Here is a 115343-nt window from a genome sequence, read left to right as displayed (position 1 = left end):
AGCGAGCTGCGTTGCCAGTGCTCGGCGCTCAAATAGCGGCTTTCCGGATCGCGGCCGGGGTGGGTCAGGTCTTCGTCGCGATGGTGCAGCAAATGGCTGTCGCGATACAGGGTGTAGGGATACCAGACGGCAAACGGCGCATAGCCCAGGACTTTATTCAGCGCCGGCCAGCGGGTCGGATGGCCATGCAGCAATTCGTGCTGCACCGACAGCCAGAGCACCACCACGGGGATTAACAACAACGTGCTCGCCCACACACCCAACGTATGACTGTTGAGCACGAGGGTGAACCAGGCGCTGTAGACGCCAATCAATAACAACCAGGTCGGCCACTCGGTGCGGGCGGTCAGGCGTTGGCGCAGGGATTCGATTTCTTCTCGGTGGGCATTATCGAAGTAATGGGGCATGGCGTTGCTCGGATCGGGGACCTGTCCCCTTCTGTGCAACGACGCCGGGATTTCCTGCAGATTATTTTGTTGCTGATCCGTGTAGGAGCTGCCGCAGGCTGCGATCTGTTGATCTTGCTTTTCAGCGATGCTGAAAGGATCAAAGTCAAAAGATCGCAGCCTGCGGCAGCTCCTACAGGGTTAAACGGGTTCAATGGCCGAACACATTGACCTTTTTGGCTTTCTTGTCGGCGCGCTTTTCGATGGCGGTTTTGGCCGGTTTTTTCTTGTCGGCTTTCTTCGAATCCATACCTTTGGACATGATGCGTACTCCACTGACAGGGGATGTGAGATCAGGTATACACCTATCCCGGCGTGCGCGTTCTTTTATAATCGCGCGCTTGCCCTCCAACAGTTTAGTCCCATGCACAACACCCAATACTCCCGACTCGATGAACCGTTATGGCCATTGATGAACAAGTTTTATCGCGCCCACCAGTCATCAATGAAAGCCGTTCGCGACGCGCAATTGTGGGTCGCGCGCCGTGACGACATCATCGCCGCGCTGTGCTTGCGACCGGTGTCCGGCGGACATTGGCTGACCGGTTTGTTCGTCGATCCGGCCTGTCGTCAACAGGGAGTCGCCGCCGCCCTGATCGCTGAAGCGGTCAAAGAGGTCGAGCTGCCGGTGTGGCTGTTCTGCCATCCGGACCTGCGCGGGTTCTACGAGCACCGCGGCTTCACCTTCGATCCGTCGATGCCCTACGCCATGGTCGAGCGCCTGAGCCGGTACGCGCGCAGCAAACCGATGATCGCCATGGGCTTAGAACCGTTTGTCAGGTCTACCGTCGATAATGTGTGATCGGCCCCTGAGCGCTGCGTGCTAGCCTCGCTGTCAACTTCGACTTCGCTCAGGACGCCCCATGAAACCTGCTCTACTGGCTGTGACGCTGACCGCTCTGCTCGCCCCTGTTTTTAGCCAGGCCGCCGCGCCGACGGTGTCTGCCGAGCAGTACGCCAAGGTACTGGCCGGCGACTGGCGCGCACCGGAAAACGTCGCCCGCGATGTCTATCGTCATCCGCAGCAGGGCTTGCAATTCTTTGGACTGGCACCGACGCACACCGTCATTGAAATCACTCCCGGCAACGGCTGGTACAGCGAGTTACTGGCGCCGCTGCTCAAGGACAATGGCCACTACATCGCGGCGGTCCAGGCGCCGACGGTCAGTGATTACGCGCGCAAGAATGAAGAGAAGCTCAAGGCCAAATTCGCCGCTGCGCCCGGGCAATACGCCAAGGCCCAGGTGCTTGAGTTCGACCCAAAGGCCCCGGCTTTCGGCCAGCCTGGCTCGGCGGACACCGTGCTGACCTTTCGCAACGTGCACAACTGGGTGCTGGCCGATACCGCGCCGCTGATGTTCCAGGCCTTTTTCAGAGTACTGAAACCGGGCGGCGTGCTTGGGGTGGTGGACCATCGGGCCAAGGAGGGAACCTCGCTGGAGGACACCAAACACAGCGGCTACCTGACCACCGATTACGTGGTGAAACTGGCGACCGACGCGGGGTTCAAGCTTGAGGCGCAGAGTGAAATCAACGCCAATCCGAAAGACACCAAGGATTACCCGGAAGGTGTGTGGACGCTGCCGCCGGCGTTGACGCTGGGCGAGAAGGATCGGGCGAAGTATGTGGCGATTGGTGAATCGGACCGGATGACGTTGCGGTTCGTCAAACCAACGAAATAAGCACCATCCAACTGTGGGAGCGGGCTTGCTCGCGAAAGCGGAGTGTCAGTCGATACACCTGTTGACTGACACTCCGCTTTCGCGAGCAAGCCCGCTCCCACAGTGGTCTAGCGGTGGATTCAGTCGTCCGCGTTCGGATCAAGGTCAGGGAACATCACTTCGGTAAACCCGAACTTGCTGAAATCGCTGATGCGCGACGGGTACAACCGGCCGATCAGGTGATCGCATTCATGCTGCACCACCCGCGCATGGAACCCGGAAGCGATGCGTACGACGGGCTCACCCTTGGGATCGAAACCTTCGTAGCGGATCTGTTGATAGCGATCCACCGCGCCACGCAAGCCGGGCACCGACAGGCAACCCTCGAAACCTTCTTCCATGACCGGGCTCAACGGCGTGATCAACGGGTTGATCAAAATCGTCTGCGGCACGGCTTCCGCGTCCGGATAACGCTCGCTGTGTTCAAAGCCGAAGATCACCAATTGCAGGTCGACGCCGATCTGCGGCGCGGCCAGGCCCACTCCGCCGACGCTTTCCATGGTCTGGAACATGTCGTCGATCAACTGCCACAACTCAGGGCTGTCGAACATGTGCGCCGGAACCGGTGGCGCAATACGCAGCAGGCGCTCATCGCCCATTTTCAGGATTTCACGGATCATTTGATGACTTCGTCAGTGGGTGGCTTCACCGAGTGATCCCGGCCTAGCCCGGACACGTGGTGTTTCTCTTCATGGCCGGGACCGTGCTCGCCGGGGACCTTCTCGCCAGGGTCCTTGCCTTCGCGGGACATATGCTCGATCACCGCGTTCATCTCGGCGCCCAGCAGCAGCACGGCGGCGGAAATGTAGAAGTACAGGAGCAGCACGATGATCGCGCCGATACTGCCATACATGGCGTTGTAGTTGGCGAATGTCTTGACATAAAACGCAAAGCCCAAGGACGCGATGATCCACACCACCACCGCCAGCACCGAGCCGGGGGTAATAAAGCGAAACTCCTGTTTGACGTCCGGCATGACGTAATAGATCAACGCCACGGCGATCATCATCAGAATCACGATGACCGGCCACCGCGCAATGGTCCAGACCGTGACAATGAAGTCTTCAAGCCCGACCTGTGAGGCGATCCAGCCCATCACCTGCGGCCCGAGCACCATCAACGCAGCGGCGACCAGCAACATCCCGGCAATGCCGATGGTGTAGAAAACCGACAGCGGGAAGCGCTTCCACAGCGGGCGACCTTCGACCACGTCGTACGCGGCGTTCATCGCGCTCATCATCAATCGCACGCCGGCCGAGGCGGTATACAGCGCAATCACGATACCCACCGACAGCAAACCACCCTTGGATTGCTGGAGCTGGTCGATCACCGGGTTCACCTGTTCCAGCGCCTGGGGCGGCAGCACCAGTTCCGATTGCAGGCGCAGCCAGGAGAAGAAGTCCGGCAGGTGCAGGAAACCGATCAGCGCGATCAGGAACAGGATGAAGGGAAACAGCGAAAACAGCATTTGATAGGCCAGCGCCGAGGCATAGGTCGACATCTCGTCGTCGACGAACTCGGTCACCGTGCGCATCATCACACGGTGCAGGGGCAGGCTTTTCATGTCCGGGAAAATCATTAGCGTCTCCTTTCGCCGCAAAATGGAGTTGAAGTCAGGGCGACTCAGGGGGCCGTTTTCTTACATCAAAGTAGCCTACCTGGCGACTTTGAAACAATTTCGCCGCTCAAGTTCAGGCTGACACAAAAACGGCCATCCGTGGATGGCCGCTCCTGATACGCGTCAAAGGCCCGATCAAGCCTTGTCGACACCTTTCTTGATGGCATCCTTGGCCTTGCCGACCGCTTGCTGCGCCTCGCCTTTCTTTTCCTGCAACTTGCCTTCGGCTTGCAACTTGGTGTTGTCAGTGGCTTTGCCTACGCCTTGCTTGACGTTACCGACCGCTTCGTTGGCCATGCCTTTCACTTTATCGCCAGTGCTGCTCATGGTGTTTCTCCTGTGAACAAATCAATGAGAAAAGTCGTTACACAGGGTTGACCGGGCGCATTTGCGCGGAGTTTCATTTATTTTCACGGCGACATTTCATCGTTCAGTGCAGGTTGGGCTTTATGTTTACCCGGCAACCCCCGAGAATGCGCAACGTATTCAGGCCCTGGCGCTGAAGATCCAACCCGTAGGAATGTTATGAAACTCGATAAAAAGCAGGCCATTGCCCGCAGAAACCTGGAACTCGGCGGTGCTGTGCTTGGCGTCAACAACTGCCACTTCGCCGAACTGAACCGCAACCGCAACATCTGGTGGTTCGACCTCCCGGTGGCGCGCCTGGCCATTGGTCAGTACGAGTGGATTCACCTGCTGATGCACACCCCGGCGACCGACGAGCTGCTGCACCTGAAAGTGCCGACAGTGTTCCTGCGCGAGAAACTCGAAGGCCTGGTGGTGCGCAACCAGGGCAAGCGCAAGGCCGCCCTGAGCCTGGAACTGAGCGCCGACAAGGACTCGTACCTGCAGGACATGCGCCCGGCCGGCACCAACGTCAACTTCGCGCCGTTCCGCCAGTAACACAAAAGATCGCAGCCTTCGGCAGCTCCTACAGGGGAATGCGATCCATGTAGGAGCTGCCGAAGGCTGCGATCTTTTGACCTTGCTACAACAAAAAGCCCCGCATCCGCGGGGCTTTTCGTGGGTTACGCGGTGGTTTTCTTCGCGTTGATCTTCTTCAGCTCTTCATCGCGCAGTTCGCGCCGCAGGATCTTGCCGACGTTGGTGGTCGGCAGCGCATCGCGGAATTCCACCGAGCGCGGGACCTTGTAACCGGTGACGTTGGCGCGCATGTGCTCCATCACCTGTTCCTTGGTCAGGGTCACGCCCGGTTTGGCGACGATGAAAATCTTGATCGCCTCGCCCGACTTCTCGTCTGGCACACCGATGGCCGCGCATTGCAGCACGCCCGGCAGGGTCGCCAGCACGTCTTCCAGCTCGTTGGGGTACACGTTGAAACCGGAGACCAGGATCATGTCTTTCTTGCGATCGACAATGCGCATGTAGCCATCAGGCTGGATCAGCGCGATGTCACCGGTCTTCAACCAGCCTTCGCTGTCGAGGATTTCATCGGTGGCTTCCTGGCGCTGCCAGTAGCCCTTCATCACCTGCGGACCTTTCACGCACAGCTCGCCGATTTCACCCATCGGTTGCTCTGTGCCTGCATCATTGATGATTTTGCACAGGGTCGACGGCACCGGAATGCCGATGGTGCCGATCTGGATATTCTGGATCGGGTTGACCGTGGCCACCGGGCTGGTTTCGGTCATGCCGTAACCTTCGCAGATGGCGCAACCGGTCACCGCTTTCCAGCGCTCGGCCGCCGCCAATTGCAGGGCCATGCCGCCCGACAGGGTGACTTTCAGCGCCGAGAAATCCAGCTTGCGGAAGCCCTCGTTGTTGCACAGGGCCACGAACAGGGTGTTGAGGCCGACGAAGCCGCTGAACTTCCACTTCGACAGTTCCTTGACCATCGCCGGCAAATCGCGCGGGTTGCTGATCAGGATGTTGTGGTTGCCGATCAGCATCATCGCCATGCAATGAAAGGTGAAGGCATAGATGTGGTACAGCGGCAGCGGCGTGATCAGGATCTCGCAGCCTTCGTTGAGGTTGGAGCCCATCAGCGCCTTGCACTGCAACATGTTCGCCACCAGGTTGCGATGGGTCAGCATCGCGCCCTTGGCCACGCCGGTGGTGCCGCCGGTGTACTGCAGCACGGCAACATCGCTGCTGGCCGGGCTGGCCTCGGTCACTGGCTGGCCGTGACCCTTGCTCAGCACGTCGTTGAACTTGATGGCCTTGGGCAAGTGATAGGCCGGCACCATCTTCTTCACGTACTTGATCACGCTATTGATCAGCAGGCGCTTGAGCGGTGGCAGCAGGTCGGCCACTTCAGTGACGATCACGTGCTTGACCCCGGTCTTGGGCACGACGGCTTCGGCCAGGTGCGCCATGTTGGCCAGGCAGACCAGGGCCTTGGCCCCGGAATCGTTGAACTGGTGTTCCATTTCCCGCGCGGTGTACAGCGGATTCGTGTTGACCACGATCAACCCGGCGCGGATGGCACCGAAGACGGCAACCGGGTACTGCAGCACGTTGGGCAGTTGCACGGCGATTCGATCGCCCGGCTGCAAATCGGTATGCTGTTGCAGGTACGCGGCAAAGGCACCGGACAATTCGTACAGCTCACCGTAGGTGATTGTCTTGCCCAGGTTGCTGAACGCCGGTTTGTCAGCGAAGCGTTGGCAGGATTGCTTCAACACTGCCTGAATATTCGGGTACTCGTCTGGATTGATGTCGGCAGCAATTCCAGCTGGGTACTTATCCTTCCAAAAGTCTTCGATCATGGAAGCCCACTCCTCAGCAACGCGAATTCAGCACCGCATTTGATGCGATTATTATTGGTGTTTGTCTATTGGTAAGTCTGGCTTTTTTACGGGCCGAGAAGTCACAAAGCGCGCCGAGAGTAGCAGCTTTGAATTGGGTCGACTAGAGCCAAAAGCGGCCTCTACGGTCACATTTGTGACTCAAGAATGACAAGCGGTCATTTTAGAGCAAAAAACCTATATGTCGCTGAAAGCCCCTAAATTCGGGGCCTCCAAAAACTGTAGGAGCGAGCATGCTCGCGAAAAACGTCCTCACAACGCGATCATCCAGACAGGGTGCGTTATCGTTAACGTCCATCGCGAGCATGCTCGCTCCTACAGGGATCCGCCATTGGGCGGTTATGCGATATCCCGCAACTCCCGCCGCAGAATCTTGCCCACCGGCGTCATTGGCAGCGACTCACGCAACACAATGTGCTTGGGCACCTTGTACGCCGTGAAGTTTTCCTTGCAGTAGGCCTTCAGCTCTTCAAGGCTGACCCCCGTCTCACGCGCCACCACGAACAACTTCACCGCCTCGCCCGAACGCTCGTCCGGCACGCCGATGACCGCGCAATTGGCGACTTTCGGGTGGGCCATCACCACATCCTCGATTTCGTTCGGGTACACGTTGAAACCCGAGACGATGATCATGTCTTTCTTGCGATCGACGATGCGCACGAAACCGTCCGGATCGATCACAGCGATGTCGCCGGACTTGAACCAGCCCTGCGCATCCAGCACCTCGTCGGTGGCCTCCGGTTTCTGCCAATAGCCCTTCATGATCTGCGGGCCCTTGATGCACAGCTCGCCGCGCTCGCCCAGTGGCTGCTCGACCCCGTCATCGTTGATCACCTTGAGCGTGGTGCCTGGCACCGGCAGGCCAACCGTGCCGATGCGCGACTGGTCGCCGTAGGGGTTGGTGCAAGCCACTGGCGAGGTTTCGGTCAGGCCGTAGCCTTCGGTGATGCGGCAACCGGTCAACTGCTCCCAACGCTCGGCGGTGGCCTTGACCAGCGCGGTGCCGCCGGAGTTGGTGAGTTTGAGGCTGGAGAAATCCAGGGTCTTGAAGTCCGGATGGTCCATCAGCGCCACGAACAGCGTGTTCAGCCCCAGCAGCGCCGAGAACCGCCAGTTTTTCAGTTCCTTGATGAAGCCGGCGATGTCTCGCGGATTGGTGATCAGCACGTTGTGGTTGCCAGTCACCATCATGCACATGCAATTCGCCGTGAAGGCATAGATGTGGTACAGCGGCAGCGGCGCGATCATGATCTCCCGCCCTTCGCGCAGCAGCGGCTGGCCATCGCTGGCAAGCTGACTGAGGCAGGCCCGCGCCTGTTGCATGTTGGCCACCAGATTGCCGTGGGTCAGCATCGCGCCCTTGGCCAGGCCCGTGGTGCCGCCGGTGTATTGCAGCACGGCGATATCGTTGAGGCCGGCGTTCAGCGGCTTGATCCCCAGGCCTTTGCCCAGGTGCAGCGCGCTCTTGAAGGAGATGGCCTGGGGCAAGGCATAGGCCGGGACCATTTTCTTCACCTTGCTCACCAGCGTATTGACCAGCCAGCCCTTGGCGGCGGGCATCAGGTCGCCCATTTTCGCTTCGATCTGGTACTGGATGTCGGTGTCGGCCAGCACTTCCTGGACCTTCTGCCCGAACATGTTCAGGTACACCAGCGCCCGGGCGCCGGAATCCTTGAACTGATGGCGCATCTCCCGAGCGGTGTACAGCGGGTTGGTGTTGACCACGATCAGCCCGGCGCGCAAGGCGCCGAACACGGCGATCGGGTAGTGCAGCACGTTAGGCATCTGCACCGCGATGCGATCCCCGGGCACCAGGTCGGTGTGCGCTTGCAAGTAGCCGGCGAACGCGGCGCTGTAGCGTTCCAGTTCGGCGTAGGTCAGGGTGACACCCATGTTGCTGAACGCCGGGCGATCAGCAAACTTCTTGCAGGAACGCTCGAACACCTCGATGACCGACTTGTACTCAGTGACGTCAATGTCCAGTGGCACGCCGGCCGGGCGTTTGTCATTCCAGAAATCAGGTTGCATTGTTCTTGTCCTCTTTACCTGAACCTATCCGGGCCGCTTTTCTGTCATTTCTCTCTCTTTTGCGCAGAAAGCAGAAAGGGAAAAGCGGAGCTTCACGGACACTAGCAGCTCTGGCGAATCAGGCAAATATGTGCACGTGTGTCATAGATCACGTGAATCTTGCTGCCGCGGCGTGGCCTGATCAGACGTTTGGCGAAGGATGCGCTATACAACTTGATTCGATGAAATCACTGTAGGAGCGAGCATGCTCGCGATGGACGACGGGACACCGCGGCGTGTCAGGCTACCAGCGTTTTCGTTGACGACCATCGCGAGCATGCTCGCTCCTACACTAATGTGTGTGTGATACAGGCCCCCGGCAAAGGAATCGCGATGATCCACGATACGTTCTGGTTGACGACCAGTGACCGAAGCCGTCTCTTCGTCAACCAGTGGCTGCCCACAGACGAGCCCCGGGCCGTGATCCTGCTGGCCCACGGCATGGCGGAACACAGCGGTCGCTACGCGCGCCTGGCGGAAAAATTCTGTAATCAAGGCTACGGCGTGTACGCCCCGGATCTGCGCGGGCATGGCAAAACTGCCGAAAACGGGACGCTCGGGCATTTCGCCGACGAGGGCGGCTGGGCCAAGGTGGTGGGCGACCTGGCGTGCCTCAACCAGCACATCGGCCAGCAACATCCCGGCGCGCCGATCGTGCTGCTGGGCCACAGCATGGGCAGCTACATCGCCCAGGCGTACCTGCTGCATCACAGCGCCAGCCTGCATGGCGCGATTCTCAGCGGCTCCAATTTCCAGCCCGTGGCGCTGTACCGCGCGGCGCGACAGATCGCCCGTTTCGAACGACTGCGCCAGGGCCTCAAGGGCCGTAGCGCGCTGATCGAATGGTTGTCCTTCGGCTCGTTCAACAAACAGTTCAAGCCGGCGCGCACCCGTTTCGACTGGCTCAGCCGCGATCCGGCGGAGGTCGACCTGTACGCCACCGACCCGCTCTGCGGCTTTCGCTGCACCAATCAGCTGTGGATCGATTTGCTCGGCGGGTTGCAGCAAATCAGCAAAGCGTCCAATCTCGCCCAGATCGATCCGGGCCTGCCGCTGCTGGTGATTGGCGGCGAATGTGATCCGGTGAGCGAAGGCAAGCGTCTGAAGGATCTGGCCGGCGCCTTGCGCGAGGCTGGCAGCCAGAGCCTGCAACTGACCATTTACCCGCAGGCCCGGCACGAACTGTTCAACGAAACCAACCGCGATGAAGTGACTGCCGATGTGCTCGCCTGGATCAACCAGGCATTGAGCCATCCCCGGCCACACCGAACCGAATAGTTTTTTTGTGAATCTTATTATTCGTCACAGGAATTGAGACAGATGACCCAGGTTACCAACACCCCCTACGAAGCCCTCGAAGTCGGCCAGACCGCCAGCTTCAGCAAGACCGTCGAAGAGCGCGACATTCAGTTGTTCGCCGCGATGTCGGGCGACCACAACCCGGTGCACCTGGACGCCGAATACGCCGCCAGCACCATGTTCAAGGAACGCATCGCCCACGGCATGTTCAGCGGCGCGCTGATCAGTGCGGCCGTTGCCTGCGAATTGCCTGGGCCGGGCACGATCTACATCGGCCAGCAGATGAGCTTTCAAAAGCCGGTGAAGATCGGCGACACCCTGACCGTGCGCCTGGAAATCCTCGAAAAACTGCCGAAGTTCCGCGTGCGCATCGCCACGCGCGTGTTCAACCAGCGCGATGAGCTGGTAGTGGACGGCGAGGCGGAAATCCTCGCACCGCGCAAGCAGCAGAGTGTGACGCTGACCGAGTTGCCGCCGATCAGCATCGGCTGATTCGGCACAATAAAAGTGGGAGCGGGCCTGCTCGCGAAGGGGACGTGCCAGCCAATATTGATGTCGACTGACACTGCACTTTCGCGAGCAAGCCCGCTCCCACAGTTGTTACTGGTATGCCTTAAGAGCGTGCACGCGCCTGGTTACGCAGGGCTTTGACCTGGTCGTGGTTACGTTGCACACCATGGTATTGGCGCTCAACGATGTCACGAATGCCCACCAGGTTGTGCTTGTTGATCTTCTCCATGGCTTCCCGGTAAGCCTTCAGCGCATGGTCTTCACCACGCTCGGCTTCGTTAAGCACGGCCTCTTCGTCCTTGCCGGTGAACATCGACTTCACGTCGACCCAGCGACGGTGCAAATCGCCGCTGACACTGGTAGAGGTTTCCGGATCGCCACCCATCGAACGCACGGCGCTCTGCAATTCCGCAGCAGCGGTTGCACATTCGGCCGAGCGTTGCACGAACAGGGTTTTGAGTTCAGGGTGCTTGATGTCTTCAGCGCAAGTCTTGAACCCTTCCTGACCGTCCTTGCTGGTTTCAATCAGGTCGTTGAGCACAGAGATCGCTTCTTTGTTCATGTCGGTCATTTTTCAATTCCTTGCGGTTGATGAAAGATGACTTATTCATTGCAGAGCGCATGCCAGCTCGACACCGGTTAAATATTCCTTAGTTTTCAGATAGTTATATTTAATCCTAAAATCTGTATCCTTTTTTTTTGCATGATCTGTCAATTGGCCTGCATGCAGAATGCCTGTATTTTCCCCCATGTTTGAATCAAGACGACACAGTCATGAACCCTGAAAAACTCGAACTGCTGATCACCCGCGAAATGCCCTTCGGAAAATACAAGGGTCGTATCATTGCGGATTTGCCAGGCCCTTACCTGAACTGGTTCGCCCGTGAAGGTTTCCCCCATGGCGAACTGGGTGGTCTGCTGGCGCTGATGCAGGAAATCGATCACAACGGTTTGTCGGAACTGCTCGAACCGCTGCGCGCCAAACATGGCAAGCCCGCACCTCGTCACTGAGCTGCCCACCTCTGATTGAGAAGTCCATGCCCGACAACACCCGCCGCGCCCGTGATGAAGCTTTCTGGCGAACCTTTGCCGACCGATACGATGTTCAACCCGGCCCGATCAACCTGGAAAACGGTTACTTCGGACGCATGTCGCGCACGGTGGTCGAGGAATATCAGCGCAACATCGAACTGATCAACCGCGGCAACTCGGTTCATGTGCGCCAGCGTTTCGAGCAGGGCGAGAGCGTGAAGATCAATGCGCTGGTGGCCAGGCTGATCGGCGTACCCGCCGAGGCCGTCGCCCTCACCCGCAACGCGTCGGACGGCTTGCAGTCGCTGATCCGCAACTACAACCGCCTGCAACCGGGCGACCAGGTGCTGGTTAGCGACCTGGAATACGACACCGTGAAAGGCGCCATGCGCTGGCTGGCGAAACACCGCGGTGTCGAGGTGATCGAGATCGAACACCCGCATCCCGCCACGTTCGACAGCTTGCTCGCCACCTACCGCGACACGTTCGCCCGTCACCCTCGACTCAAGCTGATGGCCCTGACCCACGTCACCCACCGCACCGGCCTGGTAATGCCGGTGCAGGCCATTGCCGCCGCGGCGAAGGAACATGGCATCGATGTGATCCTCGACGGCGCCCATGCGCTGGGTCAGCTGGAATTCGACCTCGATGAACTGGGCATCGCTTTCGCCGCCTACAACCTGCACAAGTGGATCGGTGCGCCGCTGACCCTGGGCTTCCTCTACATCGCCCCCGAGCGCCTGGCGGACATCGACGCGGACATGGGCGAAATGCATTTCCCGCTCACCGACATTCGCGCGCGCACGCCGTACAGCACACCAAACATTCCTGCCCTGCTGACCTTGCCGCTGGTACTCGAAGAGCATGAAGCCATGGGCGGCGCCGCGGCCAAGGGTGCCCGTCTGAACTACCTGCGCAACCTGTGGGTGCGCGAAGCGCGGCAACTGCCGGGCATCGAAGTGCTGACGCCGGATGATCCGCGACTGTATTGCGGCATCACGTCGTTACGCTTTACCGCACAGGCCGATCAACAGGCGATGGTCGATCGGCTGCTCAACGACTACAACCTGTTCACCGTGGTGCGCAACGGCGCGGCGTGCGGTCCGTGCATCCGCGTTACGCCGGGGTTGACCACCACTGGCGACCACATGAAACAACTGGTCACGGCGCTCACGGAACTGCACTGACCTGTGGGAGCGGGCTTGCTCGCGAAAGCGGTGTGTCAGCCACCGCAACTGTTGAATGTTACGCCGCCTTCGCGAGCAAGCCCGCTCCCACAGTTGATCGAGTCGTGGCAGATAAGCCCGCTCCCACAGGGGACGGCGTTCCTGCATTTCTTTTGGGCAAAAAAAAACGGTGCACCGACCAAGCGCACCGTAAAGCCGTAAAACACGCAACTACGTGTCGGGTGAAGCGATCAGTCCAGCAGCGCCAGGGCCTCGGCGGTGCACTCCTGAATGCGGGCCCAGTCGCCGTTCTTGATCCACTCCGGATCCAGCATCCAGCTACCGCCCACGCACATGACGTTTTTCAGCGCCATGTAGCTCTTGATGTTGGCCGGGCCTACGCCACCGGTCGGGCAGAACTTAACTTCGCCGAACGGGCCGCCCAGGGCCTTGATGGCCGCGACGCCGCCGCTGACTTCTGCCGGAAACAGCTTGAAGCGGCGATAGCCCAGGCCATAGCCTTCCATGATGCCCGAGGCATTGCTGATCCCCGGCAACAGTGGAATCGGGCTGTCGACGCTGGCTTCCAGCAAGTCGCGGGTGATGCCCGGCGTGACGATGAACTGCGAACCGGCAGCTTCCGCTGCGGCCAGCATCTGACGATCGAGCACGGTACCGGCACCGGTCACCAGTTCCGGACGCTGCTCGCGCAGGATCTGGATGGCCTTGAGGCCGAACTGCGAACGCAGGGTCACTTCCAGGGCGGTCAGGCCACCGGCGGCGAGGGCGTCGGCCAGCGGCAGCACGTCCTGTTCGCGGGCGATGGTGATCACCGGCAGGATCCGCGCCTTGGCGCAGAGGCTGTCAATCAGGGCTACTTTATCCGCCATGGAAACGGTCGGGGATGGGTTTGTCATAGCGGCTGTTCCTTGGCTCATGGGCACCAGTAAATCTCTAACGTGGGTTGCAGAAAAGCGCGAATCGGCAATGCGGCGACATCGTCACCGGCCAGTGCGGTATCGAGGGTGGTCAGCTTGGACTGACCGGAAATCGACAGAATTTTGTGTTTGGCCGACGCCAGCAGCGCACGACTCATGGTCAGGCGCTGATGCGGCACGGTCGGTGCCAGCATCGGGTAGCAGCGACGGGTGCCGTCGGCCTTCAGGGCCTCGGCCAGGTTCGGGCTGTTGGGGAACAGCGACGCGGTGTGGCCGTCATCGCCCATGCCGAGTACCAGCACGTCGATCACCGGCAATTCGGAAAGCAATCGGTCAGCCTGATCGGCCGCCTGCTCCAGGTTGGCGCTGGCGCTGTACAGGCTCAGGAACTGCGCCTTGGCTGCCGGGCCTTGCAACAGATATTTCTTAAGCAGGCCGGCATTGCTGTCGGCATGTTCGACCGGCACCCAGCGCTCGTCAGCCAGGCTGACCACCACGTTCGACCAGTCCAGCGCCTGCTTGGCCAGGTGCTGGAAAAATGCCACCGGGCTGCGGCCACCGGACACCACCAGCGTCGCGGTGCCCTGGGCGTCGATGGCGTCGCTCAATTGTCTGGCCACCTTCAGCGCCAGGCTTTCGGCCAGGAGCACCGGGCTCTTGAACGCATGGGCGCTGACACCCTGGGGCAGTTTCAAATCAGATATCGCCATACCACGACCTCCCGTCCCGCGTGATCAGAGCAATGGAGCTCATCGGCCCCCAGGACCCGGCCGCGTACGGCTTGGGCGCATCACCGGATTTTTTCCACCCGGCGATCAACTGGTCACACCACTTCCACGCGGCTTCGATTTCATCTTTACGGACAAACAGGTTCTGATTGCCGCGCATCACTTCCAGCAACAACCGTTCGTAGGCATCGGGAATCCGTGCGCTGCTCCAGGTGTCGGAAAAATTCAGCTGCAACGGACCGCTGCGCAGCTGCATGCCTTTGTCCAGGCCTTGATCCTTGGTCATCACGCGCAAGGAAATGCCTTCGTCCGGTTGCAGGCGGATAATCAGCTTGTTGCTGATTTGCAGGCGCTGCTCGGGGGCGAAGATGTAGTGCGACGGTTCCTTGAAGTGGATGACGATCTGCGACAGCTTCTGCGGCATGCGCTTGCCGGTACGCAGGTAAAACGGCACGCCGGCCCAGCGCCAGTTGCGGATGTCGGCGCGCAGGGCGACGAAGGTCTCGGTGTCGCTCTGGGTGTTGGAATTCGGTTCTTCCAGGTAGCCCGGCACTGCCTTGCCTTCGCTGTAGCCGGCGATGTACTGGCCGCGCACCACCTGGGTGGTCAGGCCTTCCGGACTGATCGGCGCCAGCGCCTTGAGGACTTTGACCTTCTCGTCGCGAATGCTGTCGGCGGACAGGTCGGCTGGCGGGTCCATGGCGATCAGGCAGAGCAGTTGCAGCAGGTGATTCTGGATCATGTCCCGCAGCTGGCCAGCCTTGTCGAAGTAACCCCAGCGGCCTTCGATGCCGACCTTCTCGGCCACGGTGATTTCCACGTGGGAGATGTAGTTCTGGTTCCACTGGGTTTCGAACAGGCTGTTGGCGAAACGCAGGGCGATCAGGTTCTGTACCGTTTCCTTGCCCAGGTAGTGGTCGATGCGGTACGTGCGGTTCTCCGGGAAGAACTGCGCCACGGCATCGTTGACCTTGCGCGAGGACTCAAGGTCCGAACCGATGGGTTTTTCCAGCACCACACGGGTGTTTTCCGCCAGGCCGACCTTGGCCAGGTTCTCGCAGATCGCACCGTACACCGCGGCCGGCGTGGCGAAATAGGCAATCATCCGTTGTGCGCTACCGGCCTGTTCGGCCAGGGCCACATAGTCTTCGGACTTGAGGAAATCGACGTGCAGGTACGTCAGGCGTGCGAGAAAACGCTCGACCACGGCTTCGTCCAGCTCTTTGGCCCCGACGTAGCGGCGCAGCTCGGACGCGATGAACGCCAGGTGTTCCTGTTCGCTGCCAGGCTCACGGGCCAACGCGATGATGCGCGTGTCCTCGTGCAACAGGCCGGCGCCGTCGAGTTGATAAAGGGCGGGAAACAGCTTGCGCAGGGCCAGATCGCCCAGGGCGCCGAACAAGGCGAAGGTGCACGGTTCAACCGTAATCGAAAGCATGATGTTTGTTCTTTTATCAAGTTAAGCTACAAATACCTTTTTTCAAGGCATCACTCAAGGGAAAATGTAGTAATAACCACAACATTTTCGCAAAATACAGATTCCGTGTGGTGGTCGGTCAGAGCCATCAGTAGGATAGGCCACCGTTACGGGCCCCACCAAAGGCCCTTTTTGCATTAGCCGCGCGCTTATCGGCGCAGGTGAATCAAGGATACTTATATGGACCGCGTGCGAAATTTACTGGAGCAGATCCAGAATCGCCTTGAAGAGCTGAACAAGGCCGAACGCAAAGTCGCCGAGGTGATCCTGCTTAACCCGCAGCAGGCCACCCGGTTCAGCATCGCCGCCCTCGCCCAGGCCGCTTCGGTCAGTGAACCGACGGTCAACCGTTTCTGCCGTTCGTTCGGCGTCAGCGGCTACCCCGAACTCAAGCTGCAACTGGCCCAGAGCCTGGCCAGCGGCGCGGCCTATGTCAGCCGTGCAGTGGAAGCCGACGACAATCCGGAAGCCTACACCAAGAAGATTTTTGGCAGTGCCATCGCCTCCCTGGACAGCGCCTTGCAAGCCCTGGACCCGAGCCTGATCAGCCGCGCCGTCGACCTGTTGATCCAGGCCCGGCAGATCCACTTCTTCGGCCTCGGCGCCTCGGCCCCGGTGGCGCTGGATGCGCAGCACAAGTTCTTCCGTTTCAACCTGGCCGTGACCGCCCATGCCGACGTGCTGATGCAGCGCATGATTGCTTCGGTGGCGCACACGGGTGAGTTGTTCGTGATCATTTCCTACACCGGCCGCACCCGCGAACTGGTGGAAGTGGCGCGCATCGCCCGTGAAAACGGTGCTTCGGTGCTCGGCTTGACCGCCGAGAACTCGCCGCTGGCCAAGGCCAGCACCTTGAGCCTGAACATCCCGCTGCCGGAAGACACCGACATCTACATGCCGATGACGTCGCGGATCATCCAGCTGACCGTGCTGGACGTGCTCGCCACCGGCATGACCTTGCGCCGGGGCGTGGATTTCCAGCCGCATTTGCGCAAGATCAAGGAAAGCTTGAATGCCAGCCGGTATCCGGTGGGTGACGAGTTCAACTGATCCGGTATTTTCATTGCCCGGCCCGGCCTCTTCGCGAGCAAGCCCGCTCCCACAGTTGACCGCATTCCAACTGAAGGAATCCGGTCAACTGTGGGAGCGGGCTTGCTCGCGAAGGGGCCAGCCGCGACACCACAAATCTTGAGCTAAACGCCCACCCGCGCCTGCAAACTCAAATGCGCCCGCTCCCCAGGCTTGAGGCACAGGCTGTCAGTGCCGCCGCTCGCCGCTTCCACGCAAACGAACTCCGATATCTCATTCCAGCTCACCCCCAGCAACGGTCGCGAGCCCGGATGCCAGACCACCGTATCCGCCGACTCGCCGGTGTCGATGCACAACGCCCGCTGCCAGGCGTGGTCGTTGAGTTGCAATTCGCCGTCATGCTGGAACACCCGCTGACAGCCGCCATCGACCCGCAAGTCGCCTTCCTGCTGGCAAACCTGGCGGTTCAACTGGTCGTAACCCTGCGCGCCGTCGAGCCCAGACAGCGCTACCTCACCGACATCACCAATACGCCAGTAGGCGTGCAAAGCCTGGCTCAACTGGCAAGGCAGGCTGTCGTGATGCTCGGTGCCCAGGCGCAGGTCCATGCGTTCACCGAGGTGCGCATGCAGGTCCACCTGCCAATCGCACAGCTCAAGCCGCCAGTGCAGTCGCACACCTTCCTCATCGCTGCTGCTGTCGATCAGTTTCCAGTCCAGCAAGCGCGCCCAGCCATGGGACGGCCAGGCATTTTCGCTGGGATGACGGCCATACCACGGCCAGCACACTGGCACGCCGCCGCGAATGGCCCCGACCTGTGGCCACCTCGCCGCACACCACAGCCAGGGTTTTTGCCCCGTGGGCTGAAAGTGCAGCAACTGCGCGCCCTGACGACTGAACACCGCCTGACACAGCGGATGATCGATCACCAACACGTCGCGCTTCTGATAGCGCTCCCACGCAAACACCGGTCGTTCGCGCAAGGATTTGAAGAAGCGTTGTAGCGGATGCTCAAGCATGTGCCACGGTCCTGAAAATCATCTTTACCGGGGTGCGCCGCCCCAAAAAAAAGCGGACAGCCTTGGCTGTCCGCAAAATGCGCACATAGAGAGGAGCTTATCGCAACAGCGTCAGAACACCGACTGAATTTTCAGGCCGGCGACCAGTGCGTTGTCGACTTCATCCACACCGCCCGGGTGCGTGATGTATTGCAGGTTGGGACGCACGGTCAGCCAGTTGGTCACGTGGAAGCCGTAGTTGAGTTCGTAGTTGTACTCAGTGGTGCGCAGTGGCGAGAACAACGGATCGTTGTAGTCGGTGACGTTGTTGGAAGCGTTCACCAGCTCGGCGTTTTTCTTCACGTCATCGTTGACATGGATACGGGCGAAACCGATACCCACGTCATCTTTCGGACGCGCATCGAACGGGCCCTTGTACACAAACATCAGCGACTGGTAGTTGTCGACGAAGTTGGTGTCCTTGTCGTGGAAGGTGGCGTTGGCGGCGATGTTCAGGCCGCGGGACGAATCGCCGTTGTGGCTGGTCAGCTGCTGTTGCGCCACGAACCAGTAGCCGTGCTTGCTGCTGTGGCTGCGATAGGCATTGCCGCTGGTGGCCGCATCGTTGCCGTTGTCGTCTTCGCGCACGTCATCGGCGCTGGCGGTGCTTTTGTAGTAACCGACACGGTATTCGCCCGGCAGGTTGCCCGGGTTAGGCAGCCAGACCAGTTCGACCGGCAGGACGGTGCCTTCGGTCCCACTGCCGCTGAGCTTGAAGCCGTTGCCGTGCTCCAGTTGCGTCGGGTTCTGGTTGTACGCGCCGATCTGCGCATACCACTCCGGCGAGAAGTTGTACTTCACGCGAATCGCGGCCTGGCTGATCGGCCAGTTGTACCAGATGTTGGTCGCCCAGTTACCCACCTGGGAGCCGCAGAAGGCCAGGTTCTGGAATTCGCAGGGGAAGGAGTTGAAGTCTTCGCCTTCGCCGAAGTAACCGGCCTTCACGTCCAGCTTGCCATCGAAGAACTGGTGCTTGATCCACAACTGGGTCAGACGGACCATGTGGCCGCGACCGTAGACTTCCTGGGAGGAACTCAAGGTGCCGGCACGCGGGTCGCCAACACGGTCGTTGGAGATGTTTTCACCATTACGGTTGGTCAGCTGGATCTTGGCCTGCGTGTTGTCCCAGCCCAGCAGTTTTTGCAGGTCCAGTGCCGCGCCGAGGCCAAACTGGTCGGCGTAACGCGCGGTCTTGTCGTTGTTGAAGCCGCCGTGGAGGTTGCCACCGACTTCCCCCACGTAGTCCATCTTGATGTCGATACCCTGCTCGATCAGCCTGGTCCGCTCACCACCCCAATCCCCGGTCATCCATTCTGAATCGGCGCTAAACGCGTCAGCCGCGTGCACGCTACCGGCCAGCATCATGGCCGCTACGGCCGATAACTGGCAGATAAGCTGAGCGCTGTTGTTCTTCTTCATCCCTACATCCTCGTCTTATTGTTATTAACTTTTTTGTTTAACGCGGTTACAGCGGTTGCGGCGGATGACAGGCCATCCGTCACGGATCCCCCTTATGGGTGATGCCCCCTGTGGGAGCGAGCCTGCTCGCGAAAGCGGTGTGTCAGACGACATCTGTATTGAATGTCAGACCGTATTCGCGAGCAGGCTCGCTCCCACATTGATCACCCACGTTTCTTGATCTTCAGCGGCCCTTGAATTGAGCGACGTTGGCAGCGTGGCTCTCGGTTTTCGGCAGGCCGGCAGCCCCCAGGCGTTCGCCGGTCTTGGCATCGAACAGCAGCACTTTGGCCGGATCGAATTGCAGGGTCAGGGTCTCGCCCACCGCTGGCGCCACGTCCGGCGAAAGGCGGCAGCAGACCTTGGTGTCGTTGAGGTTGACGAAGACCAGGGTGTCGGGCCCGGTCGGCTCGGTGACCTGGACTTCGGCGCGAATGGTCGGCAAACCGTTCGCCTCGCCGTTGGCCAGGACGATCTGTTCCGGACGCATGCCGAGGATCACTTCGCGGTCTTCGAGACCGGCGTCCTGCATGCCCAGCGGCAATTCGCAACGCGCCTGGCCGCTGTCGAGCAACGCCAGCAAACGACCGTCCTTGCGCTGCAGGCGCAGCGGGATGAAGTTCATCGGCGGCGAGCCGATGAAGCTCGCCACGAACAGGTTGGCCGGGTTGTTGTAGATGTCTTTGGGCGTACCGAATTGCTGGATGATCCCGTCCTTCATCACCGCCACCTTGTCGCCCAGGGTCATGGCTTCGATCTGGTCGTGGGTCACGTAGACCGTGGTGGTTTTCAGGCGCTGGTGCATCAGTTTCATTTCGGTGCGCATCTCGACCCGCAGCTTGGCGTCGAGGTTGGACAGCGGTTCGTCGAACAGGTAAATCTTCGGCCGCCGCGCCAGCGCACGCCCCATCGCCACCCGCTGTTGCTGGCCACCGGAGAGCTGGCCGGGTTTGCGATTGAGCAGGTGTTCGATCTGCAACAGCTTGGCGACGCGAGCGACTTCTTCGTCGATTTCCGCGGTCGGCATTTTGCGAATCTTCAGGCCGAAGGCGATGTTGTCACGCACGCTCATGGTCGGATACAGCGCGTAGGACTGGAACACCATGGCGATGTCACGGTCCTTGGGGCTCATGCCGCTGATGTCGGCGTCGTCCACCAGGATCGCGCCGCCGCTGATGGTTTCAAGGCCGGCGATGCAGTTCATCAAGGTGGATTTGCCGCAGCCGGACGGGCCGACCAGGATCAGGAATTCCCCGTCATCGATCTTCAGTTCGATGTTCTTCAGGGTGTCCGGCAAACCGGCGCCGTAGGTCTTGTTGACGTTGCGTAATTCGAGAGTTGCCATGTTTCTACCCCTTGACCGCGCCGGACGTCAGCCCACGCAGGAAATACTTGCCAGCGAATATGTAGACCAGCAGTGTCGGCAGCCCGGCGATCATCGCGGCGGCCATATCAACGTTGTATTCCTTGGCCCCGGTGCTGGTGTTGACCAGGTTGTTCAGGGCCACGGTGATAGGCTGGGCATCGCCGCTGGCGAACACCACGCCGAACAGGAAGTCGTTCCAGATCTGGGTGAACTGCCAGATCAGGCAGACCATCACGATCGGGATCGACATCGGCAGCAGGATCTTCCAGAAGATCGTGAAGAAGCCCGCGCCATCGAGCCGCGCCGCCTTGACCAGCGCGTCCGGAATGCTCACGTAGTAGTTGCGGAAGAACAGCGTGGTGAACGCCAGGCCGTAGACCACGTGCACCAGCACCAGGCCGGTGGTGGTGTTGGCCAGGCCGAACTTGCCGAGGGTGAACGAGGCCGGCAGCAGCACCGTCTGGAACGGCAGGAAGCAGCCGAACAGCAGCAGGCCGAAGAACAGTTGCGAACCGCGGAAGCGCCACATCGACAGCACGTAGCCGTTCATCGCACCAATAAACGTAGAAATCAGTACCGCTGGCACGGTGATTTTCACCGAGTTCCAGAAATAGCCGCCGACCACGTCCCAGGCCTTGATCCAGCCGATGCCGTCGATCACGGTCGGCCAGCTCAGCAAGTTGCCGGTGCGGATGTCTTCCGGGGATTTGAAGCTGGTCAGCAGCATCACGATCAGCGGGATCAGGTACACCGCCGCGGCCAGCAACAAGGTGGCGTAGATGGCGATGCGGCTGAAACTCAAGGACGGTTTGCCGAGTTGATTAGTCATGGCGTTTGCCTCGCAGCTCGGAGTACAGGTACGGCACGAGGATGGTCAGCACGGCGCCGAGCATCAGCATGGCGCTGGCCGAACCGATGCCCATCTGGCCACGGCTGAAGGTGAAGGAATACATGAACATCGCCGGCAGGTCGGACGAGTAGCCAGGACCGCCGGCGGTCATCGCCGCCACCAGGTCGAAGCTCTTGATCGCGATGTGCGCCAGGATCATGAAGGCGCTGAAGAACACCGGGCGCAGGCTCGGCAATACGATCTTCAGGTAGATGGTCGGCAGGCTCGCGCCGTCGACTTGCGCGGCGCGGATGATCGACTGATCGACCCCGCGAAGGCCCGCCAGGAACATCGCCATCACGAACCCGGAGGCCTGCCACACGGCGGCGATCACCAGGCAATACACCACGCGATCCTGATCCACCAGCCAGTCGAGACGGAAGCCTTCCCAGCCCCAGTCACGCAGCATCTTGTCCAGGCCCAGGCCCGGGTTGAGCAGCCATTTCCACGCGGTACCGGTGACGATCATCGACAGCGCCATCGGGTACAGGTAGATGGTGCGGATGAAGCCTTCCTTGCGGATGCGCTGGTCCAGCAGCACGGCGAGGAACACCCCCAGCACCAGGCTGATACCGATGAACATGCCGCCGAACAGCGCCAGGTTCTTGCTCGCGACCCACCAGCGGTCGTTGTCCATCAGGCGCATGTATTGCTGCAGGCCGACCCACTTGTAGCTCGGCATGAAGCTGGAATTGGTAAAGGACAGAACGAACGTCCAGATGATGTAACCGTAGAAGCCAACCAACACGATCAGCATGCTCGGCGCCAGTACCAACTTGGGTAACCAGCGTTGCAGCGCATCGAACGGTGAGGCTTTGCTGAAAACCGCCACAGAGCTCATCGGGATAATCCAGGTTTAGATGTAAGGATCGGAGTGCGATCCCTCGTAGGAGCTGCCGCAGGCTGCGATCTTTTGATTTTGTTTTTTACAATCAAGATCGAAAGATCGCAGCCTGCGGCAGCTCCTACAGGGGCTCACTCGGTGTCAGGGGTTACTGGGCCGCTTTGACCGCCGACGCCAGTTGGGCGCTGGCCTTGGCCGGGTCGGCGTCCTTGTCGTTCATGAAGTTGGTGACCACGTCGAAGATCGCGCCTTGCACGGCCAGGGAGGTGGCCATGTTGTGCGCCATGCTCGGTTGCAGGCCGCCGGTCTTGTCGTCCGCCAGGAAGTCCTTGGCGGCGGTCTGGGCGCAGGAATCGAAGCCCAGCTTGTCCATCTCGTTCAACATGTCGGTCCGTACCGGGATGGAACCCTTGTTGATGCTGAAGACTTTCTGGAAGTCGGTGCCCAGCGCGACCTTGGCCAGATCTTGTTGCGCGGCGATGTCACCCTTGCGATCAGCCTTGAGCTTGAACACGGCCAGGGAGTCGATGTTGTAGGTGAAAGACTTGTCGGTGCCCGGGAACGCTACGCACTGATAGTCCTTGCCGGCGACTTTCTTGGCGGCGGTCCACTCACTCTTGGCCCAGTCGCCCATCATCTGCATGCCGGCCTTGCCGTTGATGACGTCGGCGGCCGCGATGTTCCAGTCACGACCGGCGCGGTTCGGGTCCATGTAGGTGGTGATTTTCTTCAGCTCGGTGAAGGCCTTGGTCATCTCGGCGCCGGACAGGGTTTTCTGGTCCAGGTCCACCAGGGCTTTCTTGTAACCGTCGGCGCCCATGACCGAGAGCACTACGTCTTCGAACACGGTGCTGTCCTGCCAAGGCTGGCCACCGTGGGCGAGCGCGATGAAGCCTGCGGCCTTGAGCTTGTCGCCAGCGGCGTAGAATTCTTCGAGGGTGGTCGGGGCCTTGTCGATCCCGGCTTTCTTGAACACTTCCGGGTTGATCCACAGCCAGTTGACGCGGTGGATGTTCACCGGCACAGCGACGTAATCGCCTTCGTATTTAACGGTGTCGGAGACTTTCTTCGACAGCAGGCCATCCCAGTTTTCCGCCTTGGCGACCGATTTCAGGGTGTCGGTGCTGAGCAGGCCAGTACTGCCCCACTCCTGAATGTCCGGGCCCTTGATCTGGGCAACGCCTGGCGGGTTGCCGGCGACGGCGCGGCTCTTGAGAACGGTCATGGCCGTGGAACCGCCACCACCGGCGACTGCGCCGTCCTTCCAGGTGAAGCCGTCTTTTTCGACTTGCGCCTTGAGGACATCGACTGCTGCCTTCTCGCCACCGGACGTCCACCAGTGAACGACTTCCACCGAACCTTTGGAATCATCGGCAAGGGCGCTGAGCGGGAACGCGGAAAAGGGAACCAGGGAGGCGAGAGAAATGACAGTAGCGAGGCGAGAAATCGCATTCATCTAGGAGTACCTTTCTTGTTGTTATGCATTGCAAGTCTGGTGCTTGCGCTGCACGGATTTTAAACAGGACGCACCCCCTCGCAGGTAACGAAGGGACGCGCGAATGTCACCACATGGTTACACAGGACTGCTCTGGGACAACTGTCCCAGCGCAGTGGCCATGCTCGGCGCCAGGGGCAGGCGCGGGATCAGCAGGGCTTGCCAGGCGTGGTACAGGTCGGGTTTGCCGGCCCAGATATCGGCACTCGGGCGGTTCAGCGGGTCGAGTTCGTGGTGCCAGCTGCCATCACAGCGGTCGATGAAATGGCGCTCGCAAAATTCCCAGAACAGTCGGTACCAGCGCTCGTATTGCTCATCGCCCGTGCGCTTGAGCAAGGCACTGGCGGCGGCGCTGGCTTCGCAATGGGTCCAGTGCAGGCGATGGCGAACCACTGCGCGATTATCCCAGTCGAGGGTGTAGACAATGCCCGGTGCGCCATCGACGTCCCAGCCATGCAGGCAGTTTTGCTCGAAGAGCTTTTCCGCATCGGTGGCCAGCCAGCCCGGCGTGAGCATCCCGGCCCGGACCCGCGCCGATTCAAGGTGCAACAACAGCCGCGCCCATTCGAAGCCGTGACCCGGCGTGGTGCCATAGGGGCGGAAACCATCAGCGGGATTGTCGTGGTTGTACTCACGCAGCGGCTGCCAGTCGCGATCGAAATGTTCGACCACCAGATACGCGTTGGCGGCGGCGTGACCATGAATGACACGCTCGACGATGCGCTGGGCGCGGCACAGCCAACGATTGTCATCGGTGACATCCGCCAGGGCGAGGAAGGCTTCGGTGGCGTGCATGTTGCTGTTGGCGCCCCGGTAGGCCTCCTCCTCGCTCCAGTCGCGGTTGAAGGATTCGCGCATGGCGCCCTCCTCTTCGCTCCAGAAATACGTGTCGATGATGTCGATGGCATCGTCGAGCAAGGCTTGCGCGCCGGGGCGTTGCGCGACCACCGCGGAACTGGCGGCCAGGGCCACGAAGGCATGCAGGTAGGCGTTCTTGCCGCTGTTGCCGTCACGCTGTCCGGCGACGGCGAACCAGCCGCCATGCAGCGCATCGCGCAGCGGCCCGCGCAAGGCCTGGATGCCGTGGTCCACCAGCCCGGCAAACCCCGGCAAGCCCTGAATATGGGCCATGGCGAAGCTGTGGGTCATGCGCGCGGTGTTCATGGTTTCGGCTTGGGCATCGGCCGGCAAGTGGCCTCGCTCGTCGAGGTTGCCGAAGCCCTCAGGCAGCTTCGAAGCCTTGGCGAACGCCAGCAGGCGCAGGCCTTCGGCGGCGAGCCATTGCTGATGGGCAGGTGCGTTCAGCCAGCTGCTGAAGGCGGGTTGGAAGGTGTGCATGGAGGGCCTTTTTTGTTGTTATGACTGAGGCGCAGTCTAAACAACGGGCCGGGACGGGCTTGTAACGAAGGGGGCGAGTTATGTCACCGACCTGTGACAATTGCCTCCAGGAATGTGGTGAGGTCTGACGCCTTCGCGAGCAAGCCCGCTCCCACAGTGGTTTTGCTTCGAACACAAATCCAATGTGGGAGCGGGCTTGCTCGCGAAGAACGATAACGCGGTTTAACTAATCGACACTGCGGGGCAACTGCAAGGTCACCCGCAACCCGCCTTCACGCAAATTCTGCAAACTCACTTCCCCGCCATGGCTATGGGCAATGTTGCGGGCGATTCCCAGCCCCAGCCCATACCCCTGCTGTTGCCCGGCCAGGCGAAAGTGCGGTTCGAACACCTGCTCCATCCTTTGCTCGGGAACCCCCGGCCCTTCGTCGTCGACGTGCAGCACAAACGCACTTTCATCGTCATCGATGTGCAGATGCGCGTTCTGGCCGTACTTCAGCGCGTTGTCGATCAGGTTGCCGATGCAGCGCTTGAGCGCCAGCGGTTTGCCCGGATACGCCGCCAGCGCCCGCCCCTGCTGGGTCACGCGGCCATTGCCATTGGGCGCCAGGTAGGGTTCCACCAGACAGTCGAGCACGTGATTGAGGTCCACCGGCTCGATGTTTTCATGGATATCGGTGTCCTTCACGCATTGCAGTGCGCCTTTGACCAGCAACTCCAGCTCGTCCAGATCGCGGCCGAACTTGGCTTGCAGGGTTTCGTCTTCGAGCAGTTCGACCCGCAACCGCAACCGGGTGATCGGTGTGCGCAGGTCGTGGGAAATCGCGCTGAACAATTGGCTGCGTTCGGTCAGGTAGCGGCTGATGCGCTCGCGCATGGTGTTGAAGGCACGGCCGACTTCGACCACTTCACTACCGCCGCCCTCGGCCACCGGCTCGACGTCGGCCCCCAGCGACAGGTCCCGCGCCGCCCGCGCCAGGCGCTTGAGCGGCCGGCTCTGCCAGTGCACCAGCAGGCCGATGAACAACAGCAAAAAGCCGCTGGTGAGTACGATGAACCACACCTGCTGCGCCGGCAGGCCTTGTTCTTCAAGACTGGTGTAGGGCTCGGGCAGCAACGAGGCGATGTACAGCCATTCGCCGGGCGCCATCTGGATCTGCGTCACCAGCACCGGCGGGTTCACCGGCTCCAGGGTCAGCGCGTAGTGCGCCCAGGAGCGCGGCAACTCATCGAGTTTCAGGCCGCCATTGAAGATCCGCAGGTCTTCCGGGCTGACAAAAGTCACCGAGATATCGGTGTCCTGGCCCAGCGACTGACGCAGAACTTCGTCCACCGCCTTGATCACGGCAGCCTTGCGCGGGGTGATCGGCAGCACTTCCATGCCCAGGGGCTTGTCGTTGAGCGTGACCACGAACCGCGTGCCGCCCATGCTGCGCAACTGATCGAGCACCAACGGCCGAAAGGCCACCGGCAACGAGCGGAAGTAACTGACACTGGCGGTCATCGAATGGGCGAGGCTGCGGGCACTGGTGACTAGGCCTGCCAGTTGAGTGGCACGCAACTGCGAGACCCAGATCACGCTCGACAATGTCTGGGCGAACAACACCGCCAGCAGGGTCAGCAGCAACATGCGCCCCAGCAGCGAGCGCGGTACCGGCATCCGCCGGGCCAGCTTGCGCAGGGGCTCAGTGACCATTGCTGGCAATCACATTGGCCGCCAGTTGGTAGCCGCTGCCGCGCACGGTACGAATCAGCCGTGGCGGTTTTTCCGTGTCGCGCAGGCGCTGGCGCAGGCGACTGACCGCCATGTCGACGATGCGGTCGAGGGGCATCAGTTCACGGCCACGGGTGGCGTTGCCGATGGTGTCGCGGTCGAGGATTTGCTGGGGGTGATCGAGGAACAGCTTCAACAGGGCGAAGTCGGCGCCGGACAGAATCACCTCTTCGCCATCGATGTGGAACAGGCGGTGGCTGACCATGTCCAGCCGCCAGTCATCGAAGGCCAGCACTTCACTGCCGGAGCGCTCCTGGCCGAACTGGGCCCGGCGCAACAAAGCCTTGATGCGCGCCTGCAATTCACGCGGGCTGAACGGTTTGCCCAGGTAATCGTCGGCGCCCAGCTCCAGGCCGATAACCCGGTCGGCCTCGTCGGAACTGGCGGTGAGCATGATGATCGGCACCTGCGCCCGCTTGGGGTGCTGGCGTATCCAGCGGCACAGACTGAAACCGTCCTCGTCCGGCAGCATCACGTCGAGGATCACCAGGTCGCTGGGTTCATCGTTCAGTGCCTGGCGAAAACCGGCGCCATCGGGGGTGGTACGGACCTGGAAACCGGCGCGGGTCAGGTAGGTGTCCAGCAACTCGCGTATCTCTTGATCGTCATCGACCAACAAAATCGACCTGGCTGAGCTCACGGGGCGGCGTCCTTGTTGTTTGAATTGGGGCGGATTATGCCTTAAGCACCATTTTTACAAACACCACAAACCACTGTAGGAGTGAGCCTGCTCGCGATTGCGGTTTTGCATTCAACATTTCTGTTGACTGACACACCGTCATCGCGAGCAGGCTCACTCCTACATTTTGATCGCATTTCACGCGGGGATTGATTGTTCCAGCGCCACACCCGCTCCAACCAGCCCCGAATACGGCGCGGTCACCAGCCACACCGGTATCCCCTTGAAGTAATCGCTCATGCAACCCTTGTCGGCAAAGCATCGGGCGAAGCCGCTGTCGAGGAAGAAATCGGCGAAGCGCGGGATCACGCCGCCGACGATGTAGACGCCACCGCGCCCACCGGTGGTCAGCACGTTGTTGCCGGCCACGCGACCGAGCCAGCAGCAGAATTGTTCGAGCACTTCCAGGGCAATCGGATCGCCCGCCAAGCCGGCGGCGGTGATGGCTTCCGGGGTATCGAGTACGGGTTCGTGTCCATCGACCGCACAGATCGCCCGATAGACACGCGGCAAACCGCCGCCGCTCAACGCGGTTTCGGCGCTGACATGGCCGATCTCATTGAAGATGTGCTGCCACAGTTGAGTCTCACGCGGGCTGCTCAGCGGCAAATCGACGTGACCGCCCTCACCCGGCAACGCGGCAAAACGCCCTTCGCCGAGATTGAGCAAGGTGCCGACGCCCAATCCGGTGCCGGGGCCGATCACCACCGCCGGGCGCAACGGCTCCGGCGTGCCTTCGCAGACCACGCGGAATTCGCCCGGCTGCAAACGGGTCATGCCCAGGGCCATCGCCGAGAAGTCGTTGACCAGCAACAGTTGCTCGACCTGCAAGGTCTGACAGAAGCCCTTGCGACTGAGGCGCCAGTGGTTGTTGGTGAACTTGAACTCATCACCGCTCACGGGACCGGCCACCGACAGGCACACCGAACCGATCGAACCCGGCGCCAGGCCCAGCCCGCTCAGGTAGAGGCTGATCGCCTCTTCCGGGCTGGCATGGTCGGCCGTCGCCAGCACCTGGACCGATTCCAGCTGCTGGTTTTTCCACAACGCGAACCGTGCGTTGGTCCCACCGATGTCACCGACCAAAGCCAGTTTCAATTAAGCGTCTCCAGGGCAGAAGTAAAGGCGCTGGCGCCCTGCTCCGCCGAGCTGAAGGCCATGCGCATGAAACCGAACAGCTCGCGACCGGTGCCGATGTTGTTACCCAACAGGCCCTTGGCCGGCGTGCGCGCTGCGAATTCCTCGGCGTCCACCTTGATCTCCAAAGTGCCTTTGACGCCATCGACGCGGATGATATCGCCCTCTTGCACCCGCGCCAAAGCGCCACCCACATAAGCTTCGGGGCTGACGTGAATGGCCGCCGGGATTTTCCCCGACGCGCCGGACATGCGCCCGTCGGTCACCAGGGCGACTTTGAAGCCGCGATCCTGCAGCACGCCGAGGAACGGCGTCATTTTGTGCAGCTCCGGCATGCCGTTGGAGCGCGGGCCCTGGAAGCGCATCACCGCGACAAAATCTTTTTCCAGCAAACCGGCCTTGAACGCATCGGCCAGGTCCTGCTGATCCTGGAACACCATGGCCGGTGCTTCGACGATCTGGTTTTCCAGGGCAACGGCCGAGACCTTCATCACCCCGCGACCGAGGTTGCCTTCCATCACCCGCAAGCCGCCCTCTGGCGAAAACGCGCGGGCGACCGGGCGCAGGATGGTTTCGTCGAGGCTTTCAGTTACGCCTTCGCGCCAGACCAGCTCGCCATTGTCGAGGAACGGCTCCTGGGTGTAGCGGCTCAGGCCGTGACCCAGCACGGTGTTGACGTTTTCGTGGAGCAACCCGGCTTCCAGCAGTTCGCGGATCAGGAACGACATGCCGCCCGCCGCCTGGAAGTGGTTGATGTCGGCTTTGCCGTTCGGGTAGACGTGGCTCAGGGTCGGCACCACCTCGGAGAGGTCGGCCATGTCCTGCCAGGTCAACTGAATACCCGCCGCCATGGCGATGGCCGGCATGTGCAGGGTGTGGTTGGTCGAGCCGCCGGTGGCGTTGAGCGCGACGATTGAGTTGACGATCGAACGCTCGTCGACGATTTCGCCGATCGGCATGAAGTTGCCATTCTGCTTGGTCAGTCGTGTCACCTGATGCGCCGCTTCGCGGGTCAGGGCATCGCGCAACGGCGTGTTCGGGTTGACGAAGGAGGCGCCCGGCAAGTGCAGGCCCATGACTTCCATCAGCAACTGGTTGGTATTGGCGGTGCCGTAGAAGGTGCAGGTGCCCGGGCTGTGGTAGGAGTTCATTTCCGACTCCAGCAGCTCTTCGCGGCTGGCCTTGCCTTCGGCATAGCGCTGGCGCACATCGGCTTTCTGCTTGTTGGAAATGCCCGACACCATCGGCCCGCCCGGCACGAAGATCATCGGCAGGTGACCGAAGCGCAACGCCCCCATCATCAGGCCCGGCACGATCTTGTCGCAGATGCCGAGCATCAACGCGCCATCGAACATGTTGTGGGACAGCGCCACGGCAGTGGACAGCGCGATCACTTCGCGGCTCGGCAGGCTCAGCTCCATGCCCGGCTCGCCCTGGGTCACGCCATCGCACATGGCCGGCGTGCCACCGGCGAACTGGCCGACGGAGCCGATTTCACGCAGGGCCTTTTTGATCAGCTCCGGGAAGACTTCGTACGGCTGGTGCGCCGAGAGCATGTCGTTATATGACGAAACAATCGCAATGTTGGCGGAGTTCATCATCCGCAGGCTGTTCTTGTCATCGCTGCCGCAACCGGCCACGCCATGGGCGAAGTTGGCGCATTGCAGCTTGCCGCGCATCGGACCGTCGCTGGCCGCACCGCGAATCAGTGCAAGGTAAGCCTCACGCGTGGCGCGACTGCGGGCGATAAGCCGTTCGGTGACCTCAAGGACGCGGGGATGCATGTGTAGAACTCCAGGCTAACGGATGTGGCGACCTGATTGTCTATGCTGATCACAAGCCGATGTCGATGGGATGACAGACGGCTTTGTTGACCATTTGGACCAGTTGATTCAGGTCACTCGTTGTAGATTGAACAAAATATTGCCATTAAAAAGGCTTGTTTTCTATTTTTTTGCGAATAATCTTGTAATTCCAACAACAAAACGACGGCGGCGCTGATAAATGACTCTTCGAATAGCAATCAATGGTTTTGGCCGCATTGGCCGTAACGTCCTTCGCGCACTCTATACCCAAGGCTATCGTCAGGATTTGCAGATCGTCGCCATCAATGACCTGGGCGACAGCGCGATCAATGCGCACTTGCTCAAGTACGACACTGTTCACGGCACGTTCGACGCCGATGTCCAGCACGATCAGGAAAGCCTGACCGTCAACGGCGACCGTATCGCGGTCAGCGCCATTCGCAACCCGGCCGACCTGCCCTGGGCTGCGGAAAAGATTGATGTGGTATTCGAATGCACCGGTCTGTTCACCGACCGCGCCAAAGCCGCCGCGCATATTACGGCCGGCGCCCGCAAAGTGATCATCTCGGCCCCGGCCAAGGGCGCCGACGCCACCGTGGTGTATGGCGTCAACCACGACATTCTGCGCCAGTCGCACCAGATTATTTCCAACGCCTCGTGCACCACCAACTGCCTGGCCCCGGTGGCCCAGGTGCTGCACCGCGAGCTGGGCATCGAAAGCGGCCTGATGACCACCATCCACGCCTACACCAACGACCAGAACCTGACCGACGTCTATCACACCGACCCGTACCGCGCCCGTTCCGCCACCCAGAACATGATCCCGAGCAAGACCGGCGCCGCTGAAGCCGTCGGCCTGGTGCTGCCGGAACTGGCGGGCAAACTGACCGGCATGGCGGTGCGCGTGCCGGTGATCAACGTGTCGCTGGTGGACCTGACCGTACAGCTCAAGCGCGAAGCGTCGGCCGATGAAGTCAACGAACTGCTCAAGCAGGCCAGCCTGCACTCCAGGATCCTCGGCTACAACACCCTGCCGCTGGTCTCCAGCGACTTCAATCACAACCCGCTGTCGTCGATCTTCGACGCCAACCACACCAAATCCAGCGGCAAGCTGCTCAAGGTGCTGGCCTGGTACGACAACGAATGGGGCTTCTCCAACCGCATGCTCGATAACTGCCTGGCGCTGTGTAACGCTGAATAAGCCCCCCCTACCTGTAGGAGCGAGCCCTGCTCGCGATGGTCGTCAACGATAACGCAGGGAACCTGATGCCCCGCGGTGTCTGACAGCTCATCGCGAGCAGGGCTCGCTCCTACAAGGTGCGTGCCATTTCCGGAGCGTCATCGATGATCGGAATTACCTTCACCCAAAAAACCATGGCCGCGCGCAAGCGCATCGCCCTGGTCGCCCATGACCACTGCAAAGTGTTTTTGCTGGACTGGGCCGAGCGGCAGAAAGACCGGCTCGCGCAACATGAACTGGTGGCCACCGGCACCACGGGGTTGTTATTGCAACAACGTCTCGACTTGCCCGTGGAGAGCATGATCAGCGGCCCGCTGGGCGGCGACCAACAGCTCGGTGCGCGCATCGCCGAGCAACGGGTCGACATGCTGGTGTTCTTCTGGGACCCGTTCGAACCGCAGCCACACGACCCGGACATCAAGGCGTTGCTGCGGGTCGCGGCGGTCTGGAACATTCCGGTGGCGTGCAATGAATGCAGCGCCGACTACCTGCTCAGCAGCCCGCTGATGGACCAGGCGCATGCGCACCGGATCCCGGATTACGCGACGTACCTGCAGGGCCGTGCGTAAACCTTCACAAATCAATACTTGACCACTCGAGTGGATGATAAGCATTATCATTCGCTCGAAATGGATCAGGTCCTCCCGTGAGTCAATCGCGCTTCAACGACGTTTTCATCACCCAGCGCCTCTCTCTGCTGCGCACGCTGGAGCGGATGGTCAACAATCACAGCACCGCCGAAGACCTCCTGCAGGAGACCTACCTGCGCGTCACCCGTGCGCTCGGCGAGCGGACCATCGATCACCTCGAACCCTTTGTTTTCCAGACCGCCCGCAACCTGGCGCTGGACCATTTGCGCGCGCGGCGCATCCACTCGCGCACCATGGTCGACGACGTGCCGCTGGATGTGGTGGAAAGCGTCGCCGCCCCCGCCAGCAGTGCCGAGGATGCCGCCCATGCCGAACAATTGCTTGAACGCCTGAACGTGCGCCTCAGTCAACTCAGCGCCCGCCAGCAACAGATTTTCATCCTCAGCCGCCTGCACGGGCACAGCTATCTGGAGATCGCGGAAAAGCTCGGCGTCTCGCTCAGCACCGTGCAGAAAGAGCTGAAGCTGATCATGAGCATTTGCGTTGGGGTCGCCGACCGGCTGAACGGCCACTGAGTCGCCCACGGCTCGACGGCTTTGTTCATCAGGACTACCCTTGCCCCTCTTTTGCGCTTCACTAAAAAAACAGCCGTGCACAGACACGCCGAGGAAACACCGTGACGGACACCCACCGCTCCCCTTCGCCCTCACCGGCGCAGGCTACTGCAGACGCGATGGACCAGGCCCTGGACTGGCTGATCGTGCTGGACAGCCCGAGCGAAGAACAGACTCGCCAGTTCCACCAATGGCTCGCGGCCGACCCGGCGCATGCCGAAGCGTTTGCCAGGGCCCAAGCGATCTGGAACGGTCCGCAAGTCACGCAGTGCGCGCAGAGCCTGGCGTCGAAGCCAGCCAAGGTCACGGTGCTGTCGCGCCTGCGCCCGCACTGGAAGCCTTTGGCCACCGCCGCCGTGCTGATCCTCGGCCTGTTCAGTTTCAGCAATCTGCCCATGCGCTTGCAGGCCGATCACCTGACCGTGGTCGGTGAACGCCAGCGCCTGCAACTGGAGGACGGTTCGAAAGTCCTGCTCAACACCAACTCGGCATTTTCCAGCACCATCAATGACCAGCAGCGCGTGGCTCGCCTGTATCAGGGCGAAGCGTTTTTCGAGGTGCAGCCTCACCACGGCCAAGCGCTGGAGATTGATGCCGGCCCCGTCACCGCCAGCGTTCGCGATACGGCATTCGCCGTGCGTTACCTGGATGGCGTGGCCCAGGTTCGGGTGCAACGCGGGGATGTCGACCTGCGCGCCACCCGCGACGACGCGCGGGTTCGCCTGACCGCCGGGGAAAGCATCCGCATCGGCCCCAACGGTTTCGACCGCCCGGCCAGGCTCGATGCCGCCACCGACCTGGCCTGGGTGCAGGGTCGGCTGGTGTTCGAGAACTGCCCGCTGAGCCAGGTGCTGGCGGAGCTTGGCCGTTACTATCCGGGCTGGATCATCAACAACAACGAGCAGCTGGCGGATGTGGCCGTTACCGGCAATTACCGTCTCGACCAGCCGCTGGACGTGGTCCGCTCGCTGGCCCACATCACTTCGGCACGGCTCAAGGAATTCCCGGCGCTGGTCATCATTAACTGAATGAGAATTATTTTTACTCGATAGGCAAACCTCGTACGTCTCGTTATAGCCAATGCAATTGATTCGCATCTCTCTGAGTGCCAATCAGCACCTATAAAGATTCGTGCGACACGGAGCGCTATCGATGTCCTCTCGCCTTACCCGCCAGTCCTCTTCCCCCTCCCGCGTGCTGTCGCTGCTGACCGCCGCCATCCTGATGGCCGGCACCGCGCCGCTCATGGCCGCCACGGCCGAGCAGCCCAGCCGCAACATGGGGGATTACTCGTTCGCCATCGCGCCGCAATCGCTGGTCTCGGCACTCAATGCCTTTACCGCCGTGACAGGCTGGCAGGTGGGCTTGCCGGCAGAACTGGCGCAAGGCGTTTCTTCACCGGGTGCACGCGGCTCGCTACCGCCGGAAAAAGCCCTGGATCGCCTGTTGGTGGGGACCAACCTGAGCTATCGCAAGCTGGGCAACAACAACATCGTGCTGGAGCGGCGCACCATCGCCGGGGCCCTCAACCTTGAACAGCTGACCATCAGCGCCACCCGCCAGGAACAGGACGTGAGCAGCGTGCCCAGCACCGTCACCGTTCAAACCCGCGAAGACCTCGACCGCAACAACGTCAACAACATCAAGGATCTGGTGCGCTACGAGCCGGGGGTTTCGGTGGGGGGTGCCGGCACCCGCGCTGGCCTTTCCGGCTACAACATCCGCGGCATCGACGGTGACCGCGTGCTGACCCAGGTCGACGGCGTTCAAGTGCCCGACGGCTTCTTCAACGGTCCGTATGCCCAGACCAACCGTAATTATGTCGACCCGGAAATCGTCAAGCGCGTGGAAATCCTGCGCGGTCCGGCGTCGGTGCTGTACGGCAGCAATGCCATCGGGGGCGCTGTCAGCTACTACACGCTCGATCCGGACGACATCATCAAGCCAGGCCAGGACGTCGGCGCACGCTTGAAGACCGGCTACAGCTCCGCCGATGACAGCTGGCTGACCTCCGGCACCGTGGCGGGTCGCACCGGTGACTTCGACGGCCTGCTGCACCTGAGCCAGCGTAACGGGCATGAAACCGAATCCTACGGCGAAACCGGCGGCACCGGCCTGAACCGCACCGAAGCCAACCCCGAGGACGTGCGCACCACCAATGTCCTGGCCAAACTGGGCTGGGACTACGCCGACGACGCGCGTTTCGGATTGACCTACGAGCACTACAAGGACGACCGCGACACCAATCAGTTGAGCGCCGTGGGCGGGCCGTTCAACGCCGGGCGCGGTTTCGGTTATTACAAATCACGTACCGGCAACGATACCATCACCCGTGAGCGCTTCGGGCTGGAGCACAATTTCAGTCTGGATAGCGCCTTGGCCGACAACATCAAATGGTCGCTGAACTATCAGATCGCCAAGACCGACCAATTCACCCAGGAAATCTACGCGCCCCCCGCACGAACGGTGCTGCGTAACCGTGATACCACCTACAAGGACCGTCAATGGGTGTTCGATGCCCAGGCTGACAAGGCCTTTGCCATTGCCGACACCGAGCACCTCGTGACCTACGGCACCACCCTCAAGCAAGACAAGGTCACCGGCCTTCGCACGGGTACCGGCACCTGCCTGACCGTGGCCGGCGCTTGCCGCGTCATCGGCGCTGTCAGCCCTACCGATACCCTGACCCCGGCCAGCGACTTCCCGGACCCGACCGTCCACACCTACAGCGTGTTCGCCCAGGACCAGATCGCCTGGAACGACTGGACCTTCGTGCCGGGCCTGCGCTACGACTACACCCAACTCAAGCCACACCTGACGGACGAGTTCCTCGCCACCGCCGACCAGAGTGGCAACGGTGAAGTCAACGATGACACCAAGACCTGGCATCGCCTGTCGCCAAAATTCGGCACCACCTACAGCTTCAACGACAACTACACCTGGTATGGCCAATACGCCGAAGGCTTCCGCACGCCGACCGCCAAGGCCCTGTATGGTCGCTTCGAAAACGTGGCCGGAGGCTATCAGGTCGCGCCGAACCCCGACCTGGAACCGGAAAAGAGCAAGAGCTATGAAACGGGCCTGCGCGGCCGGTTCGAGGCGGGCACTTTCGATGTCGCGGTGTTCTACAACAAATATCGCGACTTCATCGACGAGAACGCCATCACCCCCGGTTACGACGAGACCACGTTCCAGAGCAACAACATCAAGCACGCCACCATCAAGGGCGTGGAGCTCAAGGGCCGCCTGAACCTGGATACCTTCGGCGCGCCAAACGGCCTGTACACCCAGGGTTCGGTGTCCTACCTGTACGGTCGCAATGACGACAGCGGCCAACCGCTGAACAGCATCAACCCGCTGACCGGCGTGTTCGGCCTGGGTTATGACCAGGAGCAATACGGCGCCCTGCTCAGCTGGACGCTGGTCAAGCGCCAGACCCGGGTAGACAGCACCAGCTTCAACACGCCGGACGGCACCAGCACCCAGTTCAAGACCCCTGGCTTTGGCGTGCTCGACCTGGCCGGGTTCTACAAGGTCACCGACGACGTAACGGTCAATGCCGGCCTGTACAACCTGACCAACAAAAAATACTGGCAGTGGGACGATGTGCGCGGCTACGACAGCGTCGGCGAAGCCTCGGTGACCCAACCGGCCAACCTCGATCGCCTGACCCAGCCGGGCCGTAACTTCGCGATCAATCTGGTTTGGGATATCTGATTCAGCCCACCTCGTGCGCGACTTGATGCACGCCGCGCAACGAGGAATTTTTACTGTCATGCGTCAGCTCATTCGTCTTGTTACCAGGCACTTCACTTTCTCAAGGATTTCCCATGACTCAGGACACAGCCCAACGCCCGGCCTTGCGCTCGCAACGCCTGAACCAGATCACCCACGAACCCCATAGCAAGCTCGACGCCCTGGTCAAAGCCCACGCACCGTTCGAAACCCAGGCCAATTTCGCCCGTTTCGTCGTGGCGCAGTACCTGTTCCAGTCGGAACTGGTCGCGCTGTACAACGATACCGAACTGACCGCCATTGTCCCGGACCTGCCTGCACGTTGCCGTGCCGAGGCCGCCAAGGCTGACCTCGCAGACCTGGACACCGACGTACCGGCGCCGGTTACGGGAGCGGTGAACAACCCAAGCAAAGCCGAGGCATTGGGCTGGCTCTTCGTCTCCGAAGGTTCGAAGCTGGGTGCGGCATTCCTGATCAAGCGTGCCGTGGGACTAGGCCTGAGCGAAACCTTCGGCGCCCGTCACCTGGGCGAACCCGCCGGTGGCCGCGCGCAAGGCTGGAAAACCTTCGTCAAGACCCTCGATGAGCTGGAGCTCAGCGCCGAGGAAGAAGCCGAACTGGACAAAGGCGCCATCGATGCCTTCAACCACTTCACGGTGTTGCTGGAGCAGGCTTACACCCCAGAACTCGTCTGAGGAAACACACCCCCTGTGGGAGCGGGCTTGCTCGCGAAAGCGGAGTGTCAGCCAACATTGATGTACCTGACACACCGCATTCGCGAGCAAGCCCGCTCCCACAAGGGACCGAGTCAGCCGCTGGATTCCGATCAAGCCTCAAAATGCCTGCCACCTCCAAACTCACCCGCCTTCTCTTTGGCCTGCTGGCCTACATCAGCCTGGGCATCGGCCTCATCGCCATCGTCATTCCTGGCCTGCCGACCACCGAGTTCATCCTGCTCGCCGCCTGGGCTGCCACCCGCAGTTCGCCGCGCTTGAGTGCGTGGCTGGAAAATCACCGGTTGTTCGGACCAATCCTGAGCAACTGGCGCAACGGCAAGATCATCGCGCGCCGGGCCAAGGTCAGTGCCACCGCGAGCATGCTGTTGTGCGCCACGCTGATGCTGGTGATGCTCGACCACGGTTGGCCTATCTACCTGGCGATTGCCGGGATGGGGCTGGGAAACCTGTGGATCTGGTCGCGGCCGGAATCTTCGCCCCAGCCCTCCTGATCCTTCCCGCGATTTTTCCTGTTTTTTATCGCTTTTCGGCACATTTTACCGCGCAAACGTTCAACAACTACCGTTCGTCGGATCACCCCTCATGCAACCCTCTCCCCACGCCGATGCGCCATGAATGACGCTGAAAGGACTTGGCGTATCGAGTCGAGCCCGACTCACCGCCAACACTCATCCATTCGCGAGTTCGCCCTATGTTCGACTCACTGTCCATCCGCCTGAAAACTGTCCTGCTCTCCGGTCTGTGCCTGTTAGGCGTGGTCGCGCTGATCGTGACCATGAACTTCTACCAGACCAATCAGAACGATGAACTGGTCAGCGATTCCAGCAGCCGAATGCTCACTTCCAGTGTGCAGAACCTGCTCCAGGCCAAGGCCGCCGAACAAGCGGTGCGGGTGCAGAAGACGTTTGGTGAAACCCTGACCGTGGTGACCGCCCTGGCGGATCAGATCAAGGACATGCGCAACATGGCCGCCAAGCGTTCGCTTGAGCCCGGCGCCCTGCGCGAAGAGTTGAACCAGAGCCTGAAAACCGCCTTTGAACGCAACGCTAAAGTGCTGGGCATCTGGCTGGCTTTCGAACCCAACGGCCTGGATGGCAAGGACAGCGAGTTCGTCGGTGACGCCGCCCGCCAGTCGAACGAGATCGGCCGCTTCGCGACCTACTGGAGCCGTGCCGGGGGTGAAGCGCTGAACACGATCATGGTCGAAGAGGACATGACCAAAACCACCCTGAACCTCAGCGGCACGCCCTACAACGTCTGGTACACCTGCCCTCGGGACAGCAAGCGCACCTGCCTGCTCGACCCTTATGCCGATACCGTCGGCGGCAAGGACGTGTTGATGACCAGCATTTCCGTGCCGCTGCTGGTGGAAGGCAAGGCCATTGGCGTGGTCGGTATCGACATCGCCCTCGATGCCCTGCAAGCGGCGGCGGTCGACTCCCAGCGCGAGCTGTTCAACAGCGCGGGCCACATGCTGATCGTCTCAGGTACCGGGGTGATGGCGGCTTACAGCATCGATCCGGCAAAAGTGGGCAAGAGCATCGGCGACACGCTGGGCGCGGTCGGCAAGGACGTCCTGCAGTTACTCGGCGCGGGCGCACCGAAAATTCTCGAACAGGGTGACCTGATCCGCGCGGTCTACCCGGTCAGCCCGATCAATGACTCCAAGCCCTGGGGCGTGGTGATCGATTTGCCCAAGCAAGTGCTGCTGGCCGATTCGGTGAAACTGCAAGAGGTGCTCGACGATGCCCAGCAAACCGGCACGATCAAGGCCGTGGTCGTTGCAATCATTGCCGGGCTGATCGGCCTGTTGCTGATCTGGCTCACCGCCTCGGGCGTCACCCGGCCGATCAACAGCGTGGCCCAGATGCTCAAGGCAATTGCCAGCGGCGACGGCGACCTGACCCAACGCCTGCACTACAGCAAGAAAGATGAACTGGGCGAGCTGGTCAGCTGGTTCAACCGCTTTCTCGACAAGCTGCAACCGACCATCGCGCAGATCAAGCAGAGCATCACTGACGCCCGCGGCACCGCCGACCAGTCTTCGGAAATCGCCCGCCAGACCAGCGAAGGCATGCAGGTGCAGTTCCGCGAAATCGACCAGGTCGCCACCGCCTCCAACGAAATGAGCGCCACCGCCCACGATGTCGCCAACAGTGCGTCGAACGCAGCCAGTGCCGCCAAGGGCGCCGACCAGTCGGCCCGTGATGGCATGCAGATCATCGAGCGCAGCACCCGCGACATCAATCAGCTGGCCGACGAGGTCAGCAAGGCCGTGACTGAAGTCGAAGCGCTGGCGGTGAACAGCGAGCAGATCGGCTCGGTGCTGGAGGTGATCCGCAGCATCGCCGAACAAACCAACCTGCTGGCACTGAATGCGGCAATCGAGGCCGCCCGCGCCGGGGAAAGCGGTCGCGGCTTTGCGGTGGTCGCCGATGAGGTGCGCAACCTGGCCAAGCGTACCCAGGATTCGGTAGAGGAAATTCGCCTGGTGATCGAACGCATCCAGAGTGGCACTCGCGGCGTGGTCGCCACCATGCATTCGAGCCAGACCCAGGCCCACAGCAATGCCGGGCAGATCCAGCAAGCGGTCCAGGCCCTGAGCAAAATCAGTGACGCGGTCACCGTGATCAGCGACATGAACCTGCAAATCGCCAGCGCCGCCGAACAGCAAAGCGCGGTGGCCGAAGAGGTCAACCGCAACGTCTCGGCGATCCGCTCCGTGACTGAAACCCTGACCGGACAAGCCACCGAATCGGCGCAGATCAGCAGCCAGCTCAACCACCTGACCACCCACCAGATGAAACTGATGGACCAGTTCCGGGTGTAGCCCACCCGACACTAACCCAATGTGGGAGCGGGCTTGCTCGCGAAAGCGGTGTGTCATTCAACCAATCAGGGGAGTGACCCATCGACTTCGCGAGCAAGCCCGCTCCCACAAGGTTTTCATCAAGCCAACTGGTTTTTTGTTCTATGCTCGGGCTCTCGTTCCGGAGGGCCTTCGATGACTGATTTACTCACGTCCATTCAAGCCGCACTCGGCTTGCCGCACACGCCAATCCCGTTCACCGCCACCGGCGCCTTGCCCTCGGCGTTCGCCGTCACCGACCTCGCCAGCGCCAGCATCGCTGCCGCCGGCCAGGCCATCAGCGAATTATTGCAGCAACAAACCGGACGCTTGCCCGGTCTCGAAGTAGACCGGCGCCTCGCCTCGTTCTGGTTCTCCAGCTCGATCCGCCCAGTGGGCTGGAGCGTGCCACCGTTGTGGGACCCCATCGCCGGTGACTATGCCGCCAGGGATGGCTGGATTCGCCTGCACACCAATGCCCCCCATCACCGCGCTGCCGCCGAATCGGTGCTGGGCGCCTGCGTCGACCGTGCGGCGGTGGCCAGCAAAGTGGAGCAATGGGCCAAGAGCGATCTGGAGCAAGCCGTAGTCGATGCCGGTGGCTGCGCCGCCGAGATGCGCACTTGGGAACAGTGGCAGATGCATCCGCAGGGTCACGCCGTGAATGCCGAACCGCTGATTCAGTTCAGCCATCACGGCAGCGCCAATACCCAACCGTGGCAAGGCTCGGTGGCGCAACCGCTGGCCGGAATCAAGGTGCTGGATTTGACCCGCGTACTCGCCGGCCCCGTCGCCAGCCGCTTTCTCGCGGGACTTGGCGCCGACGTCCTGCGTATCGACCCGCCCACCTGGAACGAACCGGGCGTAGTGCCGGAAATGACGCTGGGCAAGCGTTGTGCACGCCTGGACCTGCATGACAACGCCGACCGCCGTGTGTTTGAACACCTGCTCAAGGACGCCGACATCCTGCTCCACGGCTACCGCACCGATGCGCTGGAAGGACTGGGATACGGTGTCAACGAGCGGCAAAAACTGGCCCCTGGCCTGATCGATGTGAGCCTCAACGCCTATGGCTGGAGCGGCCCGTGGCAGAACCGTCGCGGCTTTGACAGCCTGGTGCAGATGAGCAGCGGCATTGCCGACGCCGGCATGCACTGGAAGCACGCGGAAAAGCCGACGCCCTTGCCCGTGCAAGCCCTCGATCACGCCACCGGGTATCTGATGGCGGCCAGTGCGATCACGTTGTTGGCAAGGCGCTTGGGCAGCGGGCGCGGTGGATCGGCGCGCCTGTCGCTGGCGCGCACGGCAACGTTGTTGATCGAGCAGGGCCCCGGCCCTGTGCAGACGTTGCGGGCAGAGGATGAAAACGATCAGGGAGTGCTGATTGAACAAACACCCTGGGGCCCGGCGCATCGATTGCATGTACCCCTGAAGATCACCGGGACGCCAGTGCAGTGGGCGATTGCGGCTGCTGAATTGGGTTCTCATCGCGCGCAATGGTGGTGACTGTCCAATCGCTTTCACGAGCAAGCCCGCTCCCACATTTTGATCGCGTCCGTCCCTGCGAACTCGGTCAACCGTGGGAGCGGGCTTGCTCGCGAAGAGGCCGGAACAGTCGATAAAAATTTCGGATCAATCAGGCCGACTCAACGAAGTCCAAAGCAACTGCGCCGCATATCCCCGGTAAGGCCGCCACGCTTCCGCTCGCAACTGCAACTGCCGAGCCGTCACCGCCTCCCCCTCAAGCGCCGCCAACGCATTGATCAACCCCACATCCCCCGTCGGGAATCCATCCATCTCGCGCAACTGCCGCAGGGCAATGTACTGCGCCGTCCAGTCACCAATGCCATATAACGCCAGCATTCGCGCCACCCCGCCCTGCCGATCCGGTTCGAACAACAGCGGATCATCCAGCAACGCCTGGGCCACGCCCGACAACGTGCGGCCACGACTTTTCGGCATTCCCAACGTCGCCAGATCCGCTGCTGCCAACACCTCGGCTTGAGGAAATACATGGGTCAAACCGCCCCGAGGCAAAGCCAGCGGCGCGCCATAGTGCGCCACCAGTTTCCCCGCCAGTTTGATCGCCGCCGTTACCGTGATCTGCTGGCCCAGCACCGCACGAATCGCCAGCTCCAACCCGTCCCACGCCCCCGGCACACGCAACCCCGGACGCTCGGCGATCAACCGCGCCAGCAGTGGGTCAACCGCCAGGTGCCGATGAAAAACGGTCAGGTCAGCATCCAGGTCGAACATCCGGCGCACTCGCACGACGATTTCCGGCACCGCCGCCGGATCGGGAAAATCGAGGGTCAGCGCCAGTGAATCGGCTGTCGCCTGCCGGATCGACAAGCTGCCGTGGACGCCCTTCAAGCCGATGCTGCGCGAGTAAACGCCGTCGACCACCTCTTCGATTCCGGCAATTGCCCGCGCTGACAAAAAACCGAGCATCGCGGGCCAGTCGTAGGGCGGTTGAAATTTCAGCTGCAACTTCATGAGCGCAGTCCCAAGGATGATCAGATTGGCCAGACTATAAAGACAAACTCACTTTTATTGGATAACACCCATTTGCGGGAGGAGCGCCGCACCCACAGGATTTCACCAATCGCCCGCCCCAAGGCATACTTGCCACCCTCCGCATTCCAGAATCCAAACCCGTCCCATGCGTATCCACGTCAGCTTCATCGACCGCGTCGGTATTACCCAGGAAGTCCTGGCCCTGCTCGGTGGGCGCAACCTCAATCTGGATGCGGTGGAAATGGTCCCGCCCAACGTCTACATTGACGCCCCGACCCTGAGCCCGGAAGTCCTCGAAGAGCTGCGCGATGCCCTGTTCAACGTGCGTGGCGTGCAAGCGGTGACGGTGGTCGACATCTTGCCCGGCCAGCGCCGGCACTTGCAGCTCGACGCGCTGCTCGCGGCCATGACCGATCCGGTACTGGCGCTGGACAGTGCCGGCAAAGTTCTGCTGGCTAACCCGGCCCTGATTGCCCTGTATGGCCGCGAACCGGCCGGTGAAAGCGTGGCCGACCTGTTCGCCGACCCGGCGCTGCTCGATGCCTTGCTCGAACACGGCTTTCGCTTGCCGCTGCGGGAAGTCACCGTCAACGGCCAGACCCTGTTGCTGGACGCCACCCCCATCACCGACGCCGGTGCCTTGCTGACCCTGTACCCGCCCAACCGCATCGGCGAACGCCTGTCGGCGCTGCACCACGACCACGCCGAAGGGTTCGACGCGCTGCTGGGCGAATCACCGGTGATTCGCACGCTCAAGGTTCGCGCGCAACGGGTGGCGGCCCTCGATGCGCCGTTGTTGATCCAGGGTGAAACCGGCACCGGCAAGGAACTGGTGGCCCGGGCCTGCCACGCGATCAGCACGCGGCACAACTCACCGTTTCTGGCATTGAACTGTGCGGCATTGCCGGAGAACCTCGCCGAAAGCGAACTGTTCGGCTACGCCCCGGGCGCCTTTACGGGCGCGCAACGGGGTGGCAAACCGGGGCTGATGGAACTGGCCAACCAGGGCACGGTGTTTCTCGACGAAATCGGCGAGATGTCACCGTATTTGCAGGCCAAGTTGCTGCGCTTCCTCAACGACGGCAGTTTTCGTCGGGTAGGCGGCGATCGCGAAGTGAAGGTTAACGTGCGGATTCTCAGCGCGACCCACCGTGACCTGGAAAAAATGGTCAGCGAAGGGCTGTTTCGCGAAGACCTGTTTTACCGCCTCAACGTGCTCAACGTCGAAGTCCCGCCGCTGCGTGAACGCGGCCAGGACATTCTGCTGCTGGCCCGCTATTTCATGCAGCAGGCGTGCGCGCAGATCCAGCGCCCGGTCTGTCGCCTGGCGCCGGGGACTTACCCGGCCCTGCTGGGCAACCGTTGGCCGGGCAACGTGCGGCAGCTGCAAAACGTGATTTTCCGCGCCGCCGCCATTTGTGAAAGCAGCCTGGTGGACATCGGCGACCTCGACATCGCCGGCACCTCCGTGGCGCGCCAGAGCGACCATGACGTCGACAGCCTGGAACAGGCGATGGATGAATTCGAGAAAACCCTGCTGGAAAAACTCTACGTCAGCTACCCCTCCACCCGCCAACTGGCCAGCCGCCTGCAAACCTCCCACACGGCGATTGCGCATCGATTGCGCAAGTACGGGATCCCCAACAAGCCATAGGCATTGGTTCGGATCGCAATCTGATCTTCAACACAGCACCCTGTGGGAGCGGGCTTGCTCGCGAATGCGGTGGATCAGTCACCTTACTGGGTGAATGACACACCGCATTCGCGAGCAAGCCCGCTCCCACAGGATCTGTGTCGCCTTCAAAATCACACCAGAAACGACCTCCACCTGTACTGAAAGCGCTACAGCGGAACGATATCGCTACACCCCTCCCCGATCAGCGCTGCGCAAGGCTTTGATCCACTTCGGCTTTTATCTTCCCTCGCAGCTGTAGCGATTTCGCTACAGCACGTTGATAGACAGACCCCAAATATACTCATAACTATATGATTTATAACGATAAATTAACATTGGCCGCATTCTTGCTTAATTACCCTTCATAAATCAGGGCATTGCCCCAGTATTCCACCGCGTCCACCAGACGAGTCTGGCCCCCTTAGGAGTTCACATGAGCGAATTGCGTTTTACTGAAGATCACGAATGGCTGCGCACCGAAGCTGACGGCACCGTCACTGTCGGCATCACCGCTTTCGCGCAGAACGCACTGGGCGACGTAGTTTTCGTACAACTGCCCGAGCTGCAGTCCTACGACAAAGGTGCAGAAGCGGCGACCGTGGAATCGGTAAAAGCGGCCAGCGGCGTGTACATGCCCCTGGACGGCGAAGTGCTGGAAGTGAACCCGGCGCTGGACAGCAGCCCGGAACTGGTCAACGAAGATCCGCTGGGCGAAGGCTGGTTCTTCCGCTTCCAGCCTGCCGACGCTCAAGCTGTCGCCAAACTGCTGGATCAGGACGCTTACGACCGTCTGATCAAAGCCCAAGCCGAAGCCTGAGGAGCACCGACATGACCACAGTCAACCTGACGACCGCCAACGAATTCATTGCCCGTCACATCGGCCCGCGCGCCGGTGACGAGCAGGCCATGCTCAACAGCCTGGGCTTCGACTCCCTGGAAGCGCTGAGCGCCAGCGTCATCCCGGACAGCATCAAGGGCACCAGCGTCCTCGGCCTGGAAGACGGCCTGAGCGAAGCCGACGCCCTGGCGATGATCAAAGACATCGCCGGCAAGAACCAGCTGTTCAAGACCTACATCGGCCAGGGTTACTACGGCACTCACACGCCGTCGCCGATCCTGCGCAACCTGCTGGAAAACCCGGCCTGGTACACCGCCTACACCCCGTACCAGCCGGAAATTTCCCAAGGCCGTCTCGAAGCGCTGCTGAACTTCCAGACCCTGATCAGCGACCTCACCGGCCTGCCGATCGCCAACGCCTCGCTGCTCGACGAAGCCACCGCCGCCGCCGAAGCCATGACCTTCTGCAAGCGCCTGAGCAAGAACAAGGGCAGCCACCAGTTCTTCGCGTCCGTGCATTGCCACCCGCAGACCCTCGACGTGCTGCGCACCCGTGCCGAGCCACTGGGCATCGACGTGGTGGTCGGCGATGAACGCGAACTGACTGACCTCAGTGCGTTCTTCGGCGCCCTGCTGCAATACCCGGCCAGCAACGGTGACGTCTTCGACTACCGCGCACTGACCGAGCGTTTCCACGCCGCCAACGCCCTGGTGGCCGTGGCCGCCGACCTGCTGGCCCTCACCGTGCTGACCCCGCCGGGCGAATTCGGCGCCGACGTGGCCATCGGCAGCGCTCAACGCTTTGGCGTGCCACTGGGTTTCGGTGGTCCGCACGCGGCGTACTTCTCCACCAAGGACGCGTTCAAGCGTGACATGCCGGGCCGTCTGGTCGGCGTGTCCGTGGACCGTTTCGGCAAGCCGGCACTGCGCCTGGCGATGCAGACCCGCGAACAACACATCCGCCGCGAGAAGGCCACCAGCAACATCTGCACCGCGCAGGTACTGCTGGCCAATATCGCCAGCATGTACGCCGTTTACCACGGCCCGAAAGGCCTGGCGCAGATCGCCAACCGCGTGCATCACCTGACCGCGATTCTGGCCAAGGGCCTGAGCGCACTGGGCCTGAGCGTCGAACAGGAACACTTCTTCGACACCCTGACGCTGAACACCGGCGCGCAAACTGCCGCCCGACATGAGCAGGCACGCGCGCAACAGATCAACCTGCGCGTAGTGGATGCCGAGCGCCTGGGCCTGTCCCTCGACGAAACCAGCACCCAGGCCGACGTCGAAACCCTGTGGGCCCTGTTGGCCGATGGCAAGGCACTGCCAGACTTCGCCGCCCTCGCCGCCTCCGTGCAAGCCACCATCCCGACTGCGCTGGTACGCCAGTCGCCGATCCTCAGCCACCCGGTGTTCAACCGTTATCACTCGGAAACCGAGCTGATGCGCTACCTGCGCAAACTGGCGGACAAAGACCTGGCGCTGGACCGCACCATGATCCCGCTGGGCTCGTGCACCATGAAACTCAACGCTGCCAGCGAAATGATCCCGGTGACCTGGGCCGAATTCGGCGCCCTGCACCCGTTCGCCCCGGCCGAACAAAGCGCCGGCTATCAGCAACTGACCGATGAACTGGAAGCGATGCTCTGCGCTGCCACCGGTTACGACGCGATCTCGCTGCAACCGAACGCCGGTTCCCAAGGCGAATACGCTGGCCTGCTGGCAATCCGTGCCTATCACCAGAGCCGTGGCGAAGACCGCCGCGACATCTGCCTGATTCCGTCCTCGGCCCACGGCACTAACCCGGCCACCGCACAAATGGCCGGTATGCGCGTGGTCGTGACCGCTTGTGACGCCCGCGGCAACGTCGACATCGAAGACCTGCGCGCCAAGGCCATCGAGCACCGCGAGCATCTTGCGGCATTGATGATCACCTACCCGTCGACCCACGGCGTGTTCGAGGAAGGCATCCGCGAAATCTGCGGCATCATTCACGACAACGGCGGCCAGGTGTACATCGACGGCGCCAACATGAACGCGATGGTCGGCCTCTGCGCCCCGGGCAAGTTCGGCGGCGACGTGTCGCACCTGAACCTGCACAAGACCTTCTGCATCCCGCACGGCGGCGGCGGCCCGGGCGTTGGCCCGATCGGCGTGAAATCGCACCTGACCCCGTTCCTGCCGGGGCACGCGCAAATGGCGCGCAAGGAAGGCGCGGTCTGCGCGGCACCGTTCGGCAGCGCGAGCATTCTACCGATCACCTGGATGTACATTCGGATGATGGGTGGCGCAGGTCTCAAGCGCGCTTCGCAACTGGCGATCCTCAACGCCAACTACATTTCCCGTCGCCTCGAAGAGCATTACCCGGTGCTCTACACCGGCAGCAACGGCCTGGTGGCGCACGAGTGCATCCTGGACCTGCGTCCGCTGAAAGACAGCAGCGGCATCAGCGTCGATGACGTGGCCAAGCGCCTGATCGACTTCGGCTTCCACGCCCCGACCATGTCGTTCCCGGTGGCCGGCACGCTGATGATCGAGCCGACCGAGAGTGAATCCAAAGAGGAACTGGACCGCTTCTGCGACGCCATGATCCGCATCCGCGAGGAAATCCGCGCGGTGGAAAACGGCACGCTGGACAAGGACGACAACCCGCTGAAAAACGCCCCGCACACCGCGGCGGAACTGGTCGGCGAGTGGTCGCACCCGTACAGCCGCGAGCAAGCGGTGTATCCGGTTGCGTCCTTGATCGAAGGCAAGTACTGGCCACCGGTCGGCCGCGTCGACAACGTGTTCGGCGATCGCAACCTGGTCTGCGCCTGCCCGTCGATCGAAAGCTACGCTTAAGCATTGAGTGGGGCGGGTTCGCTCGCCCCCCTCAATAACACGCATAACCCTGTAGGAGCTGCCGCAGGCTGCGATCTTTTGATCTTCATCAACAGCAGGATCAAAAGATCGCAGCCTGCGGCAGCTCCTACACAAAGCCCCTCCCGTGATGTCGCGCCTATAACAAGAAACCGGAGAACAACCATGTCGTTAAGCGTGTTCGACCTGTTCAAGATTGGCATCGGTCCCTCCAGCTCCCACACCGTCGGCCCGATGCGCGCAGCCGCGCGCTTCGTCGAGGGCTTGCGCCGTGAAGGGCTGCTGGCAGCGACCACCTGCGTCAAAGTCGAGCTCTACGGTTCACTCGGCGCCACCGGCAAGGGCCACGGCAGTGACAAGGCCGTGCTGCTGGGCCTGGAGGGTGAACACCCCGACACCGTGGACACCGAAACCGTCGCCGCCCGCCTGCAAGAGATTCGCGGCAAAGGGCGCTTGAACCTGCTCGGCGAACACAGCATTGCGTTCAACGAGAAAGAACACCTGGCGATGATCCGCAAACCGTTGGCCTATCACCCCAACGGCATGATTTTTCGCGCATTCGACGCGGCGGGCCTGCAAATCCGCAGCCGCGAGTACTACTCCGTGGGCGGCGGATTTGTCGTCGATGAAGACGCCGCCGGCGCCGATCGCATCGTCGAAGACGCCACCCCCCTGACCTTTCCCTTCAAGAGTGCCAAGGACCTGCTCGGTCACTGCGCCACTTACGGCTTGTCCATCAGCCAGGTGATGCTGACCAATGAAAGTGCCTGGCGCCCGGAAGCGGAAACCCGTGCCGGCCTGTTGAAGATCTGGCAGGTCATGCAGGACTGCGTCGCCGCCGGCTGCCGCAACGAAGGCATTCTGCCCGGCGGCCTGAAGGTCAAACGCCGGGCCGCCGCGCTGTACCGGCAACTGTGCAAGAACCCTGAATCGTCCCTGCGCGACCCGCTCTCGGTGCTGGACTGGGTCAACCTGTACGCCCTGGCGGTCAACGAAGAAAACGCCAACGGCGGACGCGTGGTCACGGCGCCCACCAACGGCGCGGCCGGGATCGTTCCAGCGGTGCTGCATTACTACATGCGTTTTATTCCGACGGCGAACGAAGACGGGGTCGTGCGCTTCCTGCTCACCGCCGCGGCCATCGGCATTCTGTACAAGGAAAACGCCTCGATCTCCGGCGCCGAAGTCGGCTGCCAGGGCGAAGTCGGGGTGGCATGTTCGATGGCAGCCGGGGCTCTGTGCGAGGTTCTTGGCGGCACGGTGCAACAAGTGGAAAACGCCGCGGAAATCGGCATGGAACACAACCTGGGCCTGACCTGCGACCCGATTGGCGGGCTGGTGCAAGTGCCCTGCATCGAGCGCAACGCCATGGGCTCGGTCAAGGCCATCAATGCCGTGCGCATGGCCATGCGTGGCGACGGGCAGCATTTCGTCTCCCTCGACAAGGTCATCCGCACCATGCGCCAGACCGGCGCCGACATGAAAAGCAAATACAAGGAAACCGCCCGTGGCGGTTTGGCAGTCAACATTATCGAGTGCTGATGCGCGCTCATCTGCATCTGCAGCCTTTTTCAGGAGCTGAATATGTCCACCGAACACCTGTTGAAAACTCCATTGCACGCCTTGCACATCGAACTCGGTGCACGCATGGTGCCCTTCGCCGGCTATGACATGCCGGTGCAATACCCGCTGGGCGTAATGAAGGAGCACCAGCACACCCGTGATCAGGCCGGTTTGTTCGATGTTTCCCACATGGGTCAGATCCGCCTGGTCGGTGCCAATGCCGCCAAGGCCCTGGAAAGCCTGGTGCCGGTGGACATCATCGATCTGCCCGTGGGCATGCAGCGCTACGCCATGTTCACCAACGAAACCGGCGGCATCCTTGACGACCTGATGGTCGCCAACCTGGGCAACGATGAGCTGTTCCTGGTGGTCAATGCGGCCTGCAAGGACCAGGACCTGGCGCATCTTCAGAAGCACATCGGCGATCAGTGCCAGATTGAGCCGCTGTTCGAAGCACGCGCCCTGCTGGCCCTGCAAGGGCCGGCAGCGGTCACCGTACTGGCGCGCCTGGCACCGGAAGTGGCGAAGATGACGTTCATGCAGTTCGCCCGCGTGAAGCTGCTGGGCGTGGACTGCTTCGTCAGCCGCTCGGGCTACACCGGCGAAGACGGTTTCGAAATCTCCGTACCGGCCGCCAACGCCGAAGCCCTCGCCCGCGCCCTGCTGGCGGAACCGGAAGTCGAGGCCATTGGCCTGGGCGCCCGGGATTCGCTGCGCCTGGAAGCCGGCCTGTGCCTGTACGGTCACGACATGAATACCGAAACCACCCCGATCGAAGCCAGCCTGCTGTGGGCCATCTCCAAACCCCGCCGTGCCGATGGTGCGCGTGCCGGCGGTTTCCCGGGCGCTGAAAACGTATTTGCCCAGCAACAGGGTGGTGTCGGCCGCAAGCGTATCGGTTTGCTGCCACAAGAGCGTACCCCGGTACGTGAAGGCGCGGAGATCGTCAACGAAGCGGGCGAGATCATCGGCAGCGTCTGCAGCGGCGGTTTCGGACCGACCCTGGGTGGTCCTCTGGCGATGGGTTACGTCGACAACGCCTATATCGCTCTCGAGACGCCGCTGTGGGCGATTGTTCGTGGGAAAAAGGTTCCTTTGCTTGTAAGCAAAATGCCATTTGTTCCGCAACGCTACTATCGCGGCTGATTGAATGTTCCTATAAGTAACGCGGTTGCGTTTACAGTGCACTAATGTGTAACGCAACCGCCATAAAATAGTGCATCGTTTGACTCTAAGCTTCGATTATGAACTTTGCTTATAACGTTCGAAAACAACTGAACAAGCTAATCGTATAAGCCCGATCCAGAGCGCCCACTACATCCAGATAACGCAGCAAATCCGGGGCCTTCGCGGGGGCTTGTTTTTTCTCCCGTAGTTGGCGTAGAGTTTGTTCACTGTGTTTGCATGGGTCGCTTGGAATCGTGACCTGGGCAGTAGCCTACAAGTTAGCTACATCCCGTTCGACGTCTTCTTACTCTCCTGCAACCAGCCCCAGTACTCTTTCATGAGAAGGAGACTGTCATTAATTTTAGCGTCAAAGGAAATAAGAAATGTCCCAACGTCAGAGCGGCACCGTCAAGTGGTTTAACGACGAGAAAGGTTTTGGTTTTATCACTCCAGAAAGCGGTCCGGATCTGTTCGTGCATTTCCGCGCTATTCAGGGCAACGGTTTCAAGAGCCTGAAAGAAGGCCAGAAAGTGACCTTCATCGCCGTGCAAGGCCAGAAAGGCATGCAGGCTGACGAAGTACAGGCAGAAGGTTAATCTTCTGTAACGAAAAAGCCCCTGATGCTGACATCAGGGGCTTTTTTGTGCGCGCAAACCCGTAAAATGGCTTCTTTTTTCGCCGAGAGCCGCCATGTCGAAACACCTGCTGAATCCCCAGGGCGAATTTCCTGCCGCTGGCCTGGGTCGTCGCCTGGCTGCGATGTTCTATGACTTCCTGCTGTGCACCGCCTTGCTGATCGTCACCAGCGGCGTCTACAAGATGATTCAGATGGCGATCATCGGTGAAGAAAGAATGCGCACACTGACCGAGGCCGGAGCACTCGACGGTGATCCGCTGCTCTCGACCGTCCTGTTGTTCATGCTGTTTGGCTTCTTCGCCAAATTCTGGACCTATTCCGGCCAGACCCTGGGCATGCAGGTCTGGTGCATTCGTGTGCAGAATGCCGATGGCTCCTCCATCAGCCTGTGGCAAGCGCTGCTGCGCTTTGTCGTATCCATCGCCTCGCTGCTGTGTGTTGGCCTGGGATTCATCTGGTCACTGCTCGACAAGCAGAAGCGCAGCTGGCACGACATGTATTCCAATACCCAGCTGGTACGGATTCCGAAGAAAACCAAGTAATCCCGTACAGTACAAACCAATGTGGGAGCGGGCTTGCTCGCGAAGGCGGTGTATCTGACCAGAATGCTTGTCTGATACACCGCCTTCGCGAGCAAGCCCGCTCCCACAGTTTTTGCGAGTCGGTGGCTATTACGCGTTCCCAGCCAGCCTCATCCGCGCCGCCTGGGTAAAGTCCAGCATGCGCTTGAGCGGCCGAATAGCCTGAGGAACCAACGCAGGATCGACAAAGATCTCGTTAGCCCCCTCTTTCAAGCTCTTGAGCGTGCGCTCAAGGGTGTTCATCGCCATCCAGGGGCAGTGCGCGCAACTGCGGCAGGCAGCCCCGTTACCGGCGGTAGGCGCTTCGATAAAGACCTTGTCCGGGCACAGCTGCTGCATCTTGTAGAAAATGCCGCGGTCGGTCGCAACAATCAGGGTCTTGTTTGGCAACGTCTGCGCTGCCGCGATCAATTGACTGGTGGAACCGACGGCATCCGCCAGCTCGATCACCGAGGTGGGCGATTCCGGGTGCACCAGGATCGCGGCATCCGGATACAGCGCCTTCATGTCCTCGAGCTGCTTGGACTTGAACTCTTCGTGAACGATGCAGGCACCGTCCCACAGCAGCATGTCAGCACCGGTCTGGCGCTGAATGTAAGTGCCCAGGTGCTTGTCCGGACCCCAGATGATGGTCTCGCCGTTGTCCATCAGGCTTTCGACGATCTCCAGCGCGCAGCTTGACGTCACCACCCAGTCCGCCCGCGCCTTGACCGCCGCCGACGTGTTGGCATAAACCACCACCGTGCGCTCGGGATGCTGGTCGCAGAACGCGGAAAACTCGTCGACCGGGCAACCGAGGTCCAGCGAGCACGTCGCTTCCAGCGTCGGCATCAGAATACGTTTTTCAGGGTTGAGGATCTTGGCCGTCTCACCCATGAACTTGACCCCGGCAACCACCACGGTCTTGGCCGGATGAGCATTGCCGAAGCGGGCCATCTCCAGCGAGTCGGAGACGCAGCCACCGGTTTCTTCGGCCAAGGCCTGGATAACGGGATCGCAATAGAAGTGGGCAACCAGCACCGCGTCCTGAGCCTTGAGCTCGGCAGCGATGGCGGCACGGTAATAAGCCTCCTCATCGGCCGTCAGCGGCTTGGGCTGCTTGGCGTCGAGGTGGGCTTGAACCAGAAGGCGTTCGGAAATCTGCGTCATGTTCGCAAGACCTGCAGGCGCTTTCGCGCGAAAGTCGAGTATACACCCGGCTCCGGACCCATCAGGGTACCGCCGGGAAAGTGAGTATTCATCAGGCACGGACAGCGTTGAAGCTGCGCAAGGCTACAGAATATCGGGTGGATGCAAAAGATGATTCTGACCTGCGTCGCGCAGAGCAGCCCAGGAACCGGGCAGTGTTAAATCGCAGGCAAAAAAAAATCCGGAAATCCTCACTTGCGTGGGCCTTCCAGACTTTTAAAACAGCTTTGAAAATGGTGGGTCGTGTGGGATTCGAACCTACGACCAATTGGTTAAAAGCCAACTGCTCTACCAACTGAGCTAACGACCCGCTGTGTGGTGGCGCGTATAATACTGATTTTTAAGGACTATTCAACACCTATTTTAAAATAATTCAAAAATAACGCGTTGGGTCACTGATTCCGGCCGCCGCGAAGCCTTCAGCACGCAGTCGGCAGCTGTCGCATTTGCCGCACGCACGGCCGTTATCGTCGGCCTGATAGCAAGAAACAGTCAGACCGTAATCGACGCCAAGCTTCACACCAGCCTGGACGATCTGCGCCTTGCTCAGGTTTTGCAGCGGCGCCTGGATACGGAAACCATTGCCTTCCACACCGGCCTTGGTCGCCAGATTGGCCATACGCTCGAAAGACTCGATGAACTCCGGACGGCAATCGGGATAACCGGAGTAATCCACTGCGTTGACCCCAATGAAGATGTCGCGCGCGCCGAGCACTTCAGCCCAGCCCAGCGCCAGGGACAAGAACACCGTGTTACGTGCCGGGACGTAAGTTACCGGAATACCCTCACCCGGTGTTTCCGGTACATCGATGCTGCTGTCAGTCAGTGCCGAGCCGCCCATACCATTCAGGTTAAGGCCGATCACCTTGTGCTCGACCACACCCAGGTCGCGGGCAACACGCTCGGCGGCGTACAGTTCAGCGTGAGAGCGCTGACCGTAATCGAAACTCATGGTGTAGCAGCTGTAACCTTCGGCACGCGCCATGGCGACGACCGTGGCCGAATCCAGGCCACCGGACAGCAGGATGACCGCACGTTTTTCCGCAGTGTTCAGTTGTTCAGTCATCTCAGCGCCCCGGCTCGTCATTCCAAAGATATTTATGCAACTGCAATTGCAGGCGCACTGGCAAATTGTCCGCCACCACCCAGTCAGCCAGGTCTCGAGCATTGAGGTCGTGGTGGCTTGGCGAAAACAGGACTTCACCGGCACGCTGGTCCAGACCGTACTGGATCAGTTTGGACACCGACCAGTCATAGTCTTCCCGCGAGCAGATAACAAACTTCACCTGATCGTTGGGCGTGAGCAGCTTAATGTTTTCGTAACGGTTGCGATGCGCTTCCTTCGAACCCGGAGTCTTCAGGTCGACGACGCGACTGACCCGAGGGTCCACGGCCGAGATATCGATGGAGCCACTGGTTTCCAGTGACACTTCGTAGCCGGCATCGCACAACTGCTTGAGCAAAGGAATGGCGTTGGGTTGCGCCAGGGGCTCGCCGCCCGTGACACAGACATAACGAGGACGGAACCCGGCCACTTGTTCAAGGATATCGTCGAGCGTGCGAATGGTCCCGCCAGTGAACGCATAGGCGCTGTCGCAGTATTGGCAGCGCAACGGGCAACCGGTCAGGCGCACGAATACAGTGGGCAGGCCGGCGGTCCGAGTTTCACCCTGCAACGAGTAGAAAACTTCGGTGATTCTCAATGTGTCTTGCATAGTCGCCACGGGCGTAACAGCTAAACAGGCTGTCCGCCTCCGTCAGGCACTTCAAGGGACCCCGGCAATGCGCAGGCCCCAAAAAGCGTGTTTCAGAAAAAGGGGGTGAATTCTAACGAAAAAACCCGCGACAAGCGCGGGTTTCTTCGAAACAGGTCAAGCAGGCTTACATTTTCTGCAGATCGCGCTGGGCCAACTGAGCGGCGGAAGTTCCCGGATACTGGGATACCACCTGCTGCAAAATGCCTTTGACTCGATCGGTATGACCGAGACGGCGCTCTACATCAGCAAGCTTGTACAGCGAATCCGGCACTTTCGCGTGCTTCGGATAAAGCTGCGAAACCTTGGCAAACGCCTGACCCGCACCTTGCAGATCGCCCTTGGCCAGGTTCACTTCGCCCAACCAGTACTGGGCATTGCCCGCGTATTGGCTGTTCGGGTATTTGCGCAGGAATGCGGCAAACGCCTGGCTGGCCTTGTCGAAATCCTTGGCTTTGATCAGGTCGAAGGCTGCATCGTAATAGAGCTTTTCCTTCGCCGGGTCAGCCGGTTCGCTGCCCGCGACGGGTGCTTGAGCGGCTGCCGCTCCGGCACCTGCTGCTGCGCCTGCTGCGGCACCGGGGGCATTCAAATCACCACCGGTGGAAGAATTTTCTGGAGTCGCGGCTGGAGCAACGCCGGTTCCAATGCGCCGATCAAGATCCTGGTATCGCTCCAGGTTTTCCTGCTTCATGCGCGCTACATCATTTTGCAGAACTTCGATCACGCCTTGTTGGCGCGCGATCTGCTCCTGCATTTGTTGCAGTTGGTTGAACAGCTCGCCCTGTGCCGAGACAGGGGCCGAAACCCCTCCCCCGGCATAGGCGCCGTTCGTACCGTAACCCGCAGGCGGATAACTAGTCCCGCTATTGTTATAGCCGGAGTTGTCCTCGACCACAGGAACCGCAGCCCACGCCGCAAGCGGCGCGAGGCTGAGAGCCAAAACAGTTACAGCACGACGGCACGTTCGCATGACGAATTACTTACGCAGTTCGACGCGACGGTTTTGAGCCCAGGACTGCTCGTCGTTGCCGGTAGCAACTGGACGCTCTTCGCCGTAGGAAACCAGTTCCAGCTGAGCTGGGGAAACACCTTGCAGTACCAGGTAGCGTTGAACGGCTTTCGCACGACGCTCGCCCAGTGCCATGTTGTACTCACGAGTACCACGTTCGTCGGTGTTGCCTTCCAGAACAACGCGAGCGCCGTTTGCTTTCAGGTCTTTGGCGTGAACGTCCAGGGAGCGCATGGCTTCTGGCTTCAGGTCCGAGCTGTCGTATTCGAAGTAGAAAGTGGTGATTGCGCGCAGAGCAGCTTCTTCGCTCAGGGAGCCGTCAACTGCACCAGTGTTTGCGCCGTAACCAGCGTTTGGATCTACCGCGCCTTCACCGGCGTTGTCGCCGCCTTTGGACGAGCAACCTACAGCTACAGCCATGGCGAGAGCCAGCGCAGCAAATTTACCAAACTTCAGCATTTCCATCGTGAAACTCCTAATGAACCCCAGTGTGTTAAGTAAAACGTATAGCGCCGCGTCAGTTCAGGTAAGGGGACCAGGAAGGTTCTCTGACTTCGCCTTGTGCGGTAGGAAGCGGGAGCCTTACGCGTCCATTGATGGACACGAGCATCAAGACTCCCCGGCCCTGCTGGCGGGTGGCGTAGATTACCATGGTGCCGTTGGGCGCAACAGTAGGCGACTCGTCCAGAGTGCTATCAGTGAGGATTTTTACACTACCGCGCTGCAAATCCTGAGCCGCTACTTTGAAATTGGTGAAGCCGTCCTGGCGGTGAATCATTACCAGGGTCTTTTCGTCCGCCGACAGTTTAGGGTTGGCGTTGTAGTTACCGACGAAGGTCACACGCTCCGCACCGCCGCCGCCCACGCTGGTTTTATAGATCTGCGGTTTGCCGCCACGGTCGGAAGTGAAGTAGATGGTCGAGCCATCCTTGCCCCAGAACGGTTCGGTGTTGATGCCGGGGCCGTTGGTAACGCGGGTGATCTGACGCGAACCCAGGTTCATGACATAGATGTCCGGGTTGCCGTCTTTCGACAGCACGAACGCCAGGCGATTGCCATCCGGCGACCAGGCGGGTGCACCGTTCAGGCCTTCGAAGTTGGTGATCTGCTCACGGCGACCGGTGTCGATGTTCTGCATGAAAATGCGTGGGCGCTTCTGCTCGAACGAGACGTAGGCGATGCGCTTGCCATCCGGTGCGAAACGCGGCGAGAGGATCGGCTCGCGCGATTGCAGCAGTGTCACGGCGCGGGCGCCGTCATAGTCCGAACGTTGCAGCGTGTAGCGCGTGTTCTTCTCGGAGAAACGCTCGGCCGTCACGTACAGCAGGCGAGTCGAGAACGCACCCTTGATACCGGTGAGTTTTTCGAACGACTGGTCGGCGATGTAGTGCGACATGTCACGCAGTTGATCGACGCCGCCCGACACGCTGCCAGTCAGCACTTGCTGCTCGGTGGCGACGTTGAACAGTGCGTATTGAACCTGCAGGCGACCGCCCGCCGGAACAATGCTGCCAACCATGACGTACTGGGCGCCCAGCGCCTTGAAGTCACGGAAGATGATTTCGCTGGCCTGGCTTGGCTGGCTGATCATGTTCTGCTTTGGAATCGGCGAGTAGTAACCCGAGTTGCGCAGGTCATTACCGATGATTTCAGCCATGTCGTCCGGCAGCACGCTGCCGCCCTGGAAGCCGAACGGCACGACGGCGATCGGGGTAGCCCGATCGCTGCCGCTGGTAACCAGAATGTTTTTCTCATCTGCCATCGCGATCCCTGCCATGCAGCAGATCACGATCAGCATTCCTCGAAGAAGGTTTCTCACAAGGCTAGATCCTCAGGTGTGAATGTCATCTTGAATGAACGATACGGAGCGAAATCGCTCGGCTTCATTCCCTGCATTTCTGTCAAACGTCCAATATTCTTCACTGCCGCTACAGCCGAAGCGTCAAACGGACCGTCACCGCTGGACTTGGCCACGCTGACCGAAGTCACCGTACCGTCCGGCAACATGCCGATTTGCAACACGACCGTCATGCCTTTGCGGGCCGAAGGTGGACGAGCCCAGCCTTCCGCTGCACGCGCTCGAATCAGGTCGTCGAAACTGCCGGCGACTTCGTCCCCCTGCTCATCCGCCAAGGCCTGCTGACGCTGCGGCGTATCGGAAAGCAAATCCGCGAGGGCCTGAGCCTTCTTGTCTTCGGCGGATTTACGTGCCGCTTCCTGCGATTTCTTCTTCGCAGCATCGGCAGCAGCTTTCTTCTTCGCATCTTCGGCGACTTTCTTCTTCGCCTCTTCAGCTTCAGATTTCTTCTTGGCGTCTTCCGCGGCTTTCTTCTTCGCGTCTTCGACGATCTTTTTCTTCGCTTCTTCAGCGGCCGCTTTCTTGGCCTCTTCTTCAGCAGCCTTCTTGGCTTCTTCTTCCGCTTTCTTCTTGGCTATATCAGCCAATTGTTTCTCTTCGACCTTTTTGGCTTCGGCGGCCTTCTTCGCATCATCGGCTTTCTTGGCTTCATCAGCCTTTTTCGCCTCTTCCGCTTTCTTGGTCTCGTCAGCCTTCTTGGATTCTTCGGCCTTTTGAGCCGCATCTTCCTTCTTTTGTTCCGCAGCCTTGATCGCTTCCTGCTCGATCTTCTTCTGCTCCATCTGTTCGACTTCGGTCTGGCGCGCGGCAGATTTCTTCGCCTCACCCGCAATCTTCTGATTGGTCTGGGTGGTCGCCTGACTTTTCGATTTCAGCTGGTACAGGGTTGCCTGGACAATAGGTTTGGCCGGCGGCAGCTCCGGAGTGAAGGCAAAACTGACAAACAGCATGCCGAACACCAGCACGTGCAAGCCAATCGCCCAGACACTAGGCCAGAAGTAGCTTTCCGAGGCGGACGGCTCTCGCTGTTGCTGCATCAGGGCGCCTCGGTAATCAAGCCAACATTACCGACCCCGGCTTTCTGCAACCCACCCATGGCACCCATCACGGAACCATAATCGACGCTCTTGTCGCCGCGGATAAACACTTGGGTACGCTTGCCGCTTTCGTTGCCGACGCGAATGATCTTGGTCACCGCGTCAGTCATCTGCGGCAGGGTCATGGCGCGATCCTGTTGCTTTTCGGTGTCGACTTCGCTGCCAAGGTTCCAGTAATAGGTCTTGTCAGACTTGATCGAAATGGTCAGGACCTGAGTGTTGTTGTCCTGCGGCAAGGCTTCGCTGGAAACCTTGGGCAGATCAACTTTCACGCCCTGATTGAGCATCGGCGCGGTCACCATGAAGATGACCAGCAGTACCAGCATCACGTCGATGTAAGGCACCACGTTCATCTCGGCAACCGGCTTGCGCTTCTTGCGAGCTCGAGCGATTAAAGCCATTGGAAATTACCTGCTTATTCTTCGCTGGTGTGCACTTTGCGGTGCAGGATCGCCTGGAATTCATCGGCGAAGGTGTAGTAACGGCCCAGCAGGGTTTCGCTGCGAGCGGCGAAACGGTTGTAGGCGATAACGGCCGGGATGGCGGCGAACAGGCCGATCGCGGTGGCGATCAGGGCTTCGGCGATACCCGGGGCCACGGTGGCCAGGGTCGCTTGCTGGGCGGTGGCCAGGCCACGGAAGGAGTTCATGATGCCCCAGACGGTACCGAACAGACCGATGTACGGGCTGACCGAACCGACGGTGGCCAGGAACGGCAAGCTCTGCTCAAGCTTTTCTTCTTCACGGGAAATGGCAACGCGCATGGCACGGGCCACGCCTTCCATGACCGCTTCCGGGTCGACGCCTGGCTGCTGGCGCAGACGGGAGAATTCCTTGAAACCGGCGCGGAAGATCTGCTCGACACCCGAATCCGGATCCGGGTTGCTACCCGCCTGACGGTAGAGTTTGGACAGGTCGATGCCCGACCAGAAGCGCTCCTCGAAGCTCTCAAGGGCGCGTCGACCGGCGCGCAGCAGGTTACTGCGCTGAAAGATCATGATCCATGAGGTCACCGATGCGGCTACCAGGGTCAGCATTACCAGTTGCACCACGATACTGGCATTGCTGACCAGGCTCCACATGGAGGAATGGTCGACGACGTTAGCTTCCACGCTTTATCTCCTGCTTTGAGTGTGTACCCGCGCCGCTCACGTCGGCAAAGGCCGCTCGTAGAGCTTCGGGAATGGCCCGGGGTTTCAAACTGTTGGTGCGCACACAGGCCACCAGAAACTGCCCCTCGCAGAGCAGCGCATTATCCGTAGCTCGCCTGACTTGCTGTTTGAAGCGCAGGCTGACACGGTTCAATTCAATTACTTCAGCGCTTACCAGCAGCTCGTCATCCAGTCGCGCCGGCGCGTGATAGCGCGCTTCGCTGGAATGCACGACGAACAACAGGTCCTCCCCTGCCAGCTGCGATTGGGCAAAGCCCAGCTCTCGTAGCCGCTCGGTTCGAGCCCGTTCCATAAACTTGAGGTAATTAACGTAATACACGATGCCGCCCGCATCGGTGTCCTCGTAATAAACGCGACAACGATGTGCGAAAGGCTCAAGCCCGTTTTGCGCGCGCATACTCTAGTGCTTACTCCTCGGGTTGCCAATCCAGCCAGGCAACTGTTTTTCAATGTTCTGCGGCTTTCTCGCGAAAGTACGGTCCTAGGACAGCACAATGCCCGAAAAATCAGCGCGCAAAAGTTAATTAATCGTCCACGGCGTCGAGGAATTCGTCTACCACGGGCATCTCGCCCAATCGTGACGGAATGTTTAAGCCGAAGTGCAGGTAGGCATGCCGCGTCACAACCCGGCCACGCGGGGTGCGCATGATGTAGCCCTGCTGGATCAGATAGGGCTCCAGCACATCTTCAATCGTGTGGCGCTCTTCACTGATGGCGGCGGCGAGACTGTCCACGCCCACCGGCCCACCATCGAACTTCTCGATCATGGTCAATAACAGACGCCGGTCCTGGTGATCGAAACCACGCTCATCGACATCCAGCAGGTTCAAGGCCAGATCGGCAATCGGCTTGGTGATATGGCCCTTGGCGCGAACTTCAGCGAAGTCCCGCACCCGACGCAGCAGGCGATTGGCGATTCGCGGGGTGCCGCGGGCACGCCGGGCGATTTCGAAGGCGCCCTCAGGATCCAGGGGCAAGCCCAGGATGCCGGCCGAACGACTGACAATCGTCGACAGATCGGCGGTGCTGTAGAACTCCAGGCGCTGGACGATCCCGAAGCGGTCGCGCAGCGGGTTGGTCAGCATCCCCGCCCGCGTCGTCGCACCCACCAGGGTGAACGGCGGCAGATCGAGCTTGATCGAGCGCGCGGCCGGGCCTTCGCCGATCATGATATCGAGCTGAAAGTCTTCCATGGCCGGGTACAGCACTTCTTCGACAATCGGCGACAGGCGATGGATCTCATCGATAAACAGCACGTCATGGGGTTCAAGATTGGTCAGCAATGCTGCCAGATCGCCTGGACGCTCGAGGACCGGCCCCGACGTGCTCTTGATCGAGACACCCATTTCCTGGGCGATGATGTTGGCCAGGGTGGTTTTACCCAGCCCCGGAGGACCGAAAATCAACGTGTGATCCAGGGACTCGTTGCGCCCCCGGGCGGCCTGGATGAACAATTCCATTTGCTCGCGAACGGTCGGCTGGCCAATGTACTCGGCCAGGCTGACAGGACGAATCGCGCGGTCCTGGACTTCCTCGCGGTCACGGGGAGCACCCGTGGCGGCGATCAGACGATCAGCTTCAATCACTTAGATCATTCCCTTAAGGGCACGACGAATCATGTCTTCACTGCTCAAGCCTTTCTCCTTGATCGCGGAAATCGCCTTGCTGGCTTCCTGCGGCTTGTAGCCCAGGGAAATCAGCGCGCTGACCGCGTCATTTTCGGCGGTATTGACCGGCGCCGGACCGTCCGGCTGGTTTGGCACCAGGGCGAACATGGCCGGCACGGTTTCCCAGGCTTTGAAGCGGTCCTTGAGTTCTACCAACAGGCGCTCGGCGGTTTTCTTGCCAACGCCCGGCACCTTGGTCAGCGCCGAGGTGTCCTGGGATTGTACGCAACGCACCAGTTCGTCAACTTCCAGGCTCGACATCAACGCCAGGGCCAATTTCGGCCCCACACCATTGAGACGGATCAATTCGCGAAAAAAGTCTCGCTCCCGCTTGCCGACGAACCCATAGAGTAACTGCGCGTCCTCGCGTACGACCAAATGGGTGTGCAGCGTCAGCGGTTCACCGACCGACGGCAAGCGATAAAGCGTGGTCATGGGCACTTCCAGCTCATAGCCCAGACCGTTTACATCCAGAATCAGGTGCGGTGGCTGTTTCTCAGCCAGTGTGCCGCGCAAGCGTCCAATCACGTTACAGATCCTTGAGCGTTGGCCAGCTATGAGCCAGCGACTGACGGAATGAGGAAAGGGCACCGACAACCCAGGCGCTCCCTCCTCACTCCATAAAAATGCCTGTTGATGCTATCAGAGACGCAAGCGCCCGCCACGACTGCGTGCCGCTCCCAGCCCATGGGGCAGCAGGCTGGAACGGGTATGGGCGTGGCAAATGGCAATGGCCAGGGCGTCCGAGGCATCGATTTGCGGCTTGCTGGTCAGCTTCAGCATGTGCATGACCATCATTTGCACCTGCTCCTTATTGGCCGCACCGGTGCCCACGACCGCTTGCTTGACCTGCGTTGCGGTGTACTCGGCAATTTCCAGGTTTTCTTCCGCACCCGCCACGATGGCAGCCCCTCGGGCCTGCCCCAGTTTCAGGGCGGAATCGGCGTTACGGGCCATGAACACTTTTTCGATGCCCATCGTCACCGGCCCGTAGGTCTGGATGATTTCCCGTACGCCGCGATAGACAATCTGCAAGCGCTCATGCAGCTCACCACCGCCGGTACGGATACAACCGGAGGCGACGTACTCGCAGCCACGACCGGTATCGCGCACCACGCCATAACCGGTGATTCGCGATCCGGGGTCGATACCAAGAATTAAAGTCATAACGCTCGCGGGTTAAGTAAAAGCACTTTTTGAACACAGCGAATAACAAATGTGGGAGCGGGCTTGCTCGCGAATACGGTTTCACATTCAGCAACCATGTTGCCTGAAAACCCGCGTTCGCGAGCAAGCCCGCTCCCACAATGAGTCTTGGCCGCACTCAACCGAGTTGCGCGGCCACCGATTCCGGAATCTCCGCGTTGGAGTAGACGTTCTGCACGTCATCCAGGTCTTCAAGCATGTCGATCAGCTTGAGGACTTTCTCCGCGCCTTCCAGATCCAGCTCGGCGCTGGTCGTTGGCAGCATGACGATTTCCGCGTCATCGCCTTTGAAACCCGCCGCTTCCAGCGCGTTACGCACGGAGTAGAACCCGGCGAACGAGGTGAACACATCGATGGACCCGTCTTCGTTGGTGACCACGTCATCGGCATCGGCCTCCATGGCCGCTTCCATCAACGCATCCTCATCAACGCCGGCCGCGAAGGAAATTTGCCCCTTGCGCTCGAACAGATAGGCAACCGAACCGTCGGTACCCAGGTTGCCGCCGCATTTGCTGAAGGCATGGCGAACCGCTGCTGCAGTGCGATTGCGGTTGTCGGTCATGCACTCGACCATCACTGCCACGCCGCCGGGACCGTAACCTTCGTAGGTCAGTTCGACCATGTCGTCGGTATCGGCAGCACCGGCGCCACGGGCTACCGCGCGATCAATGATGTCGCGACTCATGTTCGCACCCAGGGCCTTGTCCAGCGCCAGGCGCAAACGCGGGTTGGAGCCAGGATCACCACCACCCTGACGGGCGGCGACGGTCAGCTCACGAATCCACTTGGTGAAGATCTTGCCTTTCTTGGCATCCTGACGTTCTTTGCGGTGCTTGATGTTCGCCCACTTGGAATGACCTGCCATAACTCGCTCCGAATTCTCTTTGAAACATCGCCCGCCGCGCTGGGTAGCGCCGGCCAGCCAACAAAAATATCGACCCTATCCAAAAAGAAAAGGCGCATCCGAAGATGCGCCCTTCAGGTCAGCCTTACTCGGCCTTAGGCGTTTCACGCAGACGAATGTGCAGTTCGCGCAATGCCTTGGCATCCACCTGGCCCGGCGCCTGAGTCATGACATCTGCCGCGCTCTGGGTTTTCGGGAAGGCGATCACTTCACGGATCGATTGGGCGCCGGTCATCAGCATCACCAGACGGTCCAGGCCGAAAGCCAGGCCGCCGTGTGGTGGCGCGCCGTATTTCAGCGCATCGAGCAGGAAGCCAAATTTCTCTTCCTGTTCCGCTTCGTTGATACCCAGCAGGCGGAACACCGACTGCTGCATCTCTTTACGGTGGATACGGATCGAACCACCACCCAGCTCGGTGCCGTTCAGCACCATGTCGTAGGCACGGGACAACGCAGCTGCCGGGTTGGCTTCCAGCTCGGCCGGGGTGCACTTCGGCGCGGTGAACGGGTGGTGCAAGGCGGTGAAGCTGCCGTCGTCGTTCTCTTCGAACATCGGGAAGTCGACAACCCACATCGGTGCCCACTCGCAGGTCAGCAGGTTCAGATCGTGACCAACCTTGATCCGCAGAGCGCCCAGGGCTTCGCTGACGATCTTCGCCTTGTCGGCGCCGAAGAACACGATGTCGCCATCGACTGCGCCAACGCGATCGAGGATCACGTTCAGGGCCGCTTCAGGGATGTTCTTGACGATTGGCGACTGCAGGCCTTCGACACCTTTGGCGCGCTCGTTGACCTTGATGTACGCCAGGCCCTTGGCACCGTAGATGCCGACGAACTTGGTGTAGTCGTCGATCTTGCTGCGCGGCATGCTCGCCCCGCCCGGAACGCGCAGTGCGGCAACGCGGCTTTTCGGGTCGTTGGCCGGGCCACTGAATACCTTGAATTCCACGTCCTTGAGCTGATCGGCAACGTCCACCAGTTCCAGCGGGTTACGCAGGTCTGGCTTGTCGGAACCGTAGCGGCGCATGGCCTCTTCGTAGGTCATGTGCGGGAACTCACCGAACTCCAGACCCAGCACTTCCTTGAACAGGTTGCGGATCATGCCTTCGGTCAGGCCGATAATGTCTTCCTCGTTGAGGAAGCTGGTTTCGATGTCGATCTGGGTGAATTCCGGCTGGCGGTCGGCACGCAGGTCTTCGTCGCGGAAGCACTTGGCAATCTGGTAGTAGCGATCGAAGCCGGCCACCATCAGCAGCTGCTTGAACAGCTGAGGCGATTGCGGCAAGGCGAAGAACGAACCGGCGTGGGTCCGGCTTGGCACCAGGTAGTCGCGAGCACCTTCGGGGGTGGCACGGGTCAGGATCGGCGTCTCGACGTCGAGGAAGCCATTCTCGTCCAGGTAACGACGGATGCTGGTGGTCATGCGCGAACGCAGGCGCAGCTTCTCGGCCATTTCCGGACGACGCAGGTCCAGGAAACGATAGCGCAGGCGGGTTTCTTCGCCGACGTCGGAGTAATCGTTCAGCGGGAACGGCGGGGTTTCCGATTCGTTCAGCACTTCCAGTTCGTAGCCCAGCACTTCGATCATGCCCGACGCCATGTTGGCGTTGGTCGCACCGGCTGGACGCAGGCGCACCTTGCCGGTGACCTTGACCACGTATTCGCTGCGCACGCGGTCGGCGACGGCGAAGGTTTCAGCGCGATCCGGGTCGAACACCACCTGGGCCAGACCGTCACGATCACGGATATCGAGGAAAATCACCCCACCGTGGTCACGGCGACGGTGAACCCATCCGCAAAGGGTAATTTCCTGGCCTTCCAGGCTTTCGTTCAGTTGGCCGCAATAATGGCTGCGCATCATGGTCGTGGATTCACTTCTGTAATTCATCATTCGGTTGGAGACCTGCACTATCGGGTGACCGATGGGCAAGCGCTCGCGTGTGTGATTCAGTTCGGAGCACCCGGTTCAGAGCACCTGACCCTAGTCAGCTTTGTCGCCGCCGGCCAGGTTCTTCTTGGAACCGGTCTTGAAATCAGTCTCGTACCAGCCAGTGCCACTGAGGCGAAAGCCCGGCATGGACAGCATTTTCTTGAGTTCGGGCGCCTGGCAAGCAGGGCAGTCGACCAGCGGCGCTGCGCTGATCTTTTGGATGGCTTCCAACTGATGACCACAGGAAGCACATTGATAATCGTACATCGGCATGGAGTTGTCTCGGCGATCAGATTGCTACCGCGCACGCTGGGTTTTGCGGCAAAGAGCGGGATTATATCCATTAAATGCGGCCTGTGCAGCCGTAAGACTGCACAGATCGACATGCTGCTCTTTCACTGCCGGGCCTGGACCATGGCCGCGCAACCCCCTTCCTTATTAAGGCTGTGCACAACGCAGACCACCCGCACCAGCCCGCTGAAGTTCTTTACCCCGCCATGGCGCAAATGAACTTCACGATCCAGATGGGACAGCAACGCACTGACCGAACAGCAATTAACCTTGGCCATTTCGCCCAAAATATCCCAGTAAACCTGCTCAAGCCGCAGACAGGTCGCGAAGCCATTCAATCGCACCGAACGGGACAAAGGCTGAGCCAGCCCCATATCGAACTCACTGATGAACGGATCCACCCTGATGTCCCTGAATGGACCGCCCCTCCTTTCACTTCTCCTGTCGTCATAAAACATGCCGTTGACACTCCTTTGCCATCCCTGGTTTCCATAAGAGCCTGTTCACTCATAGAACCGCGGGGGCAAAGTTATAGCCAGATGACTTTTTGACCAGCCATGTAGGAGAAGCCAACAACTGAAGGCAGATCATGGAGAGCGTCCTACTCCCGCGTTTATCCTATTTAGACTGGCGAAGTTTCACTCAACAGGCGGGTATTTTTCGACAGGCAAAGGCAACGCGCGAACAGCACCCACAGGGCGACATTCGCGCTTCAGGACGTTACTGATCCAGCAAGGCGCGGAGCATCCATGCGGTTTTTTCATGAACCTGCATGCGTTGCGTCAACAGATCAGCCGTTGGCTCGTCACTGACTTTATCGAGCAAAGGAAAAATGCCGCGAGCCGTACGCGTTACCGCCTCCTGCCCCTCGACCAATTGCCTGATCATGTCTTCGGCGGCAGGCACGCCCTCCTCTTCTTTAATGGAGGACAGCCGTGCATAAACGGCATAGGCACCGGGCGCAGGGAATCCGAGGGCGCGAATTCGCTCCGCGATCGAATCCACCGCAAGGGCCAACTCGTTGTATTGCTCCTCGAACATCAAGTGCAGCGTGCGAAACATGGGCCCGGTGACGTTCCAATGGAAGTTATGGGTCTTCAAATAAAGTACGTAAGTGTCCGACAGCAACCGCGAAAGCCCATCGACGATGGATTTGCGATCTTCTTCACTGATACCGATATCGATTGCCATGTTTTTCTCCCAAAGGTGATTAACTTCATCCGACAGGTGCAGGACCACTCTAGCAAGCGCATCGTCCGGCTGCAGCCCCGACTATCACGCCGGGCTGCGACAAATCGCCCCCCAGTGCACCGCTGGACTCCTTGATTTGAGTAGCCACAAGCTTTGCTGTTAAATAGGCGGTGTGTCGCTGACGCCCTTATTTTCCGGGCACTGCGCATAGGCTGATAAAGGATACGTGCTCAACGCCTCTTATTGTTCTGAAGCGAACCGTGCCCCGTCAGCTCTTCCTTGTGATCCGTCTAAACGTGAGTTAATCAAAATGTTGAAAATCGTCCACCTGCTAATGGGCGCAGCAGCCTTGCTGCTGTCCTTCATCCCTAGCCTGCGAACCGAAGCCGTACCTTACCTGCAACAACCGGATGCACTGTACCTGGCCCTGTTCGGCCTGCTTAACCTCACCCTCGCTCCAGTGATCCCCAACTGGAACAAGGGGACGCGTCACCAACTGCAAAACCTGGTCAGCGCGCTGCTGGTTCTGGCTGTCGTGCTGCAAATCCTGACGCTGTTCGCGCCGATGCCCGTCATTGCCGGCCAACCCGCCGTACTGTTCAGCCTGGTTGCAGCCCTGATCGCCGTTGTTCTGCACCTGGCCATCTGTTTCTACAAATCGTCACCCGCTGCCGCCACGCCCAGCTACGACATGAGCAACCGCGATACCGGCACCGTCAAGTGGTTCAACACTTCAAAGGGCTTCGGCTTTATCTCCCGCGACTCCGGCGACGATATTTTCGTGCACTTCCGGGCCATTCGCGGCGAAGGTCACCGCGTCCTGGTCGAAGGTCAGCGTGTCGAGTTCTCGGTCATGAATCGTGACAAAGGCCTGCAGGCCGAAGATGTGATCGCCGCCCTGCCGCGACGCTGATTCGAAGCAAAAAAACCGCGGACAGCCTGGCTGTCCGCGGTTTTTTTGTGCCTGCATTCAGTAATGGGGCGGCGGCGCCTCTTCCTCGAACGTCTCGAACTGGCCGGCCATTTCCTCCTGGCGCTTGAGCAGCGCCGCCATTTGCAACTGTAGGCGTTCAACGGCCCGCTGCTGCGCCGCCAGCACATCATTCAATGCCTGGATGGTGTCATCCTGAAACGCCAATTGGCTCTCGAGATCGGTAACGCGATCTTCCAGGCTCATGTTTCAATCCTCCAGAAACGTAAATTCTTCGGTCAACACCAGGCGCAGCCGCTCGCGTATCGCAGCAACCTGCCCGGCGCTGTAAGGCTTGGCCGGGTGCTTGCCCCAGACCGGCGCCGGCCAGGCGGCATCGTCTCGTTTGCGCACGATCACATGCATGTGCAGCTGACTGACCACATTACCCAGGGCCGCAACATTCAACTTGTCTGCGTCGAACGAACCCTTGAGCGTTTCTGCCAATGCCGTCGTTTCCTGCCAGAGCTGCTGCTGCTCGGCGACATCCAACTGAAATATCTCGCTGATACCGTCGCGACGAGGTACCAGGATGAACCAGGGATAGTTCGAATCGTTGGACAACAGCAACCGACAAAGCGGGAAATCACCGATCGGCAAGGTGTCTTGTTGAAGTTGTGGATCTAAAGCGAACACTGCGCGCACTCCCGCGGGTCATCATTTTCAGCTTAGCGCCCATCCCTTGAGAAAGCGCACCAAGCGACTGGACGGCAGCATACCTGCGAACGAGACCGCCATCACGACGAACCACTGTCGATGCCCACTCAAGAACAATAATCGGCCTGACTGCGCCCTGCGCGGTGACACTCACTGCAAAAATGCACCAGAACGGAACCAACGCCTACAGCAAATTCGCTGGAGTGACCGTAAAACAAGGACTCGTCCATACATCGGGACCTACTCAACTGTATGAATTCAGTACAGCAATTGAAATTTTTTGCACCAAAACCGTACAGTACGTCTACGCTGACTGCTTCGAGCATCCGCCATTTACTCACCGACGGGGTGAACCGGTAACATTTTTGGTTGTCACGCGGCGGTAACAGGATGTTCAACACGATGCAACGGATGGCGTCAAGCCCACCCCGAAGCAGGATGAACCCCCCGGTTTTATGAGGTTTTTACGGTACCAGCCAGCAATTCGGAAAAAAACTTCTACAATTTCCCGATTTGTGCACGCTTGTTGCATTCACACCCACATCGTCTATGAGGCACCGCTGGAAGTGGAAGCCTCAAGACTAAATAAAACAGTGGCAGGGTAGCCCGATGGAGATTCAAACGTTTCACCAGGGACTCTTTTTACCGATGCACCAGCCTAGAAAAACAGCACTAAAGTTGTCAGTCCGGTTGCATCGGGGCTGTAAATTTGCGACATCTAGCAAGCCGTTTGCGACAGGGTCGTAAAGAAGCCGAAAGGTTAGATGCGCAAGTATCGCCAACATTGTCGGCGTGATATAAGTTTGCGCCGACACAAAAAGAAAGAGCCGCCCAGATAATAAAACAGGTGGGACGGCAGTACTCTTCTAAAAACCAAAGGAGCAAATCACGATGCGCGTGATGAAGTGGAGCATGATCGCACTGGCTGTTGCAGCTGGTACCTCGCAGTTCGCAGTGGCATCTTCCCAGGAAGAGTCCAAGGGTTTCTTCGGCGACCAGAGCCTGAAACTGAAAACCCGTTTCGAGTACATGAACCGCGACTACAAAAACGGTGCAAGCAACCCATCCAGCGGCACCGCCGGCTATCGTCAGGATTCCGGTATCAGCCAGTTGCTCACTTATGAGTCGGGCTTCACTCAAGGCACAGTAGGTTTCGGTCTCGACGCCATGGCAATGGGCTCGGCCAAACTGGACGGCGGTTCGGGCAAGCGTGGTAACGGCCTGTTCGCCAACGACAGCGAAGGTGACCCGGAGAAATCCCAGGGCAAGATCGGCGGTGCAGTTAAACTGCGTCTCTCCGACACCGTCCTGAAATACGGCCAGCAGTTCGTTGCCAGCCCAGTGTTCGCTACCGACGACAGCCGTCTGCTGCCAGAAGTTGCTACCGGTACCCTGATCACTTCCAAAGAGATCAAAGGCCTGGAACTGAGCGCCGGTCGCTTCACCGCGCTGAGCAAACAAACCGGTATGGCGCGTGACAGCATTGGTGGCTTGCCTGATGAAGATGGCAACCACGGCAAAGGCTTGAGCAGCGGCATCAATATCTTCGGCGCCAGCTATGCCTTCACCGACAACTTCACCGGTGCACTGGCCGCGTCCGATGCTGATGACTACTTCAAAAAGTACTACATCAACCTGAACTACACCCTGCCGATCTCTGACGATCAGTCCCTGAACTTCGACCTCAATGGTTACAAAACCAAAGGCGAAAAACGTGGCGACCTGGTTGACGCCATCGGCGACGGCACCCTGGGTGTGGACAACAACCTGTGGTCCCTGGCTGCTGCCTATAGCCTCGGTGCTCACAAGTTCACCGTGGCTTACCAGCAATCGAGCGGTGACAACGCCTATTACTATGGCGTAGACGGTGGCAGTGCCATCTTCGTATCCAACTCCATCCAGATCTCCGACTTCGTGGGTCGTGAAGAGAAATCGTGGCAGGCTCGCTACGACATCAACATGGCCACCTACGGCGTTCCTGGTCTGAGCTTCATGACCCGTTACGTAGCGGGTAACAACATCGAAACCAACGGTCTGGGCGAAGGCAAGGAAAACGAGTGGAACCTCGAGTCCAAGTACGTCATCCAGGAAGGCCCGGCCAAAGACCTGTCTTTCCGTGCACGTTTCGCCAACTACCGCTCCAACGGCGCGTACAGCGGCTACTCGTCTGACGTATACGACACCCGCCTGATCATCGAGTACCCGCTGAGCATCCTGTAATCAGGGTGTAAGACCGGCAGTACTGTAGATCAAAAAACGCCCACCTCTTCAGGTGGGCGTTTTTTTATGCCTGCCATATAGCCATGGCATCAGCAAACAACTTCCTCGCATAACATTAGTACTTTTTTAAATGAACTGATCAACAGTCACAAAAAAGCCCAAGAGACTTTCAATCTCTCGGGCTCATGCAGTAACTAATGACAGTACGCTTACTGTACCGATGCTTCCTGAACCACGCGAACAACCCGCTGCGGAAAGGGAATGTCGATACCGGCAGTTTTCAATCGATCACGGGACTGTTCGTTAAACATGAACATCACATCCCAGTAATCAGCAGTTTTTACCCAGACGCGCAGGGAAACAGTGATCGAACTGTCACCCAGGGTCGAAATAACTGCCTGAGGTGCCGGATCTGCCAATACACGCGGATCCTTGGCCAGATCGAGCAATACCTGACGGGCCTTTTGCAGATCCGCCTCGTAGTCGACACCCACATCAAACACGACCTTGCGGGTCGGCTGACGGTTGGTGTTGGTGATGATGCCGTTCGACAGGTTACCGTTCGGCACGATGATGGTCTTGTTATCGCCCGTACGCAGTACGGTGTGGAAGATCTGGATACTGTCGACCGTACCGGCAACACCCTGGGCTTCGATCCAGTCACCGATGCGGAACGGGCGGAACAGCAGAATCAGCACGCCGCCGGCGAAGTTTGCCAGGCTGCCCTGCAAGGCCAGACCGATGGCCAGGCCCGCCGCACCGATTGCCGCCACGAACGATGTGGTTTCCACACCGATCATCGAGGCCACACTGACGATCAGCAGAATTTTCAGAATGATGTTCGCCAGGCTGCTGATAAACCCTTGCAGGGCCAGGTCAGCGTTACGCAGCGCGATAAGCCCGCCGAGCTTTTGGGTCACTTTGTTGATCAGCCACCAGCCGATGCCCAGGGTAATGATGGCCAGCAACACACGGCTGCCGTACTCCATGATCATTGGAATCCAGGATTGGGAGACCCTGACCAGGTTATCTACTTCAGCATTCAAATCCATCTACGTTCTCCAGACATCCAGCTTTGCGGCACACGAAAAATTGCGGCAGAAAAAACCGACCCCTTCGGGGTCGATCGTTTCTGCCGTCGCTTGGGCCTCGGACGCCGAAAACGCCGAGAGGTTCCCGCCGCAGGTCAGTCGCGGAAGTTGTTGAACTGCAGTGGCATGCCGAATTCCTTGGCCCGCAGCGCCGCAATGGCTTCCTGCAGATCGTCACGCTTCTTGCCGGTAACGCGCACTTGCTCGCCCTGAATCGCGGCCTGGACCTTGAGCTTGGCGTCTTTGATGTGAGCGACGATCTTCTTCGCCAGCTCTTTATCGATGCCTTCCTTGAGCACGGCTTCCTGCTTCATCAGCTTGCCCGAGGCAAAAGCGTCCTTGACCTCAAGGCACTGCACATCGATCTTGCGCTTGACCAGCGCCAGCTTGAGGATCTCAATCATCGCTTCAAGCTGGAAATCCGCTTCAGCGGTCAGGTTGACGGTCAGGTCCTTTTCCTTGAACTCGAAGCTGCCTTTGCCTTTCAGGTCATAGCGACGATCGAGTTCCTTGACGGCGTTCTCGACCGCGTTGGTGACTTCGTGTTTGTCCAGTTCGGATACCACGTCGAACGACGGCATGTAATCTCTCCAAATAAAAGGCGCACCAATGGAGCACGCCTGGCTTGCGGTAAAAATCCGCGCTGATTATAACGGGTCTTTCCCATCATTCACTGCGAGCTGTCCATGCGCGCGTCAAACAGAGCAAAAAGCTGATGACCACCACTTGGCACGTCCTGGGCGCCGGCAGTCTCGGCACATTATGGGCCACGCGCCTGGCTCGGGCGGGAGTGCCGGTGCGGCTGATCGTGCGCGATGCAACGCGCTTGCAGGCGTATGAAGCAGCTGGCGGCCTGACCCTGGTCGAACACGGGCAAGCGCAGTGTTACCCGGTCCCCGCCGAAACACCCGACAGCCAGGAACCCATCCATCGCCTGCTGGTGGCCTGCAAGGCCTACGATGCCGAACATGCCGTGGCACAACTGGCGCCACGCCTCGCGCCCGGTGCCGAGCTGATTCTGTTGCAGAACGGCCTGGGCAGCCAGGATGCCGTGGCGGCACAGGTCCCGCAGGCGCGCTGTATTTATGCCTCCAGCACCGAAGGCGCCTTCCGCGATGGCGACTGGCGTGTGGTGTTTGCCGGCCACGGGTTTACCTGGCTAGGGGATGCCGGTCATCCCGTCGCCCCGATCTGGCTGGACGACCTGGACGCTGCCGGTATCCCCCATGAGTGGAGCACCGAAATCCTGACACGGCTGTGGCGCAAATTGGCGCTCAACTGCGCGATCAACCCGCTGACCGTATTGCACGATTGCCGTAATGGCGGTTTGCAGGCGCATCACTGTGAAGTGGCCACCCTCTGCGGCGAACTGACCGAATTGCTTGAGCGTTGCGGCCAGCCGGCCGCCGCCGAGAACCTGCAACAGGAAGTTGAACGGGTGATCCACGCCACCGCCGCCAACTACTCGTCGATGTACCAGGACGTCAGCAATCGGCGCCGCACCGAAATCAGCTATCTGCTGGGTCACGCCTGCAAAGTCGCCGTGCGGCATCAATTGAACCTGCCGCACCTCAATCAGTTGCAGCAGCGACTGATCACTCGCCTGGACAGCCTTGGATTGCCCAGCGACTGAGCAGCGGCTACGCTGGCCACTTGTTCCTTTGCAGCGATAAACCCGATGCCATTGCGCCAGCGCCTTGAAAACCTACCTGTCGGCCAGAAACTGCTGGCCGCCCTGTTGGTGCTGTTGACCACTGTCCTGCTGGTCGCCAACCTGACTTTTATCAGCGCCGCGTATTACATCTCCCAGGAAAGCATGGCGCCCCAGGCCCTGCAAACCATCGGCCGGCTGGTATCCAACCCGAGCCTGATCTCCGAAGCATTGGAATCGCCACAAAGCGCACAACGCTTGCTCGATGAACTCAACAGTTATTCACCGCTGCGTGCGGCGGCCCTGTATGACGGCAAGGGTGAGCGTCTGGCGCAACTGCAGCATGGCGATCACCTGAAGCTGCCAGATCGTTACCGGCACATCGAATCCTGGCAAGCCACCGAGTTTCGTAGCAATCAAGTGATCACCCTGCCCCGTCCGGGCACCGCGCCAGGGCATCTGTTGCTAGTGGCGAGCAGCGAACTGCCCATGGCGTTCTATACCGGGACCCTGACCGCCAGCCTCGGCATCCTGATCTTCAGTGTGCTGTTGTGGCTGGTGATCGCACGACAGATCAAACGCCTGATTACCCGGCCGATTCATCAACTCGAAGAGTTGTCCCGGCAAGTCACCCGCGAAGAGAACTACGCCCTGCGCGCCTCTCGTGGCAACCACGATGAGATCGGCAGCCTCGCCGAAGCCTTCAACACCATGCTGTCGCGCATCGAAGCACGGGAGCAACAGCTGAAACGGGCGCGGGATGACTCCCAGGCAGCCTATGACCAGGCCCAGGGCCTGGCCGAGGAAACCCGTCACACCAATCGCAAACTGGAGCTTGAAGTCCAGGTGCGCAGCAAAATCGAGAAGAAGCTCACCGGCTTCCAGAACTACCTCAACAGCATCATCGACTCCATGCCCTCCGCGCTGATCGCCCTCGACGAACAGCTCTACGTCACGCAATGGAACCAGGAAGCCAGCGCTCTCTCCGGCACGCGCCTGGACGAAGCCCTGAACCAGCCGATCTTCCTTGCCTTCGAACCGCTCAAGCCGTTTCTGCCCCAGCTCAAGCAAACCGTCGAGCAGCACACGGTGGCCAAGATCGAGCGGGTCACGTGGACCAAGGATGACGACGCCCGGCATTACGCTCTGACTTTTTATCCACTGATGGGGGGTGCCGGACGTGGCGTGGTGATCCGGATTGACGACATCACTCAGCGGCTGTCCCTGGAAGAAATGATGGTGCAGTCGGAAAAAATGCTTTCCGTCGGCGGCCTCGCTGCGGGCATGGCCCATGAGATCAACAACCCGCTGGGAGCCATCCTGCACAACGTGCAAAACATTCGCCGACGGCTGTCGCCCGAACTGCCGAAGAACCTCGAACAGGCCGAACAGGTCGGTATCGAGCTGTCGACGGTCAACGACTACCTGAAAGCGCGGGAGGTGCCCCAGCTGCTCGATGGCATTCAACAGGCTGGTGCCCGGGCGGCGAAGATCGTCACTCACATGCTCAGCTTCAGTCGTCGCAGCACCCGGCAAATGGCCCCTTGCGACTTGCCGGCGCTGATTGACCAGGCGGTGGAAATCGCCGGCAATGACTTCGACCTGGCGATCGGTTTCGACTTCAAGGGCCAGGCCATCATTCGCCAGTTCGATCCGGCATTGGGCCCGGTGCCTGGCACCGCCAACGAACTGGAACAGGTGTTGCTCAACCTGCTGAAAAACGCCGCCCAGGCCATTCACTTGCGCGACGACGACCGGGAGCCGGGGCGGATTATCCTGCGCACCCGGCTCAATCCGCCCTGGGCGGAAATCCAGGTGGAGGATAACGGCATCGGCATGAGCGAAAGCGTGCGCAAGCGAACGTTCGAACCGTTTTTCACCACCAAGGAGATTGGCCAGGGCACCGGCCTGGGCCTGTCGGTTTCGTACTTCATCATCACCAACAACCATAAGGGTCAGATGGAAGTGCAGTCGACCCTGGGCCAGGGCACCTGCTTCACCTTGCGCCTGCCCCTGGCGGGCACCCCGCTCGTCTCACAAGAACTCAATCAGCTATCGAGGTAAACCATGGGCTTTCGCCTGTCGAAGATTTACACCCGCACCGGCGATAAAGGCGAGACCGGCCTGGGCGACGGTCGCCGCGTACCCAAGGATCACCCGCGGGTCGAGGCCATTGGCGAGGTCGATACGCTGAACAGTCAGGTGGGCGTACTGTTGGCCGGACTGGCGGCGCAATGTGCCGATCATCCGGGGCTCAAGGAAGTGATCGACGTGCTCGCGCCCTGTCAGCATCGGCTGTTCGACCTGGGCGGCGAGCTGGCAATGCCGGAGTATCAGGCGTTGAACGCAGCAGAAATCGAACGCCTGGAAGCGGCGATTGATCTGTGGAATGAAGAACTGGGGCCGCTGGAGAATTTCATTCTGCCGGGCGGTTCGGCATTGATTGCCCAAGCCCATGTGTGCCGAAGCCTGGCGCGCAGTGCCGAACGACGGTGTCAGCATCTGAACGCGTCAGAGCCGTTGGCCGGGGTGGGGTTGGCGTATATCAATCGGTTATCGGATTTGCTGTTTGTCGCGGCAAGGTTGATTGCCAGGCGCCAGGGCGTTGCGGAGATTCTTTGGCAGCCGGCTGTGAAACCGCAGGATTAAGCGTCGTACTTCGGGACGCTTTCGCGGGCAAGCCCGCTCCCACAGGGACGGTGGCGTACGCACACTGCGTGTTCGACACCGATCACTGTGAGAGCGGGCTGCCCGCGAAGGGGCCGGCAGTTTCACCGAAAAATCAGCCCTCTGGCCAAAACGCCCGAATCCCCGCCACGCCTTGCGCACCTGCCGCCCAGGCCTTCTGAGCCTCCGCCGGGCCAACGCCACCCAGCAAAAACACCGGCCTGCTGAAGCCCTCGATCAAGCTTGAGGCCTGCTCCCAGCCCAACGGCTGAGCCCCCGGATGCGTCAGGGTCGGCTGCACCGGCGACAAGGTCACGAAGTCCACGCCCATCTCTTCGGCCAGCGCCAGCTCTTCGGCGTTATGGCAGGACGCCGCCAACCAGCGCGACGCGGGTAACGGTCGGCCGGCCGCCGCGTACTTGCGCAACTGAGCCGAGGTGATATGCCAGCCTGCGGAGGGAAAGTCTCCCAGCCACTCGAAGGGTCCCTTGATCATCAGCTGCGCCTTGCCGGCACAGAGGCCCACGGCATCCACCGCCAAATCACGGTACTTCGGGTCGTAACCGTTGGGTGCGCGCAACTGGATCAACTTGATACCGCCGGCGATGGCTTTCTGAATGCCCCGCAGCAGCGCCGGGGTTTCCAGGTCTTCCGGGGTGATCAAATATTGATCGGGCAACCGGGCGGCAGCGACGATTGGCCGGTTGGCCTCCGGGAATTCGTAACCCGAAAGGTCCCGTGGCGTCACCCAGGCCAATGGCTGACCTTCGGCGCCGTGGGGCTCGCCGGTAAAGGCCGAAACCTCCCAGACATCCAGCAACACCTGCTTGTCGGGATAGTCGTGGCGGACCTTGATCAACGGGCGCGCCGCACCGACCGAAATGCCTAGCTCTTCCTGCAGCTCACGGGCCAGCGCGGTTTCGACCGACTCATTGGCCTCGACCTTGCCACCGGGAAACTCCCAGAGTCCGCCCTGGTGCTGCGTGTCGGCACGGCGGGCGATGAGGATCTTGCCACTGCTGTCACGGATGACCGCAGCTGCTACGTGTACTCGTTTCACCGCTCGATTTCCTCCAGTCCGGCCTTCTGCCAGGCCTTGAAGGCCGGCCATTGGTAGAGGGTTTCAATATACGCCTCGTCCACTTTCGACAGTTTCACCTGATAGGTGCGCAGGCGCACGGCGATCGGGGCGAAAAAAGCGTCGGCCAGGGTCAGGCGGCCAAACAGATACGGGCCACTTTCAGTGGCTGCGGCGCGGCACTCGGCCCATAAGGCCGACATGCGCTCGATATCGGCCTGAACGTCGGCCGGGTTCGGCGACAACGGCGCATCGTGGCTCAGGTCGAACGGCATGTTGCCGCGCATGGCGAAGAAACCGGCATGCATCTGCGCACAGGCGGAGCGCGCCTGGGCGCGGGCGGCGATATCGGTGGGCCACAGTTGCGCATCGGGGAATTGTTCCGCCAGGTACTCGGCGATCGCCAGGGAGTCGGCGATGGTGCCGTGGTCGGTCTTCAGCAATGGGACTTTACCGGTCGGCGAATGCTTGAGCAGACGCTCGCGGGTGTCCGGCTGGTTCAGCTTGACCAGCTCTTCGGTGTAGGTGGCACCGGCCAGATCGAGGGCCAGGGCGCCGCGCAGGGACCAGGAGGAAAGCAGTTTGTCGCCGATGATCAGGTGCAAGGACATGTTCGGGACCTTTTTTGAGGGATACAGGCCAGCATCTTGGGTGTGTGGTCGACCGACTTCGCGAGCAAGCCCGCTCCCACACTGGATCTGTGGACGACGCAGGCTCCTTGTGGGAGCCGGCTTGCTCGCGAATGGAACGACTCGGTCTTACGTACGGTACTCGGCGTTGATCTTCACGTACTCGTGGGAAAGATCGGTCGTCCAGATGGTTTCGCTGCAATCGCCGCGACCCAACTCGATACGGATGGTGATTTCTTCCTGCTGCATCACCGCCGCGCCCTGGGCTTCGGTGTACGTCGCGGCGCGGGCACCACGACTGGCGATGCATACTTCGCCGAGGAACACATCGATCTTGCTCACGTCCAGGCTCGGTACGCCAGCACGGCCCACGGCGGCCAGGATGCGGCCCCAGTTCGGGTCGGAAGCGAACAGGGCGGTCTTGATCAGTGGCGAGTGAGCCACGGTGTAGCCGACGTCCAGGCACTCCTGGTGGTTGCCGCCGCCGTTGACTTCAACGGTCACGAACTTGGTCGCGCCTTCGCCATCGCGAACGATGGCCTGGGCCACGTCCATGCACACTTCGAACACCGCTTGCTTGAGCTTGGCGAACAGCTCGCCTTCAGCGCGGGTGATTTCCGGCAATGCAGCCTGACCGGTGGCGATCAGCATGCAGCAGTCGTTGGTCGACGTGTCGCCGTCGATGGTGATGCGGTTGAACGACTTGTTGGCGCCGTCCAGCAGCAGGTTTTGCAGCACATCGCGGGAGACTTTGGCGTCGGTGGCAATGTAGCCGAGCATGGTCGCCATGTTCGGACGAATCATGCCCGCGCCCTTGCTGATGCCGGTGACCGTGATAGTCACGCCGTCATGCTGGAACTGGCGGCTGGCGCCCTTGGGCAGGGTGTCGGTGGTCATGATGCCGGTGGCGGCCGCTTCCCAGTTGTTGACCGACAGGTCGTCGAGGGCCGCTTGCAGCGCGCCTTCGATTTTCTCGACCGGCAATGGCTCGCCGATCACGCCGGTGGAGTACGGCAACACCAGGCTGGCGTCGACGCCAGTCAGTTCAGCCAGTTTGGCGCAAGTGCGCTCGGCGGCGGCCAGGCCTGGCTCGCCGGTGCCGGCGTTGGCATTGCCGGTGTTGGTCAACAGGTAACGCACCGGACCTTGTACACGCTGCTTGGCCAGGATGACCGGCGCGGCGCAAAAAGCGTTGAGGGTGAACACGCCCGCGACGGTGGAGCCTTCGGCACAGCGCATGACCACGACATCCTTGCGCCCCGGGCGCTTGATACCGGCCGAGGCGATACCGAGTTCAAAACCGGCAACCGGGTGCAACGTTGGCAAAGGACCAAGACCAACAGCCATGAATGCGCTCCTAACTAGATGATGTCTGCACCGCTCGGCGAGAGCGGTGGTTTAAATGGCAAAACGCCGCGACGGCATGGGCCGGTCGCGGCGCGGGTATATCAGCGTTTGAAACGGGTTTTACTGGATCTGCCCGTGGCAATGCTTGAATTTCTTGCCCGAACCGCAGTAGCACAGCTCGTTACGGCCCAGCTTCTGCTCATTGCGCACCGGCGCCGCGGCGAGGGCCACATCGACCTCTTCACCCAACACTTCCGGTTGCTCAAGGCCTGGGGCCTCTTCGTGCAGGAACTGCATGCGTGCGGCCAATGCTTCGGCTTCCTGGCGCAGGCGTGCTTCTTCTTCGGCCGGATCTTCGCGGCGCACCTGGACGTGCGACAACACGCGGATCGAATCGCGCTTGATCGAATCCAGCAGTTCGGAGAACAGCGTGAACGACTCGCGCTTGTATTCCTGCTTCGGGTTCTTCTGGGCATAGCCACGCAGGTGGATACCGTGACGCAGGTGATCCATGGTCGACAGGTGGTCTTTCCACAGGTCGTCCAGCACGCGCAGTACGATTTGTTTCTCGAAGGTGCGCAGCGCTTCGGCGCCGGCCTGGTCTTCTTTCTCGTTGTACGCCGCCACGAGTTCCTGCATCAGCTTCTCGCGCAGGGTTTCTTCGTACAGGTGATCGTCTTCGTCGAGCCATTGCTGGATCGGCAGCGCCACGCCGAAATCGCTCTGCAACGCCGCTTCCAGACCGGCCACGTCCCACTGCTCAGGCAGCGACTGCGGTGGAATGTGCGCGCTGATGGTGGCGTTGAGCACGTCCTGACGGAAGTCGGCGATGGTTTCACCGATGTTGTCAGCGGCCAGCAACGTGTTACGCATGTGATAGATCACTTTACGCTGTTCGTTGTTGACGTCGTCGAACTCGAGCAGCTGCTTGCGAATGTCGAAGTTGCGGCCTTCCACCTTGCGCTGGGCCTTTTCGATGGCGTTGGTCACCATGCGGTGTTCGATCGCTTCGCCAGGCTGCATGCCCAGGGCCTTCATGAAGTTCTTCACCCGGTCAGAGGCGAAGATGCGCATCAGGCTGTCTTCCAGCGACAGGTAGAAGCGGCTGGAACCGGCGTCACCCTGACGACCGGCGCGACCACGCAGCTGGTTGTCGATACGGCGAGATTCGTGACGCTCGGACGCGATCACCTGCAAACCGCCCGATTCGAGCACTTGCTGATGACGTTTCTGCCAGTCGGCCTTGATCTGGGCAATCTGCTCAGGGGTCGGGTTTTCCAGGGAAGCCACTTCCACTTCCCAGTTGCCGCCCAACAGGATGTCGGTACCACGACCGGCCATGTTGGTGGCGATGGTCAGCGCACCCGGACGACCGGCCTGGGCGATGATCTCGGCTTCTTTTTCGTGGAACTTTGCGTTCAGGACCTTGTGTTCGATGCCTTCCTTGTTGAGCAGGTCGGACATGCGCTCGGAAGTTTCGATGGTCGCCGTGCCCACCAGTACTGGACGGCCGGCGGCCATGCTTTCCTTGATGTCAGTGACGATCGCCGCGTATTTCTCGTCGGCCGTCAGGAACACCAGGTCGTTGTAGTCTTTACGGGCCAAAGGTTTGTTCGTCGGAATGACGATGACCTGCAGTCCGTAGATTTGATGGAACTCGAACGCTTCGGTGTCGGCCGTACCGGTCATGCCGGACAGCTTGTTGTACAGGCGGAAGTAGTTCTGGAACGTGGTCGACGCCAGGGTCTGGCTCTCGGCCTGGATGTTCAGGTGTTCCTTGGCTTCGATGGCCTGGTGCAGGCCTTCGGACAGACGACGGCCCGGCATGGTACGCCCGGTGTGCTCGTCGACCAGCACGACCTGACCGTCCTGCACGATGTATTCGACGTTGCGGTGGAACAGCTTGTGCGCGCGCAGACCGGCGTAAACGTGAGTCAGCAGGCTCAGGTTGTGCGCCGAATACAGGCTCTCGCCTTCAGCCAGCAGGCCGAGACGGGTCAGCGAATCTTCGACGAACTGGTGACCCGCTTCGTTGAGTTCAACCTGGCGGCTTTTCTCGTCAACGGTGTAGTGGCCGGCCTTGGTGACTTCGCCTTCAACTTCTTCGACGTGCAGTTCCAGCTGCGGGATCAGTTTGTTGATCTCGATGTACAGCTTGGAGCTGTCCTCGGCCTGACCGGAAATGATCAGCGGGGTACGGGCTTCGTCGATAAGGATGGAGTCGACTTCGTCGATCACGGCAAAATTGAGTTCGCGCTGGAATTTTTCTTCCATGCTGAACGCCATGTTGTCGCGCAGGTAGTCGAAACCGAATTCGTTGTTGGTGCCGTAAGTGATGTCGGCGGCGTAGGCCACTCGCTTCTCTTCAGGCGGCTGGAAAGGCGTGACCACGCCGACCGTCAGGCCGAGGAATTCGTAGAGCGGACGCATCCAGTTGGCGTCACGGCGGGCCAGGTAGTCGTTCACCGTCACAACGTGCACGCCCTTGCCGGACAATGCGTTGAGGTAAACACCCAGTGTTGCCACCAAGGTCTTGCCTTCACCTGTGCGCATTTCAGCGATCTTGCCTTCATGCAAGGTCATGCCGCCGATCAGCTGGACATCGAAGTGACGCATACCCATGACGCGCTTGCCGGCTTCGCGGGCGACCGCAAAGGCTTCTGGCAGCAGCTTGTCGAGGGTTTCCCCTTTGGCGAAGCGGGCCTTGAACTCATCCGTCTTGGCACGCAATTGATCGTCCGAAAGGGCTACCATTTGCTCTTCGAAGGCATTGACGAATTGCACCGTCTTGAGCATGCGTTTGACTTCACGCTCGTTCTTGCTTCCAAAAAGTTTCTTTAACAAAGGCGCAAACATATCGGCAGGATCTTCCACACTAAAGGGATGGAGGGCGGCCCCGTGAGTCGCCCGTGCAGCCCTCATGGCCGCATGCGAACGAGCATTCTACCCGGAAACGATGGTGAGGAAAGTGGCGTTATTCCACGATACTGGCACAGCGCTTTGACGGGGCTCACATAAAATAGGGGCAAATGGCTGAACTTCAAGCCATACAACGCAGAAGTTACTTGTTGATTTAATGGGTAAAGCGCGCGCAAAGCAATGGGTCGGGCGCATCCGGTGCTTTCTGCTACCATGGCGGCTCTGTTACTTCAGGTGTCTGATCATGGCATTTCGCCCTCTTACGGCCAGAGCACCCGCCGTCCTGCTTCGCGAAGCCAAGCCGCTCAAAGCCATACTCGGCCACGCCCAGCGTCTGGGCCATCTGCAACGCCTGCTTGAAAGTCAATTGCAGCCCGCCGCCCGCGAACACTGTCACGTGGCATCGTGGCGCGAGGGCAGTTTGTTGCTGATTGTCACCGACGGTCATTGGGCCACCCGCCTGCGCTACCAGCAGAAACGCCTGCAACGGCAACTGCAGATGTTCGACGAGTTCACCCACCTCACGCGCATCCTGTTCAAGGTACAGCCACCCACCGTTCAGCAGGGTGCGACCGGGCATACCATGGATTTGTCCAACGATGCGGCGGCGACCATTCAGGCTACCGCCGATGGCATTAGCGATCCTAACTTGCGGGCGGCGCTGGAGCGTCTGGCGGCGCATGCCAAATCCAAATCCTGACACAAGCCCGCTCCCACATTTGATTGTGCCGACCGCTATCGGCGTTTGCTGCCGCCAAGCAACGACCCCATCAACCCACGCACCAATTGCCGCCCCAATTGATTCGCCGCCTGGCGCATTGCCGATTTCAGCGCCTGCCCCGCCGCCGTGCCGAGGAATTCCCCGGCCTGTTCGGTGAAACTCGGTTCCTGCGCCGCAGGTTTTCCTGGCGCCGCTTCAGGCTCCGGTGCCAGGCCTTTGCGCCCCATCAGCACTTCATACGCCGATTCGCGATCGACCGGTTTGTCATAACGCCCCTTGAACGGCGAGCCGGCGATCAGCACCGTGCGTTCGGTCCCGGTCAATGGCCCGATCCGCGATTGCGGCGGCGCCACCAGCACCCGCTGGACCATCTCGGGTGTGCCCTTGTCCTGGAGGGTGCCGACCAACGCTTCGCCGATACCGAGCTCCGTCAGCACCGACAAGGCATCGAACGCAGGGTTCGGCCGGAAGCCGTCCGCCACGGCCCGCAGGGACTTCTGCTCCTTGGCGGTGAAGGCGCGCAAGCCATGCTGGATGCGCAGGCCCAGTTGCGCCAGCACGTCGTCCGGCAAGTCGCCCGGCGATTGCGTAACGAAATACACCCCCACGCCCTTGGAGCGAATCAGCCGCACCACTTGTTCCAGGCGATCCTGCAAGGCCTTGGGCGTGCCGGCGAACAACAAGTGCGCCTCGTCGAAAAACAGCGCCAGCAACGGTTTGTCCGCGTCGCCGCGCTCCGGCAACTGCTCGAACAGCTCAGCCAGCAGCCATAGCAGGAAGGTCGCGTAGACCTTCGGCGCCTCATGCACCAGACGACTGGCGTCGAGCAAATGAATGCGACCACGACCCTCGGCGGTCGGTTGCAGGATGTCTTCGAGTTGCAGCGCCGGTTCACCGAACAACGCCTCGGCGCCCTGCTGTTCAAGGGTCGCCAGGCGTCGCAACAGGGCCTGGCTGGAACCGGTGGTCATCAGCGCCGCGTCATCTCCCAGCAGTTCCGGGTTGTCCTTGAGGTGATTGAGCAGCGCCTTCAGGTCTTTCAGGTCCAGCAACAGCAGACCTTCGCGGTCCGCGACCTTGAACGCGGCATACAGTGCCGACTGTTGGCTGTCGGTCAGCTCCAGCAGGCTGCCCAGCAGCAATGGGCCCATTTCACTCAAAGTCGTGCGCAATGGATGACCGGACTGACCGTGAATGTCCCACAGCGTGACCGGATAAGCCGCCGGCTTGTGGTTCAGCCAGGGCATCCCGGCGATCCGCTCGGCGATCTTGCCCTGGGGATTGCCCGCGGCGCCCAGGCCGCACAGGTCACCCTTGATATCGGCGGCGAATACCGCCACGCCGGCATCGCTGAAAGCTTCGGCCATGCGCTGCAAGGTGACGGTCTTGCCGGTCCCGGTCGCGCCCGCGATCAAACCGTGGCGGTTGGCCAGGCGCATGGCCTGGGCGATCGGCTGCCCCGAAAGATCGGCGCCGATAACGAGTTGCAATGAGTCAGGCATTTGGTCACCCATGGTTAATCTTTGATCCTACACGGCCGATAGGAATTACAACAAAGCAGACAGACACAATCTGGTAGGACATTTCCCTTAAGGAGCGACGGAAATTTCACTTGCTTTTAACCTTGTCCATTTTGCGTCCCTTTATAAAAGCACGCGATGGGCATAAAGACCTTAGCGGAACCCCGAGCCATGAACAAAAATCTACGCTTCAGCCATAAAATCCTGCTTGCCGCCGCTCTTATCGTCATTGCTACTTTTGCCTCATTCACCCTGTACAACGACTCTCTACAGCGCAACGCCATTCGCCAGAACCTGGACAATTACCTCAATGAGATGGGCGACGTCACCGCCAACAACATCCAAACCTGGCTGTCCGGTCGAATATTGCTGATCGAGAACCTCGCACAGAACCTGGCCCTCAACCCGGAGCAGGCCAACGTTTCCGCACTGCTTGAACAGAAAGCACTGACGTCGACCTTCATGGCGTCCTACCTGGGTGACGCCACCGGGCACTTCACCATCCGTCCGGACGCGAAGATGCCTGACGGTTTCGACCCACGGGTCCGCCCCTGGTACAAGGGCGCGGAAAACAGCAGCACCCCGACCCTGACCGAACCCTATATCGATGCCGCGACCGGTCAAACGATCATTTCCATGGCCACCGCCTCGAAAAAGGCCGGGCAAAGCGTCGGCGTGGTCGGCGGCGACCTGAGCCTGCAAACCCTGATCGACACCCTCAGCGCGCGCGACTTCGACGGCATGGGCTACGCCTTTCTGGTCAGCGCCGACGGCAAGATCCTGGTTCACCCGGAAAAAGCCCTGGTGATGAAGTCCCTGAGCGAGGCCTACCCGCAAAACACCCCACGCATCAGCCGTGACTTCAGCGAAGTGCAGGTCGATGGCAAAACCCGCATCGTGACCTTCACGCCGATCAAGGGCCTGCCGTCGGTCAACTGGTACATCGGTCTGTCCATCGATAAGGAAAAAGCCTTCTCGATGCTCAGCGAATTCCGCGCGTCGGCGGTCATTGCGACCGTGATTTCAGTGGCGATCATCATCGCCCTGCTGGGCATGCTGATCCGCATCCTGATCCAGCCGCTGCACGTCATGACCCGCGCCATGGCCGACATCGCCGACGGCGAAGGCGACCTGACCAAGCGCCTGACCATCGTCAACCACGATGAATTCGGCACCCTCGGCACCGCGTTCAACCGTTTCGTCGAGCGGATTCACGGTTCGATCCGCGAGGTCTGCTCGGCCACCGGCCAGGTCAACGAAGTCGCGTTGCGCGTGGTCGCGGCCTCCAACTCGTCGATGTTCAATTCTGACCAACAGGCCTCGCGCACCAGCAGCGTGGCGGCGGCCATCAATCAGCTCGGTGCTGCCGCCCAGGAAATCGCCCGCAACGCCGCGCAAGCCTCGAATCAGGCCAGCGATGCCCGCAACCTGGCCGAAGATGGCCAGCACGTGGTGGAGCGCAGCATTGCCGCGATGAACCAGCTGTCGAGCATGCTCAGTGCCTCCAGCAGCAACATCGAATCGCTCAACAGCAAAACCGTGAACATCGGGCAGATTCTCGAAGTCATCACCAGCATCTCCCAGCAAACCAACCTGCTGGCGCTCAACGCCGCCATCGAAGCGGCCCGGGCAGGCGAAGCCGGGCGCGGGTTTGCGGTGGTGGCCGATGAAGTGCGCAACCTGGCGCACCGCACGCAGGAGTCGGCGCAACAGGTGCAGACCATGATCGAGGAGCTGCAAGTGGGCGCCCGCGAATCCGTCAGCACCATGAGCGACAGTCAGCGCCACAGCCAGGACAGCGTGGAAATCGCCAACCTGGCCGGCGAGCGCCTGAGCAGCGTGACCCGGCGCATCGGTGAAATCGACGGCATGAACCAGTCGGTGGCCACAGCGACCGAAGAGCAGACGGCCGTGGTGGAATCGATCAACGTCGACATCACCGAAATCAATACGCTGAACCAGGAAGGGGTGGAAAACCTGCAATCGACATTGCGTGCTTGCGCGGATCTTGAGCAGCAGGCGGCGCGACTTAAACAGTTGGTAGGCAGCTTCCGTATTTAGTGTCTGCGCTGTCCTCTTCGCGGGCAAGCCCGCTCCCACAGTGGTCTGTGTTGTTCACACATCCCCTGTGGGAGCGGGCTTGCCCGCGAATGCGATCTCCAATACCCCGAAAAACCCCGCTGACACCGCCCCCCCACAAAACCCCAACCGAACATCTATTCTTCATTAAGGTCAACCAAGGAGAACAACGGACCGGAGGGATGCTCATCGTGCATATCGCTGACATAACCATGTTCTACGCCCCTGCCAGCGGTGGCGTGCGCACTTATCTGGATGCCAAGCATCATCGCCTGTGCACAAGGCCGGGCATTCGCCACAGCGTGCTGATCCCCGGGGCTTATTTCAGTGAACAGGATGGCATCTACACGGTCCCGGCGCCCGCCCTGCCCTTCGGCAAGGGTTATCGCTTCCCTCTGCGTCTCGCGCCCTGGCGCAATGTCCTGCACGACCTGCAACCCGACCTGATCGAGGTCGGCGACCCGTACCTCACCGCCTGGGCAGCCCTGGATGCGCGCCGACAACTGGATGTGCCGGTGATTGGTTTTTATCACTCGGACCTGCCGCTGCTGTGCAGCAACCGCATGGGCCACTGGGTCACCCCCAACGTCGAGGCTTATGTCAGCAAACTCTACGGCAACTTCGACCGGGTGCTGGCGCCGAGTCGGGTCATGGCAGATAAATTGACCGGTCTGGGAGTGAAAAACGTCTTCGTGCAACCCCTGGGGGTCGACCTGCAAACCTTTCATCCCGATGCGCGCGACCCGGGCCTGCGGGCCGAACTGGGCCTGGACGAAAATACGCACCTGCTGATTTTCGCCGGACGTGGCTCCAAGGAAAAAAACCTGCCGGTCCTGCTCGACTGCATGCGACGCCTGGGCCGACGCTATCACCTGCTGCTGGTCGGCTCCTCGATGCCCAGCAGCGTGCCGGACAATGTCACCGTTATCGACGAGTTCTGCCCTGCCACTCAAGTCGCCCGCCTGATGGCCAGTGCGGACGCATTGCTGCACGCCGGTGATCAGGAAACCTTCGGCCTGGTGATCCTCGAAGCCATGGCCTGCGGCATTCCGGTCGTGGCCGTGGCCGCCGGCGCGTTCGAGGAAATCATCAGCGATCACTGCGGCCTGCTATGTGCTCCGAACGATTCGCTGGCCATGGCCAGTGCGGTGCGCGAATTGTTCAGTCAGGGCAGCGCGGCCCTCGGCCAACAAGCCCGGCGCCATGTCGAGCGGCATTACGCCTGGGATACCGTGGTCAACAGTTTGCTCGGTCACTATCACGCCGTACTCGGCAGCCAATGGCCGCGAGTGGCCAATGGTTGAATACATGACGGCGCCCAGCCTGCTCCTGGTGCTGCATGATGTCGCGCCGCAGACCTGGGCCGACTACCAGCCCTTTGTCGACGCCGTCGACGCGCTGGGCGCGGTGCCGATGACCTGGCTGGTGGTGCCGGATTTGCACAAGCACAACGACCTTCAAGGCCATCCACAGTTTCGCTGTCAGCTCGCCGCGCGTCTCGACAGGGGCGATGAACTGGCGCTGCACGGTTATTTTCATTGCGACGACGGACCGATGGCGAGCAATCCCCGGGACTGGTTCATGCGCCGCATCTATACCCATGAAGGTGAATTTTACAGCCTGTCCCGGGAGGTCGCGCTTGCCCGGCTGCGTGCAGGCATTGCAATGTTCCAGCGCTACCAGTGGCCGCTCCACGGCTTCGTCGCACCGGCCTGGCTGATGAGCGAAGGCACGCGCCAGGCATTGCGCCAACTCCCCCTGACTTACACCAGCGATGCACAACATCTTTATCGTCTGCCGGACTTCACGCCGGTCGATGCGCCCGGACTGGTCTGGAGTGCGCGCAGTGCCTGGCGACGGGGCTTGTCCAGGTTCGTCTGTGATCGGCTCGAACAACGCTGGCGACAAGCGCCGGTGATTCGTCTGGGCATTCACCCGGTGGACATGCGTCATGCATTCTCGCGCACTTACTGGCTGAACACCCTTGAGCGCCTGCTCGATGAAGGCCGGATGCCGCTGACCAAGGCCTGCTGGCTGGCGCAGCAAAACGAATACCTGGGGCGCGTGGCATGAGCCGCGGGATTCTGCTGCTGATCGGCTTGCTCGCCGCGCTGCTGATCCCCTGGCTGTTAGGCGGCAGTGAAACCTGGTCACGGCTGAACAGTTTTCCAATGAGCGGGTTGCTGGTCATGTTCGGCATGATCCTGCTGTGCTGGCTGGTCAACACCCTGCGCCTGCGCCTGTTGCTGGGGGATCAGTGCGACAAGGTGAGCCCGGTCAAAAGCCTGGGGGTGGTGATGGCCGCCGAATTTGCCTACTGCGCCACCCCCGGCGGCAGCGGCGGTCCCCTGACCATCATGGCGTTACTGGCGCGCAACGGCGTGCGTCCGGCCAGAGGCAGTGCCGTGTTCGCCATGGATCAGCTGAGCGACCTGTTGTTTTTTCTCTGTGCGCTGAGCGCGATCCTGATTTATGCGCTGTTCCAGCACCTCAGCCAGCGCATGGAGTGGCTGCTGATCGTCAGTGCGATTTCGATGTTCATCGGCCTGGTCTGTTGCGCGGTGGTGGCCCGCTACCATCGCCTGCTGATTCGATTGGGTGGCCGGCTGCTCGTTCGCCTCAACGTCCAATCCACCACGCGCATGCGCTGGGCACGCAAACTCCTGCACTTCCTGGCGGCGTTTACCGACACGCTGAAGTTGCCTTCCCAGACCTTGATCACGGTCTTTGCCTTGACCTGCCTGCATTGGATCCTGCGTTACAGCGTGTTGTATCTGGCCCTGCGAGGGCTCGGTGCGGATTTGCAATGGGCCTGGTGCTTCCTGATCCAGATGCTTTCACTGAGTGCTGGACAGTTCAGCCTGTTGCCGGGCGGGGCCGGAGCGGCGGAACTGACATCGGCGGCGCTGCTGGCGCCCATGGTGGGAAAATCCACCGCGGCGGCGGCGATTCTGATTTGGCGGGCGGTGACGTATTACTTCTACCTGCTGGTCGGCGGACCAGTGTTTCTATTGATGCTTGGCCGGCCGTTGCTCAAGAAGCTGATGAAACTCAAGCAAGCTTGAAAGATCGCAGCCTGCGGCAGCGCCTACAGGGAGATGCGAACCCTGCAGGCTGCGATCTTTTCACCCTTCATCGGCCTTATCGTCGGACTTGTCCTGCAACTGTTCCCACAGCTCGGCCGCACCGGGAAAGTCCGTGCCATCTTCCGGACTCATGTCATCGGGGTCATACCGGCTCAAGCAACCCTCGCCCAATGTGGCGGGAGCCTTGGAAGTGGCTTTGTCCAGTGGATCGGCCATGGTGATGTCCTCAGTGCAGAAATGGCGAAGGGCCTGCAGCGATTGAACGCCCAGGCCCTTCGATTTTCAACTGTGTCGTGCTGGCGTCAGAACACCACGGTCTTGTTGCCGTGCACCAGCACCCGGTCTTCCAGGTGATAACGCAGGCCGCGGGCCAGGACCATCTTCTCGACGTCACGACCGAAACGCACCATGTCTTCGATGCTGTCGCTGTGGCTGACGCGCACCACGTCCTGCTCGATGATCGGACCGGCATCCAGCTCTTCGGTCACGTAGTGACAGGTCGCGCCGATCAGTTTCACACCGCGCAGGGACGCCTGGTGATAAGGCTTGGCGCCGACGAACGAGGGCAGGAAGCTGTGGTGAATGTTGATCACTTTATGCGCATATTCGCTGCACAACGCTGGCGGCAGAATTTGCATGTAACGCGCCAGTACCACCACTTCGGCATCGTGGTGTTTAACCAGACGCGACACTTCGGCGAATGCCGGTTCCTTGTCCTGGGGATTGACCGGCACGTGGTAGTACGGAATGCCATGCCATTCGACCATGCTGCGCAGGTCGTCGTGGTTGGAAATCACGCAGGCGATTTCACAGTCCAGTTCATCGCTGTGCCAGCGATGCAACAAATCGGCGAGGCAGTGGGACTCGCGACTGGCCATCAGCACCACGCGTTTTTTCTGCGCGGTATCGGTGATGCGCCAGTCCATCGAAAACTCTTCGGCAATCGGCGCGAACGCTTCACGCAAGGTTTCGATACCAAAGGGCAGCGAGTCGGCACGAATTTCGTGACGCATGAAGAACCAACCGCTGAGATTGTCCGAGTGATGGCTCGCTTCAGTGATCCAGCCATTGTGAGACGCCAGAAAGTTACTGACTTTAGCAACGATGCCGACGCGGTCCGGGCAAGAAATCACCAGCCGAAAAGTGCGCATTAGGGGGAAACTCCAGAACTTCGCAAAGGCCGCCATTCTAGCGATTACGCAGCAAAACTGCAGTATTGATCACGTAGTGCCTTGCCCGACGGTCAGCGACGAGGGGGCTGCCCAAGGCCCTGGTCCGTACCCTGGCACTGTTGTTTGCTATCTTTGCGCGGTCTAGTGTGAATATCTGTCGCGGCCGCTTCGAACTATTTAACTGTTGATCCAATGTCTGTCGAATTCATCGCATTAAATTAAATAAACCCCGCTTTAATGTTTACTTGATGAAACACCCTGACTATTATTGCCGCACTGTCCCCTGCCATCCCGCTTCCTACATAAGGTAGTAATCATGTCCTTGATCAACGAATATCGCGCCACAGAAGAAGCTATCAAAGAGCTGCAAGCCCGTTTGAAGAACCTGTCCCAAGACGACAAACTGCAAACCGAGCTGGAATTCGAAGGCAAACTGCGCACCCTGATGGGCGAATACTCCAAGTCCCTGCGTGACATCATCGCTTTGTTGGATCCGGAATCCAAAACCAAGGCTCCACGCGGCGGCGCAGTAAAAACTACCGGCACCAAGCGTGCTCGCAAAGTTAAACAATACAAAAACCCGCACAACGGCGAAGTCATCGAAACCAAAGGTGGCAACCACAAGACTCTGAAAGAGTGGAAAGCCAAGTGGGGCGGTGACGTGGTTGAAGGCTGGGCTACCCTGCTGGGCTAAGCCGCCGTACTTGTCGCTGAAAGATCAGCGTCAAAAAAAACGCCAGCAAAATGCTGGCGTTTTTTTATGCCCGGCGTTCAGCCCGGTATTTTTTCGTTGTCAAAGATTCAAACGTTTGCGTAACCCTAAAACATATTCCTGCCATTCATTGAGCACCTCTTGCTGAAAGGGTGTCGCAGTAAGAATCAATTGGGCTGTGGCCTCTGCAAAACTTTCCAGGGTATTGGGAGCTCCCCATTCAGGGTCTGACAAGCGTTGCTGACAAAATACCTGCCAGCGTTCTTGCTCTTCGAAACTCAACGTATCGGGAAAGTTACGTGCGCGATATCGAAACAATAATTCAGGTAAACGTTCATCATCGAAAGGCCATTGCTCTTGGGCCAATTTAACCGGATCGATCGTGCGGACTTGTTCGCATAACCGCCGATCCCGGTCCCCGATGAAACCGTCGTATAACTGTTGTTCCGGATCCTGGCTGGAGGAAAATTCCTCGCGGGCATACACCCCCGCAACTTTATCTTGCCAGACTTGCTGCGCGTCACTTAGCCGCAGTGCGCGCTGCTGATACAGGGCCATATCCAGCCCCAGGCGCTGCTGATCCTGCGGGCGAAGTACCGACATCGGCGCCACCACCGGGCATTTATTGATATGAATGAGCTTGAGCGGAACCGGCAACTCCCCCTCGGCCAAATCATCGCGGCGGGTGTACAGGCGCTGACGCAGGGTTTCGGCATCCAGATCCAGCAAGCCCTGGGGATCCAGGTGCAGGTCGCAGACAATCAATGCGTTCTTGTTGCGCGGGTGCCACGCCAGGGGCAATACCACGCCGATGTAGTTGCGCGCCGCTGAAAAACGCCCGGACACGTGCACCATCGGTTGCAGCAGGCGAATCTGGTCCAGCACCTTTTGTTTGCTGCGCAGCTTGAACAGCCAGTCATACAGCTTCGGCTGCTTCTCGCGGATCAAGCGCGCCAGGGCGATGGTGGCCCGAACGTCCGACAAGGCTTCGTGGGCGTTGCCGTGATCGATACCGTTGGCGGCCGTCAGGCGTTCGAGCTTGAGGGTTACCCGCCCCTCGTCGTCCGTTGGCCAGACGATTCCGTCAGGCCGCAAGGCATACGCGGCACGCACCACATCGATCAGATCCCAGCGACTGTTGCCGCCTTGCCATTCCCGCGCATAGGGGTCGAAAAAATTGCGGTACAGGCTGTAACGGGTCATCTCGTCGTCGAAACGCAAGGTGTTGTAACCCGCGCCACAGGTGCCAGGGGCGGCCAGTTGGGCATGCACCCGGGTCATGAAGTCGGCTTCGCTCAGGCCTTGCGCGGACAAGCGGCCGGGTGTAATGCCGGTGATCGCACAGGCCGCCGGGTGCGGCAGGATGTCGTCACTGGGCTGGCAATAGAGGTTGACCGGTTCGTCTATTTCATTGAGATCGAAGTCAGTACGCAGGCCCGCCATTTGCAGTGGGCGATCGCAACGGGGATTGATGCCCGTCGTTTCATAGTCGTACCAGAAGATGGAGGTCACGGGCTAATCCTGAACAGTAGATCGGCGAAGTCTAGGCGTTCATGTCCTGCTCCGGCCAGCAATCTTGTCATTCAACCACCTGTGCCTTGTCACCGTGCAAAACATAGTGATGTCGTTTTCCCCGACGAGGCTGCTAGCATCGGGTAACGAGACAATCCCGATCAGGCCACATCATCAGGTTGCCCATGCTCGAGACCACAGCACTGCCAAGGAATGCGCCGCTGCTCCCGCCACTGGATACGCGGTATCAGGTCGAAACGCCGGAAGGCATCGATTTGCCCCTGCGCCCGGCGGGGCTGATGGTTCGTGCCATGGCGTTCGCCATCGACCTGGCGTTGCGCGGCTTGATCCTCGGCCTGCTGTTCATTGTCCTGGCGATGCTCGGCAAACTCGGCGCGGGGCTCGGTTCGCTGCTGATCTTCGGCGTGAGCTGGTGGTACATGGTGCTGTTCGAAGTCCTCAACCAGGGCCGTTCACCGGGCAAGCAATGGATGGGCCTGCGCGTGGTGCACGACGACGGCACCCCCATTGGCTGGTCCGCGTCGTTGTTGCGCAATCTCTTGCGCGTTGTCGACTTGCTGCCATTCGGTTACTTCCTCGGGGCCATCAGCTGCCTGCAACACCCGGGCTTCAAGCGCCTGGGCGACATTGCCGCCGGGACGCTGGTGATTCACCGAGAACAGCCACTGACCCGCCCGCAACTCCCGCCCGCCCAGCCCTGTCGCCCGGCGTTCGCCCTGACACTGACCGAGCAACGCGCAATCCTCGGGTTCGCCGAACGCCAGGCTGAATTGTCCGATGCCAGGGTCAACGAACTGGCAGCGATCCTCGCGCAGCCGTTGCAGGTTCCAGCGTCACGGGCCGTAGCCGAACTCAATGGCATCGCCCGCGGCCTGCTGGGGCCGGCATGAAGCAAAGTCTTTTCGAACACCGGCACATGGCCGAATGGGAGCAGTTCTCCCTCCTGCTGGACCAGTTGGAGCGCAACCGCAGTGCGCCGGGGGGCGACAGTTTTCCCGGTGATTATCGGCGCATCTGCCAACACCTCGCGCTGGCTCGGGAACGCGGCTACAGCAGCTTTCTGGTCGACTCGTTGCAGCAACAAGTCCTGCGTGGGCATCAACAACTGTATCGTCATCGCAGCCGGCTGGGCGCCCAGGCGCTGGCGTTCATCCTTGCGGATTTCCCCCGGCTGGTGCGTGAGCAGTGGCGTTTCGTGCTGGTCGCCAGCCTGATGTTCTACGGCAGCCTGTTCGGCATCGCGCTGTTGGTCTATTTGTTTCCGGACCTGGTCTACAACCTGATCCCGGCCGAGCAGGTCAGCGAAATGCAAAGCATGTACGACCCCGTCGCCGGTCACCTCGGGCGCTCGGCAGAACGGGCCGCCAGCGAAGACTGGGTGATGTTCGGCTACTACATCATGCATAACATCGGGATCGCCTTTCAGACCTTCGCCAGCGGTTTGCTGTTTGGCCTGGGCAGTGCGTTTTTCCTGTTCTTCAATGGCATGACCATCGGCGCGGTCGCCGGGCACCTGACGACGATCGGCTACGGACAAACCTTCTGGTCTTTCGTGATCGGTCATGGCGCGTTCGAATTGACCGCCATTGCCCTGGCGGGAGCGGCCGGCCTGCAACTGGGCTGGGCGTTGATTGCACCCGGACGCCAGGCCCGTGCCGAAGCCTTGCGCCTGGCGGCGCGCAAGAGCGTGCTGCTGATTTGCGGGGTCATGTTGTTTCTACTGATTGCGGCGTTTATCGAAGCTTACTGGTCGTCGATGACCGCACCGACACCCATGACCAAGTACCTGGTCGGAGCGGCACTCTGGCTGTCGGTCGCGATTTATCTGCTGTTTGCCGGACGGGTCCGCCATGCGCCTGAGTGACGCCACGGTGGTCATCCGCCCACGCCCCACCTGGGAAGCCATGGACCTGGGGGTCTTATTGAGCCAACGCCATCGGCGCCTGCTGATGACCAGTTGGGCCATGGTCACCTTGCCGGTTTTTGCCTTGTTGAGCTGGGGGCTATGGGAGTCGCCTTCCCTCGCGGTGTTCATCTTCTGGTGGCTGAAACCGGCCTTCGAACGCCTGCCCTTGTACATCCTGTCCAAGGCCATGTTCGGGGAAACGCCCACGCTCAAACAAGCGCTTCGCCAGTGGCCGCGGCTGCTCAAGCCACAACTGCTGGCCAGCCTGACCTGGCGCCGGCTGAGCCTGAGTCGCAGCTTTCTGCTGCCGGTGGTACAGCTCGAAAGCCTGAGCGGTGAAGCGCGACAACAGCGGTTGCAGGTGTTGTTGCAGCGCGACGCCAGCGCGTCGCGATGGCTGACGTTGATCGGCGTGCACCTGGAGTCCGCCCTGTGGATCGGTCTGATGGTGCTGTTCTACTGGCTCCTGCCGCCACACGTGGCCCTCGACTGGAGCTGGCAGTCGTTGATCAGCGCCACCACGCAAAACTGGCGCTGGCTGGAACACCTGACTAACGCCTTTTACGTCCTGGTGCTGGTGATGTGGGAGCCGATCTACGTCGCCTGCGGCTTCAGCCTTTATCTGAACCGACGCACGGTGCTGGAGGCCTGGGACATCGAGCTGGTGTTTCGTCGGCTGCGCCAGCGTCTGGGCAGTACGGCCGTCGCGCTATTGCTGGCGGTGAGTGTGTTGTTGCCGACGACGCAAAGCGTCTGGGCCGCTGATCCGGGCATTGCACCCGACAGCCCGCGCCTGCTGGAACAACCCCTGAGCAGCCAGGCGTCCCGCGACAGCATCAGGTCGATCCTCGATCAGCCACCGTTCAAGAACAAGGAAACGGTCACCCGCTACCGATTCGGCGAGGACACCGCGCCCGCCAAGGCTTCGGGCGATAGCGAGATACCGCAATGGCTCAAGGCACTGTTCGAACTGTTTGACAGCCAGCGCTTCGGCGCCCTGGCCACTTTGATCGAGGCCGCGCTCTGGGGGGCCGTGATCGCGGCCATCGGCCTGTTGATCTGGCGTTACCGCGACTGGCTGCAGGCCTTCGTCAGCCGTCGCCCGAGCCCTGGCAATAAAACCGTGCGGCGCACGCCACAACAGGCATTCGGCCTGGACCTTGACCGCGACACCTTGCCCGTCGATATCGCCGCCAGCGCCGAAAGCCTCTGGCAAACCCAGCCTCGCGAAGCACTGGGTTTGCTCTATCGCGCCCTCCTCAGTCACTTGTTGCACGACTTCGGCATGGCGCTGAAAGCCGCCGACACCGAAGGCCAGGTACTGGCGCGCATCGAGCGATTGCAACAACCGGCCCTGCTGGATTTCAGCCAGAACCTGACCCGTCACTGGCAGAACATGGCCTACGGACATCGCTTGCCCCCGGCCCATTTGCAACAGGAACTGTGTGACGGCTGGCGGGCCTTGTTCGGGCCGGGAGCCAGCCGTTGAACCGGCGCGCCTGGACGGTGATGGCTGGCGGTCTGATCGCCGTGCTGCTCGCGGCACTGAGTGTCTATCTGTACTTCAAGGCCACGCCCTACCCGGCTGAAATCGATCACGGTCCCTCGCCCGAAGCCCAGGCCAATCCTTACCTGGCCGCCGAACATTTCCTGGGCGCCCAGGGCCTGGCCGTCAGCCATGCCAACAGCCTCGACGTCCTGCCCAGCCTGGAACCGCACCAGCACAGTCTGTTGCTGCTCGGGGACCGCTACAACATGACGCCCCGGCAGATCGATCAACTGATGAACTGGACCCGGGCGGGCGGGCGTCTTTTGTTCGTCGCTCAATCCTTGTGGGATGAGAAGACCGGGCAGAGCAACGACCGGTTGCTGGACCGGGTGCAACTGCACCAATCCCTGAGCAAAGACCTCAAGGACCCGCCGCCCGAACCCGAAAAAGGCAACGGCACCGACCCCTACCCGACACTGACCAAGCTGTACCTGGAAAACGAAGACGCACCGGCCTACGCCAGCTTCGATACGGCGTTCCATCTCGAAGACCCGAAAAACCTCGCCCAGGCCTGGGCCAACAGCGGCAAGGCCACGCACATGATGCAGCTCAACCACGGGCTCGGTTCAATCATCGTGGTGACCGACGCCGACCTGTGGAAAACCCCGGCCATCGACCAGTACGACAACGCCTGGCTATTGTGGTACCTGACGGCGGACACCCGCGTGACACTGATCTACGACACCGTTCACGACAGCCTGTGGACGTTGTTGCTGCGCTATTTCCCCCAGGCACTGGTCGCCTTGATTGCCCTGGCCGGCCTGGGGTTGTGGCATGTCGGTGTGCGCCACGGGCCCATGCAGGCACCCGCCCCGAAAGCGCGCCGGCAATTGCAGGAACACCTGCGTGCCTGTGCCGATTTCATGCTGCGCCGCAGCGGTCAGCACACCCTGCTGCAAGCCCTGCAGCAAGACATTCTGCGCCGCGCTCGCCATCGTCATCCCGGTTATGACCAACTCGACGTCGCCGAACAATGGTGGGTGCTTGCACGCCTGAGCGGCCAACCCACACGCGCTATCAGCCAGGCCATGAGCCCACGACCCAGGCAGCGGCTTTCCAGCGCCGAATTCAGTCGCCAGGTTGCCCATCTGCAAACCTTGAGGAACGCCCTATGAGTGAACCGATCGAGCCCGATGGCTCCAGTCACGCCGCCCAGCAACGCCAGCGCGCCAGCCAATTGGCTCAAGCGATACGCGGTGAACTGCAAAAGGCCGTGATCGGCCAGAACAACGTGATCGACGACGTGCTCACGGCGTTGATCGCCGGTGGCCACGTGTTGCTCGAAGGCGTGCCGGGGCTGGGCAAGACCTTGCTGGTGCGCGCGCTGGCTCGCTGTTTCGGTGGAGAATTCGCGCGCATCCAGTTCACCCCGGACCTGATGCCCAGCGACGTCACCGGGCATGCGGTGTACGACTTGCAGACCGAGCAATTCAAACTGCGCAAGGGCCCGCTGTTCACCAACCTGTTGCTGGCCGACGAGATCAACCGTGCCCCGGCGAAAACCCAGGCCGCGTTGCTCGAAGCCATGCAGGAGCGGCAAGTGACCCTTGAAGGTCGCGCTTTGCCCATCGCGCAACCCTTCATGGTGCTGGCCACGCAGAACCCCATCGAACAGGAAGGCACCTACCCGCTGCCGGAAGCCGAGCTGGATCGCTTCATGCTCAAGGTGCGCATGGATTACCCCGACGCCGAGCAGGAGCTGGACATGGTGCGCCAGGTGAGTCGCTCGACCCGCGCCGACATGCTCGACGTTCAGCCGCTGCGTACGGTGTTGCAGGCCAAGGACGTGCTGGCCTTGCAGCGCATCGCCAGTGACCTGCCACTGGATGATCAGGTGCTCGACTACGCCGTGCGCCTGGCCCGCACCACCCGCAGCTGGCCGGGCCTGACCCTGGGCGCGGGCCCCCGGGCCTCTATTGCGCTGGTGCGCTGCGCAAGGGCGCGGGCCTTGTTGCGCGGTGGCGAGTTCGTGATTCCGGATGACATAAAAGGCTGCGCCCTGGCGGTGTTGCGTCACCGCGTGCGCATTGCGCCGGAACTGGACATCGAAGGGCTGGAGGTGGATCAGGTGTTGCGGCAGTTGCTCGACCAAGTGCCGGCGCCGCGCCTGTGAAACCCAGCCGCCTGCTGCTGCTCTGGCTCGCCGCGCTGCTGGCCATCGGCATCGCGTTGGGCGCCATGCAGGCGCTGGGGTTGACGCTGCCTGCGTATCTGTCGCGGATCAACTGGGGCTTGTTGCTGGCATTGCTGGCCCTCGCGCTGCTCGATGCCGTGCGCCTCAAGCGCCTGCCCTCGCCCCGTGTGCAACGGCGCCTGCCCGGCAGCCTGGCCCTGGGTCGCTGGGGTGAGGTAGCGCTGGAAGTTGAACATGATTTCGCTCAGCCGCTGGACGTGCAACTTTTCGATCATGTGCCGGACGGCCTGAGTGTCGAAAACCTGCCGCTGTCGGTGCAGTTGCAGCCCGGCCAGCGCAGCCTGAGCCGTTATCGCCTGCGTCCGCTCAAGCGCGGGCACTTCACTATCGAACGCTGCGAAGTCAATCTGCCAGGTCCGTTGGGCCTGTGGTCCGACAAGCGCTTGCTGAGCCTGACGGACCACACGCGTGTGTTTCCCGACTTCGCCCACCTTTACGGCGGCCAACTCCTGGCTGTGGATAACTGGCTCAGCCAGCTCGGCGTCCGCCAGCGTCAGCGCCGTGGCCAAGGGCTGGAGTTTCATCAACTGCGCGAGTTTCGCGAGGGCGACAGCCTGCGCCAGATCGACTGGAAAGCCACCGCCCGCCAACGTACGCCGATTGCCCGGGAGTATCAGGACGAACGCGACCAGCACATCATGTTCATGCTCGACTGCGGCCGCCGCATGCGCAGCCAGGACGGTGAGCTGGCGCATTTCGATCACGCACTCAATGCCTGCCTGTTGCTCAGCTATGTCGCCCTGCGCCAGGGCGATGCGGTCGGCCTGTGCACGTTCGCCAGCGACTCACCGCGCTACCTCGCCCCGATCAAAGGCAGCGGGCAACTCAACGTCCTGCTCAACACGGTATACGACCTGCAGAGCTGCCAGCGCAGCGCCGACTATCAAGGCGCCGTCACTCAACTGCTGGCCCGACAGAAACGCCGGGCGCTGGTGGTGCTGGTGACCAACTTGCGGGATGAGGACGATGAGGAACTGCTGATGGCCGTCAAACGCCTGAACAAGCCGCATCGGGTGCTGGTCGCCAGCCTGCGCGAAGAGGTGCTAGACCACTTGCGCGAAACACCGGTACAGACCTTGCCCGAGGCACTGGCCTATTGCGGCACCGTGGATTACTTGAATGCACGGGCCGAACTGCATCAGCGGCTAAGTGCCCAAGGGGTTCCCGTGTTGGACGTAGCTGCTGTCGAGTTAGGTGCAGCAATGGTGTCGCACTATCTGGAATGGAAAAGGGCAGGGGTATTTTAGTATTAGCGAGGGAAAGGGCGGATCGGGATTATTCAAGGAGCGTCAGCTTGTTGAATTGACATTTTCCACCGCCAGGGAATTCTCTGGACAACGAGAAACAAAGAACTAATCAAAACCATTTTACTTGGCAAAGAAAAATACAGGACGGCGAAACTTAAACCGCCCCGTATTGAGAAGCATAATTTCCATATGATCCAGACGAAATACCACAGATACAACTCCATTGGCACGTCTCATATTCACCAGCTAACTAGCTGACTCGATAAAATTTCAATGCACCAATAGAAATACACCACAACAGCCAATGCACAATCATTCTTTTATTTGGTATGTTCTAGATTCTTTTGGCGGGTCCCCACCCGGCGTATCCAGCTGAAACTGACACATCACATAAATGCCTTCGCCCGGCCTTTGAGTCATCACCTGACCGTACCGCAGACCGTGCTCTGCCCCATCCTGAAGAGCTTTCCTGGTCAATTCTCCACCAATGTAGCCGTAGTATGGAGCCCCCATAAAAGCTACACTTAGCTTACCTTCGCCCCTGCCATTGCCAGGGGTAACCTTGTACGAAATAAGTTCAATCGGAACTTCGTTCCCACGAAATTCATACTTAAATTTAAACTGGACAACTTGCCCAGCAGTTGGGACCTCAAGCGTTCGAATTACTTCACCCTCCACGGCACTATCTCCAGACGAAAGTCCAGTAACAACACCGTCCAACCTCTCAAATTCTTCAGCACTCATGATCAAACACCTTAGTGACTGTTTATTTATTTAAATCGGCGATCCACTATAAAAACTTTTCGATCAAAAACAGTTAATACTAATTTACACACCCTGCCTACCTGTAAAAAATGACAGTTAAGACGAACGGCATCTCCACCTCCAACTGCGCGGAGGTGGTTTTCGGTTTTGATTGGGTAATGACATCAGGAACAAAAAACCATACGTCCCATTGCGTCCATCAGAATCGCATTCGCCGTGATTCAAGCATGAATTCCGATCATGCAGAGCCCTGGAAGGCTGCGACTTTTCCGCTCAGGCCGATGCGGGCAATGTCTGAAAGCTGAAGTACAACCTCAACGCCTCCACCAGCTGCCCATATTCCGGCGGCGCCGTTTGCAGGCTGAAACCGGCGTCATAGTGCTGGGGCGTTTCATCTTCATGGCACCACAGGCAACGCGCCCGCAGGTCGATGGCCTGTTGGCAGCCGTCGCTGGCGGGAATTTTCAGGCGCAAATCGAAATCCGCGCCGATCATCATCGGCAACTGGCTGATCAGCATCATTCCGTCTTCGGAGACATTGCCCAGATAGCCGATGGGTTTGTCGGTGACGCTGTTGAACACTTTCAGAAAATACGGCAGTTGATGCCGCTCGATCCGGCGGTCAGTGAACATGCTGAATTCGCTACGCAAGGCCCTTAAGCAGGACCGCACTAATGCTTCGGAACAGGCCCGCCCGTCAGTATCCAGGCATGAACGGCCCGCTCTCCCCGATCCCGGTGCGACAGTCCATGAACCGCTGTCGCTTACGCCTGCCGATCACAGGTGTTGCCTCGGTTCAGAGACAAGGCTCTAAACCGGTCCTATTCGACTATAGCTCACCGCCGCCGGTCGGCCAGCCATAAGATGACAACTGCAATCAGAACTGTGTCGGACGCACCACCGCGGCACTGCGGGTCGGGTAGTGGCCCAGGCTCTGCAAGGTTTCCAGGCGGGCACGGGCGCGGTAGGCATACTCGCTTTGCGGGTACGAGGCGATGATGAACTGGTAGGTCTGGGCGGCATCGATAAACATTTTCTGCCGTTCCAGGCACTGGCCGCGCATCATCGACACTTCCGGCCATATATAAGGCCGCGCCCGGCTGGCGCGCTCGACCTTGGACAATTCGAGCATGACCTGCTCGCAGTTGCCCCGGTCATAGGCGCTGTAGGCAAGGTTCAAATGATGGTTCATCGAAAATCGGGTGCAGCCCGTGACACTGATGAGGGCAACGGCGGCTATGAGCACGAATCGCATGGGAAATCTCCTGTCTTGGACGCTGTATCGACCCGAGAGCGGAAATCTTCAGGCGACCCGACACAAACTTGCCGCGTTCAATAAAGAAAGTAAAAAGTAGTGCATACGAACAATGACTACACCTGCGGACCATAGTAGCCTCACTCAGCGCTTGAACTCAGGAGTCTTTGCATGTCCGTCCGTCGTACCAAAATCGTCGCTACCCTTGGCCCGGCCAGTAACTCGCCGGAAGTTCTCGAACAGCTGATTCTGGCTGGCCTGGACGTCGCCCGCCTGAACTTCTCCCACGGCACCCCCGACGAGCACAAGGCTCGCGCGAAGCTGGTGCGTGACCTGGCCGCCAAGCACGGCCGCTTCGTCGCCCTGCTGGGTGACCTGCAAGGCCCGAAAATCCGTATCGCCAAATTCGCCAACAAGAAGATCGAGCTGAAGATCGGTGACACGTTCACCTTCTCCACCAGCCATCCTCTGACCGAAGGCAACCAGCAAGTGGTCGGCATCGACTACCCGGACCTGGTCAAGGATTGCGGCGTGGGCGACGAACTGCTGCTCGACGACGGCCGCGTGGTGATGCGCGTCGATACCGCCACCGCCACCGAATTGAATTGCACCGTGACCATCGGCGGCCCGCTGTCGGACCACAAAGGCATCAACCGTCGTGGTGGCGGCCTGACCGCTCCGGCCCTGACCGAGAAAGACAAGGCCGACATCAAGCTCGCCGCGGAAATGGAGGTCGATTACCTGGCCGTGTCCTTCCCGCGCGACGCGGCCGACATGGAATACGCCCGTAAACTGCGCGACGAGGCCGGCGGTACTGCCTGGCTGGTGGCAAAGATCGAGCGCGCCGAAGCCGTGGCCGACGACGAAACCCTCGACGGCCTGATCAATGCGTCCGACGCCGTGATGGTGGCCCGTGGTGACCTGGGTGTGGAAATCGGCGACGCCGAGCTGGTGGGCATCCAGAAGAAAATCATTCTGCACGCACGCCGCCACAACAAGGCGGTGATCGTCGCGACCCAGATGATGGAGTCGATGATCCAGAACCCGATGCCGACCCGCGCCGAAGTGTCCGACGTGGCCAACGCCGTGCTCGACTACACCGACGCCGTGATGCTCTCGGCCGAAAGTGCTGCCGGCCTGTACCCGCTGGAAGCCGTGCAAGCGATGGCGCGTATCTGTGTCGGTGCTGAAAAGCACCCGACCAGCAAGACTTCGGGCCACCGCATCGGCACGGAATTCACGCGTTGCGACGAGAGCATCGCGCTGGCGACCATGTACACGGCCAACCACTTCCCGGGCGTGAAGGCGATCATCGCCCTGACCGAAAGTGGCTACACCCCGCTGATCATGTCGCGCATCCGCTCCTCGGTGCCGATCTACGCGTTCACGCCGCACCGCGAAGCCCAGGCCCGCGCGGCGATGTTCCGTGGCGTGTACACCATTCCGTTCGACCCGGCCTCCCTGGCCCCGAACGAAGTCAGCCAGGCCGCGATCGATGAACTGGTCAAACGGGGCGTCGTGGAAAAAGGCGACTGGGTCATCCTGACCAAGGGCGACAGCTACCACACCACCGGCGGCACCAACGGCATGAAAATCCTGCACGTTGGCCACCCGATGGTCTGAGTGACCGGTTGCTGAAAGACAAAAGCCCCGCCATGTGAATGGCGGGGCTTTTTTTCGCTTATAGATCAGCTAATTAGGCCACTACCTGTCAAATCTGACAGTAGACAGCCCTCTGCACCGTTCATTTAATACCGATGGCTTCTCGCCAAATATCAGTCATCCGGGCATGCCGTGCCTGGCTGGAGCAGTTTTCCATCCACAGCGCCTGAAGGCTCAATCGTTGTTTTTTGAAGGAAACTGAAAATGACCACATCCCCACAACTTGCTCCGGGTGAACTCGATCCAGGTTTCGCGAACGAGGGACGGTTGGTATTGCCCTATCCCGGTTTTACTACCACCAACGGTCTATGCGTTGCAGAGGGTCCCGACAAAAAGATCTACATCCTGGGCAGTAGCCAGGCGCAAGACAGTGATTTGACCAACCATGTGAGCATCACTCGCCTTCTGCCCGATGGAACACTCGACTTTAGTTTCGGGACACACGGCACTGTGCATATCAAGGTGCCTGATGACGACCTGTCCGCAATACCCACTCAAGTTTTCTTCTTAACCGATCAACAAGGGCGAGATCTGATTCTTGCTTGTGTGGGCTACGACGTTGTCGGGGTAGGTACGAATACGCTGGCCCAGTTACTGATCAGGCTAACCGCAAGCGGAGAGCTTGACACAAGTTTCGGTGAGGGTGGATTCATTCCTCTAAAATCCCCTTTTGAGGCCGAGACTCGCCAACCGCTAACGACGGACGCCACATTGTCCAGCCATTCTTCTGCAAGTGCTGCCTGCATAAATGACGACAAGATTTACCTCATAACCAGCGGGATCGATCCGCGCCTGGGAGTTTCTACCGGGGTTGTCTCGTGCTTCAACCTCGACGGCACAGGTGACACGACATTCGGGGAAAACGGTCACGCCGCACTGTCCAAGGTGCTCGATGTGCGGAGCGGGCTCAACGGTATTGTTGTGCGTGACGGAAAAATTTTCGTTTGCGGATGGGCGATCGGTGGTGCTCTGTTGGCATGCCTCAATCTGGATGGCAGTTTCAACAGAAATTTTGCTGGTACGGGGTATACCCTGTTACGGGGGACAGCCTTTCAATTTGAGTCTATAGCACTACTGTCCGATGGCCGGCCTGTGGCCACGGGCTTCGGAAACACCCAGCGCACAGGCTTGTTAGCGGTTTATACACTGGACGGTGTGATTGATCCCAGATTCAATCACGGCGCCCCCATTGAGGAGTCATTCAATCCTCCTCATCAAGTCATGTTTCTAGCCGTGGCGATCCAGGACGACAAAATCATTGCTTCGGGCAGGTACTTCGTCGGCGTAACGCCCTATTTCGTTGCAGCGAAATACCAGATTGATGGCGGGCGCGACACGAACTTCGGAGCCGGCAAGGGCTGGTCTGTTCCTGAACTACCGGTTAGAAGAGCCATGGCTTACGGGATGAGTCTGCAAACCGATAGAAAAATATTGATCACTGGCAGTGATTATGACGGCATCTTTGGCAGAGCCGTCCTCGCGGCCCGTCTGCTAAACAGTGCCTGACCGTAGCACTCCAATCAACAGGCAACCTTCGCGCTGTCGAGGGTTGCCTCTGCCCTACCGATTGATAAACCCGGACAACGTCGCTATCGCTTCCGGAGATCGCAACCGTCGATCTGGATGGCATCGGCCATGGCGTCTCCTTGTCCGAGAGCATTTACTGTGGCGAGCACTCAACCACGAGGCAAAAACACATCCGCCAGCAGTTGATTGCGCGGCAGTCCCGCCAGGTACAGGCGCCGGGCGAAGGCGTCGACGCTGTCGGGGCCGCCGCAGAGCAAGGCCAGGGTTTGCCGGGACGCAAGCCGCAGTTGCGCCAGGGCGGCTGGCGCTTCGGCGGCGGTCCACAGCTCGACACTCAGGTTGGGTCGGCTGGCGGCCATGGCTTGTAGCGGCTTGGCCAGATAATGCTCGCTGGCATCATGGGCCAGGTGGATGACGCGGATCGCACCCTGGTGGTCCTGGCGTAACGCTTCGCGCAGCACGCCGAACAGCGGTCCCAGTCCGGTGCCGGAAGCCATCAGCCACAACGGTCGGTCGTGCCAGTCCGGGTCGTAGTGCAACGCCCCGCCGCGCAGCTCGCCGAGACGAATGGGATCGCCGATTTTCAACTGACGGGCCGCGTCGCTGAATTCCCCCGGCAACCGACAATCGAGATGAAACTCCAGGAAGCGATCGTCTTCCGGCAGGCTGGCGAGGGAATACGGCCGCGCGACATGGCCGGCCCACAACACCAGATGCTGGCCGGCGCTGTAGCGCAAAGCACGCTGCGGGGTCAGGCGCAAGCGCAACACGTTGTCGCTCAACCAGTCGACGGCGGCGACCTCGGCCGGACGACCGTCCTGTTGCGGGTCAAAGGTGTGCACCTGCAAATCCTCGACCACCTGGCACTGGCACGCCAGGCGCCAGCCTTGCTGGCGCTGTTCCGCGCTCAAGGCATCGGGGCGGCTGTCGCCCGGCAGCCCTTGCACGCATTGCACCAGGCACGCATGGCAACTGCCGGCGCGACAGCTGTAGGGCACCGCCACGCCGTGCTGATTCAGGGCATCGAGCAGATTGCTGCCCGCCGCCACCGACCAGCGGCGCTCACCCACGCGTAACTCAGGCATCGACGTTTTCCCACGCCGCCGCGCAACGGTTACGGCCGTCACGCTTGGCGCGATACAGCGCCTGATCGGCGCGCTGCAGGGCATCATCGAGATCGTCCCCCGGCGCCAGCAGGGTCATGCCGGCGGACAGGCTGAGGTTAGGCACACTCAGACCGATCAACTCGACATCGGTGAAGGCAATCCGCAGTCGTTCGCAGCACGACGTCAAACTGTCGGCATCGCAATCGGGCAGCAGCACCACGAACTCTTCGCCGCCATAGCGGGCCAGCACGTCACCGTCGCGCAGGCAGGCGGTCGCTACGCCCGCAAAGGCTTGCAACACCTGATCGCCCGCGGCATGGCCGTGCAGGTCGTTGATGCGTTTGAAATGGTCCAGATCGATCAGCGCCAGGCCATGCACGACATCGGCCTGCATGGCATTGAGCTCGCGAGAGGCCAGGCGCAGGAAATGCCGGCGATTGAACAAACCGGTCAATTCGTCGGTGGCGACCAGGTCTTCGAGCTGGCGCATCATCCCGCGCAGGGTGTCCTGGTGCGCTTGCAACGCAAAGCGCCGCTGACGCATGCGGTGACGCGAAGCCTGGACATAACCGGCATAGAGCACCAGCCACACCAGCACGATCAACAGCAAGCACACCTGCAACGCCGCCAGTGCCGGGTCGGGCAGCCGGAAGTGGTAGCCCTCCCACAAGGTGATCGCGCTGAAACTGAAGAACACCAGCAAGGCACAGCGCAGGAAGGCGCGTCGGGACAGATGGAACAGCCCGAACAGCAGAATCAAGACATAAAAAACCAGGAACGCCCCGCGGGCATCATTCAGATGGGCGATCAACCAGGTTTGCCAACCCAGCCCCAGCAACACCTGGGCCTCGGTCAGGCTGGGATCGGCGAAGCGCAGGTTGCAGCCGGAATAGAACACCATGAACAGCGTCGCCTGGCTAATCACCACCAGCGCGCTGCCGATGGCCACGCCTGCCAGCGAGTCCTGATAGTGACCGGTAAAAAACGCCAGCCACAGCAACAGCAATGCCAGGGCGTAGGTGCCGGCCGCGAGGGCGAAACGTTTAAGCAACAGGCGCTGGATGGCGTTATGGGTCAATCGTTGACTCACCGAATGAAAGGAGACTGACAGAGCGTCCTACTCTACAGACCGAATGTCACTTTAGTGGCGCGGCCGATAAATGACCATCGATTTTCCGTGGCCCATGTCCCCTGAAGGAGCTGCCGCAGGCTGCGATCTTTTGATCTTCTCCTTAAAATCAAAATCAAAAGATCGCAGCCTTCGGCAGCGCCGACAGAGATCGGCTTCGACAATGAGACCAAGGTTTGACCACCGGCGCGTGTGCCCGTGAGCGAGGCGCGCTATACTGCCGCGCCTTTTTAGCGTCGCGCCAGCATGCCCGGCGTGCCTTGAAAGGTGCTTGCAACCGACCGATGCACCCAAGCTGCAAGCACCTTATTGAATGTTCCCGTCTTTTAGAGGAGCGCGACTCATGACCGTGATCAAGCAAGACGACCTGATTCAGAGCGTTGCCGACGCCCTGCAGTTCATTTCCTATTACCACCCCGTGGATTTCATCCAGGCGATGCACGAAGCCTACCTGCGCGAAGAATCGCCAGCGGCCCGTGATTCCATGGCGCAAATCCTGATCAACTCGCGCATGTGCGCCACCGGCCACCGTCCGATCTGCCAGGACACCGGCATCGTGACCGTGTTTGTCCGCGTGGGCATGGACGTGCGCTGGGATGGCGCCACCATGGGCCTGGACGACATGATCAACGAAGGCGTGCGTCGCGCCTACAACCTGCCGGAAAACGTCCTGCGCGCTTCGATCCTCGCCGACCCGGCGGGCGCTCGCAAGAACACCAAGGACAACACCCCGGCCGTGATCCACTACTCCATCGTCCCGGGTAATACCGTGGAAGTGGACGTGGCGGCCAAGGGCGGCGGTTCCGAGAACAAGTCGAAAATGGCCATGCTCAACCCGTCCGACTCGATCGTCGACTGGGTGCTCAAGACCGTTCCGACCATGGGCGCCGGCTGGTGCCCACCGGGCATGCTCGGCATCGGCATCGGCGGCACCGCCGAGAAAGCCGCGGTGATGGCCAAGGAAGTGTTGATGGAATCCATCGACATTCACGAGTTGAAGGCTCGCGGCCCACAGAACCGCATCGAAGAAATGCGCCTGGAGCTGTTCGAGAAGGTCAACCAACTGGGCATCGGCGCCCAGGGCCTGGGTGGCCTGACCACCGTGCTCGACGTGAAGATCATGGACTACCCGACCCACGCCGCTTCGTTGCCGGTGTGCATGATCCCGAACTGCGCCGCCACCCGTCACGCACACTTCGTGCTCGACGGTTCCGGCCCGGCCTCGCTGGAAGCGCCACCGTTGGACGCCTACCCGGAAATCGTCTGGGAAGCCGGTCCGTCGGCCCGTCGCGTCAACCTCGACACCCTGACCCCGGAAGAAGTGCAGAGCTGGAAGCCGGGCGAAACCGTCCTGCTCAACGGCAAGATGCTCACCGGTCGCGACGCCGCGCACAAGCGCATGGTCGAGATGCTGAACAAGGGCGAAACCCTGCCGGTGGACCTCAAGGGTCGCTTCATCTATTACGTCGGCCCGGTTGATCCGGTGCGCGAAGAAGTGGTGGGCCCTGCCGGTCCGACCACCGCGACGCGGATGGACAAGTTCACCCGTCAGATCCTGGAACAAACCGGCCTGCTGGGCATGATCGGCAAATCCGAACGCGGCCCGACCGCAATCGAGGCGATCAAGGACCACAAGGCCGTTTACCTGATGGCAGTGGGCGGCGCGGCTTACCTGGTGGCGCAAGCGATCAAGAAGTCCCGCGTGGTGGCCTTCGCCGAACTGGGCATGGAAGCGATCTACGAGTTCGACGTCAAGGACATGCCGGTAACTGTCGCGGTCGACAGCAAAGGCGAGTCGGTCCACATCACCGGTCCTGCCATCTGGCAGCAAAAGATCAGTGAAAGCCTGGCGGTCGAAGTGCAGTAAGCGCTTGGACTGACCCGAAAAAAGGCGACAGGGCTATCCCTGTCGCCTTTTTTATTCCTGCCTGAAACCCGCTTCTGTAGGAGCTGCCGCAGGCTGCGATCTTTTGATCTTGCGCTTGGCTTGGAAAAGATCAGGATCAAAAGATCGCAGCCTGCGGCAGCTCCTACAGGGGTTTGTGGGATGTCGGCAAAGACCCATGTTATCGTGCGGCCCCTCCGTATCCCTTGTGTAAGCCCTGCATGTTTGAGTCATCTCGCACCCTGCGCCTGGCGCTGTACACCGTGTTGATCATTGCCGGTGCCGCCATCGCTGCCACCCTGGCCATGCGCCACACCGTGCGCCAATCCCTGGTCGAAGACGCGGCCCGGGCCAATCAGCAACTGGCGTTGTACGCCACGTCCCTGCATACCCTGATCGAACGCTACCGCGCCCTGCCCTCGGTGCTGGCGCTGGACCCGCAATTACGTGACGCGCTCAAAGGCCCCGTGAGCCCGGCAAAACAGGACGAGCTGAACCGCAAGCTGGAAAAAATCAACGGCGCCGCCGAGTCCTCGACCCTGGAACTGCTCGATCGCACCGGCCTCGCGGTCGCTGCGAGCAACTGGCGTTTACCCAGCAGTTACGTCGGCCACAATTACGGTTTCCGTCCCTACTTCAACCAGACCCGCACCCAAGGCACCGGGCGCTTTTATGCCGTGGGGGTGACCAGCGGCGTTCCAGGCTACTTCCTGTCCAGCGCGGTGACCAACGACGACGGGCAGTTTCTCGGCGCGATGGTGGTGAAGCTGGAGTTCCCGGAACTGGAACGCGAATGGCGCCAGGGCAGCGATACGCTGCTGGTCAGCGACGCCCGCGGGATCATCTTCATCGCCAACCAGCCGGGCTGGCGCTATCGCCACCTGAAACCGCTGAGCGACAGCGATCACGCCGAACTCAAGACCACCCGCCAATACGACAAGCAGCCGCTGACACCGCTTGAATTCCAATCATTGCGCCGCTTCGACGACAACAGTGACCTGGCGCGGGTCAACGGCCCGGACGGCACGGCCGATTACTTGTGGGAATCCCTGCCGCTGGCGGCCGAAGGCTGGACGCTGCACTTGTTGCGTCGCCCGCACGTGGCCTTCGAAGACAGCCGCAACGCCGCTCTCGCCGCTGCGGGCCTGTGGCTGACTTTGGTGTTTCTCGTGCTGTTTCTCAACCAGCGCTGGCGCCTGGCCAGGTTGCGCCAGCGCAGTCGCGAGGAGCTGGAACAACTCGTAGAAGAGCGCACCCGCGACCTGCGCACGGCCCAGGACGGTCTGGTGCAATCGGCCAAGCTCGCCGCCCTCGGGCAAATGTCGGCCGCGCTGGCCCATGAGATTAACCAGCCGCTGACCGCGCAGCGCATGCAGCTTGCGACTTTGAGGCTACTGCTCGATCACGGTCGGGTCGATGAAGCGTACAAGGCGCTCAAACCGGTGGATGAAATGCTCACGCGCATGGCGGCCCTCACCGGCCACTTGAAAACATTCGCCCGCAAGAGCCCCAGCGGTTTGCGCGAACGCCTGGACCTGGCGGCGGTGGTCGACCAGTCGTTGCAGCTGCTCGACACACGCTTGCGCGACGAACAGGTCAGCACGGTGCTGCATCTGGCGCGACCGGCCTGGGTGCGTGGCGATGCGATTCGCCTGGAACAGGTGCTGATCAACCTGCTGCGCAATGCGCTGGATGCGATGCAGGACGCCTCCTGCAAACGCCTGGAAATTCGCCTCGAAGCCGATGAACAAGTGTGGCGATTGAGCGTCATCGACAACGGCAGCGGTATCGCCCCGGAAAACCTGCCCAAGGTGTTCGATCCGTTTTTCACCACCAAACCGGTCGGCGATGGCCTGGGTATCGGCCTGGCGGTGTCTTTCGCTATCGTTCATGAAACCGGCGGTCGCCTGACGGCCGATAATCACGATAACGGCGCGGTGTTCACCCTGACGTTGCCGATTGACCTGGAGGCCGATGGCTCATGCTCAACTCAGTGATGGTCGTCGACGACGAAAGCAGCATCCGCAGCGCCGTCGAACAATGGCTGAGCCTGTCGGGTTTCCAGGTGCAGTTGTTCAGCCGTGCCGACGAGTGCCTGGCGCAGCTGCCCAGGCATTTTGCCGGGGTGATTCTCAGTGATGTGCGCATGCCCGGCATGACCGGGCTGGAACTGTTGGCCGAAGTGCAGCGCCGCGATGCCGACCTGCCAGTGATCCTGCTGACCGGCCACGGTGATGTCCCGATGGCCGTCGATGCCATGCGCGATGGGGCCTACGACTTCCTGGAAAAACCCTTCAGCCCCGAAACCCTGCTCGGCAGCCTGCGCCGCGCCCTGGACAAGCGCCGGCTGGTCCTGGAGAACCGCGCCCTGCACGAGCAGGCGGACAATCGCGCCAGGCTCGACGCCACGTTGCTCGGCGTGTCCCGTGGCCTGCAGACCTTGCGCGGGCAAGTGCTGGACCTGGCCGCGCTGCCGGTCAACGTGCTGATCCGTGGCGAAACCGGCAGCGGCAAGGAACTGGTCGCCCGCTGCCTGCACGACTTCGGGCCCCGTGCCGATAAACCCTTTGTCGCGTTGAACTGCGCGGCCATTCCCGAGCAACTGTTCGAAGCCGAGCTGTTCGGCCACGAAAGCGGCGCGTTCACCGGCGCTCAGGGCAAACGCATCGGCAAGCTCGAATACGCCGATGGCGGCACGTTGTTTCTCGATGAGATCGAAAGCATGCCCCTGGCCCAGCAGGTGAAATTGCTGCGGGTGTTGCAGGAGCAGAAGCTGGAGCGCCTGGGTTCGAACCAAAGCATCCGCGTGGACTTGCGCATCATCGCCGCGACCAAACCGGACCTGCTCGATGAAGCGCGGGCCGGGCGCTTTCGCGAGGACCTCGCCTATCGCTTGACTGTCGCCGAGCTGCGCCTGCCACCGCTGCGCGATCGTCGCGAAGACATCCCATTGTTGTACCAGGCGTTCGCCCGTAATGCCGCCGAGCGCCTGGGGCGCTCGTTTTCCCCCTTGACCGGCCCGCAATTGAGCCATCTGCTGAGCCACGACTGGCCCGGCAATGTGCGCGAACTGGCGAACGTCGCCGAACGCCAGGTCCTGGGGCTGGGCGAGCCGGTCCCCGCGGGCATCGAGCCCGGGCAATCACTGGCGGCACAGCAGGAAGCCTTTGAAGCGCAGTGCCTGCGCGCCGCGCTGACCCGGCATAAAGGTGATGTCAAAGCCGTACTGGAGGAACTGCAACTGCCGCGCCGCACGTTCAATGAAAAGATGCAGCGGCATGGGCTTACTCGCGAGATGTTCTTGTAGCGCCTGCCCCGTCCCCTTCGCGGGCAAGCCCGCTCCCACAGGGTTTTGCGGTGTATATAAAAACTTGTGAACACCCGCGCTTATTGTGGGAGCGGGCTTGCCCGCGAAGGGGCCAGCCCAGGCAACAAAAACGCCCACGCCGAATGAGCGATTTTCCGCTCACGACCAATCCGCAATAAGCGGATTTCCGCTCATCCACCCTGCAAAACCCCTCTAGACCGGCCCTCTCCCTCTTGGCACAGCTCCTGCTATAGCCCCCGCAGGCTGCGTTTCATAACGCTCCACAAAAACAATTAAACGAAGGATCCTTCAATGGATAACTCCAGTACCCTGCCCCGTGGGTCGGCCGCCGCGCCGACAAAAGAACGCACCACCTCCAGCCGCATCAAATCGATCTTCAGCGGCTCCGTCGGCAACATGGTCGAATGGTATGACTGGTACGTCTATGCCGCCTTCTCCCTGTACTTCGCCAAGACCTTCTTCCCCAAGGGCGACACAACCGCCCAACTGCTGAACACTGCAGCGATCTTCGCCGTGGGTTTCCTCATGCGCCCGATCGGCGGCTGGCTGATGGGCCTGTACGCCGACAAAGTCGGGCGTAAAAAGGCCCTGATGGCCTCGGTGTACCTGATGTGCTTCGGCTCCCTGCTGATCGCCCTCAGCCCGAGCTATGAAACCATCGGCATCGGCGCGCCGATCCTGCTGGTATTCGCCCGCCTGCTGCAGGGCCTGTCGGTCGGCGGCGAGTACGGCACCTCGGCCACTTACCTCAGTGAGATGGCGACCAAGGAACGTCGCGGCTTCTTCTCCAGTTTCCAGTACGTGACCCTGATCTCCGGCCAGCTCATCGCGCTGGGCGTCCTGATCATCCTGCAAAACGTACTGACCAGCGAAGAGCTGTACGCGTGGGGCTGGCGTATTCCGTTTGCCATCGGCGCACTGTGTGCGGTGGTCGCGCTGTACCTGCGTCGCGGCATGGAAGAAACCGAGTCGTTCACCAAGAAGGAAAAAGCCAAGGAAAGCGCGATGCGCACCTTGATGCGTCATCCGAAGGAACTGATGACCGTGGTCGGCCTGACCATGGGCGGTACCCTGGCGTTCTACACCTACACCACCTACATGCAGAAATACCTGGTGAACACTGTCGGCATGAGCATTTCCGACTCCACCACCATTTCTGCCGCCACGCTGTTCCTGTTCATGTGCCTGCAACCGATCATCGGCGGCCTGTCGGACAAGATCGGCCGTCGTCCGATCCTGATCGCCTTCGGTGTGCTCGGTACGATCTTCACCGTGCCGATCCTGATGACCCTGCACACCATCCAGACCTGGTGGGGCGCGTTCTTCCTGATCATGGCGGCACTGATCATCGTCAGCGGCTACACCTCGATCAACGCGGTGGTCAAAGCCGAACTGTTCCCGACCGAAATCCGCGCCCTGGGCGTCGGCCTGCCGTACGCGCTGACGGTGTCGATCTTCGGCGGCACCGCTGAATACATCGCGCTGTGGTTCAAAAGCATCGGCATGGAAACCGGCTACTACTGGTACGTCACCGCGTGCATCGCCGTGTCCTTGCTGGTGTACATCACCATGAAGGACACCCGTAAGCACTCGCGGATCGTCACCGACTGATTCCCGCTGAGTGACACCCAAAGGGGCAGACCGTCGGGGTCTGCCCCTTTTTCGTTGGCACGCCGTATGAAAAATCCTTCATCCCCCATCGGCTGCGAATAATCACGCGTTAATGCTCGCCCCCCATCCTGAACCTGCCCAATCGATTAATGGCCATGCGCTCATTCAGACCTTGAAAGCGGTCAGGTCTGACGGGGTTAACATCTACTTAATCGATACTTATTAGCATTATTTTGTGATTTTTAATCAGGTTAATTGGCGATAGCATGAACCCTATACCCAAGACGCAAATCGCCAAGAACACGGAGAAATGAAAATGAAAACCAAACTGATCCTCGCCCTGGCCCTGTCCGTACTGGCTGCCAACACCTTTGCCGCCGACGGCTACGACCGTACCGGCTCCGCTGTCGCAGCCGATGGTTATGACCGCACCGGCGGCGCCACCGTCGCAGCCGATGGTTACGATCGCACCGGCGGCGCCACCGTCGCAGCCGATGGTTACGACCGCACCGGCGGCGCCACCGTCGCTGCCGATGGTTACGACCGCACCGGCGGCGCCACCGTCGCTGCCGATGGTTACGACCGCACCGGCGGCGCCACTGTCGCAGCCGAT

105 protein-coding genes, 1 tRNA gene and 2 pseudogenes (2 of these 108 cut by a window edge) are annotated in these 115343 nt (G+C 60.5%); 50 read left to right on the top strand and 58 right to left on the bottom strand.

Translation table 11 applies throughout. The features are described from left to right. Positions 1-407, bottom strand: partial view of a fatty acid desaturase gene (locus F8N66_RS23305; protein ID WP_150772404.1) — the 5' portion only. Its footprint begins 535 nt before the window's first position; 407 of the gene's 942 nt are visible here — the first part of the coding sequence; its start codon is at positions 405-407; the stop codon falls past the left edge of the window. A 403-nt stretch (positions 408-810) separates the two neighbouring features. On the opposite strand from F8N66_RS23305, the gene F8N66_RS23300 reads away from it, so the two are divergent. Beyond that, positions 811-1248 carry a GNAT family N-acetyltransferase gene (locus F8N66_RS23300; RefSeq protein WP_150772403.1) on the top strand — a complete coding sequence of 146 codons (438 nt, stop codon included), beginning with the start codon at positions 811-813 and terminating at the stop codon, positions 1246-1248. A gap of 61 nt (positions 1249-1309) precedes the next feature. Further along, a complete protein-coding gene (locus tag F8N66_RS23295) occupies positions 1310-2128 on the top strand; it encodes a class I SAM-dependent methyltransferase (RefSeq protein WP_150772402.1) in 819 nt (272 codons plus the stop codon). Positions 2129-2247: 119 nt separating this feature from the next. Here the strand turns inward: F8N66_RS23295 and def are convergent, their stop codons facing one another. The 3 genes from def to F8N66_RS23275 all read right to left on the bottom strand — a co-directional run bounded on the left by def (position 2248) and on the right by F8N66_RS23275 (position 4112). Further along, on the bottom strand, positions 2248-2787 hold the full coding sequence (def, locus tag F8N66_RS23285) for a peptide deformylase (protein ID WP_150772401.1): 540 nt from the start codon (positions 2785-2787) through the stop codon (positions 2248-2250). After that, positions 2784-3746, bottom strand: a complete 963-nt coding sequence (locus F8N66_RS23280; protein ID WP_150772400.1) for a YihY/virulence factor BrkB family protein — start codon at positions 3744-3746, stop codon at positions 2784-2786. Before F8N66_RS23280 ends, def begins: the two co-directional genes overlap by 4 nt. Positions 3747-3920: 174 nt before the next feature. Next, positions 3921-4112 carry a CsbD family protein gene (locus F8N66_RS23275; RefSeq protein ID WP_027612573.1) on the bottom strand — a complete coding sequence of 64 codons (192 nt, stop codon included), beginning with the start codon at positions 4110-4112 and terminating at the stop codon, positions 3921-3923. 198 nt (positions 4113-4310) lie between these two features. On the opposite strand from F8N66_RS23275, the gene F8N66_RS23270 reads away from it, so the two are divergent. After that, the gene (locus tag F8N66_RS23270; protein WP_150772399.1) at positions 4311-4688 is read left to right on the top strand and encodes a hypothetical protein; all 378 of its coding nucleotides are present in this window, start codon (positions 4311-4313) and stop codon (positions 4686-4688) included. 125 nt (positions 4689-4813) lie between these two features. Here F8N66_RS23270 and fadD1 read toward each other — a convergent pair whose 3' ends face one another. Both fadD1 and fadD2 read right to left on the bottom strand, forming a co-directional pair. Beyond that, positions 4814-6514: a long-chain-fatty-acid--CoA ligase FadD1 gene (gene fadD1 / locus F8N66_RS23265; protein ID WP_150772398.1), complete on the bottom strand. Its 1701-nt coding sequence runs from the start codon at positions 6512-6514 to the stop codon at positions 4814-4816. Between the two features lie 378 nt (positions 6515-6892). Then, on the bottom strand, positions 6893-8581 hold the full coding sequence (gene fadD2 / locus F8N66_RS23260; protein ID WP_150772397.1) for a long-chain-fatty-acid--CoA ligase FadD2: 1689 nt from the start codon (positions 8579-8581) through the stop codon (positions 6893-6895). A gap of 372 nt (positions 8582-8953) precedes the next feature. Between fadD2 and F8N66_RS23255 the strand changes: the two genes are divergently transcribed. Further along, the gene (locus F8N66_RS23255) at positions 8954-9898 is read left to right on the top strand and encodes an alpha/beta hydrolase (RefSeq protein WP_150772396.1); all 945 of its coding nucleotides are present in this window, start codon (positions 8954-8956) and stop codon (positions 9896-9898) included. A gap of 42 nt (positions 9899-9940) precedes the next feature. Further along, positions 9941-10411, top strand: a complete 471-nt coding sequence (locus F8N66_RS23250) for a MaoC family dehydratase (RefSeq protein WP_056852612.1) — start codon at positions 9941-9943, stop codon at positions 10409-10411. A 121-nt stretch (positions 10412-10532) separates the two neighbouring features. On the opposite strand, the gene F8N66_RS23245 is transcribed toward F8N66_RS23250, so the two are convergent. Then, complete coding sequence (locus F8N66_RS23245) at positions 10533-11000, bottom strand: ferritin-like domain-containing protein (protein WP_150772395.1); 468 nt, start codon at positions 10998-11000, stop codon at positions 10533-10535. A gap of 203 nt (positions 11001-11203) precedes the next feature. On the opposite strand from F8N66_RS23245, the gene F8N66_RS23240 reads away from it, so the two are divergent. Next, positions 11204-11440 carry a DUF3820 family protein gene (locus tag F8N66_RS23240; protein WP_003213031.1) on the top strand — a complete coding sequence of 79 codons (237 nt, stop codon included), beginning with the start codon at positions 11204-11206 and terminating at the stop codon, positions 11438-11440. Between the two features lie 26 nt (positions 11441-11466). Beyond that, a complete protein-coding gene (locus F8N66_RS23235) occupies positions 11467-12648 on the top strand; it encodes an aminotransferase class V-fold PLP-dependent enzyme (RefSeq protein WP_150772394.1) in 1182 nt (393 codons plus the stop codon). 230 nt (positions 12649-12878) lie between these two features. Here the strand turns inward: F8N66_RS23235 and F8N66_RS23225 are convergent, their stop codons facing one another. The 3 genes from F8N66_RS23225 to zwf are packed head-to-tail and all read right to left on the bottom strand — an operon-like array spanning position 12879 to position 15731. Next, the gene (locus tag F8N66_RS23225; protein ID WP_150772393.1) at positions 12879-13544 is read right to left on the bottom strand and encodes a bifunctional 4-hydroxy-2-oxoglutarate aldolase/2-dehydro-3-deoxy-phosphogluconate aldolase; all 666 of its coding nucleotides are present in this window, start codon (positions 13542-13544) and stop codon (positions 12879-12881) included. Positions 13545-13561: 17 nt separating this feature from the next. Further along, entirely contained in the window at positions 13562-14275 is a 714-nt protein-coding gene (pgl, locus tag F8N66_RS23220) for a 6-phosphogluconolactonase (RefSeq protein ID WP_150772392.1), read from the bottom strand. Further along, complete coding sequence (gene zwf / locus F8N66_RS23215) at positions 14262-15731, bottom strand: glucose-6-phosphate dehydrogenase (RefSeq protein ID WP_150772391.1); 1470 nt, start codon at positions 15729-15731, stop codon at positions 14262-14264. Before zwf ends, pgl begins: the two co-directional genes overlap by 14 nt. Positions 15732-15959: 228 nt before the next feature. Between zwf and F8N66_RS23210 the strand changes: the two genes are divergently transcribed. Then, complete coding sequence (locus F8N66_RS23210) at positions 15960-16820, top strand: MurR/RpiR family transcriptional regulator (RefSeq protein ID WP_191623047.1); 861 nt, start codon at positions 15960-15962, stop codon at positions 16818-16820. Positions 16821-16963: 143 nt separating this feature from the next. Here the strand turns inward: F8N66_RS23210 and F8N66_RS23205 are convergent, their stop codons facing one another. From F8N66_RS23205 to edd, 11 genes are all read right to left on the bottom strand, one after another. Beyond that, positions 16964-17818: a D-hexose-6-phosphate mutarotase gene (locus F8N66_RS23205; protein ID WP_150772389.1), complete on the bottom strand. Its 855-nt coding sequence runs from the start codon at positions 17816-17818 to the stop codon at positions 16964-16966. A 111-nt stretch (positions 17819-17929) separates the two neighbouring features. After that, positions 17930-19276: a carbohydrate porin gene (locus F8N66_RS23200; RefSeq protein WP_150772388.1), complete on the bottom strand. Its 1347-nt coding sequence runs from the start codon at positions 19274-19276 to the stop codon at positions 17930-17932. A 223-nt stretch (positions 19277-19499) separates the two neighbouring features. Beyond that, a complete protein-coding gene (locus F8N66_RS23195) occupies positions 19500-20660 on the bottom strand; it encodes an ABC transporter ATP-binding protein (RefSeq protein WP_150772387.1) in 1161 nt (386 codons plus the stop codon). Between the two features lie 4 nt (positions 20661-20664). Beyond that, positions 20665-21510 (bottom strand): carbohydrate ABC transporter permease, encoded by an 846-nt coding sequence (locus F8N66_RS23190; RefSeq protein ID WP_150772386.1) that lies wholly within the window; start codon positions 21508-21510, stop codon positions 20665-20667. Further along, on the bottom strand, positions 21503-22411 hold the full coding sequence (locus tag F8N66_RS23185) for a carbohydrate ABC transporter permease (RefSeq protein WP_150772385.1): 909 nt from the start codon (positions 22409-22411) through the stop codon (positions 21503-21505). Before F8N66_RS23185 ends, F8N66_RS23190 begins: the two co-directional genes overlap by 8 nt. A gap of 151 nt (positions 22412-22562) precedes the next feature. Further along, complete coding sequence (locus F8N66_RS23175) at positions 22563-23870, bottom strand: ABC transporter substrate-binding protein (RefSeq protein WP_150772384.1); 1308 nt, start codon at positions 23868-23870, stop codon at positions 22563-22565. Between the two features lie 117 nt (positions 23871-23987). Next, entirely contained in the window at positions 23988-25247 is a 1260-nt protein-coding gene (locus F8N66_RS23170; protein WP_150772383.1) for an AGE family epimerase/isomerase, read from the bottom strand. 226 nt (positions 25248-25473) lie between these two features. Next, positions 25474-26943 (bottom strand): ATP-binding protein, encoded by a 1470-nt coding sequence (locus tag F8N66_RS23165; protein WP_150772382.1) that lies wholly within the window; start codon positions 26941-26943, stop codon positions 25474-25476. Beyond that, positions 26933-27661, bottom strand: coding sequence for a response regulator (locus tag F8N66_RS23160; protein WP_150772381.1), 729 nt, complete (start codon positions 27659-27661; stop codon positions 26933-26935). The genes F8N66_RS23165 and F8N66_RS23160 overlap by 11 nt, the downstream gene beginning before the upstream one ends. 177 nt (positions 27662-27838) lie before the next feature. Further along, on the bottom strand, positions 27839-28798 hold the full coding sequence (locus tag F8N66_RS23155; RefSeq protein WP_150772380.1) for a glucokinase: 960 nt from the start codon (positions 28796-28798) through the stop codon (positions 27839-27841). Next, positions 28795-30621 (bottom strand): phosphogluconate dehydratase, encoded by a 1827-nt coding sequence (gene edd, locus F8N66_RS23150; RefSeq protein WP_150772379.1) that lies wholly within the window; start codon positions 30619-30621, stop codon positions 28795-28797. The genes F8N66_RS23155 and edd overlap by 4 nt, the downstream gene beginning before the upstream one ends. Before the next feature lie 220 nt (positions 30622-30841). Here edd and gap point away from each other — a divergent pair, with 220 nt between their 5' ends. The 10 genes and pseudogenes from gap (at position 30842) to F8N66_RS23100 (ending at position 41912) form a co-directional block, all read left to right on the top strand. Then, complete coding sequence (gene gap, locus F8N66_RS23145; RefSeq protein WP_150772378.1) at positions 30842-31843, top strand: type I glyceraldehyde-3-phosphate dehydrogenase; 1002 nt, start codon at positions 30842-30844, stop codon at positions 31841-31843. A 143-nt stretch (positions 31844-31986) separates the two neighbouring features. Next, a complete protein-coding gene (locus F8N66_RS23140) occupies positions 31987-32451 on the top strand; it encodes a methylglyoxal synthase (RefSeq protein ID WP_150772377.1) in 465 nt (154 codons plus the stop codon). 77 nt (positions 32452-32528) lie between these two features. Continuing rightward, positions 32529-33047 (top strand): RNA polymerase sigma factor, encoded by a 519-nt coding sequence (locus F8N66_RS23135; protein WP_150772376.1) that lies wholly within the window; start codon positions 32529-32531, stop codon positions 33045-33047. A gap of 101 nt (positions 33048-33148) precedes the next feature. Continuing rightward, a complete protein-coding gene (locus F8N66_RS23130) occupies positions 33149-34114 on the top strand; it encodes a FecR family protein (protein WP_150772375.1) in 966 nt (321 codons plus the stop codon). 124 nt (positions 34115-34238) lie between these two features. Further along, on the top strand, positions 34239-36803 hold the full coding sequence (locus F8N66_RS23125) for a TonB-dependent receptor (RefSeq protein ID WP_150772374.1): 2565 nt from the start codon (positions 34239-34241) through the stop codon (positions 36801-36803). A 113-nt stretch (positions 36804-36916) separates the two neighbouring features. Further along, complete coding sequence (locus F8N66_RS23120; protein WP_150772373.1) at positions 36917-37516, top strand: biliverdin-producing heme oxygenase; 600 nt, start codon at positions 36917-36919, stop codon at positions 37514-37516. 143 nt (positions 37517-37659) lie between these two features. Further along, positions 37660-38049: a YbaN family protein gene (locus F8N66_RS23110; RefSeq protein ID WP_150772371.1), complete on the top strand. Its 390-nt coding sequence runs from the start codon at positions 37660-37662 to the stop codon at positions 38047-38049. A gap of 200 nt (positions 38050-38249) precedes the next feature. Beyond that, positions 38250-39530: pseudogene (locus tag F8N66_RS32260) on the top strand (HAMP domain-containing protein); the annotation flags it as partial. 102 nt (positions 39531-39632) lie between these two features. Then, entirely contained in the window at positions 39633-40388 is a 756-nt protein-coding gene (locus F8N66_RS32255; RefSeq protein WP_412070756.1) for a methyl-accepting chemotaxis protein, read from the top strand. Between the two features lie 174 nt (positions 40389-40562). Continuing rightward, positions 40563-41912 (top strand): CoA transferase, encoded by a 1350-nt coding sequence (locus tag F8N66_RS23100; RefSeq protein WP_150772369.1) that lies wholly within the window; start codon positions 40563-40565, stop codon positions 41910-41912. Between the two features lie 126 nt (positions 41913-42038). Here F8N66_RS23100 and F8N66_RS23095 read toward each other — a convergent pair whose 3' ends face one another. Then, on the bottom strand, positions 42039-42902 hold the full coding sequence (locus tag F8N66_RS23095) for a DNA-3-methyladenine glycosylase family protein (protein ID WP_150772368.1): 864 nt from the start codon (positions 42900-42902) through the stop codon (positions 42039-42041). Positions 42903-43068: 166 nt separating this feature from the next. Here F8N66_RS23095 and F8N66_RS23090 point away from each other — a divergent pair, with 166 nt between their 5' ends. The 7 genes from F8N66_RS23090 to F8N66_RS23055 all read left to right on the top strand — a co-directional run bounded on the left by F8N66_RS23090 (position 43069) and on the right by F8N66_RS23055 (position 52206). Further along, complete coding sequence (locus tag F8N66_RS23090) at positions 43069-44577, top strand: sigma-54-dependent transcriptional regulator (RefSeq protein WP_150772367.1); 1509 nt, start codon at positions 43069-43071, stop codon at positions 44575-44577. A gap of 454 nt (positions 44578-45031) precedes the next feature. Next, complete coding sequence (gene gcvH, locus F8N66_RS23080) at positions 45032-45415, top strand: glycine cleavage system protein GcvH (protein WP_150772366.1); 384 nt, start codon at positions 45032-45034, stop codon at positions 45413-45415. Between the two features lie 11 nt (positions 45416-45426). Continuing rightward, complete coding sequence (gcvP, locus tag F8N66_RS23075; RefSeq protein WP_150772365.1) at positions 45427-48279, top strand: aminomethyl-transferring glycine dehydrogenase; 2853 nt, start codon at positions 45427-45429, stop codon at positions 48277-48279. 183 nt (positions 48280-48462) lie between these two features. Next, positions 48463-49839, top strand: coding sequence for an L-serine ammonia-lyase (locus tag F8N66_RS23070; RefSeq protein WP_150772364.1), 1377 nt, complete (start codon positions 48463-48465; stop codon positions 49837-49839). Between the two features lie 42 nt (positions 49840-49881). Beyond that, entirely contained in the window at positions 49882-51006 is a 1125-nt protein-coding gene (gene gcvT / locus F8N66_RS23065) for a glycine cleavage system aminomethyltransferase GcvT (protein ID WP_150772363.1), read from the top strand. Positions 51007-51410: 404 nt separating this feature from the next. Further along, positions 51411-51623, top strand: a complete 213-nt coding sequence (locus F8N66_RS23060; RefSeq protein WP_007931076.1) for a cold-shock protein — start codon at positions 51411-51413, stop codon at positions 51621-51623. Positions 51624-51717: 94 nt separating this feature from the next. Further along, a complete protein-coding gene (locus F8N66_RS23055; RefSeq protein WP_150772362.1) occupies positions 51718-52206 on the top strand; it encodes an RDD family protein in 489 nt (162 codons plus the stop codon). Positions 52207-52335: 129 nt separating this feature from the next. On the opposite strand, the gene nadA is transcribed toward F8N66_RS23055, so the two are convergent. The 19 genes from nadA to F8N66_RS22960 form a co-directional block, all read right to left on the bottom strand. After that, a complete protein-coding gene (gene nadA, locus F8N66_RS23050; RefSeq protein WP_150772361.1) occupies positions 52336-53394 on the bottom strand; it encodes a quinolinate synthase NadA in 1059 nt (352 codons plus the stop codon). Between the two features lie 273 nt (positions 53395-53667). Beyond that, positions 53668-53743: transfer RNA gene (locus F8N66_RS23045), tRNA-Lys, on the bottom strand. Positions 53744-53806: 63 nt separating this feature from the next. Then, positions 53807-54499: a 7-cyano-7-deazaguanine synthase QueC gene (gene queC / locus F8N66_RS23040; protein ID WP_150772360.1), complete on the bottom strand. Its 693-nt coding sequence runs from the start codon at positions 54497-54499 to the stop codon at positions 53807-53809. 1 nt (position 54500) lies between these two features. After that, complete coding sequence (gene queE, locus F8N66_RS23035; RefSeq protein ID WP_150772359.1) at positions 54501-55148, bottom strand: 7-carboxy-7-deazaguanine synthase QueE; 648 nt, start codon at positions 55146-55148, stop codon at positions 54501-54503. A gap of 166 nt (positions 55149-55314) precedes the next feature. Then, a complete protein-coding gene (gene ybgF, locus F8N66_RS23030) occupies positions 55315-56160 on the bottom strand; it encodes a tol-pal system protein YbgF (protein ID WP_150772358.1) in 846 nt (281 codons plus the stop codon). Between the two features lie 6 nt (positions 56161-56166). Next, positions 56167-56664 (bottom strand): peptidoglycan-associated lipoprotein Pal, encoded by a 498-nt coding sequence (pal, locus tag F8N66_RS23025; RefSeq protein ID WP_150772357.1) that lies wholly within the window; start codon positions 56662-56664, stop codon positions 56167-56169. 52 nt (positions 56665-56716) lie between these two features. Continuing rightward, complete coding sequence (tolB, locus tag F8N66_RS23020) at positions 56717-57997, bottom strand: Tol-Pal system beta propeller repeat protein TolB (RefSeq protein WP_191623046.1); 1281 nt, start codon at positions 57995-57997, stop codon at positions 56717-56719. A gap of 17 nt (positions 57998-58014) precedes the next feature. Beyond that, positions 58015-59094 carry a cell envelope integrity protein TolA gene (gene tolA, locus F8N66_RS23015; RefSeq protein ID WP_150772355.1) on the bottom strand — a complete coding sequence of 360 codons (1080 nt, stop codon included), beginning with the start codon at positions 59092-59094 and terminating at the stop codon, positions 58015-58017. After that, positions 59094-59546 carry a protein TolR gene (gene tolR, locus F8N66_RS23010; RefSeq protein WP_162488917.1) on the bottom strand — a complete coding sequence of 151 codons (453 nt, stop codon included), beginning with the start codon at positions 59544-59546 and terminating at the stop codon, positions 59094-59096. Before tolR ends, tolA begins: the two co-directional genes overlap by 1 nt. Positions 59547-59569: 23 nt before the next feature. Further along, on the bottom strand, positions 59570-60265 hold the full coding sequence (gene tolQ, locus F8N66_RS23005) for a protein TolQ (RefSeq protein WP_007995636.1): 696 nt from the start codon (positions 60263-60265) through the stop codon (positions 59570-59572). Further along, on the bottom strand, positions 60255-60722 hold the full coding sequence (gene ybgC, locus F8N66_RS23000; protein WP_054044992.1) for a tol-pal system-associated acyl-CoA thioesterase: 468 nt from the start codon (positions 60720-60722) through the stop codon (positions 60255-60257). Before ybgC ends, tolQ begins: the two co-directional genes overlap by 11 nt. A 127-nt stretch (positions 60723-60849) precedes the next feature. Next, positions 60850-61911 carry a Holliday junction branch migration DNA helicase RuvB gene (gene ruvB / locus F8N66_RS22995; RefSeq protein ID WP_150772354.1) on the bottom strand — a complete coding sequence of 354 codons (1062 nt, stop codon included), beginning with the start codon at positions 61909-61911 and terminating at the stop codon, positions 60850-60852. Continuing rightward, positions 61912-62520: a Holliday junction branch migration protein RuvA gene (ruvA, locus tag F8N66_RS22990; protein ID WP_056852661.1), complete on the bottom strand. Its 609-nt coding sequence runs from the start codon at positions 62518-62520 to the stop codon at positions 61912-61914. It lies immediately after the preceding gene. A 114-nt stretch (positions 62521-62634) separates the two neighbouring features. Next, positions 62635-63159, bottom strand: coding sequence for a crossover junction endodeoxyribonuclease RuvC (gene ruvC / locus F8N66_RS22985; RefSeq protein ID WP_150772353.1), 525 nt, complete (start codon positions 63157-63159; stop codon positions 62635-62637). Between the two features lie 157 nt (positions 63160-63316). Continuing rightward, entirely contained in the window at positions 63317-64063 is a 747-nt protein-coding gene (locus tag F8N66_RS22980; RefSeq protein WP_056726044.1) for a YebC/PmpR family DNA-binding transcriptional regulator, read from the bottom strand. A gap of 124 nt (positions 64064-64187) precedes the next feature. After that, complete coding sequence (aspS, locus tag F8N66_RS22975) at positions 64188-65963, bottom strand: aspartate--tRNA ligase (protein ID WP_150772475.1); 1776 nt, start codon at positions 65961-65963, stop codon at positions 64188-64190. Positions 65964-66083: 120 nt separating this feature from the next. Then, the gene (locus F8N66_RS22970; protein WP_010457489.1) at positions 66084-66305 is read right to left on the bottom strand and encodes an FmdB family zinc ribbon protein; all 222 of its coding nucleotides are present in this window, start codon (positions 66303-66305) and stop codon (positions 66084-66086) included. A gap of 122 nt (positions 66306-66427) precedes the next feature. Continuing rightward, positions 66428-66781 carry a ribbon-helix-helix domain-containing protein gene (locus F8N66_RS22965; protein ID WP_150772352.1) on the bottom strand — a complete coding sequence of 118 codons (354 nt, stop codon included), beginning with the start codon at positions 66779-66781 and terminating at the stop codon, positions 66428-66430. A gap of 262 nt (positions 66782-67043) precedes the next feature. Continuing rightward, positions 67044-67514 (bottom strand): Dps family protein, encoded by a 471-nt coding sequence (locus F8N66_RS22960; RefSeq protein ID WP_150772351.1) that lies wholly within the window; start codon positions 67512-67514, stop codon positions 67044-67046. Between the two features lie 310 nt (positions 67515-67824). On the opposite strand from F8N66_RS22960, the gene F8N66_RS32020 reads away from it, so the two are divergent. Continuing rightward, positions 67825-68427, top strand: a complete 603-nt coding sequence (locus F8N66_RS32020; protein WP_150772350.1) for a cold-shock protein — start codon at positions 67825-67827, stop codon at positions 68425-68427. Positions 68428-68484: 57 nt separating this feature from the next. Here F8N66_RS32020 and F8N66_RS22950 read toward each other — a convergent pair whose 3' ends face one another. Together F8N66_RS22950 and F8N66_RS22945 are read right to left on the bottom strand one after the other, a co-directional pair. Further along, positions 68485-68691 carry a SlyX family protein gene (locus tag F8N66_RS22950; protein WP_077045694.1) on the bottom strand — a complete coding sequence of 69 codons (207 nt, stop codon included), beginning with the start codon at positions 68689-68691 and terminating at the stop codon, positions 68485-68487. A 3-nt stretch (positions 68692-68694) separates the two neighbouring features. Next, positions 68695-69120, bottom strand: coding sequence for an HIT family protein (locus F8N66_RS22945; protein ID WP_150772349.1), 426 nt, complete (start codon positions 69118-69120; stop codon positions 68695-68697). 912 nt (positions 69121-70032) lie between these two features. On the opposite strand from F8N66_RS22945, the gene F8N66_RS22940 reads away from it, so the two are divergent. After that, positions 70033-71361, top strand: coding sequence for an OprD family porin (locus tag F8N66_RS22940; RefSeq protein WP_150772348.1), 1329 nt, complete (start codon positions 70033-70035; stop codon positions 71359-71361). A gap of 209 nt (positions 71362-71570) precedes the next feature. Here the strand turns inward: F8N66_RS22940 and F8N66_RS22935 are convergent, their stop codons facing one another. Next, complete coding sequence (locus F8N66_RS22935; protein ID WP_150772347.1) at positions 71571-72413, bottom strand: mechanosensitive ion channel family protein; 843 nt, start codon at positions 72411-72413, stop codon at positions 71571-71573. Between the two features lie 134 nt (positions 72414-72547). After that, complete coding sequence (locus F8N66_RS22930; protein WP_077045697.1) at positions 72548-73033, bottom strand: YajQ family cyclic di-GMP-binding protein; 486 nt, start codon at positions 73031-73033, stop codon at positions 72548-72550. Positions 73034-73167: 134 nt separating this feature from the next. Here F8N66_RS22930 and F8N66_RS22925 point away from each other — a divergent pair, with 134 nt between their 5' ends. The 3 genes from F8N66_RS22925 to F8N66_RS22915 are packed head-to-tail and all read left to right on the top strand — an operon-like array spanning position 73168 to position 76752. After that, on the top strand, positions 73168-74085 hold the full coding sequence (locus tag F8N66_RS22925; protein WP_150772346.1) for a putative 2-dehydropantoate 2-reductase: 918 nt from the start codon (positions 73168-73170) through the stop codon (positions 74083-74085). Between the two features lie 45 nt (positions 74086-74130). Further along, positions 74131-76167 carry a sensor histidine kinase gene (locus tag F8N66_RS22920; protein WP_150772345.1) on the top strand — a complete coding sequence of 679 codons (2037 nt, stop codon included), beginning with the start codon at positions 74131-74133 and terminating at the stop codon, positions 76165-76167. Positions 76168-76170: 3 nt separating this feature from the next. Then, positions 76171-76752: a cob(I)yrinic acid a,c-diamide adenosyltransferase gene (locus F8N66_RS22915; RefSeq protein WP_150772344.1), complete on the top strand. Its 582-nt coding sequence runs from the start codon at positions 76171-76173 to the stop codon at positions 76750-76752. A 133-nt stretch (positions 76753-76885) separates the two neighbouring features. On the opposite strand, the gene F8N66_RS22910 is transcribed toward F8N66_RS22915, so the two are convergent. From F8N66_RS22910 to secA, 4 genes are all read right to left on the bottom strand, one after another. Beyond that, entirely contained in the window at positions 76886-77830 is a 945-nt protein-coding gene (locus tag F8N66_RS22910) for a Nudix family hydrolase (protein ID WP_150772343.1), read from the bottom strand. Beyond that, on the bottom strand, positions 77827-78459 hold the full coding sequence (locus F8N66_RS22905; RefSeq protein ID WP_150772342.1) for a glutathione S-transferase family protein: 633 nt from the start codon (positions 78457-78459) through the stop codon (positions 77827-77829). The genes F8N66_RS22910 and F8N66_RS22905 overlap by 4 nt, the downstream gene beginning before the upstream one ends. A gap of 147 nt (positions 78460-78606) precedes the next feature. Beyond that, complete coding sequence (gene argJ, locus F8N66_RS22900; protein ID WP_150772341.1) at positions 78607-79824, bottom strand: bifunctional glutamate N-acetyltransferase/amino-acid acetyltransferase ArgJ; 1218 nt, start codon at positions 79822-79824, stop codon at positions 78607-78609. Positions 79825-79944: 120 nt separating this feature from the next. Then, positions 79945-82680 (bottom strand): preprotein translocase subunit SecA, encoded by a 2736-nt coding sequence (gene secA, locus F8N66_RS22895; protein ID WP_150772340.1) that lies wholly within the window; start codon positions 82678-82680, stop codon positions 79945-79947. Between the two features lie 307 nt (positions 82681-82987). Here secA and F8N66_RS22890 point away from each other — a divergent pair, with 307 nt between their 5' ends. Next, positions 82988-83443 (top strand): DUF721 domain-containing protein, encoded by a 456-nt coding sequence (locus F8N66_RS22890; RefSeq protein WP_150772339.1) that lies wholly within the window; start codon positions 82988-82990, stop codon positions 83441-83443. Between the two features lie 35 nt (positions 83444-83478). On the opposite strand, the gene F8N66_RS22885 is transcribed toward F8N66_RS22890, so the two are convergent. After that, positions 83479-84966, bottom strand: a complete 1488-nt coding sequence (locus tag F8N66_RS22885) for a helicase HerA-like domain-containing protein (RefSeq protein ID WP_150772338.1) — start codon at positions 84964-84966, stop codon at positions 83479-83481. A gap of 156 nt (positions 84967-85122) precedes the next feature. Here F8N66_RS22885 and F8N66_RS32250 point away from each other — a divergent pair. The 5 genes and pseudogenes from F8N66_RS32250 to F8N66_RS22865 all read left to right on the top strand — a co-directional run. Further along, a pseudogene (locus F8N66_RS32250) lies at positions 85123-86187 on the top strand (cache and HAMP domain-containing protein); the annotation flags it as partial. Between the two features lie 93 nt (positions 86188-86280). Further along, on the top strand, positions 86281-87045 hold the full coding sequence (locus F8N66_RS32245; protein ID WP_412070755.1) for a methyl-accepting chemotaxis protein: 765 nt from the start codon (positions 86281-86283) through the stop codon (positions 87043-87045). A 200-nt stretch (positions 87046-87245) separates the two neighbouring features. Then, complete coding sequence (locus F8N66_RS22875; RefSeq protein ID WP_191623039.1) at positions 87246-88367, top strand: glycosyltransferase family 4 protein; 1122 nt, start codon at positions 87246-87248, stop codon at positions 88365-88367. Next, a complete protein-coding gene (locus F8N66_RS22870; protein ID WP_150772336.1) occupies positions 88360-89136 on the top strand; it encodes a DUF2334 domain-containing protein in 777 nt (258 codons plus the stop codon). The genes F8N66_RS22875 and F8N66_RS22870 overlap by 8 nt, the downstream gene beginning before the upstream one ends. Then, positions 89133-90128 carry a lysylphosphatidylglycerol synthase transmembrane domain-containing protein gene (locus F8N66_RS22865; protein WP_150772335.1) on the top strand — a complete coding sequence of 332 codons (996 nt, stop codon included), beginning with the start codon at positions 89133-89135 and terminating at the stop codon, positions 90126-90128. The genes F8N66_RS22870 and F8N66_RS22865 overlap by 4 nt, the downstream gene beginning before the upstream one ends. A 60-nt stretch (positions 90129-90188) precedes the next feature. On the opposite strand, the gene F8N66_RS31550 is transcribed toward F8N66_RS22865, so the two are convergent. Together F8N66_RS31550 and purU are read right to left on the bottom strand one after the other, a co-directional pair. After that, the gene (locus tag F8N66_RS31550; protein WP_191623038.1) at positions 90189-90365 is read right to left on the bottom strand and encodes a hypothetical protein; all 177 of its coding nucleotides are present in this window, start codon (positions 90363-90365) and stop codon (positions 90189-90191) included. 86 nt (positions 90366-90451) lie between these two features. Then, entirely contained in the window at positions 90452-91300 is an 849-nt protein-coding gene (purU, locus tag F8N66_RS22860) for a formyltetrahydrofolate deformylase (protein WP_150772334.1), read from the bottom strand. Positions 91301-91637: 337 nt separating this feature from the next. Here purU and mvaT point away from each other — a divergent pair, with 337 nt between their 5' ends. Continuing rightward, positions 91638-92015 (top strand): histone-like nucleoid-structuring protein MvaT, encoded by a 378-nt coding sequence (mvaT, locus tag F8N66_RS22855; protein ID WP_007933316.1) that lies wholly within the window; start codon positions 91638-91640, stop codon positions 92013-92015. Between the two features lie 99 nt (positions 92016-92114). On the opposite strand, the gene sbcB is transcribed toward mvaT, so the two are convergent. After that, complete coding sequence (gene sbcB, locus F8N66_RS22850; protein WP_150772333.1) at positions 92115-93545, bottom strand: exodeoxyribonuclease I; 1431 nt, start codon at positions 93543-93545, stop codon at positions 92115-92117. Between the two features lie 185 nt (positions 93546-93730). Here sbcB and F8N66_RS22845 point away from each other — a divergent pair, with 185 nt between their 5' ends. From F8N66_RS22845 to F8N66_RS22820, 6 genes are read left to right on the top strand one after another with little or no spacing between them, the layout of a single operon-like run. Next, positions 93731-94456 carry an RDD family protein gene (locus tag F8N66_RS22845; RefSeq protein ID WP_150772332.1) on the top strand — a complete coding sequence of 242 codons (726 nt, stop codon included), beginning with the start codon at positions 93731-93733 and terminating at the stop codon, positions 94454-94456. Further along, on the top strand, positions 94453-95430 hold the full coding sequence (locus tag F8N66_RS22840) for a stage II sporulation protein M (protein ID WP_150772331.1): 978 nt from the start codon (positions 94453-94455) through the stop codon (positions 95428-95430). Before F8N66_RS22845 ends, F8N66_RS22840 begins: the two co-directional genes overlap by 4 nt. Further along, the gene (locus F8N66_RS22835) at positions 95417-96961 is read left to right on the top strand and encodes a DUF4129 domain-containing protein (RefSeq protein WP_150772330.1); all 1545 of its coding nucleotides are present in this window, start codon (positions 95417-95419) and stop codon (positions 96959-96961) included. Before F8N66_RS22840 ends, F8N66_RS22835 begins: the two co-directional genes overlap by 14 nt. Before the next feature lie 20 nt (positions 96962-96981). Further along, entirely contained in the window at positions 96982-98136 is a 1155-nt protein-coding gene (locus F8N66_RS22830) for a DUF4350 domain-containing protein (RefSeq protein ID WP_412070754.1), read from the top strand. Continuing rightward, positions 98133-99134, top strand: coding sequence for an AAA family ATPase (locus tag F8N66_RS22825; protein ID WP_150772328.1), 1002 nt, complete (start codon positions 98133-98135; stop codon positions 99132-99134). Before F8N66_RS22830 ends, F8N66_RS22825 begins: the two co-directional genes overlap by 4 nt. Continuing rightward, on the top strand, positions 99131-100462 hold the full coding sequence (locus tag F8N66_RS22820) for a DUF58 domain-containing protein (RefSeq protein ID WP_150772327.1): 1332 nt from the start codon (positions 99131-99133) through the stop codon (positions 100460-100462). Before F8N66_RS22825 ends, F8N66_RS22820 begins: the two co-directional genes overlap by 4 nt. A gap of 312 nt (positions 100463-100774) precedes the next feature. Here F8N66_RS22820 and F8N66_RS22815 read toward each other — a convergent pair whose 3' ends face one another. The 3 genes from F8N66_RS22815 to F8N66_RS22805 form a co-directional block, all read right to left on the bottom strand. Then, positions 100775-101206: a hypothetical protein gene (locus F8N66_RS22815; protein ID WP_150772326.1), complete on the bottom strand. Its 432-nt coding sequence runs from the start codon at positions 101204-101206 to the stop codon at positions 100775-100777. A gap of 294 nt (positions 101207-101500) precedes the next feature. After that, a complete protein-coding gene (locus F8N66_RS22810) occupies positions 101501-101860 on the bottom strand; it encodes a PilZ domain-containing protein (RefSeq protein ID WP_150772325.1) in 360 nt (119 codons plus the stop codon). A 244-nt stretch (positions 101861-102104) separates the two neighbouring features. Beyond that, positions 102105-102482, bottom strand: a complete 378-nt coding sequence (locus F8N66_RS22805) for a tetratricopeptide repeat protein (protein ID WP_150772324.1) — start codon at positions 102480-102482, stop codon at positions 102105-102107. 171 nt (positions 102483-102653) lie between these two features. Here F8N66_RS22805 and pyk point away from each other — a divergent pair, with 171 nt between their 5' ends. Together pyk and F8N66_RS22795 are read left to right on the top strand one after the other, a co-directional pair. Next, positions 102654-104105 carry a pyruvate kinase gene (pyk, locus tag F8N66_RS22800; protein ID WP_150772323.1) on the top strand — a complete coding sequence of 484 codons (1452 nt, stop codon included), beginning with the start codon at positions 102654-102656 and terminating at the stop codon, positions 104103-104105. A 243-nt stretch (positions 104106-104348) separates the two neighbouring features. After that, positions 104349-105650 (top strand): hypothetical protein, encoded by a 1302-nt coding sequence (locus tag F8N66_RS22795; protein ID WP_150772322.1) that lies wholly within the window; start codon positions 104349-104351, stop codon positions 105648-105650. 170 nt (positions 105651-105820) lie between these two features. Here the strand turns inward: F8N66_RS22795 and F8N66_RS22790 are convergent, their stop codons facing one another. Together F8N66_RS22790 and F8N66_RS22785 are read right to left on the bottom strand one after the other, a co-directional pair. After that, positions 105821-106756, bottom strand: a complete 936-nt coding sequence (locus F8N66_RS22790) for an iron-sulfur-binding ferredoxin reductase (RefSeq protein WP_150772321.1) — start codon at positions 106754-106756, stop codon at positions 105821-105823. Next, positions 106749-107855: a GGDEF domain-containing protein gene (locus F8N66_RS22785; protein ID WP_150772320.1), complete on the bottom strand. Its 1107-nt coding sequence runs from the start codon at positions 107853-107855 to the stop codon at positions 106749-106751. The genes F8N66_RS22790 and F8N66_RS22785 overlap by 8 nt, the downstream gene beginning before the upstream one ends. Positions 107856-108249: 394 nt before the next feature. On the opposite strand from F8N66_RS22785, the gene F8N66_RS22780 reads away from it, so the two are divergent. From F8N66_RS22780 to F8N66_RS22760, 5 genes are all read left to right on the top strand, one after another. Continuing rightward, positions 108250-109773, top strand: coding sequence for a fumarate hydratase (locus F8N66_RS22780; RefSeq protein ID WP_150733731.1), 1524 nt, complete (start codon positions 108250-108252; stop codon positions 109771-109773). Between the two features lie 239 nt (positions 109774-110012). Beyond that, positions 110013-111788, top strand: a complete 1776-nt coding sequence (locus F8N66_RS22775; protein WP_150772319.1) for a sensor histidine kinase — start codon at positions 110013-110015, stop codon at positions 111786-111788. Next, a complete protein-coding gene (locus F8N66_RS22770) occupies positions 111773-113098 on the top strand; it encodes a sigma-54-dependent transcriptional regulator (RefSeq protein ID WP_150772318.1) in 1326 nt (441 codons plus the stop codon). Before F8N66_RS22775 ends, F8N66_RS22770 begins: the two co-directional genes overlap by 16 nt. Positions 113099-113410: 312 nt before the next feature. Further along, positions 113411-114730 carry an MFS transporter gene (locus F8N66_RS22765; protein ID WP_150772317.1) on the top strand — a complete coding sequence of 440 codons (1320 nt, stop codon included), beginning with the start codon at positions 113411-113413 and terminating at the stop codon, positions 114728-114730. A gap of 316 nt (positions 114731-115046) precedes the next feature. Beyond that, positions 115047-115343, top strand: partial view of a heme utilization protein gene (locus F8N66_RS22760; RefSeq protein WP_150772316.1) — the 5' portion only. The gene runs 192 nt beyond the window's last position; only the first 297 of its 489 coding nucleotides appear in the window; its start codon is at positions 115047-115049; the stop codon falls past the right edge of the window.

It is taken from the genome of Pseudomonas fluorescens (genome assembly GCF_902498195.1).
Taxonomy (GTDB): domain Bacteria; phylum Pseudomonadota; class Gammaproteobacteria; order Pseudomonadales; family Pseudomonadaceae; genus Aquipseudomonas; species Aquipseudomonas fluorescens_BU.
Note: the sequence above shows the minus strand (reverse complement) of the source record. Positions and strands in the feature narration are given on the sequence as shown.

Coding starts and splice junctions, on each gene's coding strand:
- F8N66_RS23300 (WP_150772403.1), top strand. CDS start 811: ATGCACAACACCCAATACTCCCGACTCGATGAACCGTTATGGCCATTG.
- F8N66_RS23295 (WP_150772402.1), top strand. CDS start 1,310: ATGAAACCTGCTCTACTGGCTGTGACGCTGACCGCTCTGCTCGCCCCT.
- def (WP_150772401.1), bottom strand. CDS start 2,787: ATGATCCGTGAAATCCTGAAAATGGGCGATGAGCGCCTGCTGCGTATT.
- F8N66_RS23280 (WP_150772400.1), bottom strand. CDS start 3,746: ATGATTTTCCCGGACATGAAAAGCCTGCCCCTGCACCGTGTGATGATG.
- F8N66_RS23275 (WP_027612573.1), bottom strand. CDS start 4,112: ATGAGCAGCACTGGCGATAAAGTGAAAGGCATGGCCAACGAAGCGGTC.
- F8N66_RS23270 (WP_150772399.1), top strand. CDS start 4,311: ATGAAACTCGATAAAAAGCAGGCCATTGCCCGCAGAAACCTGGAACTC.
- fadD1 (WP_150772398.1), bottom strand. CDS start 6,514: ATGATCGAAGACTTTTGGAAGGATAAGTACCCAGCTGGAATTGCTGCC.
- fadD2 (WP_150772397.1), bottom strand. CDS start 8,581: ATGCAACCTGATTTCTGGAATGACAAACGCCCGGCCGGCGTGCCACTG.
- F8N66_RS23255 (WP_150772396.1), top strand. CDS start 8,954: ATGATCCACGATACGTTCTGGTTGACGACCAGTGACCGAAGCCGTCTC.
- F8N66_RS23250 (WP_056852612.1), top strand. CDS start 9,941: ATGACCCAGGTTACCAACACCCCCTACGAAGCCCTCGAAGTCGGCCAG.
- F8N66_RS23245 (WP_150772395.1), bottom strand. CDS start 11,000: ATGACCGACATGAACAAAGAAGCGATCTCTGTGCTCAACGACCTGATT.
- F8N66_RS23240 (WP_003213031.1), top strand. CDS start 11,204: ATGAACCCTGAAAAACTCGAACTGCTGATCACCCGCGAAATGCCCTTC.
- F8N66_RS23235 (WP_150772394.1), top strand. CDS start 11,467: ATGCCCGACAACACCCGCCGCGCCCGTGATGAAGCTTTCTGGCGAACC.
- F8N66_RS23225 (WP_150772393.1), bottom strand. CDS start 13,544: ATGACAAACCCATCCCCGACCGTTTCCATGGCGGATAAAGTAGCCCTG.
- pgl (WP_150772392.1), bottom strand. CDS start 14,275: ATGGCGATATCTGATTTGAAACTGCCCCAGGGTGTCAGCGCCCATGCG.
- zwf (WP_150772391.1), bottom strand. CDS start 15,731: ATGCTTTCGATTACGGTTGAACCGTGCACCTTCGCCTTGTTCGGCGCC.
- F8N66_RS23205 (WP_150772389.1), bottom strand. CDS start 17,818: ATGCTTGAGCATCCGCTACAACGCTTCTTCAAATCCTTGCGCGAACGA.
- F8N66_RS23200 (WP_150772388.1), bottom strand. CDS start 19,276: ATGAAGAAGAACAACAGCGCTCAGCTTATCTGCCAGTTATCGGCCGTA.
- F8N66_RS23195 (WP_150772387.1), bottom strand. CDS start 20,660: ATGGCAACTCTCGAATTACGCAACGTCAACAAGACCTACGGCGCCGGT.
- F8N66_RS23190 (WP_150772386.1), bottom strand. CDS start 21,510: ATGACTAATCAACTCGGCAAACCGTCCTTGAGTTTCAGCCGCATCGCC.
- F8N66_RS23185 (WP_150772385.1), bottom strand. CDS start 22,411: ATGAGCTCTGTGGCGGTTTTCAGCAAAGCCTCACCGTTCGATGCGCTG.
- F8N66_RS23175 (WP_150772384.1), bottom strand. CDS start 23,870: ATGAATGCGATTTCTCGCCTCGCTACTGTCATTTCTCTCGCCTCCCTG.
- F8N66_RS23170 (WP_150772383.1), bottom strand. CDS start 25,247: ATGCACACCTTCCAACCCGCCTTCAGCAGCTGGCTGAACGCACCTGCC.
- F8N66_RS23165 (WP_150772382.1), bottom strand. CDS start 26,943: ATGGTCACTGAGCCCCTGCGCAAGCTGGCCCGGCGGATGCCGGTACCG.
- edd (WP_150772379.1), bottom strand. CDS start 30,621: ATGCATCCCCGCGTCCTTGAGGTCACCGAACGGCTTATCGCCCGCAGT.
- gap (WP_150772378.1), top strand. CDS start 30,842: ATGACTCTTCGAATAGCAATCAATGGTTTTGGCCGCATTGGCCGTAAC.
- F8N66_RS23140 (WP_150772377.1), top strand. CDS start 31,987: ATGATCGGAATTACCTTCACCCAAAAAACCATGGCCGCGCGCAAGCGC.
- F8N66_RS23125 (WP_150772374.1), top strand. CDS start 34,239: ATGTCCTCTCGCCTTACCCGCCAGTCCTCTTCCCCCTCCCGCGTGCTG.
- F8N66_RS23120 (WP_150772373.1), top strand. CDS start 36,917: ATGACTCAGGACACAGCCCAACGCCCGGCCTTGCGCTCGCAACGCCTG.
- F8N66_RS23110 (WP_150772371.1), top strand. CDS start 37,660: ATGCCTGCCACCTCCAAACTCACCCGCCTTCTCTTTGGCCTGCTGGCC.
- F8N66_RS32255 (WP_412070756.1), top strand. CDS start 39,633: ATGCAGGTGCAGTTCCGCGAAATCGACCAGGTCGCCACCGCCTCCAAC.
- F8N66_RS23100 (WP_150772369.1), top strand. CDS start 40,563: ATGACTGATTTACTCACGTCCATTCAAGCCGCACTCGGCTTGCCGCAC.
- F8N66_RS23095 (WP_150772368.1), bottom strand. CDS start 42,902: ATGAAGTTGCAGCTGAAATTTCAACCGCCCTACGACTGGCCCGCGATG.
- F8N66_RS23090 (WP_150772367.1), top strand. CDS start 43,069: ATGCGTATCCACGTCAGCTTCATCGACCGCGTCGGTATTACCCAGGAA.
- gcvH (WP_150772366.1), top strand. CDS start 45,032: ATGAGCGAATTGCGTTTTACTGAAGATCACGAATGGCTGCGCACCGAA.
- gcvP (WP_150772365.1), top strand. CDS start 45,427: ATGACCACAGTCAACCTGACGACCGCCAACGAATTCATTGCCCGTCAC.
- F8N66_RS23070 (WP_150772364.1), top strand. CDS start 48,463: ATGTCGTTAAGCGTGTTCGACCTGTTCAAGATTGGCATCGGTCCCTCC.
- gcvT (WP_150772363.1), top strand. CDS start 49,882: ATGTCCACCGAACACCTGTTGAAAACTCCATTGCACGCCTTGCACATC.
- F8N66_RS23060 (WP_007931076.1), top strand. CDS start 51,411: ATGTCCCAACGTCAGAGCGGCACCGTCAAGTGGTTTAACGACGAGAAA.
- F8N66_RS23055 (WP_150772362.1), top strand. CDS start 51,718: ATGTCGAAACACCTGCTGAATCCCCAGGGCGAATTTCCTGCCGCTGGC.
- nadA (WP_150772361.1), bottom strand. CDS start 53,394: ATGACGCAGATTTCCGAACGCCTTCTGGTTCAAGCCCACCTCGACGCC.
- queC (WP_150772360.1), bottom strand. CDS start 54,499: ATGACTGAACAACTGAACACTGCGGAAAAACGTGCGGTCATCCTGCTG.
- queE (WP_150772359.1), bottom strand. CDS start 55,148: ATGCAAGACACATTGAGAATCACCGAAGTTTTCTACTCGTTGCAGGGT.
- ybgF (WP_150772358.1), bottom strand. CDS start 56,160: ATGCGAACGTGCCGTCGTGCTGTAACTGTTTTGGCTCTCAGCCTCGCG.
- pal (WP_150772357.1), bottom strand. CDS start 56,664: ATGGAAATGCTGAAGTTTGGTAAATTTGCTGCGCTGGCTCTCGCCATG.
- tolB (WP_191623046.1), bottom strand. CDS start 57,997: ATGCTGATCGTGATCTGCTGCATGGCAGGGATCGCGATGGCAGATGAG.
- tolA (WP_150772355.1), bottom strand. CDS start 59,094: ATGCAGCAACAGCGAGAGCCGTCCGCCTCGGAAAGCTACTTCTGGCCT.
- ybgC (WP_054044992.1), bottom strand. CDS start 60,722: ATGCGCGCGCAAAACGGGCTTGAGCCTTTCGCACATCGTTGTCGCGTT.
- ruvC (WP_150772353.1), bottom strand. CDS start 63,159: ATGACTTTAATTCTTGGTATCGACCCCGGATCGCGAATCACCGGTTAT.
- F8N66_RS22980 (WP_056726044.1), bottom strand. CDS start 64,063: ATGGCAGGTCATTCCAAGTGGGCGAACATCAAGCACCGCAAAGAACGT.
- aspS (WP_150772475.1), bottom strand. CDS start 65,963: ATGATGCGCAGCCATTATTGCGGCCAACTGAACGAAAGCCTGGAAGGC.
- F8N66_RS22970 (WP_010457489.1), bottom strand. CDS start 66,305: ATGCCGATGTACGATTATCAATGTGCTTCCTGTGGTCATCAGTTGGAA.
- F8N66_RS22965 (WP_150772352.1), bottom strand. CDS start 66,781: ATGTTTTATGACGACAGGAGAAGTGAAAGGAGGGGCGGTCCATTCAGG.
- F8N66_RS22960 (WP_150772351.1), bottom strand. CDS start 67,514: ATGGCAATCGATATCGGTATCAGTGAAGAAGATCGCAAATCCATCGTC.
- F8N66_RS32020 (WP_150772350.1), top strand. CDS start 67,825: ATGTTGAAAATCGTCCACCTGCTAATGGGCGCAGCAGCCTTGCTGCTG.
- F8N66_RS22950 (WP_077045694.1), bottom strand. CDS start 68,691: ATGAGCCTGGAAGATCGCGTTACCGATCTCGAGAGCCAATTGGCGTTT.
- F8N66_RS22940 (WP_150772348.1), top strand. CDS start 70,033: ATGCGCGTGATGAAGTGGAGCATGATCGCACTGGCTGTTGCAGCTGGT.
- F8N66_RS22935 (WP_150772347.1), bottom strand. CDS start 72,413: ATGGATTTGAATGCTGAAGTAGATAACCTGGTCAGGGTCTCCCAATCC.
- F8N66_RS22930 (WP_077045697.1), bottom strand. CDS start 73,033: ATGCCGTCGTTCGACGTGGTATCCGAACTGGACAAACACGAAGTCACC.
- F8N66_RS22925 (WP_150772346.1), top strand. CDS start 73,168: ATGACCACCACTTGGCACGTCCTGGGCGCCGGCAGTCTCGGCACATTA.
- F8N66_RS22920 (WP_150772345.1), top strand. CDS start 74,131: ATGCCATTGCGCCAGCGCCTTGAAAACCTACCTGTCGGCCAGAAACTG.
- F8N66_RS22915 (WP_150772344.1), top strand. CDS start 76,171: ATGGGCTTTCGCCTGTCGAAGATTTACACCCGCACCGGCGATAAAGGC.
- F8N66_RS22905 (WP_150772342.1), bottom strand. CDS start 78,459: ATGTCCTTGCACCTGATCATCGGCGACAAACTGCTTTCCTCCTGGTCC.
- argJ (WP_150772341.1), bottom strand. CDS start 79,824: ATGGCTGTTGGTCTTGGTCCTTTGCCAACGTTGCACCCGGTTGCCGGT.
- secA (WP_150772340.1), bottom strand. CDS start 82,680: ATGTTTGCGCCTTTGTTAAAGAAACTTTTTGGAAGCAAGAACGAGCGT.
- F8N66_RS22890 (WP_150772339.1), top strand. CDS start 82,988: ATGGCATTTCGCCCTCTTACGGCCAGAGCACCCGCCGTCCTGCTTCGC.
- F8N66_RS22885 (WP_150772338.1), bottom strand. CDS start 84,966: ATGCCTGACTCATTGCAACTCGTTATCGGCGCCGATCTTTCGGGGCAG.
- F8N66_RS32245 (WP_412070755.1), top strand. CDS start 86,281: ATGTTCAATTCTGACCAACAGGCCTCGCGCACCAGCAGCGTGGCGGCG.
- F8N66_RS22875 (WP_191623039.1), top strand. CDS start 87,246: ATGCTCATCGTGCATATCGCTGACATAACCATGTTCTACGCCCCTGCC.
- F8N66_RS22870 (WP_150772336.1), top strand. CDS start 88,360: ATGGTTGAATACATGACGGCGCCCAGCCTGCTCCTGGTGCTGCATGAT.
- F8N66_RS22865 (WP_150772335.1), top strand. CDS start 89,133: ATGAGCCGCGGGATTCTGCTGCTGATCGGCTTGCTCGCCGCGCTGCTG.
- F8N66_RS31550 (WP_191623038.1), bottom strand. CDS start 90,365: ATGGCCGATCCACTGGACAAAGCCACTTCCAAGGCTCCCGCCACATTG.
- purU (WP_150772334.1), bottom strand. CDS start 91,300: ATGCGCACTTTTCGGCTGGTGATTTCTTGCCCGGACCGCGTCGGCATC.
- mvaT (WP_007933316.1), top strand. CDS start 91,638: ATGTCCTTGATCAACGAATATCGCGCCACAGAAGAAGCTATCAAAGAG.
- F8N66_RS22845 (WP_150772332.1), top strand. CDS start 93,731: ATGCTCGAGACCACAGCACTGCCAAGGAATGCGCCGCTGCTCCCGCCA.
- F8N66_RS22840 (WP_150772331.1), top strand. CDS start 94,453: ATGAAGCAAAGTCTTTTCGAACACCGGCACATGGCCGAATGGGAGCAG.
- F8N66_RS22835 (WP_150772330.1), top strand. CDS start 95,417: ATGCGCCTGAGTGACGCCACGGTGGTCATCCGCCCACGCCCCACCTGG.
- F8N66_RS22830 (WP_412070754.1), top strand. CDS start 96,982: ATGGCTGGCGGTCTGATCGCCGTGCTGCTCGCGGCACTGAGTGTCTAT.
- F8N66_RS22825 (WP_150772328.1), top strand. CDS start 98,133: ATGAGTGAACCGATCGAGCCCGATGGCTCCAGTCACGCCGCCCAGCAA.
- F8N66_RS22815 (WP_150772326.1), bottom strand. CDS start 101,206: ATGAGTGCTGAAGAATTTGAGAGGTTGGACGGTGTTGTTACTGGACTT.
- F8N66_RS22810 (WP_150772325.1), bottom strand. CDS start 101,860: ATGTTCACTGACCGCCGGATCGAGCGGCATCAACTGCCGTATTTTCTG.
- F8N66_RS22805 (WP_150772324.1), bottom strand. CDS start 102,482: ATGCGATTCGTGCTCATAGCCGCCGTTGCCCTCATCAGTGTCACGGGC.
- pyk (WP_150772323.1), top strand. CDS start 102,654: ATGTCCGTCCGTCGTACCAAAATCGTCGCTACCCTTGGCCCGGCCAGT.
- F8N66_RS22795 (WP_150772322.1), top strand. CDS start 104,349: ATGACCACATCCCCACAACTTGCTCCGGGTGAACTCGATCCAGGTTTC.
- F8N66_RS22790 (WP_150772321.1), bottom strand. CDS start 106,756: ATGCCTGAGTTACGCGTGGGTGAGCGCCGCTGGTCGGTGGCGGCGGGC.
- F8N66_RS22780 (WP_150733731.1), top strand. CDS start 108,250: ATGACCGTGATCAAGCAAGACGACCTGATTCAGAGCGTTGCCGACGCC.
- F8N66_RS22775 (WP_150772319.1), top strand. CDS start 110,013: ATGTTTGAGTCATCTCGCACCCTGCGCCTGGCGCTGTACACCGTGTTG.
- F8N66_RS22770 (WP_150772318.1), top strand. CDS start 111,773: ATGCTCAACTCAGTGATGGTCGTCGACGACGAAAGCAGCATCCGCAGC.
- F8N66_RS22765 (WP_150772317.1), top strand. CDS start 113,411: ATGGATAACTCCAGTACCCTGCCCCGTGGGTCGGCCGCCGCGCCGACA.